The organism is Neiella holothuriorum, assembly GCF_019457915.1.
GTDB lineage: Bacteria > Pseudomonadota > Gammaproteobacteria > Enterobacterales > Neiellaceae > Neiella > Neiella holothuriorum.
The window spans coordinates 287,316-383,563 of record NZ_JAHZSS010000002.1 but is presented as its reverse complement, the minus strand read 5'-3'; the positions used below and the strand labels follow the sequence as shown (position 1 = coordinate 383,563).

Annotated in this window: 78 protein-coding genes and 1 riboswitch (1 of these 79 only partly in view); of the genes, 50 read left to right on the top strand and 28 right to left on the bottom strand. The window is 49.4% G+C overall.

All coding sequences use genetic code 11. From position 1 onward, the window contains the following. The first annotated feature begins 310 nt into the window (after window positions 1–310). Window positions 311–1,498, top strand: a complete 1,188-nt coding sequence (locus K0504_RS03520; RefSeq protein WP_220102760.1) for an ROK family protein — start codon at window positions 311–313, stop codon at window positions 1,496–1,498. Between the two features lie 286 nt (window positions 1,499–1,784). Here K0504_RS03520 and K0504_RS03515 read toward each other — a convergent pair whose 3' ends face one another. The 7 genes from K0504_RS03515 to K0504_RS03485 form a co-directional block, all read right to left on the bottom strand. Next, the gene (locus K0504_RS03515) at window positions 1,785–2,132 is read right to left on the bottom strand and encodes a 4a-hydroxytetrahydrobiopterin dehydratase (protein ID WP_220102759.1); all 348 of its coding nucleotides are present in this window, start codon (window positions 2,130–2,132) and stop codon (window positions 1,785–1,787) included. Further along, entirely contained in the window at window positions 2,129–2,950 is an 822-nt protein-coding gene (locus K0504_RS03510; protein ID WP_220102758.1) for a PhzF family phenazine biosynthesis protein, read from the bottom strand. The genes K0504_RS03515 and K0504_RS03510 overlap by 4 nt, the downstream gene beginning before the upstream one ends. Before the next feature lie 143 nt (window positions 2,951–3,093). Further along, the gene (gene tkt, locus K0504_RS03505; RefSeq protein WP_220102757.1) at window positions 3,094–5,085 is read right to left on the bottom strand and encodes a transketolase; all 1,992 of its coding nucleotides are present in this window, start codon (window positions 5,083–5,085) and stop codon (window positions 3,094–3,096) included. A gap of 14 nt (window positions 5,086–5,099) precedes the next feature. After that, window positions 5,100–6,071, bottom strand: coding sequence for a transaldolase (gene tal, locus K0504_RS03500; protein ID WP_220102756.1), 972 nt, complete (start codon window positions 6,069–6,071; stop codon window positions 5,100–5,102). 560 nt (window positions 6,072–6,631) lie between these two features. Next, a complete protein-coding gene (locus tag K0504_RS03495) occupies window positions 6,632–6,865 on the bottom strand; it encodes a TIGR02922 family protein (RefSeq protein ID WP_220102755.1) in 234 nt (77 codons plus the stop codon). Window positions 6,866–7,156: 291 nt separating this feature from the next. Beyond that, a complete protein-coding gene (locus tag K0504_RS03490; protein ID WP_220102754.1) occupies window positions 7,157–8,446 on the bottom strand; it encodes an ammonium transporter in 1,290 nt (429 codons plus the stop codon). Between the two features lie 25 nt (window positions 8,447–8,471). After that, window positions 8,472–8,810 (bottom strand): P-II family nitrogen regulator, encoded by a 339-nt coding sequence (locus K0504_RS03485; RefSeq protein ID WP_220102753.1) that lies wholly within the window; start codon window positions 8,808–8,810, stop codon window positions 8,472–8,474. A 473-nt stretch (window positions 8,811–9,283) separates the two neighbouring features. Between K0504_RS03485 and K0504_RS03480 the strand changes: the two genes are divergently transcribed. The 7 genes from K0504_RS03480 (at window position 9,284) to K0504_RS03450 (ending at window position 19,147) form a co-directional block, all read left to right on the top strand. Beyond that, entirely contained in the window at window positions 9,284–11,602 is a 2,319-nt protein-coding gene (locus K0504_RS03480) for a GGDEF domain-containing protein (RefSeq protein ID WP_220102752.1), read from the top strand. Window positions 11,603–11,665: 63 nt separating this feature from the next. Beyond that, window positions 11,666–12,535, top strand: coding sequence for a 50S ribosomal protein L11 methyltransferase (gene prmA / locus K0504_RS03475; RefSeq protein ID WP_220102751.1), 870 nt, complete (start codon window positions 11,666–11,668; stop codon window positions 12,533–12,535). A gap of 153 nt (window positions 12,536–12,688) precedes the next feature. Then, on the top strand, window positions 12,689–13,657 hold the full coding sequence (dusB, locus tag K0504_RS03470) for a tRNA dihydrouridine synthase DusB (RefSeq protein ID WP_220102750.1): 969 nt from the start codon (window positions 12,689–12,691) through the stop codon (window positions 13,655–13,657). Between the two features lie 29 nt (window positions 13,658–13,686). Further along, on the top strand, window positions 13,687–13,977 hold the full coding sequence (gene fis, locus K0504_RS03465; protein ID WP_220102749.1) for a DNA-binding transcriptional regulator Fis: 291 nt from the start codon (window positions 13,687–13,689) through the stop codon (window positions 13,975–13,977). A 104-nt stretch (window positions 13,978–14,081) separates the two neighbouring features. Further along, the gene (gene purH / locus K0504_RS03460; protein WP_220102748.1) at window positions 14,082–15,674 is read left to right on the top strand and encodes a bifunctional phosphoribosylaminoimidazolecarboxamide formyltransferase/IMP cyclohydrolase; all 1,593 of its coding nucleotides are present in this window, start codon (window positions 14,082–14,084) and stop codon (window positions 15,672–15,674) included. Window positions 15,675–15,793: 119 nt separating this feature from the next. Continuing rightward, the gene (purD, locus tag K0504_RS03455) at window positions 15,794–17,086 is read left to right on the top strand and encodes a phosphoribosylamine--glycine ligase (RefSeq protein ID WP_220102747.1); all 1,293 of its coding nucleotides are present in this window, start codon (window positions 15,794–15,796) and stop codon (window positions 17,084–17,086) included. Window positions 17,087–17,209: 123 nt separating this feature from the next. Then, the gene (locus K0504_RS03450; protein ID WP_220102746.1) at window positions 17,210–19,147 is read left to right on the top strand and encodes a sensor domain-containing diguanylate cyclase; all 1,938 of its coding nucleotides are present in this window, start codon (window positions 17,210–17,212) and stop codon (window positions 19,145–19,147) included. Here K0504_RS03450 and K0504_RS03445 read toward each other — a convergent pair. Further along, window positions 19,140–21,356 (bottom strand): cation:dicarboxylate symporter family transporter, encoded by a 2,217-nt coding sequence (locus K0504_RS03445; protein WP_220102745.1) that lies wholly within the window; start codon window positions 21,354–21,356, stop codon window positions 19,140–19,142. The genes K0504_RS03450 and K0504_RS03445 overlap by 8 nt on opposite strands. Window positions 21,357–21,670: 314 nt before the next feature. Here K0504_RS03445 and tpiA point away from each other — a divergent pair, with 314 nt between their 5' ends. After that, the gene (tpiA, locus tag K0504_RS03440) at window positions 21,671–22,426 is read left to right on the top strand and encodes a triose-phosphate isomerase (RefSeq protein ID WP_220102744.1); all 756 of its coding nucleotides are present in this window, start codon (window positions 21,671–21,673) and stop codon (window positions 22,424–22,426) included. Between the two features lie 128 nt (window positions 22,427–22,554). Here tpiA and K0504_RS03435 read toward each other — a convergent pair whose 3' ends face one another. Then, window positions 22,555–22,779 carry a hypothetical protein gene (locus K0504_RS03435; RefSeq protein WP_220102743.1) on the bottom strand — a complete coding sequence of 75 codons (225 nt, stop codon included), beginning with the start codon at window positions 22,777–22,779 and terminating at the stop codon, window positions 22,555–22,557. Between the two features lie 351 nt (window positions 22,780–23,130). On the opposite strand from K0504_RS03435, the gene purU reads away from it, so the two are divergent. Both purU and polA read left to right on the top strand, forming a co-directional pair. Continuing rightward, entirely contained in the window at window positions 23,131–24,009 is an 879-nt protein-coding gene (purU, locus tag K0504_RS03430; RefSeq protein WP_220102742.1) for a formyltetrahydrofolate deformylase, read from the top strand. Between the two features lie 542 nt (window positions 24,010–24,551). Beyond that, the gene (gene polA / locus K0504_RS03425) at window positions 24,552–27,311 is read left to right on the top strand and encodes a DNA polymerase I (protein WP_220102741.1); all 2,760 of its coding nucleotides are present in this window, start codon (window positions 24,552–24,554) and stop codon (window positions 27,309–27,311) included. Between the two features lie 728 nt (window positions 27,312–28,039). On the opposite strand, the gene gloA2 is transcribed toward polA, so the two are convergent. Together gloA2 and yihA are read right to left on the bottom strand one after the other, a co-directional pair. Then, window positions 28,040–28,438 (bottom strand): SMU1112c/YaeR family gloxylase I-like metalloprotein, encoded by a 399-nt coding sequence (gene gloA2 / locus K0504_RS03420; RefSeq protein WP_220102740.1) that lies wholly within the window; start codon window positions 28,436–28,438, stop codon window positions 28,040–28,042. 3 nt (window positions 28,439–28,441) lie between these two features. Beyond that, window positions 28,442–29,080, bottom strand: a complete 639-nt coding sequence (gene yihA / locus K0504_RS03415) for a ribosome biogenesis GTP-binding protein YihA/YsxC (RefSeq protein ID WP_404822986.1) — start codon at window positions 29,078–29,080, stop codon at window positions 28,442–28,444. Window positions 29,081–29,226: 146 nt separating this feature from the next. On the opposite strand from yihA, the gene K0504_RS03410 reads away from it, so the two are divergent. The 8 genes from K0504_RS03410 to K0504_RS03375 all read left to right on the top strand — a co-directional run bounded on the left by K0504_RS03410 (window position 29,227) and on the right by K0504_RS03375 (window position 37,218). Beyond that, the gene (locus K0504_RS03410; protein WP_220102738.1) at window positions 29,227–29,841 is read left to right on the top strand and encodes a c-type cytochrome; all 615 of its coding nucleotides are present in this window, start codon (window positions 29,227–29,229) and stop codon (window positions 29,839–29,841) included. Next, window positions 29,828–30,547: a DsbA family protein gene (locus K0504_RS03405; protein WP_220102737.1), complete on the top strand. Its 720-nt coding sequence runs from the start codon at window positions 29,828–29,830 to the stop codon at window positions 30,545–30,547. The genes K0504_RS03410 and K0504_RS03405 overlap by 14 nt, the downstream gene beginning before the upstream one ends. Further along, window positions 30,474–31,226: a class I SAM-dependent methyltransferase gene (locus K0504_RS03400; protein WP_318837922.1), complete on the top strand. Its 753-nt coding sequence runs from the start codon at window positions 30,474–30,476 to the stop codon at window positions 31,224–31,226. Before K0504_RS03405 ends, K0504_RS03400 begins: the two co-directional genes overlap by 74 nt. A gap of 11 nt (window positions 31,227–31,237) precedes the next feature. Then, the gene (locus K0504_RS03395) at window positions 31,238–31,741 is read left to right on the top strand and encodes a GTPase-activating protein (RefSeq protein WP_220102736.1); all 504 of its coding nucleotides are present in this window, start codon (window positions 31,238–31,240) and stop codon (window positions 31,739–31,741) included. A gap of 21 nt (window positions 31,742–31,762) precedes the next feature. Continuing rightward, window positions 31,763–32,257, top strand: coding sequence for a DUF2489 domain-containing protein (locus tag K0504_RS03390; protein ID WP_220102735.1), 495 nt, complete (start codon window positions 31,763–31,765; stop codon window positions 32,255–32,257). A 63-nt stretch (window positions 32,258–32,320) separates the two neighbouring features. Further along, window positions 32,321–33,712, top strand: a complete 1,392-nt coding sequence (gene hemN / locus K0504_RS03385) for an oxygen-independent coproporphyrinogen III oxidase (RefSeq protein ID WP_225917931.1) — start codon at window positions 32,321–32,323, stop codon at window positions 33,710–33,712. A 128-nt stretch (window positions 33,713–33,840) separates the two neighbouring features. Further along, on the top strand, window positions 33,841–35,700 hold the full coding sequence (locus K0504_RS03380) for a permease (RefSeq protein WP_220102734.1): 1,860 nt from the start codon (window positions 33,841–33,843) through the stop codon (window positions 35,698–35,700). A 27-nt stretch (window positions 35,701–35,727) separates the two neighbouring features. Further along, window positions 35,728–37,218 carry a coniferyl aldehyde dehydrogenase gene (locus K0504_RS03375; protein ID WP_220102733.1) on the top strand — a complete coding sequence of 497 codons (1,491 nt, stop codon included), beginning with the start codon at window positions 35,728–35,730 and terminating at the stop codon, window positions 37,216–37,218. On the opposite strand, the gene K0504_RS03370 is transcribed toward K0504_RS03375, so the two are convergent. The 6 genes from K0504_RS03370 to K0504_RS03345 form a co-directional block, all read right to left on the bottom strand. Next, complete coding sequence (locus K0504_RS03370) at window positions 37,215–38,480, bottom strand: mechanosensitive ion channel family protein (RefSeq protein ID WP_220102732.1); 1,266 nt, start codon at window positions 38,478–38,480, stop codon at window positions 37,215–37,217. The two genes, K0504_RS03375 and K0504_RS03370, sit on opposite strands and share 4 nt — an antisense overlap. Window positions 38,481–38,577: 97 nt before the next feature. Beyond that, a complete protein-coding gene (locus K0504_RS03365) occupies window positions 38,578–39,303 on the bottom strand; it encodes an START domain-containing protein (protein ID WP_220102731.1) in 726 nt (241 codons plus the stop codon). Next, window positions 39,263–42,898: a hydantoinase B/oxoprolinase family protein gene (locus K0504_RS03360; protein ID WP_220102730.1), complete on the bottom strand. Its 3,636-nt coding sequence runs from the start codon at window positions 42,896–42,898 to the stop codon at window positions 39,263–39,265. Before K0504_RS03360 ends, K0504_RS03365 begins: the two co-directional genes overlap by 41 nt. 145 nt (window positions 42,899–43,043) lie before the next feature. After that, window positions 43,044–45,230: a putative bifunctional diguanylate cyclase/phosphodiesterase gene (locus K0504_RS03355; protein WP_220102729.1), complete on the bottom strand. Its 2,187-nt coding sequence runs from the start codon at window positions 45,228–45,230 to the stop codon at window positions 43,044–43,046. A gap of 475 nt (window positions 45,231–45,705) precedes the next feature. Then, window positions 45,706–46,191 carry a ribonuclease E activity regulator RraA gene (rraA, locus tag K0504_RS03350; protein WP_220102728.1) on the bottom strand — a complete coding sequence of 162 codons (486 nt, stop codon included), beginning with the start codon at window positions 46,189–46,191 and terminating at the stop codon, window positions 45,706–45,708. A gap of 107 nt (window positions 46,192–46,298) precedes the next feature. After that, window positions 46,299–47,192: a carbohydrate kinase family protein gene (locus K0504_RS03345; protein WP_220102727.1), complete on the bottom strand. Its 894-nt coding sequence runs from the start codon at window positions 47,190–47,192 to the stop codon at window positions 46,299–46,301. A 504-nt stretch (window positions 47,193–47,696) separates the two neighbouring features. Here K0504_RS03345 and K0504_RS03340 point away from each other — a divergent pair. The 4 genes from K0504_RS03340 to K0504_RS03325 all read left to right on the top strand — a co-directional run bounded on the left by K0504_RS03340 (window position 47,697) and on the right by K0504_RS03325 (window position 52,387). Next, window positions 47,697–48,194 (top strand): glycine zipper 2TM domain-containing protein, encoded by a 498-nt coding sequence (locus K0504_RS03340; RefSeq protein ID WP_225917930.1) that lies wholly within the window; start codon window positions 47,697–47,699, stop codon window positions 48,192–48,194. Window positions 48,195–48,722: 528 nt separating this feature from the next. Further along, window positions 48,723–49,244, top strand: coding sequence for a phosphatase PAP2 family protein (locus K0504_RS03335; protein ID WP_220102726.1), 522 nt, complete (start codon window positions 48,723–48,725; stop codon window positions 49,242–49,244). A 37-nt stretch (window positions 49,245–49,281) separates the two neighbouring features. Further along, window positions 49,282–50,346, top strand: a complete 1,065-nt coding sequence (locus K0504_RS03330) for an MJ1255/VC2487 family glycosyltransferase (protein WP_220102725.1) — start codon at window positions 49,282–49,284, stop codon at window positions 50,344–50,346. 178 nt (window positions 50,347–50,524) lie between these two features. Beyond that, window positions 50,525–52,387, top strand: coding sequence for a methyl-accepting chemotaxis protein (locus K0504_RS03325; protein ID WP_220102724.1), 1,863 nt, complete (start codon window positions 50,525–50,527; stop codon window positions 52,385–52,387). Here the strand turns inward: K0504_RS03325 and K0504_RS03320 are convergent. The 5 genes from K0504_RS03320 to argS all read right to left on the bottom strand — a co-directional run bounded on the left by K0504_RS03320 (window position 52,384) and on the right by argS (window position 57,145). Continuing rightward, the gene (locus tag K0504_RS03320; RefSeq protein WP_220102723.1) at window positions 52,384–52,761 is read right to left on the bottom strand and encodes a gamma-butyrobetaine hydroxylase-like domain-containing protein; all 378 of its coding nucleotides are present in this window, start codon (window positions 52,759–52,761) and stop codon (window positions 52,384–52,386) included. The two genes, K0504_RS03325 and K0504_RS03320, sit on opposite strands and share 4 nt — an antisense overlap. Window positions 52,762–52,768: 7 nt before the next feature. After that, window positions 52,769–54,100, bottom strand: a complete 1,332-nt coding sequence (gene hslU / locus K0504_RS03315) for an HslU--HslV peptidase ATPase subunit (protein ID WP_220102722.1) — start codon at window positions 54,098–54,100, stop codon at window positions 52,769–52,771. A 32-nt stretch (window positions 54,101–54,132) separates the two neighbouring features. Continuing rightward, complete coding sequence (hslV, locus tag K0504_RS03310; RefSeq protein ID WP_220102721.1) at window positions 54,133–54,657, bottom strand: ATP-dependent protease subunit HslV; 525 nt, start codon at window positions 54,655–54,657, stop codon at window positions 54,133–54,135. Window positions 54,658–54,770: 113 nt separating this feature from the next. Beyond that, on the bottom strand, window positions 54,771–55,352 hold the full coding sequence (locus K0504_RS03305) for an SPOR domain-containing protein (protein ID WP_220102720.1): 582 nt from the start codon (window positions 55,350–55,352) through the stop codon (window positions 54,771–54,773). Between the two features lie 44 nt (window positions 55,353–55,396). Continuing rightward, window positions 55,397–57,145 carry an arginine--tRNA ligase gene (gene argS / locus K0504_RS03300; RefSeq protein WP_220102719.1) on the bottom strand — a complete coding sequence of 583 codons (1,749 nt, stop codon included), beginning with the start codon at window positions 57,143–57,145 and terminating at the stop codon, window positions 55,397–55,399. 211 nt (window positions 57,146–57,356) lie between these two features. Between argS and K0504_RS03295 the strand changes: the two genes are divergently transcribed. The 6 genes from K0504_RS03295 (at window position 57,357) to K0504_RS03270 (ending at window position 63,089) form a co-directional block, all read left to right on the top strand. Then, window positions 57,357–57,941 (top strand): LON peptidase substrate-binding domain-containing protein, encoded by a 585-nt coding sequence (locus tag K0504_RS03295; protein ID WP_220102718.1) that lies wholly within the window; start codon window positions 57,357–57,359, stop codon window positions 57,939–57,941. A 56-nt stretch (window positions 57,942–57,997) separates the two neighbouring features. Next, window positions 57,998–58,519, top strand: a complete 522-nt coding sequence (locus K0504_RS03290) for a glutathione peroxidase (protein ID WP_318837923.1) — start codon at window positions 57,998–58,000, stop codon at window positions 58,517–58,519. A 321-nt stretch (window positions 58,520–58,840) separates the two neighbouring features. Further along, the gene (locus K0504_RS03285; RefSeq protein WP_220102717.1) at window positions 58,841–60,259 is read left to right on the top strand and encodes a DUF4397 domain-containing protein; all 1,419 of its coding nucleotides are present in this window, start codon (window positions 58,841–58,843) and stop codon (window positions 60,257–60,259) included. Between the two features lie 111 nt (window positions 60,260–60,370). Next, the gene (locus K0504_RS03280) at window positions 60,371–61,048 is read left to right on the top strand and encodes a sigma-70 family RNA polymerase sigma factor (RefSeq protein ID WP_225917929.1); all 678 of its coding nucleotides are present in this window, start codon (window positions 60,371–60,373) and stop codon (window positions 61,046–61,048) included. Then, the gene (locus K0504_RS03275; RefSeq protein ID WP_220102716.1) at window positions 61,041–61,745 is read left to right on the top strand and encodes a ChrR family anti-sigma-E factor; all 705 of its coding nucleotides are present in this window, start codon (window positions 61,041–61,043) and stop codon (window positions 61,743–61,745) included. The genes K0504_RS03280 and K0504_RS03275 overlap by 8 nt, the downstream gene beginning before the upstream one ends. Window positions 61,746–61,882: 137 nt before the next feature. Beyond that, window positions 61,883–61,982, top strand: a riboswitch (purine riboswitch). 99 nt (window positions 61,983–62,081) lie between these two features. After that, entirely contained in the window at window positions 62,082–63,089 is a 1,008-nt protein-coding gene (locus K0504_RS03270; protein WP_220102715.1) for an adenosine deaminase, read from the top strand. Window positions 63,090–63,224: 135 nt separating this feature from the next. Here K0504_RS03270 and priA read toward each other — a convergent pair whose 3' ends face one another. Then, window positions 63,225–65,435, bottom strand: a complete 2,211-nt coding sequence (priA, locus tag K0504_RS03265) for a primosomal protein N' (protein ID WP_225917928.1) — start codon at window positions 65,433–65,435, stop codon at window positions 63,225–63,227. A gap of 205 nt (window positions 65,436–65,640) precedes the next feature. Between priA and rpmE the strand changes: the two genes are divergently transcribed. Both rpmE and K0504_RS03255 read left to right on the top strand, forming a co-directional pair. Next, window positions 65,641–65,853 (top strand): 50S ribosomal protein L31, encoded by a 213-nt coding sequence (gene rpmE / locus K0504_RS03260; protein ID WP_220102714.1) that lies wholly within the window; start codon window positions 65,641–65,643, stop codon window positions 65,851–65,853. 102 nt (window positions 65,854–65,955) lie between these two features. Next, entirely contained in the window at window positions 65,956–66,774 is an 819-nt protein-coding gene (locus tag K0504_RS03255) for a thermonuclease family protein (RefSeq protein WP_220102713.1), read from the top strand. A gap of 139 nt (window positions 66,775–66,913) precedes the next feature. Here K0504_RS03255 and metJ read toward each other — a convergent pair whose 3' ends face one another. Next, entirely contained in the window at window positions 66,914–67,255 is a 342-nt protein-coding gene (gene metJ, locus K0504_RS03250) for a met regulon transcriptional regulator MetJ (RefSeq protein ID WP_220102781.1), read from the bottom strand. Between the two features lie 220 nt (window positions 67,256–67,475). Here metJ and metB point away from each other — a divergent pair, with 220 nt between their 5' ends. The 4 genes from metB to K0504_RS03230 all read left to right on the top strand — a co-directional run bounded on the left by metB (window position 67,476) and on the right by K0504_RS03230 (window position 72,901). Beyond that, on the top strand, window positions 67,476–68,639 hold the full coding sequence (gene metB, locus K0504_RS03245) for a cystathionine gamma-synthase (protein ID WP_220102712.1): 1,164 nt from the start codon (window positions 67,476–67,478) through the stop codon (window positions 68,637–68,639). A 72-nt stretch (window positions 68,640–68,711) separates the two neighbouring features. Next, entirely contained in the window at window positions 68,712–71,120 is a 2,409-nt protein-coding gene (metL, locus tag K0504_RS03240; RefSeq protein ID WP_220102711.1) for a bifunctional aspartate kinase/homoserine dehydrogenase II, read from the top strand. 117 nt (window positions 71,121–71,237) lie between these two features. Beyond that, a complete protein-coding gene (gene metF / locus K0504_RS03235; RefSeq protein ID WP_220102710.1) occupies window positions 71,238–72,125 on the top strand; it encodes a methylenetetrahydrofolate reductase in 888 nt (295 codons plus the stop codon). Window positions 72,126–72,400: 275 nt separating this feature from the next. Next, the gene (locus K0504_RS03230) at window positions 72,401–72,901 is read left to right on the top strand and encodes a hypothetical protein (protein ID WP_220102709.1); all 501 of its coding nucleotides are present in this window, start codon (window positions 72,401–72,403) and stop codon (window positions 72,899–72,901) included. A gap of 132 nt (window positions 72,902–73,033) precedes the next feature. Here K0504_RS03230 and ppc read toward each other — a convergent pair whose 3' ends face one another. Then, window positions 73,034–75,685: a phosphoenolpyruvate carboxylase gene (gene ppc, locus K0504_RS03225; protein ID WP_220102708.1), complete on the bottom strand. Its 2,652-nt coding sequence runs from the start codon at window positions 75,683–75,685 to the stop codon at window positions 73,034–73,036. Between the two features lie 314 nt (window positions 75,686–75,999). Between ppc and argC the strand changes: the two genes are divergently transcribed. The 6 genes from argC (at window position 76,000) to K0504_RS03195 (ending at window position 83,157) form a co-directional block, all read left to right on the top strand. Further along, window positions 76,000–77,046: an N-acetyl-gamma-glutamyl-phosphate reductase gene (gene argC, locus K0504_RS03220; RefSeq protein ID WP_220102707.1), complete on the top strand. Its 1,047-nt coding sequence runs from the start codon at window positions 76,000–76,002 to the stop codon at window positions 77,044–77,046. Further along, a complete protein-coding gene (gene argB, locus K0504_RS03215; RefSeq protein WP_220102706.1) occupies window positions 77,043–77,813 on the top strand; it encodes an acetylglutamate kinase in 771 nt (256 codons plus the stop codon). Before argC ends, argB begins: the two co-directional genes overlap by 4 nt. Window positions 77,814–77,859: 46 nt before the next feature. Beyond that, the gene (locus K0504_RS03210) at window positions 77,860–78,771 is read left to right on the top strand and encodes an ornithine carbamoyltransferase (RefSeq protein ID WP_220102705.1); all 912 of its coding nucleotides are present in this window, start codon (window positions 77,860–77,862) and stop codon (window positions 78,769–78,771) included. Window positions 78,772–78,797: 26 nt separating this feature from the next. Next, the gene (locus K0504_RS03205; protein WP_220102704.1) at window positions 78,798–80,012 is read left to right on the top strand and encodes an argininosuccinate synthase; all 1,215 of its coding nucleotides are present in this window, start codon (window positions 78,798–78,800) and stop codon (window positions 80,010–80,012) included. A 2-nt stretch (window positions 80,013–80,014) separates the two neighbouring features. Next, window positions 80,015–81,934, top strand: coding sequence for an argininosuccinate lyase (gene argH, locus K0504_RS03200; RefSeq protein ID WP_220102703.1), 1,920 nt, complete (start codon window positions 80,015–80,017; stop codon window positions 81,932–81,934). A 137-nt stretch (window positions 81,935–82,071) separates the two neighbouring features. Then, entirely contained in the window at window positions 82,072–83,157 is a 1,086-nt protein-coding gene (locus K0504_RS03195; protein WP_220102702.1) for an AI-2E family transporter, read from the top strand. Between the two features lie 174 nt (window positions 83,158–83,331). On the opposite strand, the gene K0504_RS03190 is transcribed toward K0504_RS03195, so the two are convergent. Continuing rightward, window positions 83,332–84,528 (bottom strand): amino acid aminotransferase, encoded by a 1,197-nt coding sequence (locus tag K0504_RS03190; protein ID WP_404822988.1) that lies wholly within the window; start codon window positions 84,526–84,528, stop codon window positions 83,332–83,334. Between the two features lie 173 nt (window positions 84,529–84,701). Here K0504_RS03190 and oxyR point away from each other — a divergent pair, with 173 nt between their 5' ends. Both oxyR and K0504_RS03180 read left to right on the top strand, forming a co-directional pair. Continuing rightward, the gene (gene oxyR / locus K0504_RS03185) at window positions 84,702–85,622 is read left to right on the top strand and encodes a DNA-binding transcriptional regulator OxyR (protein WP_225917927.1); all 921 of its coding nucleotides are present in this window, start codon (window positions 84,702–84,704) and stop codon (window positions 85,620–85,622) included. 68 nt (window positions 85,623–85,690) lie between these two features. Continuing rightward, a complete protein-coding gene (locus K0504_RS03180) occupies window positions 85,691–85,984 on the top strand; it encodes a PilZ domain-containing protein (protein ID WP_220102700.1) in 294 nt (97 codons plus the stop codon). Window position 85,985: 1 nt separating this feature from the next. Here the strand turns inward: K0504_RS03180 and K0504_RS03175 are convergent, their stop codons facing one another. Both K0504_RS03175 and K0504_RS03170 read right to left on the bottom strand, forming a co-directional pair. Next, a complete protein-coding gene (locus K0504_RS03175) occupies window positions 85,986–87,158 on the bottom strand; it encodes an HD-GYP domain-containing protein (RefSeq protein WP_220102699.1) in 1,173 nt (390 codons plus the stop codon). A gap of 51 nt (window positions 87,159–87,209) precedes the next feature. Beyond that, window positions 87,210–89,798 carry a penicillin-binding protein 1A gene (locus K0504_RS03170; RefSeq protein ID WP_220102698.1) on the bottom strand — a complete coding sequence of 863 codons (2,589 nt, stop codon included), beginning with the start codon at window positions 89,796–89,798 and terminating at the stop codon, window positions 87,210–87,212. Between the two features lie 199 nt (window positions 89,799–89,997). Between K0504_RS03170 and K0504_RS03165 the strand changes: the two genes are divergently transcribed. The 7 genes from K0504_RS03165 to aroB form a co-directional block, all read left to right on the top strand. Further along, window positions 89,998–91,071 (top strand): pilus assembly protein PilM, encoded by a 1,074-nt coding sequence (locus K0504_RS03165; protein ID WP_220102697.1) that lies wholly within the window; start codon window positions 89,998–90,000, stop codon window positions 91,069–91,071. Continuing rightward, a complete protein-coding gene (locus K0504_RS03160; protein ID WP_220102696.1) occupies window positions 91,068–91,652 on the top strand; it encodes a PilN domain-containing protein in 585 nt (194 codons plus the stop codon). Before K0504_RS03165 ends, K0504_RS03160 begins: the two co-directional genes overlap by 4 nt. Continuing rightward, complete coding sequence (gene pilO, locus K0504_RS03155) at window positions 91,642–92,262, top strand: type IV pilus inner membrane component PilO (RefSeq protein ID WP_220102695.1); 621 nt, start codon at window positions 91,642–91,644, stop codon at window positions 92,260–92,262. The genes K0504_RS03160 and pilO overlap by 11 nt, the downstream gene beginning before the upstream one ends. Beyond that, window positions 92,259–92,774 (top strand): pilus assembly protein PilP, encoded by a 516-nt coding sequence (locus K0504_RS03150; protein WP_220102694.1) that lies wholly within the window; start codon window positions 92,259–92,261, stop codon window positions 92,772–92,774. The genes pilO and K0504_RS03150 overlap by 4 nt, the downstream gene beginning before the upstream one ends. After that, the gene (locus tag K0504_RS03145; protein ID WP_220102693.1) at window positions 92,774–94,831 is read left to right on the top strand and encodes a type IV pilus secretin PilQ; all 2,058 of its coding nucleotides are present in this window, start codon (window positions 92,774–92,776) and stop codon (window positions 94,829–94,831) included. The genes K0504_RS03150 and K0504_RS03145 overlap by 1 nt, the downstream gene beginning before the upstream one ends. 189 nt (window positions 94,832–95,020) lie before the next feature. Further along, on the top strand, window positions 95,021–95,539 hold the full coding sequence (gene aroK, locus K0504_RS03140) for a shikimate kinase AroK (RefSeq protein ID WP_220102692.1): 519 nt from the start codon (window positions 95,021–95,023) through the stop codon (window positions 95,537–95,539). 14 nt (window positions 95,540–95,553) lie between these two features. Continuing rightward, window positions 95,554–96,248 carry the 5' portion of a 3-dehydroquinate synthase gene (aroB, locus tag K0504_RS03135; protein ID WP_220102691.1) on the top strand. Its footprint extends 379 nt past the window's final position, so the window shows 695 of its 1,074 coding nt (coding positions 1–695); it begins with the start codon at window positions 95,554–95,556; its stop codon lies beyond the right edge, outside the window.

Here is a 96,248-nt window from a genome sequence, read left to right as displayed (position 1 = left end):
GAACAAGTGCACAAAAAAGCCAGCGTTGAAGGAACGCTGGCTTAATAAAAACCGTCAACTTATTTTAGGACGGCACACCAGACCATAGGTCTGGGTTTTTTTTGCCCGAGCGGTCACAAAACTCCCGTTGCAGTCTGTCAGCATTCAAGTTACAACAAAGTTAGGACTGCGAATTAAATAAAAAATAAATCCGTTAGCAAAGCGAAGGTCGCTATACATGCTCTTTGTACCCACACAAACCATGACGCTATTTGTTAATCGAGCGTAGCCCGAACAAAAATCGACTAAGGCCACTTTATAAAGAACCAGTATGAAAAAAATCACAGATACAGAGCAAATTAGGGCAGCAAACCGCAAGCAAATTATTGCCGCGCTGCGCACCCACGGGCCTCTCGCTCGTGTAGAACTATGTGAGATCACCGGTTTAAGTCCAGCGACGGTAACCGCGATCACGTCAGATTTATTCAGTATTGGCTTTTTAAAGGAAAGTAGTGCCCCGCAAGAAGGCCATCAGGGGCGTGGGCGACCCAAAGTCAATATCGACTTGAACGCAGAAGCGGCGTTCGTGATTGGTATTTTGCCCTCGGTGAATCAGCTTGCTTTTGTCCTTGGCGATCTCAAAGGCAACCTCAAAGAAACCCACAGTGTGGCAATTCAACTCGACCGCCTCGATGAAAAACAGTTCATCACCTTAGTCATAGACGGCATCAATGACTTCTTAGCATTTACTGGCATCGAGCGCAGTCGGTTAAGCGCTATTGGTATTGCAATGCAAGGGCCCGTTGATAGCGAGGCCGGTATCATCACCTGGAGCCCAGCGCTGTCCATCAAGAATGTTCAAATCTGTCAGCCTTTGGCTGAGCGCTTTGGTGTTCCAGTCGCTATCGCCAATGATTCAGATATAGTCGCGCTTGCCTTACGTCATTTGAACAATTACGCCCAAGACACCAACTTGGTCAGCATTGTGCTCGGTCAAGGCGTGGGCATGGGCGCATTAATCAATGGTCAACTTTACTCGGGCTCTCGCGGCGCGGCGGGAGAGTTTGGCCACGTCAAATTCAATTTGGAAGGGCCACAATGTCGTTGTGGCGCACGCGGATGTATTGAAGCGTACTCTGGCGATTACGCGTTATATCGCGATGCTGCCACCATCATGCACCTGCCAATGTCCGATAATCATCGGCCGACAGCAGCGCAAATGCAGGCCATTCTCGATGAAATGGAAAATGGCAACGAAGCGCTACAGCGTATATTTGATCAAGCAGGCCGGGTATTAGGCTTGGGCATTGCCAACCTCATTACGGTATTGGATCCAGAGCGAGTGATCGTGACGGGCGCAGGCGTTCGCGGCTATCAATACATGGAAGAAAGCCTGAAAAAAGCAATGAGCGAATCCTTGTTGCCCAATCACTCAACCGACATTGTTGAAAGTTATAGCTGGCAAGAAGATCTAAAAGCCACCGGTGTGATCCAGCTAAGTTTAGAGCAGGGTGATTGATTAAATAGACAAGCGCATCGGCAAGTGTTGTGATTTGTTTCCAGTTGCCTGTTCGTTTTTTAATCAAAAATAATGTGATCTATATCAACTTTTAATATAATTCAATTCGAGCAATGGGCTCTTTATGAATTGGAGGAAATAAAAGTGAACGGTCATTTCAGCAAAGCTCTGGAAGACACCCCGTTTAGCTTGTGGATAAAACCACAGCGAAACCCACTTCAGCAACGGGGCTAATCATGAGCAAGGATCAGAGATAAGGTCAGCATTCATCAGATGCTGACCTTTTTCATTGACACAAGCCTGTCGCAATCGCATCGGTTTTTGCCGCCATCACAAAATCATTCTTATGAAGCCCTTTAATTTTGTGAGTCCACCAAGTAACGGTCACTTTGCCCCATTCAACCAGTAATGCAGGGTGATGCCCATGGGCCTCAGCCAATTCAGCCACATGTCCCGCGAAGCTCATCGCATCCACAAAATTAGCAAATTTAAACTGGCGAGAAAGCTTCTTAATGCCGTCTTCGGCGTCTAACTGCCAAGCGGCTATGAGTGGTAACCATTCGCTAATTTCTGCGTCGGTCACGCGTGGCGCATCAGCGCGACATGCCTCACAAACCTGTTGAGCTAATGTCATCTGGCTTCTTCCTGTTCATGTACCGAGTCAATGTCGATTTGCCCTCTGAGATAGAGCACTGCTTCACCTGACACCATGACGCGCTCGCCATTAACCCTGCAATATAGCAAACCGCCACGAGGCGATGCCTGATAGGCCGTCAGCTGGCGCTTGTTAAGCTTGTCAGCCCAATACGGGGCTAGTCCGGCATGAATAGAGCCTGTGACTGGATCTTCATCGCCACCATTAGCGGGCCAAAAGTAGCGAGACACAAAGTCATGGTTATCTGAGCGAGCTGTCACTACCACGTCGAATGGTGCTAGTTTTTCAATTTCGCTACGTTCATAACTCACCGCTTTGACATCATCTTCAGAGGCCATTACGGCAAAATAGGCCTGGCGATTGCGTAGCACTTCCTTGGGTTTAATTGACAAGCCTTGCAGTAGCGCTTGAGGTGCGGTTGCGAGTAACCCTGGCTGCTGGTTAGGGAAGCTCATGTCGAACATCCTGCCATCCGATGAAGACACAATAAGATTACCCACGTCTTGAGTTTGGAAGCACAACTCGCCCGTCACACCGAATTCGGAAAACAGTACAAATGATGCCGCGAGCGTTGCATGGCCACAAAAATCTATTTCCGTGTTCGGCGAAAACCAGCGTATATCATAAGTATTGCCAGCAACCTGCTTAATAAACGCCGTTTCAGATAAATTGTTTTCTGCTGCAATGTTTTGCATACAAGCAGCAGCAAGCCAATCGGTGAGTAACACCACCGCAGCAGGATTGCCTTTAAACCGTTCATGAGTAAAGGCATCAACAACAAACATATCCAATTTCAAGCGACACACTCCTTTTACAATAGATGGGTACAAACACGGCATCACCACTCTGGCTCTTCCATGTGTCTGTGGCAAAGTATCCATTCTTGGATATAAAAAAGGCCACCCGCAGGCAGCCTTTTATGCGAAACAGCGTTAGTAGCTTAGAGGCTATTTGCTGCTTCAACCACTGCCTCAGCAGTAATATTAAAGTGCTTGAATAAGTCACCTGCAGGCGCAGATTCGCCGTAAGTGCTCATCCCAATGACTTTGCCGTTCAGACCAACATACTTCCACCAAAAATCAACATGAAGGGCTTCAACTGCAACACGCTTGGTGACAGCCGCCGGCAAGACTGACTCTTTGTAGGCTGCATCTTGTGCATCGAACACGGAGGTACACGGCATTGAAACGACGCGTACCGCTTTACCTTGCTCAGTGAGCGTCGCAGCCGCATTCACCGCTAATTCAACTTCAGAGCCAGTGGCGATCAGAATAATTTCTGGCGTAGCGTCTGAATCGACGAGGACATAACCACCTTGAGCAACGGCTGCTTGCTGTTCAGCAGAACGCGCCATCGGCGATAGACCTTGGCGTGACAGAACCAATGCAGTAGGACCGTCTTTACGCTCAACACCCGTCTTCCAGGCTACGCCCGTTTCAAACTCATCACATGGACGCCAAGTGTCTAGGTTCGGTGTGTGGCGCATGTTTGCCACTTGCTCTACCGGTTGGTGGGTTGGACCATCTTCACCCAAGCCAATGGAGTCATGGGTATATACGTGAACCAAGCGCTGCTTCATCAATGCCGCCATGCGCAGTGCATTACGTGCATATTCCATGAACACCAAGAAGGTGGCACCGTAAGGAATGAAGCCACCGTGCAGGGCTACGCCGTTCATGATGGCGCTCATACCAAATTCACGCACACCATAATGCAAGTAGTTACCAGCGGCATCATCAGCAGTAATAGACTTAGACGATTTGTGGAACGTCAGGTTTGATGGCGCCAGATCAGCAGAGCCACCCAACAGTTCAGGTAGTTCAGCACCAATCACATCCAATACATTTTGCGAAGCTTTACGAGATGCAACTTTGTTTGACTCAGCAGCAAATTTAGCCAGCATCTGAGTCGAAACATCTTCCCAGTTGGCAGGTAAGTCGCCAGCAGCGCGACGCTTTAATTCTGCGGCTTCTGCAGGGTATTGAGCAGCATAAGCTTCGAACAGAGAGTTCCAAGCCGCTTCTTTTTCTGTACCCGCGTCTTTGGCATTCCAGCTGTTGTAAATCTCAGCAGGAACTTCGAAATCACCATACTGCCAACCCAACGCGGCTTTCGACGCTTTGATTTCGTCAGCACCTAACGGCGCGCCGTGACAGTCATGACTACCGGCTTTATTTGGTGAGCCAAACCCAATTACTGTTTTACAGCAAATCATGGTGGGCTTGTCGGATTCACCTTGCGCTAGGGTAATCGCGGCGGCAACAGCTTCAGGATCGTGACCATCGACATTTTCAATCACTTGCCAGCCATAGGCGCGGAAACGTGCAGGCGTGTCGTCGGTAAACCAGCCTTCAACTTCACCATCAATGGAGATGCCGTTGTCATCGTAAAATGCGATCAACTTGCCAAGCTTCAAGGTGCCCGCCAACGAACAAACTTCGTGGGAGATACCTTCCATCATGCAGCCATCACCTAAGAAACAGTAGGTGTAGTGATCAACCACATCGAAGTCAGGCTTGTTGAAGTTTGCCGCCAGAATTTTTTCTGCCGTAGCAAAACCAACAGCATTAGCAATGCCTTGGCCAAGAGGGCCAGTGGTGGTTTCAATACCCGGAGCATAACCGTATTCTGGGTGCCCAGCGGTACGCGAATGAAGCTGACGGAATTGTTTTAAATCGTCAATGCCAAGATCATAACCGCTTAAATGAAGGAGGCTATAAATCAGCATTGAGCCATGACCATTTGATAACACAAAGCGGTCGCGGTTAAACCAATCTGGATTGGTTGGGTTGTGGTTTAAAAAGTCATTCCACAACACTTCTGCAATATCGGCCATGCCCATTGGAGCGCCGGGGTGACCAGAATTGGCTTTTTGCACACCATCCATACTTAACGCACGGATGGCATTTGCTAAATCTTTACGGGATTGCATGAGAACCTCTTATCTTACTGCTTTCTTGCTGCCTGAACGCCAGCGAGCAGCTTGTCTTCCATAATGCCTTGATCAACGGTGAAACCACGGATCCCTTCGGCTAACTTTTCAGTTGCCATGGCATCTTCATTGTGGCCCCAACGGAATTCGGCTTCAGTCATTTGGACAGGCTTCTCTTGGCTGGCCGCCACGGGTGTCAGCGCAGTTTCGAGAGTACCTTCCATGCTTTCCAGCTCTTCCAACAGCGCAGGGCTAATGGTTAAGCGATCACAACCAGCCAACGCAATGATTTCACCAGCATTTCGGAAGCTGGCACCCATTACGATGGTGTTGTATCCATGCTCTTTATAATATTTATAAATCGCGGAAACACCTACTACGCCAGGCTCTTCAGCCGCTTGGTAGTCTGTGCCCGGGTTTGCTTTTTTATACCAATCCAGAATTCGGCCTACGAAAGGTGAAATCAGGTAAGCATTGGCTTCGGCACAAGCTCGAGCTTGCGCAAAACTAAACAACAGCGTCAGGTTACACTTGATCCCTTCTTTTTCAAGTTGTTCTGCTGCCCGAATACCTTCCCAAGTCGATGCCAATTTAATTAACACTCGGTCACGGCTAGTGCCTGCGGCTTCGTACATGGCAATCAGCTTGCGAGCTTTGGCTACACTTGCTTCGGTATCAAATGACAAACGTGCATCAACTTCGGTCGATACTCGGCCCGGAACCTGCTTGAGAATTTCCTGGCCCATGGCAACAATCAGTTTATCGGCAGCCAGCGAAACCGCCTGCTCATCGTTATCCGTCTGCTCTGCGGCCCACGCTAAAATGTCGCTGAGCAATGGCTGATAAGTATCTAGCGCCATTGCTTTGAGGATCAAAGATGGGTTGGTAGTTGCATCTTCCGGCTTGAAGCGGGCAATCGCATCAACGTCTCCAGTGTCCGCTACCACGGTCGTCACTTGCTTGAGTTGCTCAAGTATATTTGCCATGTGGTCGTCCTACTTTTATCTGCTATTTAATTTTATGAGAGTTAATTGGCAGTAAAACTGCTCCAGCGACTCTCGCCAACCTTGAAACGAAGAATCATGTCCTTGGTACTGCACCATTGGAAACAGTGCTGACCGGTTCGGTGATTACCTTGTCAAAATTCATCATTGAACGAGAGCTAAACGATACGACTGAATGGCCGTATCAAAAGGTGTTCAGGTGACATTCGATGAAAACTATAGGCCCATCAATCAGCCCAGATAATGAACATGGGGGCCAGTGTCGAAATATCAATCAAAAATAGCCGCCCATTGTACAGTGTTGCCATGGCATTTCGACTATTTATGCATGAAATATCAATAAATATGTAGCTTGCCGTATCGAGACAGAAGTTCTCGATACGTTTAGGCAATAAGGTATGGGAATGCGGTGCGGAATTGAATAATTAATTTTGTTTTTTAGGCAACCAACATGGCAATGAAAATTTGATGTTGGCATCAGCGCAAGCTGGCACTTGCGCGGCTCCAGCTTGATTGACAAGAAATGGAAAGAGGCTTGCTGATTATTCGAAATCGACTTCAGCAGCAATCGAGGCCGATGACAATGGCAATACGCGATCACCGATACGATTAAGTAAGTGGCATTCACCAGCCAGAACAGCAATGATTTGTTTGCCTTCTTTATAGCTCAGCGGAATGATCGCTCGGCCGCCATCGCCAACGTGAAGCTCCAAGATTTCATCACGCAATCGCAAATCAGCATCACTGAAATACAACACGGTTACTTTGAGGTTCATGATAGCTCCCAATCGTACGTTACCTAAAGATGAACAAAGGCAAGCACATGTTTGTCGTTTGAAGCGGACAGATTAACACGCTTACCCCACGAATACAGGGTGCCAACCAGCAAGACTGGTCTAACGAGTATTGATAAACACCGCCAGCACCAGTTGTGATTCAACAGCAGCCTTTATTATAGCTGCGTCACTGATCATACAGGCCAATTTAGCCAAATAAGAAAAACCAATACCAGATCACAAAAGCCGGGCGTACCCGGCTTTTTATCAGCGAAAATTTAGGTGCTTCGATTACAGATCGTAACCGCGTTCATCATGAAGCACTAAATCCAACCCTTGTGTTTCTTCGTCAGCAGTCACGCGCAGATCAACAAACACGCTGACTAACTTCAGTAACACCCAAGTCACCACGGCGGTATAAACAAATGTTGCCACCACACCGGTCGCCTGAACCACAAACTGACTGCTAATCGTCATGCCTTCAGCCAAGCCTTGGCCACTGAAAATACCCAATTCAGACGATGCAAACACCGCGGCCAGCAAGGTTCCTAAAATACCGCCCACCCCGTGCACCGGAAAAACATCCAGCGAGTCGTCGATCTTTAACTTTCGCTTAATCATTTGGGTCGCGTAGTAGCACACCACACCGGCAGTTAAACCAATCACCAATGCGCCCATTGGGCCAACATAACCAGAAGCTGGGGTAATGGTACCTAAGCCCGCCACCATACCCGTGACGATACCCAATACTGAAGGCTTGCCGTATTTCACCCACTCCATGACCATCCAAGCCAAAGAGCCTGCCGCGGCAGAAATGTGCGTCACGGTCATCGCCATTGCTGCATCGCCATTGGCAGCCAATGCCGAGCCGCCATTGAAACCAAACCAACCGACCCACAACATACCGGCACCACACACGGTCATGGTGAGGTTATGTGGAGGCATTGGAGTGGTAGGGAAGCCTTTACGAGGGCCCAGTACCAACGCGGCAACGAGTGCGGCAACACCCGCAGTAATGTGAACGACAGTACCGCCGGCAAAATCGAGTAAGCCCATTTCACCGAGCCAGCCACCGCCCCATACCCAGTGAGTAATCGGCGCATAAACCGCCAATAGCCATAGTGCAGAGAAAATCACAACGGCAGAAAAACGCATACGTTCCGCAAAACCGCCAATGATCAGTGCCGGAGTAATAATGGCGAACGTCATTTGGAACAAGGCAAATAACGAAGCCGGAATATCACCATTAAGTGCGTCTTCTGTGAGACCAGCAAAGAATAAGTGATCGAAAGCACCAACAAAGCCATTGGTCGCTTCGCCAAAGGCCATGGTGTAACCCACCAGCAACCATAAAACTGACGCAATACAAGCAATGGCAAAACACTGCATCAGTACCGATAGAATATTTTTAGAGCGCACCAAGCCGCCATAAAACAGGGCCAAACCTGGCAACGTCATGAACAGCACCAGCGCCGTTGACGTTAGGATCCAAGCGGTATTACCGCCATTGAGCGCATCTTCAGCATGCGCAACACCCGACACGCCCATGAGTGCACAGGCAAATAAAACAACTTTTAACATTTTCTAGGTTCCTATAAAGCGCGACTTATAGAGCGTCGTGGTCGGTTTCACCGGTACGGATCCGCACGACATGTTCAATAGAGGTAACAAAAATCTTGCCGTCACCAATATTGTGAGTATTGGCAGCCAGAGAAATGGCTTCTACAACTTGATCAACACGATCAGCTGCCACGGCTACTTCTAAGCGCAACTTAGGAACAAAGTCGACTTGGTATTCAGCTCCACGATAGAGCTCGTTATGACCTTTTTGACGCCCAAATCCTTTCACTTGGGACACAGTTAAGCCAAGCACACCCACGTTGGCGAGCGCATCGCGCACATCATCCAATTTGAATGGTTTAATAATGGCGGTAATCAGTTTCATCTGATTGCTTTCCTTCTAACATTCGCATCAAAACAGGGGGCAACCCTGCAAAGTACCAACTCAAAAGATGCAGCCTGAGCTACAAATAAGTTACAGCAGCGCAGCGCTGTAATTCATTCGCTCATAATGGCAATGCGTTGATCCTGTTGTCGTTTTAACAACGCTCATCAATCAAGTCGAACCGGCTAACCTAATTCGTTAACACATTTTTTTCTTTAACCTAGGTCACATCGCACAACGACAATATCAATCAAAGCCACGGCCATAACTCTGCCGCAGGCAACGATTTGTTACCCGCCAATGATGTGGCAAGCACTGCTATGACAAGGGAAACAGGCAGATTTCAATAAATGTTCAAGCACTTGGTCATTGTCAATTGGAGAATTGGTCAGATCTCTTCTACGCTTATCGGATTGGTTAATTTTTAGTGATATCGCGCTGACAAGGTCGTTCAGCCGCAGGACTATGCAACAATGAGGTTTCGATACAAGCCGCCATTTGTCAGTCTTCGTTGGCAAGTAGCTGTGGTGCTGGTAGCGTCCAGCACTATCGCTGTGCTGGCATTGTTGCTGTGGGCGTCAGCGGAAAGTAAAGATGATCTCAAGCGTCGTATTCTAACCGAGCAACAACACCTGATTGCCGACTTGCGTAATGCCTCCAAGCAAGGCTTTAACCTGCTGGCCGATCGGGCCAACCAGCTTGAGGCCTTTCTGCCATTAGCGTCAGATCAAACCGCGTTAGAAAAATTAGCCTTAGGCTTTCAAGCTTCGTTGGTTGGCTCCCAAGGTCAACTGATTGCAGGCCGAGCGCTACCCGATGATCAACATGCCAAACAATGGGTCAATGCGTTACTAAAAAATGGCGGAGAATATCGCCGCTGGTACTGCCAAGACGAATGCGAGCTGCAGTATTTCTCAATGCACGAAAGCGGTTCGGTTCAGCTTATTATTCAGCACATCGTCATCGATGAATTGATGGCCAAATTAAATATTAGCCACGTGGCCAATTTATGGTTGGTGGGGCTTGGCTCACAACCCAATCAGCTGTTTTATCAAACCACTGAATTGCCGGAACAGCTTCAGCAAAATACCTCTCAATTACCGCTGCCGCCTCATTATGTGTTGGTTGGTCAACATCGTCCTCAAGCCACTTGGCGTTGGCCACTACAAAACGATGGCGTTCCAGCAGAGCTGTGGGTGGCAATGCCAACACAACACTCAATGACCAGCGTGCAGCAGGTATGGCAAAAAACCACTCTCTTTATTGTCGCAACACTGGTCATCTGCTGCATATTGGCCATAGGGTTGATTTGGCGGCCTTTACTTCGCCTTAGTAAACAGTCAAAGCAACTGCCGCTGTTAGCCACCGCAAACTTACCCTCTGTGAAACCGGCCAAGAATAAGTTTTTGCGCGATGAGTCGCACCTGTTTGCAACGGCTTGTCATGAGTTGTCTGAAAAACTACTCGAGCAACGCCAACGTCTTCTGCAACAAACTCACGAACTGCAGCGCCTTGCGCAACACGATCAGTTGACGGGATTGAATAACCGCTCCATGTTTGAGCAATCGTTACAACAAACCATCGGCCAGCTTGGTCGCCATATTCAGTCGCTAGCCGTGATGTTTATGGACTTGGATAAATTTAAACAGGTCAACGACACTCTCGGTCATGAGAAAGGCGACCAGTTATTACAACAAGTCGCCATGCGGCTCGCCTCTCTGATCCGAAAAAGCGATATGTTGGCACGATTTGGCGGTGACGAATTTGTCGTATTACTCACCGAGCCCGGCGACAATCACCAATTGAAATTATTGGCAGAAAAATTAATTAGCATCGTTAATGAACCCGTGCAGCTAAGCAAAGAAACAGCACAAGTGGGATTATCTGTTGGCATTACCGTTTGCACCGATCCTCAGTGCAGCATCGATCAGTTGTTGCGTGAAGCTGATGCGGCCATGTATTCAGCTAAACGTTCTGGCACCAGCAAAGCCTGCTTTTTCCACGCCACGTTAAATCAGCAGCAAGCGGGCGAACAACTGGTTGAAGATTCATTGCTGCGCGCCATTGCACATCAGACCTTGTCGCTACAATTCCAACCGTTTTGGTCCACCGCGGATCAACGACCAGCCTACTTTCAAGCGCATCTCAATTGGCCCGGCGCGCCCGTCAATGAGCAAGGCAATCAAGCTTCTGCACAAATCGCCTCGCCAGACATGCAGCAACAACTACATGAATGGCTGTTACAGCACGTGCTCGATCTAATCGATCAGCAACACGGATCCATGCCCCCCAATTTCCGTTTGTTTATTCAGGGGGCGAGCTGCTCCTTGCAACAACCCGAATTACTGCGCCAAGTCGTGCTCTGCTGCCGACGCGATCCTCAGATTGCCAATCATTTTGGCTTATTTATTGATGAGCAAATTTATATTGAGCATGCTCAAAACTTTCAAATGGAACTCAACGTGCTGCACCAACTCGGCGTTGGCATAGCGTTAGATCGATTCGGCAACGGGTTAGGCGCGCTTAATCAATTGTCACAGTGCCCACCCACATTAGTTCGACTAGACGACAAGTTTTGCCATGGCGACAGCCTTATTAATGGCGTAACTGAATCGCTGGTGAAAATGCTCCACAAAATGCATATCCAAGTATTAGCTTGTGGCGTAGACGATAAAGATTCCCTTGTTCGGCTTCATCATCTTGGCTGCGATTTGGTGCAAGGTCGTTACTTCGGCAACCTTCTGCTCGAACATCAATTCTCGGAACAATTAGCGCAACAGAATAATCTTTAACCTTGCGTTGAACATCGCCCTCGCTACAATGCACGCCGCAACTTCCACCATAAGGACTCCATCATGGCTTGGTTACAACTTCGCGTGAATGCAACATCGGCAACCGCTGAATCCGTTGGCGATGCAATGAGCGAATGTGGCGCACTCTCAGTCACCTTCCTCGACTCAAAAGACACGCCAATCTTCGAACCGCTGCCGGGAGAAACCAGATTATGGGGTGAAACGGATGTGATGGGTCTATGGCAAGCCAGTGCCGATATGGACGTTGCGCTGAACTACTTACAAAACCAGTTTGGCCAACTCACCTACAAACTCGAAGCGCTCGAAGATAAAGATTGGGAACGCGCTTGGATGGACAATTTCAAGCCGATGAAATTTGGCCACCGTTTGTGGGTTTGCCCAAGTTGGTGTCCAGTCCCCGATCCGGCCGCCGTCAATGTCATGCTGGATCCTGGGCTAGCCTTTGGAACCGGCACGCACCCAACCACCGCATTGTGTTTAACTTGGCTCGATGGGCTCGACCTTGTCGGCAAAACAGTCATCGACTACGGTTGCGGCTCAGGTATTTTAGCGGTCGCAGCGCTCAAGCTTGGCGCGGCGCGGGTGATTGGCATCGATATCGATCCGCAAGCGATCCAAGCATCGCAAGCAAATGCCGAGCGCAATCAGGTTGCCGACAGGCTGGCACTCCATTTGGCGGGCGAAGCCGAATTGCCAGTGGCCGATGTATTAGTGGCCAATATTTTAGCCGGCCCATTACAGGAGCTGGCACCTACGATTAGCGATCTTGTTAAAACAGGAGGGCAATTGGCCCTATCTGGCCTGTTAATGGAGCAACAAGATAGCGTCAAAGCTGCCTACCAAGATCAGTTTGAAAATCTACAAGTCAGCGAACAAGATCAGTGGATGCGTATCGACGGAATAAAAAAATAGCCAACGAATGGCTATTTTATCGACAAATTCACGACTGTTTGCGCCAGCGCAAAGCACAATCGACCAACTAGAAATTGGTATACTATTTGACCTTTTCAGCCGCACAAAAAGGGCGTAATATAGCCGCCCCTTGGTAGTGACTGGTGATTTTTCGTGCAGATCGGTGATTTCAAATTGAAGCATCCTGTGATCTGTGCACCGATGGCAGGTGTAACTGACCGGCCATTTCGGCAAATGGCCAGACAGTGGGGCGCGTCGTTGGCGGTTTCCGAAATGTTATCGGCCAACCCACAAGTTTGGGCAACCGATAAATCACGCCAACGAATGGATCACAGTGGTGAGAGCGGCATTAGAGCCGTTCAAATTGCGGGCTCAGAACCCGAGCTAATGGCCAATGCGGCACAGCACAATGTTGCCAATGGTGCTCAGTTGATTGATATCAACTTGGGTTGCCCGGCCAAGAAAGTGAACAAGAAGCTCGCGGGTTCAGCCTTAATGAAAGAGCCTGAGCTTGTCGAACAAATTGTTGCTGCTGTGGTTGACGCCGTTGATGTACCTGTGACGCTAAAAATGCGAACCGGCTGGGACCAGCAGCAAAAAAATGGTGTAGACATCGCTAAGCGCGTCGCTCGTTTAGGTATTCAGGCACTCACAGTGCATGGCCGTACCAGATCTTGCGCCTATCGAGGCGAAGCCGAGTACGACACCATAAAAGCCATAAAGCAGGCAATAGATATTCCGGTTATCGCCAATGGCGATATCGACTCACCGCAAAAAGCCAAGCAGGTGATGGCATACACCAACGCGGACGGTGTAATGATTGGCAGAGGCGCCCAAGGGCGTCCCTGGTTGTTTCAGCAGGTTGCGCACTATTTGGCAACCGGCGAAGAGCTTGCAGCGCCACCAGTTATGGAGCAGCTGCAGGTGTTACAAAACCATGTGCGAGCATTGCACGATTTTTATGGCCCGATTAAGGGTATGCGAATCGCTCGTAAGCACGTGGGATGGTTCACTGAACCTTTTGATCAACAACGCCAGTTTCGGGCCACTTTCAACGCGATTGAAAGTGAACCTGAGCAGCTGGAAGCGTTGAGATTTTTTTATCTATCGATTTGCAATTAAAGCCGCTGTAACAAAGAGCTTACTAACTTATGTTCGAAAATAACTTTAAAACTGAGACAGTCTCCACTGAAACGACTACCGCACCAGCAGCCCAGCCAACTCTTCGCGAGTCGGTGAAGCAATCTGTCAGTAACTACCTGGCAACGTTGAGCGGTCAAGACATCAATGATTTGTACGAATTAGTGCTGTCAGAGGTGGAAGCCCCATTGCTTGAAGAAATCATGACACACACTCGCGGTAACCAAACCCGAGCGTCAATCATGTTAGGTTTGAACCGCGGCACATTGCGTAAAAAACTGAAAAAATATGGCATGAACTAAGACTTGCTCACCGCAAGATGGTTCATGGTATTAGGCTGGCTGCAAAGCCAGCCTCCTTTCTCGCTAAACTAGCATTCAAGATTCACAGTAAATAGGTACAACTCATGGAAGCTCCACGACCGATACGGCGTGCTCTGCTCAGTGTTTCAGACAAAACTGGTATTGTTGAATTTGCCCGTGCCCTTGCGGCTCGCGGCGTAGATATTCTGTCCACCGGCGGCACCGCTCGCTTGTTGGCAGATGAAGGCCTGACCGTAACGGAAGTTTCCGATTACACCGGTCACCCAGAAATCATGGACGGCCGAGTCAAAACACTACACCCGAAAGTACACGGTGGCATCCTCGGACGTCGCGGTACCGACGAAGACGTGATGACAGCCAACAATATTGAAGCCATTGATATGGTGGTTGTGAACTTGTACCCGTTTGCACAAACAGTCGCTAAAGCTGACTGTACGTTGGAAGACGCGGTTGAGAACATCGATATTGGTGGTCCAACGATGGTGCGTGCTGCGGCCAAAAACCACAAAGACGTTGCCATTGTCGTAAATGCCAACGACTACGGCCGTATTGTGGAAGAAATGGACGCTAATGACGGCTCCTTAGTACACGCCACGCGCTTTAATTTAGCGATTGCCGCCTTTGAACACACGGCAGCTTACGATGGCATGATCGCAAATTACTTCGGCACTATGGTGCCAAGTTATGCTGACAACAAAGAAGGTGATGAGGGCTCTAAATTCCCACGTACCTTCAATAGTCAATTCATCAAAAAGCAAGACATGCGCTATGGCGAAAACAGCCATCAGGCGGCCGCATTCTATGTTGAAGCAGATGTTGCTGAAGCATCGGTTGCGACGGCTAAGCAAATGCAAGGTAAGGCTTTGTCTTATAACAACATTGCAGATACCGATGCTGCCCTTGAGTGTGTGAAAGAATTCAAACACCCAGCTTGCGTTATCGTCAAACACGCCAACCCATGTGGTGTTGCAACGGACGATACCATTCTGGCTGCTTACGATAGTGCCTTCAAAACCGACCCAACATCGGCGTTCGGTGGCATCATTGCCTTTAACCGCGAACTCGATGCAGAAACGGCCGAAGCTATCGTTTCGCGTCAATTCGTTGAAGTCATTATTGCCCCAGCCATTAGCGACGCAGCAGCGCAAATTGTTGCAGCTAAGCCAAATGTTCGTTTGCTCGAATGTGGCCAATGGGACAGCCAAACCACAGGTTACGACCTCAAGCGTGTTAACGGCGGTTTGCTGGTTCAAGATCGCGACCAAGGCATGATCACGCAAGAACAACTCACAGTGGTTAGTCAGCGCCAACCAACTGAGCAAGAGATGAAAGATCTCATGTTCTGCTGGAAAGTTGCTAAGTTTGTCAAATCAAACGCTATCGTTTATGCCAAGCAAGAAACCACCATTGGTGTTGGCGCAGGCCAAATGAGCCGCGTCTACAGTGCCAAAATTGCTGGTATTAAAGCCGCCGATGAAAACTTGGAAGTTGCCGGTTCGGTCATGGCATCTGATGCTTTCTTCCCGTTCCGAGATGGTATTGATGCGGCAGCGGCTGCGGGTATCACCGCAGTGATTCAGCCCGGTGGTTCGATCCGCGATGACGAAGTTATCGCCGCAGCTGACGAAGCTGGCATGGCCATGGTGTTTACTGGCATGCGTCACTTCCGTCACTAACATGACAAAAGGGCAGCCTGGCTGCCCTTTTGCTATTAACAGCTTTACCAATTGATTCAGCCTTGCCACTGGTTATGCCAACGTGCCGCAGGGCTTTTTAGCAAAATAAGGATTCAAACATGAATGTTCTGGTGATTGGCGGCGGTGGTCGCGAACATGCTCTGGCTTGGAAAGCAGCTCAGTCGTCACAAGTAGAAACCGTTTATGTTGCACCCGGCAACGCTGGCACCGAACTGGAAGCCAAATTGGAAAATGTCGCGATTGATGCCTGCGATATTCCAGCTTTAGTGGCGTTTGCCAAAGCCAATAATGTTGGCCTGACCATTGTTGGCCCTGAAGCGCCACTGGTTATTGGTGTGGTTGATGCATTCCAAGCCGAAGGTTTAGCCATTTTTGGCCCAACCGAAGCGGCGGCTCAACTGGAAGGTTCAAAAGCGTTCACCAAAGACTTTCTTGCTCGCCATAAAATCCCGACCGCTGATTACGGCAACTTCACCGACGTAGATGAAGCGCTTGCTTACGTTCGTAAAGTTGGTGCACCAATCGTCATCAAAGCCGATGGTTTAGCAGCCGGTAAAGGCGTTATCGTCGCAATGGAGCTGGCTGAAGCGGAAGACGCAATCAAGGATATGTTGTCCGGCAACGCGTTTGGCGATGCCGGTAGCCGCGTCGTGATTGAAGAATTCCTCGATGGTGAAGAAGCATCTTTCATCGTCATGGTCGATGGTAAAAACGTTTTGCCAATGGCCACCAGCCAAGATCACAAACGCGCAGGTGATGGCGACACCGGCCTGAATACTGGCGGTATGGGTGCCTACTCTCCTGCACCTGTAGTCACGCAAGAAATCCATGACCGCATCATGGCAGAAGTGATCATGCCAACAGTTGAAGGCATGGCCAAAGAAGGTCACCCATACACCGGCTTCCTTTACGCTGGGTTAATGGTGATGGCCGATGGCACGCCAAAGGTTATCGAATATAACTGCCGCTTTGGTGATCCAGAGACACAACCTATCATGATGCGCATGCAATCAGACATGGTTGAGCTTTGCCTAGCCGCGATTGATGGCAAACTCGATGGCAAAACAGCCGAGTACGATCCTCGTGCCGCGGTTGGCCTCGTGTTAGCCGCTGAAGGCTACCCTGGCAGCTACCCGAAAGGTGACGCAATTAGCGCCTTGCCAGAGCCTGCCCAAGCCGATGCTAAAGTGTTCCACGCTGGTACCGCGATGAAAGATGGTCAGGTCGTCACATCAGGTGGTCGCGTATTGTGTGCCACCGCGTTGGGCGCAAACGTGACCGAAGCACAAGCGAAAGCTTATGAGTTGCTGCATCAAGTGAAGTGGCCAACGGCATACTTCCGCAACGACATTGGCTACCGTGCCATTGCTCGCGAAAAAGCCAGCAGCTAATTGAGTGCCAACTAAACAAGAAAAGCCCGTCCTAGCAGACGGGCTTTTTTGTGTTATGTTGATTAAAGAACTCGCTTAACATCGCGAGTACCGATGCCGCATTTAACTAGGGAACAGTTGCTTTTGGCTTCTCTCAACGCTTTGATTAATCGCCACTTCAGAAAATTATTTCTGATTCCGGTACTCACTTTGGAGCTGGCCTTGTTGGCCATGTACTTCATCGTTAATGGTTTAATCACGGACGAATCACGACAAGATCTGTTGTTTGAACGTTCGCAAAATGTCTACGAACACCTCGCCATGCGAGCGCAAGACTTAAACAATCGATTTTATGAAGTACGCCGCTCGTTAGAGCTGATCCAAACCGATCAGCAACAGACCTTCAGCAACCCTGCACAACATCAATATTTACCTAACGGCCCCGCCCAATTTGACTACGCCAGCAACGGTGTGTGGTCCAAACAACATGACAACGGCGGCGCCAGTGTTTTTGTTTCCAAACAATTTGCCAGCAATCCGGAAACACAGCAAAAAGCAGCAATGACGGAGTCGTTCGACAAACTCTTTGCCGCTGTTGTTAATCAACTCGAACTGGTCGACGCGGCTTATTTCAATAGTTACGACAACATCAACCGCTACTACCCCTTTATTGACGATGTACATCTGCAATTTGCAGCAGACATGCATATCCCCAATTACAACTTTTATTACCTAGCGGATTACCAGCATAATCCTGAGCAACAGGTAGTCTGGACGCCAGCTTATCTCGATCCGGCGGGCCAAGGTTGGATGGTGTCGGCGATTGCACCAATCTACAACGGCGAGTTATTAGAAGGCGTGACGGGCCTGGATATCACCCTCAACAAAATGATTCAGCAAATAGAGCAACTGGCACTGCCCTTTTCTGGCGAGTCGTTTTTGGTGGATGAAAACGGCCGGATTATTGCCATGTCTGCAGGTATTCAGCAATTGCTAAACCTCCGCGAGCTCACCTCTCACGCGTATGACGATGTGGTCACCCAAACCCATGAAAAACCCGATGAATACCTGATCAGCCAATTACCATATTCAGCTTTTCGCAATAGCATTAGTGAGATGCTAAAACTGAATAACTACACCAGTTATGTTGATCACAACGATGAAATCTACCTAATAGCCAGCCAATCGATTGTTGAAACGGGTTGGCGCCTCTATAGCATTACCAACGCCGAACAAGTGGTCATGCGTATCAATGAGCTGGATGCCTTGGCCATTGAATTAGGTGTCATTGCCATCGGTTTGATGATTATCTTTTACGTGCTGTTCTATTTGCTGGTGCAGCATCGTTCAGGGTTATTGGCACAGCGTATTTCATCGCCAATCCAAGAGCTACAACAAAGTAGTTACCAAGCGAGCCCTGGGCAACCGTTTGTCGCACCGACACGCTCCGGTATCGTCGAGCTAGATGACTTAGGCAATAGTATTGGCGCCATGGTGAATATTTTGAATGAACAGGCGCGTAATATCAGCCGCAATGAACAAGAGCTATCTAGCGAACAAAGTCATCGATTGCGCCTGGAGCAACAGATCGGCACCGATGAATTGACCCACATGTTGAATCGCCGAGGTTTATTAACTCAGGGTGAGAAAATTCTGCAGCAGGCAAAGGATCATAAACAACCACTATCACTCATTCAGTTTGAAATCGGTCAATATCCTCAATTGATTGAGCGACATGGCATTCAAAAAGCCGAACAATTGATTTTGCAATGCGCCAATTGCTGCCAAGCCTTGTTGCCAGAGCAAGCCATTTTAGCCTATGCCGCAACGGCTCAATTCACCATTTTGCTGCCTAAAACCGAATTTGATATTGCGTTAAACCACGCTCGCCGACTCCGTAGCGAACTGTATTTAAGCATTGAGATAGATGGTAGTAGCGCATCAGTGGCCACTCACTTTGCAGCAACCACCGCTAGCTTAGAAAGCCATGAAAGCCTACTGTCGATATTGGCTAACGTGCAGCAACTATTAGAGCAAAGCCGGCACCGGCCTCAAACGGCGATTCAAACCGAACTTAATTAACGGGTGAGGCCAATTCAGGCGTGTTCGGTTCAGATTGTGGTGCCATCGAACTATCGTCATCCCACCCAAGCACATCACGCCAAATAGACCATCGCGGCGTTTTGGTTTTGGCACCCTCACCCAAAATCCAGAAGTCGTATTGGCGATCAAAATAACCATTAACGCGCTGGATTTGCACCCAGCTATTGAGGTACTGGTGTAAGTCTTCGTTCTGCCTAGCCACAGCAAAACCAACCGGATATTGAGTTTTATCTTTCGGGATCACCACGTTATAGCTTGGGAAAAACAGTGTCCAGGCATAGCCTTCTTCCGCACTAATCAACAAGGCATCGGCTTTGAATTTGCCGGTAAAGAAATCCCGCTCATGTTCGATCTCTACAAAATTGACTTTAGGGTGGTCGTCACGCATTCGACGTAACATGCGCTTGTGTTGAGCAACCGCAACTGTCGCATCGCCCATGCGCGCCTTTTCTGCCAATTTGCCATAGGCATGGCGATCGTGATCTTTCACCACCAAGGCAAGATTAAGGGTCAGAATAGGCGGGCTAAAGCGCATCTGATTAATGCTCTCGGAATCCATTTCAATGCCCGAAACGGCAATGTCAAAATAGCCCTGCGCAAGGGGCACTTTTAATCGATCACCTTGGTAGGGGATGAACTCAACATCAACGCCAAGATCGTACGCCAAATGGCGAGCAATATTAATATCGATACCAACTAACTCGCCGCTACGATTGAAGTACGAGAATGGCACTTTACCCGGCAGATACCCGACGCGCAGCACCCCGCGCTTTTTAATATTGGCCACATTAGTTAACGAATACTGACCACCCTCGTAGCTTTTGGGCACGCTGGCATAAACTTGCTCAGGCACCCGCCCCACTCGCTTCATTTCCACCAGTGGGTTTGTCGTTTGTTCGAGGTTTAGTAGCCAGTGCGACAGCCCGCGCAACGGCACAATAAACAATGCTGCGCCAACTGCCGCGATCCCAGCAAAGCGCAATAAACCTTGGCCAACAGGACGCCATTGCCCTTGGATCAGCGCTAGTGACAGCAACACAAACGCGAGTAAATGCATGACCGCAACAATCGACATCATCCGCGACGTCACCACAGTACCAACCAAAAATAGCGGGTACATGTCAGCAGGTAATTGCATCAAATCGAGCAGGAATGGCACCGCCACGTTAACCGCACCAAACAGACTCAACAGGCCGGTAACCCCAAGTTGCGGCATGTCAATCACATCAATGGGTTTGCCAACAAACCAGCCGGCAAACACCACGAACAAGATCACCATCAATTTACCAGCATTGGGGAAACTGAACGCAATAGGGATTAGCACATCCACCATTTGTTCCGTTTGCTGTTTCTCTAATTGATGCTTTCGAAAGAGCTCTTTACAGCCCTTCTCCAGAACGGGTAAAACAATCAACACGTTGGCGGTTACAAAAGCCGTCACCAGTGCATCTCGACTGACCTGCTCGACGTCTCGCCAGGGAAATGGCGTTAACCGTGAAATGAGCGCAGGCAACACGATATAAGCCAGCAGCAACCCCACCGCAATAAAGCCCAACAAGAATACCTGCAAGTTGTTGAGTTCACTCACCGTCATGGTACCGGCCGCAGAGGCAGTAATTGCAAACACCCCCACAGGCATGGTTTTTAGCGCATAGCTAGTCACAATATTGAGACCTTTGCCGGTCACCTTTAGAAGGTTCAGGACATCGGTTTTGTCTTCTGTGCGGATAAAAGCAACGCCCAAGGCAATCGCAAACAACACGACCGCGGGAATAGAACCATCGGCTAACGACTTAAATGGGTTAGCAGGAATGTAAATGTTGAGTAAGTCGGGCTCAACGGGAGCCGCGAATATCGATTTAGAAAAGAACGAAGCCTTTTCCATCGCAGGGAAAGCCAGTGACATGGCAAAAATGGTGAGTAGCGCAATGCCCCATAGCATCAGTAACACAAGGCCAGCTTTGCTCGCCAATAACTTGGCATGTTCGCGAGTTAGAGAGCCAAAACCGCCAATTAGCGATACCAAAATATAAGGAATAATGGTCATTTGCATCAGCATGATGACGGCCTCGCCGACCACTTCCATCCAGCCGACTTTCTCACCAAAGAACAAGCCGACAATCAAGCCGAAAAGTAATCCGAGGAGAATCCATTGTGATGATGACAGAGTGCGAATGCGTGCGACCATGCTGGTAATTACATTAACTACGGTTCAAGTTGTCTTCAATGATACAGCATAATCTCGCTGATAAGCTTATCTTTAATATCTACCGCGGCACTCAACTGACAAGATGCAGAAACAATAATAGAACTGCTGATGTCGATGTTAGGCCTGTCACTTGTTAGCGAATAGCGTCGGTGGCCATAGAAATCGATTGACGCACGTCAAACCAGAATGGTGTAACGCGCTTTTAGGTTGCCCCAAGCCAGCAGCCCGTCTATCCTTTGAGCCACTCTAATTCAAATAAAACCCACACAAAATCCAAATCAGGAGATTTGCTTATGCCACGCCCTTTAGTTATGGGTAACTGGAAACTCAACGGTACCAAAGAATCAGTAGAAGCCTTGCTGAGCGGTATTCTTCCAGCCGCCGAGTCTGTCAAAGAAAGTGCCGATGTAGCCGTATGTGCACCCGACATTTTCATCGATCAGGTGGCTCGCAAGTTAACCGGAACAGCGATCGCTTGGGGTGCAGAAAACAATGATGTGCACACCAGTGGCGCCTACACCGGCGAAACCTCACCAACCATGTTGAAAGAATTTGGTTGTCAGTATGTTCTTGTTGGCCACAGCGAACGTCGCCAGTACCACGGCGAATCAGATGCTAGCTGTGCGCATAAATACGCACTGCTGCAAGAGCACGGCTTGATTCCAGTGTTATGTATTGGTGAAACACTCGAAGAACGTGAAAGTGAGCGCACAAATGATGTGATCCGCACGCAATTGGCACCTGTGCTGAACGACCTTGGCGTTGAAACACTTAAAAAAGCTGTCATTGCCTATGAGCCAGTATGGGCCATTGGTACCGGCAAAGCCGCTACGAAAGAAATGGCGCAGGAAGTTCATGCCTTCATTCGTGAGCTGATTGCTGAGAAATCAGCAGAAGTTGCCGCTGGCGTGCAAATTTTGTACGGCGGTAGCGTGAAAGCAGCGAATGCTGATGAGCTATTTGCACAAGATGACATCGACGGCGCACTTGTTGGTGGTGCAGCGCTAATTGTTGAAGAATTCAGCGCTATTATCAAAGCGGCAGGCTAAGCGCCATTCGCTAACCCAACACATACAACGTCATAAAAAAAAGCAGGCCGAGGCCTGCTTTTTTTATCTGTTGAAACCGCTGACTGTCGCCGCCAGCTGGCTCTAATCGCATTGTTTTATTGAGCTAATTAATAGCTAACCGTATCCACGTCAAACGCCATATTACCGCCTGCCAATGCCCGCTCAATGGTACCGAGATTAATCAAAGTGAGCTGATCGGAACTAGATGACGATGCAAAGGACTCGATCGCTGAGCTCAAACTGGTGTCGCTCAATTCACTGAACTGAGGTCTGGCACGCAGGTAATACAAAGCTTCTGCCGCAGTAAAACGTGTTCTTAATTGCCGCGCCATAGGATCCTCCTTCTTACTTCCCTTGGAGTTTAAAGTTTAGTTGAGCCATCCAAAGCTTGCTGGAGGCAATCAGCAAATAGTCAGTAATTGCCTGATAATCGATACAATCTTTTGCAAAAAAATTTATCCGGCGGAGCCCTACAAAAACCTAACCCTTTGATTTTATTTGAATCTACTTTTTGTGACTTACATCCCGCCTGTAAAACATGTGTTTACCAAGGTTATTCCATCGCTCAAGCAACAATAACTATTTGAAAGCAAACAAGCTTGAATCCACAACGGCTAACGGTTGATCCCAACCTTTGTGTGGTTAATACTGAGCGACCCCATACCGCACCGAGATTTAGTTACATGTCAGCCCAAGGAGAAGCCCCAGTATCAGCAATTTTGCTGATATCCTGCCCAGACCAAAAAGGACTGGTCAATACAGTTACTCAATTCATTTATACCAATGGCGGCAACGTCGTTGATTTAGAGCAGCACGTGGATCGAATCGAAGGCCGTTTCTTTATGCGCGTAGCTTGGGATTTAACTGATTTTGTTATCCCGCGTGAATCGTTAGCAGATGCTTTTAACAAGGCGCTGGCGATACCACACCAGATGGATTGGCAATTGTACTTCTCCGATCGCAAACCGCGCATGGCGGTATTTGTATCCAAACATGAACATTGTTTGTTTGATATTTTGGCGCGCTATCAATCTCATGAATGGGATATCGAAATCCCGCTCGTCATCAGTAATCATCCTGATTTAGAGCAACCCGTCACAAGCTTGGGTATCGATTATGTCCATATTCCAATTAACAAAGACAACAAGGCTGAAGCGGAACAACAGCAACGCGATTTGTTAGAGCAATACCAAATCGACTTTTCGGTGCTCGCCCGCTACATGCAGATTTTGTCGGATGACTTCATCAAGGCATACCCAAACAGGATTATTAACATTCACCATAGCTTCTTGCCAGCATTCCCTGGCGCTCGGCCATACCACTCTGCCTATGAGCGCGGCGTGAAAATTATTGGCGCAACCAGCCATTATGTGACAGCCGAGTTAGATGCAGGGCCGATTATTGAGCAAGACGTAGAACATGTCCGACATACCGATGAAGTAGACGATCTTGTCCGCAAAGGGCGCGATGTTGAAAAAGTAGTGCTCTCGCGGGCTATTTGGCGTCATTTCAATCACCAGGTATTGGTCTACAACAATCGAACCGTGGTATTTGGAAGTTAATTAAATCAGCAACATAGCCAGTTGTTTTCCGATAGGAAGCCGAACGATTACGATTCTTATCGGCAATGCAGACGCGCTAATATTGGGCACAAAAATCGTGCCCAACATGACAGCAAAATGAACATTTGTTGACCAAATTGGAGCAAGCGCACGTTTTTCTATTTACACCAAATTTACCGATGTAAATTTGGTGTTGCTCTGATATATTTCCCAACCAGCGTTTCAGAGACTACCAGAGCAGCAAGGAAGCAGTCGTTCGTTCCCCGCGTCACTCTTGAAAGTTGTACACAGCCTCAACGTTTCTTCGGGTACATGATAGACCCCCGAACAAGCCATCAAAAACGCTCTTAATCAAACACTTACAATCCTTTGGGTTTTTGACCTTTAGGATCTGAAGGCGTGCTTAAAATTTCTCAACAGACTTATCCACAGCGAACCATAGATATCCACAGTCGGTTTAACGCCTTCCTGACAAGGTTCGTAGCATTAATTCATACCTTTATGGCATCCTACTCACCCCAGCTCATGCAAGTAACAAGATTATGACTACAGTCCCGCAACAACCCTTCGTATTGGTTGATGGCTCTTCTTATCTATATCGTGCCTATCATTCACCGCCACACTTAACCAATTCAAAGGGTGAAGCCACCGGCGCGGTGTATGGCGTGATCAACATGCTGCGCAGTTTGATCCGACAATATCAACCAACCCACATGGCTGTTGTGTTCGATGCTAAAGGACCAACGTTCCGAGACGAGCTGTACGCAGATTACAAAGCGCAACGCCCGCCAATGCCGGATGATCTGCGCAGCCAAATAGCGCCCTTGTATCAAGTTATTGAAGCCATGGGGTTGCCGTTAATCGCCGTGACCGGGGTAGAAGCCGATGATGTAATTGGCACATTGGCAGTGCAAGCTAAGTCAGCAGGTTTGCACACGTTAGTCAGCACTGGCGATAAAGACTTAGCACAGTTGGTCAATGAAGATGTCACCCTGATCAACACGATGACCGACACCATTACAGGCCCACCAGAGGTCGTTGAAAAATTTGGCGTTGGGCCAGAACTGATCATTGATTATCTGGCACTGATGGGCGATCAAGTTGACAATATTCCCGGGGTGCCCGGTTGTGGCCCTAAAACAGCCGTTAAGTGGCTTAATTTGCATGGCTCCATGCAAGGGGTGATCGACAACGCTGACAGTGTTAAAGGTAAAATTGGCGAGAAACTCCGTGCCGCCGTGCCTCATTTACCACTCTCCTATGAGCTGGCCACCATCAAGCTCGATGTCGCGCTAGATGCAGAACATACACCAGAGCAATTAACAGTCGCGGCTCCAAATAACAGTAAACTTGCAGAATTGTATGGCGAGCTGGAATTTCGTCGCTGGCTGAAAGAAGTGTTAACCGACGACACTGAAACGAGTAACGACGTCGCACCAGCCTCGGATACCGACACGGAGCAACAAAGCGAACCGGCTGCCACCATTGATACCAGCAACTATCGCTGTATCACTGACGCCGAGGAATGGCAGGCATACCTAAAAGAGCTTCAACAAAGCGATGCGTTTGCCATTGATACGGAAACCACCGCGCTCGACTATATGGTTGCCGAATTGGTAGGTATCTCGCTGGCAATTAAACCAGGTGAAGCAGTGTATGTACCGCTTATGCACGACTATATGGGCGCACCTGAGCAGCTCGATCGCTCTCAAGTACTTGCTGACTTGCAGCCACTCTTATTAAGTGAGGCCCATACTAAAATTGGCCAAAACTTAAAATATGACATGAACGTACTGGCTCGCTATGACGTCAAATTCGCAGGGCCATTGCAAGACACCATGTTGCAATCTTATGCCTACAGCTCGGTTGGTTCTCGGCACGACATGGACAGCTTGGCACTAAAATACCTCGGTCACAGCACCATTTCATTTGAAGATGTTGCTGGCAAGGGCGCCAAACAACTGACTTTCAATCAAATCGAATTGGCGCAAGCCGCTCCTTATGCCGCAGAAGATGCCGATGTGACATTGCAATTGCACCATCATCTAAGCGGTCAACTGGCGCAAGTACCTTCGCTACAGTCGGTATACCAAGACATTGAATTGCCATTAGTCCCTGTTCTTTCGAGCATAGAACGCAATGGCGTCGTCATCGATGACATGTTGCTAAGCCAGCAAAGCACCGAACTGGCTATGCGATTGGAGGAATTAAAATCCGAGGCCTATCAACTGGCCGGCAGCGAATTCAATTTATCATCCCCCAAACAACTGCAAGCCATTTTGTTTGAGCAGATGAATTTGCCAATCCTCAAAAAGACTCCCAAAGGCGCCCCTTCGACGGCGGAAGAGGTGCTGCAAGAACTGGCGCTGGACTATCCCTTACCTAAATTGATTTTAGAGCACCGCAGCCTGAGCAAGCTCAAAAGCACTTACACCGATAAGCTGCCACGGATGATTAACGCCACCACAGGTCGCGTCCATACTTCTTATCACCAAGCGGTTACCGCCACTGGCCGGTTATCTTCATCAGATCCGAACTTACAGAACATTCCAATTCGTACGGCCGAAGGCCAGCGAGTAAGGCAGGCATTTGTTGCCCCTGCAGGATTTAAAATTGTTGCCGCTGACTACTCTCAAATTGAACTGCGGATCATGGCACACTTGTCAGCCGACAAAGGGCTGCTGCATGCTTTTGCCAATGGCCTAGATGTTCATAAAGCAACAGCCGCAGAAGTTTTTGGTGTTGAGCTCGAAGCTGTCAGCGCCGATCAGCGACGCAGCGCGAAAGCGATTAACTTTGGCTTAATTTACGGCATGTCAGCGTTCGGCTTGTCAAAGCAACTCGGCATTGGTCGTCAGCAAGCCCAGCAATACATGGACACCTATTTCGAGCGCTACCCAGGCGTACTTGAATACATGGAAGGCACCCGCCAACAAGCAACTGAAGATGGTTACGTAGAAACCCTATTTGGCCGCCGGTTACATTTGCCAGACATTAAGGCCCGTAACGCCGCACGGAAAAAAGCAGCCGAGCGCGCTGCGATTAATGCGCCGATGCAAGGCACTGCCGCCGACATCATCAAACTCGCCATGCTAAAAGTTGCTGATTGGTTAGCTCAACCCGAACAGCACGACATCAAAATGATCATGCAAGTGCACGATGAATTGGTGTTTGAGGTGCCAGAAGGCAAAGTTGAGCAAGTTAAAGCCAAGCTTTGCGCGCTGATGGAAGCGGCTGCCGACTTGGATGTACCGCTGTTGGTAGAAGCAGGTGAAGGCGACAATTGGCAACAGGCTCACTAATCCAAAAAATGACGAAACCTAACCAATTGAAAAATAGATAATTATTAAATTAAATTAATGATTTTAATTTTTTTAGGAACTTTTACCGCAACACGTGTCTAATCTTGTGTGAACGCTGCAAACAACAGTTAGTGGTTGTGTTTCGCAAAGTGTGTTTTTTTCTAGCCGGTCAAGATGACCGGCTTTTTTTTGAGCAAAATTTGCTTAAGGTCAAATTAAGTTCTGTTTTGGTAACTTTATTACGGAATATTCTTTCGCGCCATCTTCGGGATGTGTATAGTCAATCGCGTAGGGTACAGAGGTAAGATGTTCTATCTTTCAGACCTTTTAGTTCACGTAATTGAATAGGCTTATTTATATGCCGCCTCAGCTTTTAGAAGCTGAGGCGTTTTTTTTGGCCTCTCGCAATAAATGTCTAACTTTCAGCCTATCCATATCAAATTCAGCAGAATCAAGTTCTTTATCCACTAAATCGTAATTTTACTACGTTTAATTTCGCGGTTTTGTCCAAGCGACTTTCAGTTTTGTCGACGCACCCAAAATAAATATTGAACTTATACGAGTGAACCGAGGTCTGATTCTTTGCAAACCAAAAGTGCTTTGTCCATCCCCTTATTGGAACCCCGCGTTTAGCCAACGTGGGGTTTTTTTATTGCTCGATTTTTATTTCGGGGAGTTAGTTCAGGGCGTTAACCCAAGACGTTAACCCAAGACGTTAACCCAAGACGTTAACGAGGGAGCGCAGGTAGCTCATAAAGCTCGAGTGGTAAGCCATCAGGATCAGCAAAGAAGGTAAATTTGGCGTTGGTGAACTCATCGACACGCACCGGCTCGACTTGAACATTGGCACTTTGCAATGTAGCAATCACATCACTTAAATTTTCAACCCGAAAAGCTAAGTGTCGCAGTCCACAAGCTTCAGGCTGTGAGGGGCGAGCCGGCGGCTCAGCAAAAGAAAATAATTCCAGCTGGCTGCCGTCGGGTAATTGTAGGTCGAGCTTCCAACTGTCTCGTTCAGTGCGATAGTTTTCGGCAATAATGGGTAGCCCCAACAAATCGCAATAAAAAGCCCGAGAACGCTGGTAGTCACTGCAAATAATGGCGACATGATGAATACCAGCTAACACGAGTTATTCTTCCTCTGGCTCTGCAGGAGCGTCGTCGTGGGTGGTACACCAGCGATTAACGGTTTCTTCAAGCTGCTCTAACCCAAACTTACGCAGTGATGAAAAAGTAATGACTTCCACTTGATCCCCATAAAAGAGACACGCTTCTCTCACTTTTTTGAGCATTTTGCTGCGCTCAGACTGACTTAATTTATCTGCTTTAGTCAGTGTCACTAAGACTTGCAAGCCACTGTCTACAGCCCAACCAACCATTTGTTGATCGAGATCCTTAAGCGGATGGCGGATATCCATCAGTACAACCAACCCCTTCAGGCATTGGCGTTTCTGTAGGTATTCCCCTAAAGCACGCTGCCATTTATTGCGCACTGCGATTGGCACTTTGGCAAAACCATAGCCCGGCAAATCGATAAGACGCACATCATCAATGACGTTAAACACGTTGATTAATTGCGTTCGGCCCGGCGTGGAACTAGTTTTAGCTAAACGCTTCTGACGAGTGAGAGCATTAAGAGCGCTGGACTTACCGGCATTTGATCGACCCGCAAACGCAATCTCGATGCCATCGTCAGCAGGCATGTGGCGAATATCCGGTGCGCTGGTGCTAAAGCGGGTATTTTGAAACAAAAGTCGTTGATCCGACACGATCATCCTCCGGCCATTGGGTTACTTTTTGTTAATTTGGTGTACAATATCGCGCGAGTTAGCGCTGTGTGGTAGCGATTGTACCACGTCCCTTTGTTGGGCGGCGTTTGCGTCAGACGAAACTAACTATAATAACTGGTCAATCAATGAAAAAAATCATCTTAGCTTGGGTTATTGGTTTACTGGCCTCCACCTCTGTACAGGCCGTGGATCAAGCTGCGCTGGAGCAAACAGCCCTTACTTGTAGTGCGTGTCATGGCCAAAACGGTCATGCCATCATGGATATTTACCCGAACATCGCAGGTCAGAACAGTAACTATCTGGCCAAGCAATTACGCGAATTTAGAGCCGCAATGACAGGCGGCACTGGCCGTGTCGACCCGGTGATGGGTGGTATGGCGATGGGCTTGAGCGACGAAATGATTGACGCTTTGGCTGAATACTACGAAGCCATGCCTGCCAAAACAGGCACAACCCCTGAAAGTGCGATTGAAATTGCCAAGCCGCTTTATCTTGGTGGTGACATGAGCCGTAAACTTGCGGCGTGCATCGCTTGCCATGGCCCTCGCGGTAATGGCCAAGAGCTATCTGGCTTCCCGAAAATCTCAGGGCAAAATGCCGGCTACCTTAAAAAGCAGCTGGAAATGTTCCGCGACGGCTCTCGCGATAACGACCCGAACGGCATGATGCATGATGTGTCAGCCAAACTAACTGATGCTGAAATCGATGCAATGGCGAAATACTTAGGTGGCTTGCATTAATCGTTTGATCCCACTTAAAGGCGGCGTCGCGTCGCCTTTGTTGCTGATTATCTGCTTGTTGAGTTGGCCTGTAAAAGCCATTGAATCTTTTCAGGCAGGTACTCACTATCGGGTTTTAGTATCCGAGCTACAAAACACCCCAGAGCAAGCCATTGAGCTTGAATATTGGTTTTGGTTTGGTTGCGCCAGCTGCCAGCTATTCAATCAAAACCTACCTCGGCTGCAAGCCGAGGACACCGCTTGGCAGCAAATACCCGCTCAACTTCGATCAAGCTGGTATTTTCACGCCAAAGGGTTTTATGTTGCACAGCAACAGCCACAAGCTGAGCAACTGTTGGCGCAACTTGAACAAACCTTAGCGGCAGATCCAACCAGCCTTAGCGACATCGACAGCCTTACGGCTTGGTTTGTTGAGCAGGGCGTTGAGTTGAACACTGCAGAGCAACAACTTTTATCACCGCTGCTCAATGAACAACTCGAGCAACAAGTAGCACGTCAACAAGCTCTTGAAATTCGCGGCGTACCAACACTGATCATCGGTGGGCAATACCTAATAGATGCCGGAATGGTTAGCTCGCTGGAAGAATATTTGGCCGTTGCGGAATATCTGTTAGGCCTTGTGCGACAACAGCGTGAAGAAGCAGGCTTTGCTTGGCCTGATGAAGAGCTACTACCAGCCGAGCCAGTGGCAGCATCCACTCACTAATCTGCCCATGACTCAGTTAGCCCTCCATTCAGGGTGCCCATTGTGTCAACACGAGCAATGCCACCATTACCACACCGATAAACTGCGTAGCTACTATCAGTGCCAACAATGTCAGCTGGTGTTTGTGGCACGTAATTCACTGCCAGATGCCAAAACAGAAAAAGCTGTTTACGACTGCCATGAGAACAACGTGGATGATCTAGGTTATCGGCAATTTTTAAAACGCGTTGCCGAACCGCTGATTGCCCGACTTGAGCCCAATGCTCGCGGTTTGGATTTTGGATGTGGCCCAGGGCCGGCTTTAGCAATGATGCTAACCGAGCAAGGTCACGCAACCGCCACCTACGACCCGTTCTTTGCGCCAGACCATACGCCATTGCAGCAGCAATATGATTTTGTGACCTGCACCGAAGCGATTGAGCATTTCCACAATCCGCAGTATGAATGGCAGCAATTATTACGGCTGATTCGCCCCGGTGGTTGGTTGGCCATTATGACCAAATTAGTTGGCACGCCCGAACAGTTTGCCAACTGGCACTACAAACAAGACCCAACACATGTGAGTTTTTTTAGTCAGGCGACCTTTAAATTTCTCGCCTCTCGTCATCAGCTCACACTAGAATTTATTGGTGCAGATGTCATGCTTATGCAATCGCGTGCATCATCACCAACGGTATAACAGGATCCAACATGACTCGTATAAAAAAGACTCGTTCCGGCGGTCCACTCGGCGCTTCGAAAATGCAGCGCGAAGGCGATAGCAATGTCTCCAAAGGCAAAAAGGTTGGTAAAGGCAATGCGTCGGGCTCGCGCCATTCCGGTAACGCAAGCAGCACCAGCACGCATACCTCAAGCAAACAAGACAAGCGCATTGGCAGCACCAAACCGATCTCATTGACCGCTGCGGTCAAACCAACGCCAACACAAGCAGTGAAAGAAACGGCAGCCAGCTGGCCACCAAGCGGTGACAAAGCCATGCAAAAAGCACTGCAAGCGTTTGAACAAGACAGTCAATTTATGGCGCAGCTCGACACACTTGAGCAAGGTGGCGTGTTACCGAGTGACGATCAAGCGGCATTCGGTGAAAAACTTGAGCGTTACGACTGGCTACTCGAGCAGCTAGCGCCCGAAGATGATGACGATTGGGATGATCTAGCTGATCAAGGTAAGTCGTTAAAGGATGAGTGGCTTTAACCTTTACGGAAACCTGTAACGATGACAGTTCAATGGATATTGCTGGCGCTCGCCAGCGCAATTATTGCCGGCCTTGCGATATACGCCGGCAAATTGCTATGGCAGCTTTATCAGCAACAGCAAACCCAGCGTCAGCGCCAAGCTCAAGCAATAGCGCAAAAGCATCAACAAATCGTGAAGAAGAATAAAAGCTTATGGCAAAGCATCGATACGATTTGCCGAGCAGCACAGCAAGGCCAATGCTGCACATCCGAAGCCGCCATTCGGCTTTGTGTGTTACTTGGCCATTTGCATTTTGACGGCGAGCAGCCCAACTTAGCAACTCGTTTCCCCGGTATTCATGGTCTGCACGCGGCCATTAAGCATCACCCGACCCACGATGCCCGCAAAAGCTACTCGAAAAAAGAGATCCGCAAGCTCGATCAGGAGCGTGAACAATTTGAGCAAGAGTTTGAGGCGCAAGTACAACACGATCTACATCAACTACTGCTGCAAGACTTACCGCTAATAGCTTGATTGCCAACCGTCATCGCACCATGATACCCCCTTATCAGCATAAGGCTGTTTTTCGGAGATCCCATGTCAACTCGTTCGACCGCGCCTAACGCGCAGCAAGATCCTATTTGGAATCCTGCGCTGCTGGAAAAATACAACACCAGCGGTCCGCGCTATACCTCATATCCTACCGCGCTGTCTTTTAACGAGCAGGTCAGTCGGCAAGATATTGAAGCGGCTTGGCATGATAGCGAACGCTCCGAATTGTCGTTGTACGTGCATCTGCCGTTTTGTCATACGCTTTGCTACTACTGTGGCTGCAATAAAGTCATTACGCGTCACCCCGAAAAAGTTGATCGATACCTCGACGCTTTAGAAGCCGAAATTGCTGGCCTTCCCGCGGCATTCAAAACCAAGCCTGTAAGCCAAATTCATTGGGGCGGCGGCACGCCAAGCTTTCTAACTGGGCCGCAAAGCGAACGGCTGATGGCCATGCTAAGACGAGACTTCGACGTCCAAAGCAATGCCCAAATCAGCATTGAAGTCGACCCACGTGAATTTCCACTGGAGCGCCTCGACACGCTACGGGCCATTGGTTTTAACCGGCTTAGTATCGGCGTACAGGATTTCTCGGAAACGGTGCAAATTGCCGTCAATCGAGTTCAGTCTGAAGCGCTGGTGGCAGGGTTAATCGACCATGCCCGCCAGCTCGGCTTCAACTCCATCAATTTGGATCTAATTTACGGCCTACCTCACCAGAGCGCCGCCAGTTTTGCCAACACCTTGGGCACTGTATTGACACTTGATCCAGAGCGGTTATCGATTTTCAATTATGCGCACTTGCCTGAGCGCTTCGCCGCACAGCGCAAAATTAAAGATGAACATTTACCGTCCGCCGACCAAAAGCTTGCGATATTGCAGCAAACCATCGCCACGCTGACCGGTGCAGGTTATCAATTCATTGGTATGGATCACTTTGCCAAACCCTCTGATGAGCTGGCGATTGCGCAACGTAATGGCGAGCTGCACCGTAACTTCCAAGGCTACACCACTCACCAGAATTGTGACTTGTTAGGGCTTGGCGTGTCATCCATTAGCCAGATTGGCCGTGCATTTGCGCAGAATCAGCGCGAGTTAAAATACTATTACCAAGGGATAGAGACGCACCAGCACGCTCACCATAAAGGTTATCTGCTGTCTGACGATGATCTGATCCGGCAGCGTGTGATTCGCGATTTGATTTGTAATATGCAGCTGTCAGTCACCGCGATTGAACAAGAATATGGGATTCATTTTGCGCAATACTTTGCCGAAGCCATTGCGCAGTTGCCCGAATTGGAAGCCGACGGTTTGATTAAATGGGATCAACAAATGCTACAAGTACAGCCACAAGGCAAGTTGTTGATCCGCAATATTTGCATGTTATTTGATGCGTATTTGAAAAGCAGTCAACAGCGATTTTCTAAGGTGATTTAAGCCAGTTGAGAATCGTTATCAAATAACTCTTGCTGGATGTAGCGGCCGCCGTTATAGTGCCGCAGCTATCCATTTCCGGTGCCAGTACAACACGCTGCACCACAGTGTTTTCTAACTAAAAGTTGCCCATGTACCTAACTCTCGCCATTGCTGCTTTGTTTCTCGGTCCGCTGCTTTATCGCGCGGTAGAAAGAAATCCAAAGCTAATGGGCGCGCTCGACGCGTTCATCTTCGTGGTGATTGGTGGCGTGGTACTTTTCCACATGTTGCCCGATATATTCACTAATGGCGGCTTGTGGGCATTGGCGTTTTTAGCGCTTGGGTTGGCCGTTCCCACGATTCTAGAGCATGCATTTCATCGAATAGCCCGCCATGCTCATGCTGGCGCGTTGTTATTTGCGGCAATTGGGCTTGGCTTCCATGGAATGACCGACGGGGCGGCATTAGCGGAAGCGGCAGCCAACGATCATCAATCGTTATTAGCCGCAGGCGTGATCTTGCATCGATTACCTGTCGGATTAACGATTTGGTGGTTACTACGGCCACATTTCGGCGGTTTAATCGCACTGATTGTGTTGGTTGGGATTTCCTTGTCGACCCTTGCTGGCCATTCGATAGCCGAGCACTGGCTATCTCATTTACACGGCCCTGCAATGGCGTGGTTTGAAGCGCTAGTGGTTGGCACCATTTTACATGTTGTGTTCCACCGCCCATATCACGAAGATCATGCGCATCAACAAAGTAACGATGATGGCGACAGCCCCACACCGAACTGGTTGCAAGGAATCGGTAGCCTCATTGGGGTGGCTGTGTTGCTCGCCATCATGATGCCGTATTGGCTTGGTACTATTACTCATCAACATGATCACGGCGGTCATGATCACAGTCGCCATGACCACAGTGTTCATGAGTTCAGTGCCATTGCCCCCCCGCTGGCGGATCACTCCAGCACCGAAGTGTTACATCGGCTGCTCGACCTTAGCTTAGCGGTGGCGCCATGGTTATTGCTGGCTTATGTGCTCGCGGCTGCCATTAACTTTTTCATGCCACTTTCGTTTGCTGTACCGCGTCACCAAGATGCTAGAGACCATCCGATCAAGCAGGCATTAAAAGGTGCCATTGCGGGGTTACCACTACCAATTTGCGTGCCCAATGCCAGCAATTTGTATAATCAGCTGTTGCGGCATGGCTCCGGACAAACCTATGCCTTGGCTTTTTTAATGGCGTCGCCATTGCTGGGCATTGATGCTTTATTGCTAACTTGGGGGCTGCTTGGCGGCGAGTGGGCCATTTGGCGCTTATTGGTTGCTTTTACCTTTAGCCTGATGATGGCATTGGTCATTGGCTATTGGCTGCGTCAGCAACAACCAACGCCTCAGCAAACAACCACCAGCAGCGAGCCAAATCATTGGCGTGGTCGCATGCAACAAGCCATTCGCCATGGTTATGCTCATTTGATTGATCACACGGCGCCTTGGGTCATTACTGGGCTCGTGGTTGCGGCGATTTTACCCTCGGTGACCGGCCTTGCGACGCTACCAGTGTTGTCTGGCTTGTTATTGTTGGCGCTATTGGCATTGCCGCTGCACTTGTGTGCCACTGGCATGACGCCACTACTGGCGGTGTTACTTATCGCCGGTTTGCCACCGTCGTTTGCCTTGGTGTTATTACTCCTTGGCCCAGTAACGAACCTCACCCTAATGCGATTGCTGGCGAAATTGCACGGTAAAGCAACGGCTCACATCATCACGGCCGCAATGGTATTGGTTGCTTTGTTATTAAGTCAGCTCATTCCTTACTGGCCAAGCAGCGAGCTAACTTTTGCCAGCGAGCGCCACGACAGCCATTGGTGGCACTATGCCTCTTTGGGCGCAGTGGTCTTGCTTTACACGATCTCGCTACTCCGCCGCGGAGCACGTTCTTTTGTGGCGGAATTATTGCCAACGAATCATGGTGGCCACCACCATTCTCACGGTCATCATCACTAAATTCGATCGTGAATTTGGCACAAGACTTTGCCGCCGAATATAGTGGGCTCTGACGAACTCATTGAAGGGGCAACGGTGACAACTCAAGCCGCAGCAAAAACGACACCAACAACTTCAGCCAATAACGCTTTAAGTGACGGGCTAGCCCATCTTCGAGCTGTCGCAGAACAACAGCCAAATCCTTCTTTGAATACTCGTCTTGGCTGGCTGCAGGCTCTTAAACAGCATATCCAAGCGCAGCAACACACTTTAGCGGCAGCACTGAATCAAGATTACGGCCAACGACCGACGCTGGAAACCCAGCTGGCTGATACGTTACCGGTGTTGCAACAGCTCAACTATTGCCACCGCAAACTTAAACGCTGGATGAAACCAAGTCGCCGCCATGTCGGCCTAGCCTTGTGGCCAGCCAACGCGCAAGTGACATATCAGCCTAAAGGCGTCGTGGGGATTATGGTGCCGTGGAACTTTCCGTTAATGCTTTCAGTTGGACCACTCATCAATGCTCTAGCCGCAGGTAATCGAGTGATGATTAAACTGTCGGAGTTAACCCCACAGTTCAATCAGGTGCTGACGGACTTGTTGCATACAGCTCTAGGCCCCGATGTCGTACATGTATTTAGCGGCGATGTTGAACAAGCCAAACGTTTTGCCGGCTTGCCATTTGATCATCTGTTATTTACTGGCTCAACTCAGGTCGGCCAGCAGGTCATGGCAGCTGCCGCGCCCAACCTGACGCCAGTCACCTTAGAGTTGGGTGGAAAATCGCCGGTCATAATCACTGATGATTGTCCGATGGCACTGGCAGTGAAGCGTATTGCGGCTGGAAAATGCCTGAATAGCGGTCAAATCTGCGTTGCACCAGATTATGTGCTGTGTCCCGATCACCGCCTCAGTGAGTTTGTTGAAGCCTTCTTACAACACATTCAACAACGTTACCCTGACGGTCTTGCCAGCGCCGATTTAGCCGCAATCATTAGCCCGCAACATTTGCAACGCTTACAACAGTTATTGGCAGATGCGGAAGCCAAAGGCGCCACAGTTCAAACCCCGAGTTCATCAGCAATTGATGTTTCAAAACGCTTGATGCTGCTTCACCTTGTCACCGGCGTAAATGACAATATGCGGCTAATGCAAGAGGAGTTATTTGGGCCGATTTTACCCGTGTTGGGATACCAGCATTTATCACAAGCGGTTCGTGACATTAATCAGCGGCCGCGCCCATTAGCGCTGTACGTCATGGGGCTCAATAGCACTCAGCAGCAATTGATCCTGCAGCAAACTTGCTCAGGAGGGGCTGCGTTGAACGAAACGCTGTTGCAAGTTGGTGTTGATGACGCGCCTTTTGGCGGTATCGGGCCATCGGGAATGGGTCATTATCACGGCCACGAAGGGTTCTTAACTTTTAGCCACGCCCGCACCGTATTGCGGCGGGGGCGATTTTCCACTGCGTCATTACTGCAACCGCCCTATAACCGATGGTGGCAAAAGCTACTATTGCGCTTTTTAATGCGCTAAGCCCCGCGCTCCGATTCGTTAGCACGTAACGCCAGTTTGGCGACATCGGCGCCACTTGGAGCCTGAAAGGGGCGCAAATCAAAATTGGGCAAGATCGCAAAAATGTGGTCGAAGATATCGGCCTGAATGGCTTCATATTCGGCCCATCGCTGATCGGCGCTGAAACAATAGATTTCAATCGGCAAACCTTTTTCCGTGGGAGACAGCTGGCGCACCAACAATGTCATGCCATCGTGCAAGTTCTGGTGAGCTTTCAGATATGCCTGCAAATAAGCTCTAAAGGTCCCAATATTGGTCATTCTGCGCCCATTGACCGGGCTTTGTTGGAGCAGCTGCTCAGGTTGTTGGCCAAGGGATTGAAGCTTGTCATTCAAATACGCTTGCAACAAATCGATTCGCTGGAGATCTTCTAGCAAGGGTTGATCAACAAAACGTACGCTACTCACATCTAAGTGTAAGGCCCGCTTTATACGGCGACCGCCCGACTCCTGCATGCCTCGCCAGTTTTTGAATGAGTCAGTGATCAACGCATAAGTTGGAATGGTGGTGATGGTTTTATCCCAATTACGCACTTTAACCGTGGTCAGCCCCACATCTATCACATCACCGTCGGCTCCGTATTTGGACATTTCAATCCAATCACCACGCCTAACCATGTCATTGGCAGCCAGTTGCACACCTGCCACCAATCCCAGTAGCGTATCGCGGAACACCAATAATAAAATGGCAGTAAAGGCACCTAAGCCACTGAGTAAGTAAGCTGGGTTCTGATCGATAACGATACTAAGAACAGTGACGGCAACAGCAATCACCACCAGCAATTTCATCAGTTGCTGCAAGCTTCGCAATGGCAGCTTGTTGGCACTGTCGCGCAAATCAGCCAGTGCCGTTGCCGCATTAACCAGTGCCGACAGGCTCAAGGCCCCCATGATCACCAAATACAAGACAGCCGCTTTGCTGAGAATCGCTTGCAGACCAGGGAAATCACTGAAAATGACATTGGCTCCCCAATAAAACAGCACCCCGGGTAGCAAGTGAGTCGCACGCTGAAAAACCCGATGTTGCCACAGCACATCGTCCCACTCGATACGGCTATCAGACACCTTTTGTTGTACCCAGTGCAGCACCACTCGGCGTGTGAGCCAATCAACGATAAAGCCAAGTAAGATGACGACTCCCAACAGAACCACCATGGCCATGGCGGTGCCTAAGCCTTGTTCTATCAGGTACTGCTGTAGTTGCTGAAATAGTTTTTCAATCATCTAATGAGTCTTGTTTTAACGGGGTGAGATTGGCCTAGTGTGGCTGTGCAGTCGACGACTTTCAAGCCACTTAGCAAGTACAGTAGTATTGAACGCGTTAATGATGGCCGTTCAGTTCACGATTACTAATAACCGTCTGTAACCGCTGGCAATAACCGGTCACCTTGGGTGTTGGAAACTGCCAACTGGCTGCTGGAGCTTTGCCGTATCCAATAATTGTTTCAGTTAGGTTTTCGAGGGTCTTTTCGAGGACTTGGGCCTGAGCGGGATTAATAATAAAACTCGGCAGCACGCCGGGATCTTGAATATGGCCAAGATAGGTTAACTCGCTACGTTGTTCGCCCAGCCGTTTGCCATACCAACAACTTTGCATCTGCTGTACTCGCAAGTACCCACTGTGCTTAGATCTCATGCGTGGCCTGGCTTGAGCTAACAACCAAATCCCCTTGTTCGTTTGCCAGTGTCGTGACTCTGTCACCAGATCGCGATTACGTATCGGCCAAGGAGGGCTGTACTGGCTATAAACGATGTAGTGATCGAGTCCGAGTTGATGCAACACCTTCGCGTGGCGCGCGTGATGCACCCAACTCTCTACCTGCTCCGTATCGAGCAACAGTGACAACATGGCTTCAGCGGGCACCGGCAATTGCAAGCGAGCAAAATATTCCCGCTGCTTCATGCCGTTCAATTTACGACTTGCAAACAGCGCTCCATCACGTTGCCAGTGCACACGCCATTGTCCCGCCGGCAGTTGGCTTAACGGCGCAGCAAGGCTTGGCTCGTCATCGTTTGCCGTCGCTGTCTGAATCGTTGCGAAGCTCATCAGAAGCCACCCCAAAACCACCGCCACCAGGCGTTTCAAGCTCAATGCTATCTCCTTTTGCCAACGTGACTTGCGCTGCGTATGGCAGGTTTGTGGTGTTGCCATTGGCCGCAATCAACCGATTGATGCCTGGCGCGCCTGGGTGTCCACCAGCAACACCCGGCGCACCGCTCTGACGATGATTGCTTAGTAATGACACATCCATTTCCTTTAGAAACTTTAGTCGTCGAACGACACCATCACCACCTTTGAATTTTCCGGCACCACCACTCCCCTTGCGCACCTTGAAGGATTCAAGTTGCACTGGGAATCGATGCTCCAACACTTCGACATCGGTCAGGCGGGAATTGGTCATGTGGCAGTGAATGGCATCGGTACCATCGCCATGCAAACCGGCCCCAGAGCCCCCGCAAATCGTCTCGTAATATTGGTAGTCCGCATCACCAAAAATTAGGTTGTTCATGGTCCCCTGACCGGCTGCCATCACGCCCATAGCCGCGAATAGAGCGTTACAGATACACTGCGAAGTTTCCACATTTCCGGCAACAACGGCAGCTGGCGTTTGAGGGGCCAGAATCGAACCTTCTGGAATAATGATATTGAGAGGTTTCAGGCAGCCTGCGTTTAGTGGAATGTCATCATCAACCAAGCACCGGAACACATAAAGGATCGCGGCCATAGTCACCGCTTTAGGTGCATTGTAGTTGTCGCCACCTTGAGGTGATGTGCCGGTAAAGTCGATTGTCGCAGTGCCAAGCTCCGCATCAACCGTAATGGCGACTTGAATCTGATTTCCGTTATCCATGGGATAACAATAACTGCCACCCGATAACTGGCTCACGGCGCGGCGAACGCAGTCTTCGGCATAGTTCTGCACATGTTGCATGTAAGCTTCAACCGTTGCCAAGCCAAAGTAATCCAGTACTTTAATCAGCTCACTAACACCCTTTTGGTTTGCCGCCAATTGCGCCTTAAGATCTGCAATATTCTGTTCAGGGTTACGCGCGGCTCGGTCTCCGCCACCTTGCAGCAAATGCTCAAGCAGGGCTTGTTGCTGGAATTCGCCGTGCTTAACCAATTCAAAGCACTCAAAGCAAATGCCTTCTTCTGCTAGATCACGAGAATGAGCTGGCATTGAGCCGGGTGTGATGCCGCCAATATCTGCATGATGACCGCGACTAGCCACCACAAAAATAAGCTCATTCTGATCATTAAATACCGGCGTAACCACGGTGAGGTCTGGCAGGTGCGTGCCCCCATGATACGGGCTGTTGACCAAGTAACTGGCACCCTGTTGCGGCGTGAAGCGATTTAGAACGGCCTCGACTGTTTCCCCCATTGAGCCTAAATGGACAGGCATGTGGGGAGCATTGGCCACCAACTTTCCGTGTTTATCAAATACCGCACAACTGAAGTCGAGGCGCTCTTTAATATTGACCGAGGCAGCGGTTTGCTGCAGCACATGCCCCATATGGGTCGCAATGTGCATGAACAGATTGTTGAAAACCTCCAGCATCACCGGATCAACTTGTTCACCAATTTGCATGTGCTGCGCTCGTGCTTCGACGCGCTTGACGATCATGTTGTTGAGCGCATCAATGCTGGCCTGCCAACCGGGCTCAATGACAATGGTGGTGGTCTCATCTAACACGATGGCTGGGCCATCAATGATATGACCGAATTGCAGTTGCTCTCGACGCCAAAAAGGCGTTTTCTGCCAGCGGCCTGCCGAATAAACCTCTCGATATGTTAGCGCCTCCGGCATTGATGTTTGCTTTGCACACTGCGGGTTGGCGAGTGGCGTTTCGGGAGCTTGTTCGGCAATGACTTCAACCAAAGCGCTGGCAATCATCAGCGAAACATCGGGCTGACAAAAACCAAATAAGTTTTGATGCGCTTGTTCAAAGGCTTTGGTCATGCCTGCCACGTCAGTCCAAGCCACATTAATCGAGGTGTCAGAACCCTGATAGCGCAGCGCGAGCTGGCGTTTGCAGATCAGTGACGGTGCCTTTGAGGCGTCGCTTAATTGTGCCAAAACCGTTTGCTGCGCCTGCTGCTGTAATCGACCTAAGCATTGCTCGGCTGCCGTAACGCCAGTGCTATCCAAATTGATTTCTAACGACTGATTAGCCAACTCACGAATACTTGCCAGCCCCATACCATACGCTGACAACACACCTGAAAGCGGGTGAATAATGATGGTATCAATGGCCAATTCATCGGCGACTAAGCATGCGTGCTGTGGCCCGGCACCACCAAAGCAAGACAACACAAAATCATTGGCTGGATGACCGCGTTGCACCGAAATCGTTTTAATGGCGTTGGCCATATGGTTAACAGCGATTTGTAAAAAACCGCTGGCTATCTCAGCACTGGACTTGTTGATGCCTTGTTTGGCAAGGTGACGCTGGAGCGCAAGAAACGCATCTGAGACCGCAACAGTATCGAGTGGCTGGTCACCTTGATCACCAAACACAGAGGGAAAAAAGTCTGCCTGTAACTTACCCAGCAGGACATTAATATCGGTCACGGCCAACGGCCCGCCCTTGCGATAACAACGAGGCCCAGGATCTGCTCCAGCAGAATCTGGCCCCACTTGCATGCGCTGCCCATCAAACTCAAGCACAGAGCCGCCGCCAGCGGCAACCGTGTGAATATTCATCATAGGAGCACGCAACCGTACGCCTGCCACTTCGGTTTCGAAGCAGCGTTCATACTCACCAGCAAACAGTGATACGTCGGTACTGGTACCGCCCATGTCAAAACCGATGATGCGCTCGAAACCAGCTTGTCGAGCAGTTTCAACCATGCTGACGACACCGCCGGCTGGGCCAGAAAGAATGGCATCTTTGCCGGCAAATTGCGCCGCGTCCGTTAAGCCACCATGGCTTTGCATCATTTGCAGATTCGCGCCCCGTAAGCCTTGTCGAACTTGCTCTACATAGCGCCGCAGTACAGGTGATAAATAGGCATCAACAACACAGGTATCGGCGCGACCAACAAGCTTAATTAACGCACTGGCTTGGTGACTCAAAGAGATTTGTTCAAAGCCAATGTCGGCCGCAATAGCTGCGGCTTGCAACTCGTGCTCGGGGTATTTGTAGCTATGGATAAAAGCGATAGCACAGGCGCGAAAACCCTGCTGGAAAGCCGATTGTAATTGTTGTCGCAGCACATCTTGGGCAAGAGGACGCAGCACTGCGCCGCTGTCAGCCATGCGTTCGTCTGCTTCAATGACGTGTTGATAGAGTGCGTCGGGCTTAGTCACACGGCGCTCGAACAAGTGCTTTCGGTGCTGATAGCCAATCAGCAACGCATCGGCAAACCCTTTGGTAATGACTAACGCAACAGCATCACCTTTGCGCTCGAGTAAAGCGTTGGTGGCGACGGTGGTGCCCATTTTAACCACATCAATGCCATCGTCAGGATGACCATGTTGATGGAGGAGCCGCCTTACCCCTTCGGTGACCGCGTCTTGGTATTGCTCGGGGTGCTCCGACAATAGTATGTGAACATGCAGTTGGCCATCTGGCGCTTGCCCAACTAAATCGGTAAACGTACCACCACGATCGATCCAAAGCTGCCAGTCGGCCATCCCTTTCCCTTTTTTAAGTCATTAAATCAGTGAGCAGAAGAGGCAATGGTGGCAGATCTAACACGTTTAAAAAAGCAACGATTGCCAGATCAGAGCAGCAAGAACTTGGGGTGTTCAGCAGAAAAAAGGCTCTCGGATAAGAGCCTTATGAATCGAGGGGACGAAATGCGTTAAGGAATTTTTTCAAATCGGCAAACGGCATTGGCTTGGCAAACAAATAACCCTGCCCACAGTGGCAACCCATTTCTGTAAGTAGTTTCTTCTGCTGATCCGTTTCAATACCTTCAGCAACCACGGTTAGATTTAATCGTTCCGCGAGACCAATGACCATATCGATAATCGAAGCCACTTCTTCTTTTTCAATATCCATGACAAACGCACGATCAATTTTGATGGTGTTCAGCGGTAATTGCTTCAGATAGCTCAAGCTGGAATAGCCGGTACCAAAGTCATCAATAGCCACTTGTACACCGAGCTGGCGAACTTGCTCTAACAAGCCAATGACCACCGTTGGATCATCCATCACCACGCTTTCAGTGATTTCTAATTCAAAATTCGCTGGCGCAATACGGTTTTCTGCCAATGCGGTGGTAACTTGCTGCAAGAAATCATCTTGGCGGAATTGCTGCATTGAGATATTGACCGCCACCCGGACAGGCATTTGCAGTGCCGTCAGTTCACTTAAATCAGCACACGCCTGGCGGAGCACCCAATGACCAATTTCGGTGATCATACCGGAATACTCAGCGAGCGGAATAAACACTGCTGGTGAAATAAAGTTGCCGTTATCTTGCCAGCGCAACAACGCCTCAACACCAATGGTTCGGCCTGAGGCTAAGTCCAGCTGAGGCTGATACCAAACTTGCAGTGCATTGTTGGTTACTGCTTGGCGTAAACGGCGAATAATATCTAAACGTTCTTGCGTACGGACTTCGTAATCGGCTTCAAAGTAGTTGAAGCGAGCCGCTTTACTGCGTTTTGCTTGGCTCAGCGCGATGCTGCATTGATGCAGTACCGTCAATCCGTCTTTATGCATGTCGGACAAGCGGCACAAGCCAATGCGAACACGCAATGGCAGTTGGTGGCTGCGAACGGCAAGCGGTTGTTCAAACACCGCCATGATCCGCTCGGGCGAGACTTGCTCGGCAGGGCCGACAATACCGAATACATCGGCATTTAAACGTGCACATTCAACATCAGGATGGCTCAGCTGAGCGCTTAGCGCATCAGCAATAGCAATCAACGTATCATCGCCAAAATCTTGCCCTAGGCTGTCGTTAATATCAGCGAAATGGCTAATGTCGAGTAACGCTGCGGTTTTATCTTCAGGCTGTTTGTTCGCGACTAAATCATCAAGCGTAGTAATGAAGCTTGCGCGATTCGGCAAGCGGGTTACGTCATCAACAAACGCAGTGTCATGCAATTTGCGTAACAACGCTAAATTGACGAAGGCAACACGTACGTGAGCCAAATAAGACTCAAGCACCTGTTGATCAATGCGGCGTAAGCGAAGGGGCGTGCGGATCACCAACACTGAAGGCAAATCGCTGCAGTTGACGTTCATCAGAATGACGTTGTCTTGCACCAAAGTTCGCTCACTCAGCATCACCTCGGCAATCTGCTCGCTGAGCTCTTCAGGCAATGCTTGATCAGCAAATCCACCAATGCCGTCAATTTGAGCGGGGCGGGTGTCTTGACAGACAAATGCGCCATCAATATCGGAGCCGATCAAATCATGTACTTGAGTCAGCACACTGTTGGCAAATTCAGATAACACGCCGGCGCCACGGTCGGTACGCGCTTTACGCACCGTTAACTCCAAGCCTACGAGGCTGGTGTTCAGCACTTTAATCTGGCGGTATGAACGAATGGCAGTGGTCACCAGCGTCAATAAACGACGCTGAGTCAACTCGGTTTTAGTGGCGTAATCGTTAATGTCGTAGTCTTGGATCACCTGATGCTCAGGCGCATAACCAGGCTGGCCGGTACGCAGGATGATGCGCGGTGCATTCATCGACAAGTGCTCACGAATATAAGCCACTAGCTCAAGGCCAGCATTGTCGGTTTCCATCACCACGTCGAGCAAGATGACTGCAAAATCATCATGCTCCATCAGTAATTTGCGAGCGTCTTTAGCACTATAGGCGTGTGAAAACTCTAGTGTTCGTTCCAACACTAATTCACTGCCCAAGGCGAGGCGAGTCACTTTATGGACTTCGTCATCATCATCAATGACCAATATACGCCAACAGGCTCGATCTACAGCTACAGATGAGCCTTGCTCAGGCTCTTCTGCAAAAACAAATGGGGCGTCGTCAGAGCTTACTGCCATTACTGGAAATTTCCTTACACGCAAACCGAAGCGAAATTAGCTTAACTATACGACAGATATTTGTATATGCATCTGCTCGGATGCAATTTTGCGAGTTGGCACAGCAAGAATTGGACATAAAAAAAGCCGCTTACTCCTGTCCCTGGCCCTGATGCGATGGAGTAAGCGGCAATAAATGGTAGAAACCCAGTCAGACTGGCGTTTCAGATTTAGCAAAGAGATAAGAGCAAATCCGATGCCAATATCGCCACAACACACTAGGCATTGAAAATTTTTTCAACAAAGTCGCCTATAGCGGCGCTAAATAAGGGAAATCTGGTTGATTGATAAGGAGCGGTGCGCTCCGAAGCCGTTCAGGGAGTCAAACAAGGGCGTTTGATGATGCGGCTGATAGCCAATAATTGAGCCACAGATTGGTGCGATTGGTGATTTTTGGTGCGCAATCTAATGATTGCACACCAAGTCTGCGAGCGATCTATTCAATATCGAGCGGTTCGGATGACAAAATCACACCCGTGTTATCTGCATAGATGTGGTCTTCAGGTAAGAAAGTCACGCCACCAAAGTTCACTGCCGAGTCTTGTTCACCCGCGCCTTCGCTGTCTGCTCCGACAGGAATGGAAGTTAACGCTTGGATGCCGAGCTCTAACTCTGACAACGCATCAACGTCGCGAACACAGCCGTAACAGATAATACCTTCCCAATCATTTTCCATGGCTTGCTCAGCAATGCCAATGTCAATCAACGCTCGGCGCAATGAACCGCCACCATCAACCAACAGCACTTTACCTAATCCAGACTGTTGCACTAACTCTTGAATAAGGCCGTTGTCCTCGAAGCACTTAACGGTGATGATTTGCCCACCGAATGACGATAAACCGCCAAAGTTGGTAAACATAGGTTCTACCACATCGACCAGATCGCCATAGGTATCGCATAGTTCTGAAGTATTGTATTCCATTGTGTGTCATCACTCGGCTGAGACAATTGCGGTTCAGTATAAACCAGCAATCGACGGAAACCCATTGATTCGATCAAAACTCCGTCGCTTTCGATAACCATCTGTTGCTAAGGCAGAAAACCCTGCAGTGCAAGTGCTGGTGTTAATTTTTCATCGACCAGCTCAGACGACATTACACAGCGCCCTGCAACCTTACTCGCCACCTGTAAACAAGCCTGCGGTGCAAGCCCTTGGTGATGCGCTAACAGGTAACCCGAGAAGAATGCATCGCCGGCCCCATTACAGTCGGTGACCTGCACTTCGGTATCAGCAGCAATTTGATACCACTCGCCCGTGTGAGTCACAGCCAACGCACCATGTTTGCCTTGGGTGCACACAACTAATTTTTTGCCCTCGGCAATCAATGATGTCATCAGCGGCTTGGGATCTGGCAGTTTTTCATCACTCATGAAGAGATAATCGGCGGCTTTGACAAAGTCGCGATGATAATCAGTACAGCCGTCATAATCGTGCAAATCGCACCAGATGGGCTTTCCTAGTTGCTGGGCGTAAGGGATCAAGCGGCGACAATAATTCATAATATTGAGAACCACATAATCCGCATGCTGCATGGCTTTCGATAAGTGGTCGGGATCGATACCCGGAAACTCGCTCGCCGCATGGGTATAAATGCTTAGTCGGCGACCATCCGGATCCATAATGTTAGTGTGGCGTTCGGTACCATTGGGATCGATGTCAGTTAACAACTGCACGGCCGTATGACGAAACCGTTGTTGAATTTTCTCACCCCAATCATCTTGCCCCAGCGTCACGTGCAGCAAAACGTTAAACCCCAAACGTTCTAAATTAAGCGCTTTACCCGCTCCCGTACCACCAACCGTTTCGTGATAATGGCGGGCAAAAATGGTACCCGGCTCGCCCGTTGGTAATGCTTCAAGATCAATAATGGCATCCCAAGAAGCTCCGCCTGCAACAAACACGCTCGACTTTTTTACTGTCATCTTTGTTTCTCAAATAACCTAGTCTCTTTTAGGTTAGGGCCTGATTGTTGTTGATGTATTAATTTGCCGACAAATTTTGATCTGCCGTCAATTTCATAGCGAATTCATTACGTTAATTCGTCAGATCTTGGTATAACAACCAGAGTTGAACGACCTAAGCGATGTTCGTGCAACAGGTAATCAAAGATGTGACAAATTAATTTGCGTCATTTTGTCGTTTCACTGTCCCTGCCATGTTTCCCCCTTCATCATTAATCTAACAATTGTCGCTTAGGCAGGACTTTCGATTGACCTAGCCAATCAGTTTTACGCTCACAAAATCACTTTATATCAACGACATAAAGATCAAACACTTAAGTGGTAGATAGATAATAACTGAGCCTAAGAGGGGCGATAGCGTCACCTTTTGGCATATGCGTATTGGGTAATTGGGTAATTGGGTAATTGGGTAATTGGGTAATTGGTGAAGCAATCACTGACGATTTGATGTTTGAGGAGCCTGGAATGGCAGTATTTACAAAGTTTCTAACCCTGATAGTGATAGCTGTAATGACGGTGGGGTGTGCTTCTTCGCCTACAGAGCCGGCAGAGCAGTCGGTTCGAGTGGGTAAAGTTCAACAGATCATTTATCAGCAAGTTGAGAAAAAACCGGCGTTGGTAACCGTGCTAACTGGAGCTGCTTTGGGCGGAGTGGTTGGCAATCAGTTTGGCGGAGGCTCAGGCAAGACTGTTGCTACCGGCCTCGGCGTACTTGGCGGCGCAGTGGCAACAGACAAATCGCTTAGCAAAAAATACAATCAGGTTGTCTACAAGGTTTACTTGCCCTCTGAACAAGCGGTAGTTGGTGTGGTAAGTGGCGATCTCGCGGCAACCATTTTCAAAAATGACATCGTGGTGATTTATAAGAGCGACAAGAAAGTTACCATTGATGCCTATGGCGAATACTCCGAAGCTAAATATGATCGGGTGTTACAAAAGCTGGCGGATGGCACACTGGAGTAGTTATTGATGCCGATGAACGGATCGCTGCGGACAAAACCAAAACGATATGTTCAACCTCAAACGCCTTAAATTGAATGTGCTACCTGCAGCACGCCCCACCATTTTTTGATGAATGGTGGGTGAATACAGTGCCTGGTTCCCCCGTCGGTAATGCCTCAAAATCAATAAAGGCATCCGAAGAAGCCGACTTCATACAAGCGCGCCCTTTATTATTGCCATCTTTGTTTCTCAACCAACCTTGTGTCGTTTAGGTTAAGGGCTGATTGTTGTCGCTGTATCAATTTGCCAATAAATTTTTATCTGCCATTAATTCCATTACAAATTCATTAGGTTAGTTCGTCAGAAGATGATGTTTCACGAACAGTTTAAGCTTCTCCGTAATGGGCAATACCGAACCACACTTTCACCAGCAACTCGCCTTAAATCTCATCTCGATAGAATTGATTAAAATGTCGTCAATGTGTCACTGGACTGTCACATTTGCTGTCTAGGCTTAAATCCGAAATAAGATGAATGGGTTTAATCGCCATGTTGCTAAATACTATTCAGCGTGCAGATCACGCACTCTATGCCACGCTTACTGATCGCAAGAGCGCACGCCACATTGCAGCTGTTGCTCGCTGGGTGTCAAAAAGCGGCGACGGTCATCTCTATGTCGTACTCGGCATTATGGCGATGATTTTCGACGGTGCCCACGGCATTAGCTTCTTTTCAGCGGCACTGACTGCGTTCGCCATTGAGCTACCGCTGTACTTTATGATTAAGAACGCTTTCAAGCGCAATCGCCCCTGCGATGTACTTCAAACATTACCTGCTTTCGTAAAACCATCTGACAAATTCAGCTTACCCTCAGGCCATACCGCGGCAGCTTTTGTAATGGCTGCAATGGGTAGCCACTACTATCCAGATTTTAGCCACTGGATGTTTGCATGGGCCGGCCTGATTGGTGCGTCTCGGGTGTTACTTCGCGTTCATTTTCCTACCGATATTATTTGTGGTTTGGCCTTAGGCACAGCAGCAGCCAGCTGCAGCTTGTTTATTTGGGCCTAATTGATTTCTTGAAGCAGTAGATAGGTAACTCACTTACATGCGAATTTTGTATGGCGTTCAGGCCACGGGCAATGGCCACATCACCCGTGCCCGCGCAATGGCACAAGCTCTCAGCAAAACCGATCTCAACGTCGATTATTTATTTACCGGACGACCTCGCGAACAGCTATTTAACATGGAGCTGTTTGGAGACTTTCAAACCCGCTCAGGGCTTAGCTTTGCCACAGACAAAGGCCGCGTTAACCTGCTAAAAACCTTTCAGCAAGCTCAATTAAAGCAGCTGTATAAAGACATTCAGCAACTTGATTTAAGCCAGTACGACTTAATTCTTAATGACTTTGAACCTGTCTCTGCATGGGCCGCAAAGCGCCAGCACAAACGCAGCATAGGCATCTCGCATCAAGCAGCATTTAGCTACCCAGTGCCGAAAACAGGTCAAGATCTCGGCTCTAAAATGGTCATGCGTTATTTTGCGCCAACGGCCGAACAGCTGGGCGTTCACTGGCATCATTTTGGTCAACCCATTTTGCCGCCAATCATCGATGTTGATCTGCAACAAACCACTCCGGTGGCAAATAAAATCGTGGTGTATTTACCGTTCGAAGATTTATCGGTCATCAAAAAGCTACTCGCACCATTTACTGAACATCACTTTTTTGTTTATCACCCAGACGCAGTTGATAGCGAGGAAGAGCATCTGTCGTTGCGTGCATTAAGCCGCACGACCTTTGAACACGATTTGCTACAGGCCGAAGGTGTGATTGCCAATGGCGGCTTTGAACTCCCCAGCGAAGCCTTATTTTTGGGTAAGAAGATTTTGGTTAAACCGCTAGTGCGCCAATTTGAGCAAGAAAGCAATGTGATGACTTTGCATCAATTGGGGCTCGCAGCAAGCATGTCGCGGCTCGATGACAAGAAAGTGGCCGACTGGCTGCAAGCGCCAGCGGCACAACCAATCAATTATCCAAATGTTGCCCAATGCCTCAGTCGCTGGTTAGCCAACGGTGCGCGGCAACCATTGCACGAACTCAGCAGCCAGCTTTGGGCGGCGGTACAATTTCCTAGCTATGCCCGTTTACCATCCAAAGCCAGCGCGAGTTAGTTCAAGAAACTCACATAATCCGTTGAAAATCTGCCACAAGTTCATCGAACTTGGCGCCAGATAAACTAGTGTTATTGAGAGCTGAAAAAATCTCCCTATACCGTTTAGGGAGATCATCAGTGGCAAGGAGCCCCAACTGAGGCCCCCAGCTAGACACTAAAGACGGAGCTTGAAAAACATGACGATTCGTAACCGCCTAATGCTGCAATTGGCCGTTGGCGCCGTACTCATGCTAATGCTTTTAATTGTGGCGATTGTTGTTGATAAAGCCACCACTCGTTACCACGACTTTTCCAGCAACGTGCTGGAAAACATGTCCAGCCTTGAGCAAATGGCCTACGACGTCAGTCAATTCGAACATTATCGCAAGCTCGAATACATTGACCAATTCAACCAACAACAGCAACAGCTCGAGACCGCTTTGACTTACCTTGAACAACAAGTCGACGCGCCGGAAGTACTGCCGCAAATAAAAACAGCTCATCAAGCAGTCAATCAATACGTAGCGACCGTAGCGCGTGTTGTTGAATTACGTCAGCAAATCGGCTTAACGCCAACAACCGGCCTCTATGGCGACTTACGAGCCGCGGTCCATGAAGTTGAAACCTTATTAAATGCTCAAAACAGCTATCGGCTTATCTCTGAAATGCTGCAATTACGGCGCGCAGAAAAAGATTTTATGCTGCGCTACGACAAAAAATATTTAGATAAATTTAATAAGGCCATTACCACTCTTGAAGAATCCGTTCGCAATGCCGGATTGGGTGTTGCCACAGAGCAACAGCTTAACGCGCTGATTGAAACCTATAGCCAGCGCTTTTCCGCTTTGGTCTCAGCCGAAGAAAAAATCGGTTTAAGTGCCGAACAAGGTCTGCGCGGCGAACTGGAAAATAGCCAAACCCAAGCACTGACACAAATGCTGTCACTGAAACAACTGATCGGCGACACCGCCGCTAATGTGCGCAGTCAATACCTGTCAATTGCCGCGATTTCGGTGGGGATTTTGGTCATCGGGCTGGGCGTTCTGGCGGTATGGACCTCTCGCTCCATCACATCCAAGGTTAATGCGTTACAACACTATATGGAGCAAGTCGTCAGCACCCGAGATTTGACCCTTCGAGCCGATGCCAACGGCAATGATGAATTAGCCATGGTCGGCCAAGGTATTAATCAATTACTGGCGCTATTTCAGGAGCTGGCTGAGCAGGTATCGAAGTCGAGCTTGATTTTAGATGATGCGGTCAGCCGTTTATCCGAACAAGCAAGCAGCACCCGAGATGGCGCCATTCGCCAACTTGAAGAAACCGAACACGTGGCAACGGCCACCACCGAAATGGGTCAGACTCAGGGGGAAATTGCACGCAATACAGAAACTGCGGCATCCCACGTGGATTCAACGTATGCCGATGCTGAACGTGGCACCCAGGAAGTGGATAACAGCATCAGTCATATTCGAGATCTGTCGGAAAGACTAAATGACACCACTGTCCAGGTACAACAATTGGCGGAACAAAGTCATACCATTGGCGCCATGTTGGATGTGATTCGCGGCATTGCTGAACAAACCAATTTACTCGCGCTGAATGCTGCCATTGAAGCCGCGCGGGCCGGCGAACTAGGCCGCGGTTTTTCGGTCGTTGCTGACGAAGTTCGCAGCCTCGCCAACCGGACTCAGCAATCCACCGAAGAGATCGCAGGCATCATTAATAACCTGCAAGACAGTACCGGTACCATCGCCAAAATGATGGGAGACTGTAAGCAATCAGGGGAGGTTAGTGCCGAGCTCGCCAATGGCGTTGGCACTGTGTTACACAATATTGTTGAAGCCATGTCTGGCATCGTCGACATGAACACTCAAATCGCCACGGCAACCGAAGAGCAAAGTGTGGTTTCGGCGGAAGTGACGCGCAATGTTCAGCGTATTCGGGACATTGCTGAAACCACCAGCACGGAGTCAGAAAACAGTGTGGCAGTTGCCGAAGAGGTCCATCAACAGTCGGTTAATCTCAGTCAGCAAGTTAACCAGTTTCGGGTAAGTTAATCGTCAGAAAAGCGAACATTAACAGGAATATGCAGCGCTTGCTTAGCCGCACAGCGCTGCTGGTAATCTTGCCATAGGGCATCGTGATCACGGACCAGTCGGTGTAACCAATCCCACGAATAGATGCCCGTATCATGGCCATCATCAAAAATCAGCCGCACGGCGTAGTGTCCAACCGCTTGAACATCAAGCAGTTTCACATCCTGTTTGCCTTCCAGCAAGATCGGATTGCCATGCTGTTGTACTTCTGCCGAGGGCGAATGCACCCGCAAAAATTCAGCCGATAGCGAACCGGTCATACCGTCACTAAAGGTCAACGCCAGTATTTGGCGTTGACGGTGCAACTTAATCGCGCTGACGCGCAGCTGGCTCATGGCAAGATTACAGAATGAAGCGACTTAGGTCTTCATCGTCTACCAGTTCATTGAGGTAGCGATTCACGTAGTCAGCATCAATGGTGATCGTCTCGCCATCGAGATCGGAAGCTTTATATGAAATCTCTTCCATTAGTCGCTCCATCACCGTATGCAGGCGACGGGCACCAATATTTTCAGTGCGCTCATTTACTTGCCAAGCCGCTTCGGCGATCCGCTTAATACCCGACTCTTCAAATTTAATGATCACGCCTTCGGTTGCCATAAGCGCTTCATATTGCTCGGTCAGCGATGCATTGGGCTCCGTTAAGATGCGCACGAAATCATCACTACTCAGTGCCGACAATTCAACGCGGATGGGCAGTCGCCCCTGCAATTCAGGGATTAAGTCCGACGGTTTGGCCATTTGGAAAGCGCCCGAGGCGACAAACAAAATGTGATCGGTTTTCACCATGCCATGTTTAGTGCTAATCGTACTGCCTTCAACTAACGGCAGTAAGTCACGCTGCACTCCTTCGCGACTAACATCTGGGCCAGAGGCGGAATCGCTGCGTTTACAGATCTTGTCAATTTCATCAATGAACACAATGCCGTGTTGTTCTACTGATTCCAACGCGCGTTGCTTCAAATCTTCCTGATTAACCAACTTAGCTGCTTCTTCTTCCACCAGCGCTTTGAAGGCATCTTTTACCTTCATTTTTTTCATCTGGCTGTGGCTGCCGGACATGTTCTGGAACAAGCCCTGAAGCTGGTTGGTCATCTCTTCCATGCCCGGTGGCGCCATGATTTCTACGCCGGCTTGAGGCTGGGCAACTTCAATATCAATTTCTTTGTCATCAAGATCGCCTTCGCGCAATTTCTTACGGAAGATCTGACGCGTGGACGAGGTGTCAGGTTTGTGCTCGTCGCCCCAACCTTCTTTCGGTGGTGGTAACAAAGCATCCAGCACTCGTTCCTCGGCGGCTTCTTCGGCGCGGAACTTATTCTTTTCTAGCTCTTGCTCTTTGATCATCTTCACGGCCATATCGGTCAGGTCGCGAATAATCGAATCCACTTCCTTGCCGACATAGCCAACTTCGGTAAATTTGGTCGCTTCTACTTTGATAAACGGCGCATTCGCCAGTTTCGCTAAGCGGCGAGCAATTTCAGTTTTACCCACCCCGGTAGGGCCGATCATCAAAATATTTTTTGGCGTCACTTCCTGGCGCAATGCATCAGGCAATTGCATCCGACGCCAGCGGTTTCTAAGTGCAATGGCAACGGAGCGCTTAGCATCCTGCTGACCAATAATATGGGCGTCCAACTCATGGACAATTTCACGAGGGGTCATTTCAGACATATCTAAATCCTGAGTTCACCAGCAAGCAGCGATTAATAATCAAGCTGCTCAATGGTTTGAAATTGGTTGGTAAAGACACAGATATCGCCCGCTATCGTTAGGCTTTTCTGGGCGATTTCATCTGCTGGCAATTCGGTATTTTTTAACAATGCTGTTGCCGCGGCTTGGGCAAACGAACCACCGGAGCCGATGGCGATAAGATCATCTTCTGGTTGCACAACATCACCGTTACCCGTGATGATCAGTGAGGCAGTGTGGTCGGCCACAGCCAGCAGCGCTTCTAATTTGCGCAGCATCCGATCGGTGCGCCAATCTTTGGCAAGCTCAACGGCCGCACGCGTCAGGTGGCCTTGGTGCATTTCCAGCTTACTTTCAAAACGTTCAAATAAGGTAAAAGCGTCGGCGGTGCCGCCAGCAAAACCGGCCAATACTTTATCGTTGTAGAGGCGGCGAACTTTTTTGGCGTTGCCTTTCATGACGGTATTGCCAAGCGAAACTTGGCCGTCACCGGCAATAACAACTTTGCCATTGCGACGGACAGAAACAATCGTAGTCACAGGCTTTCTCCTCGGGTCTGAAGACCTTTACTGTGGAACATGCAGTTAAATTTGTTTGTTAACTGCAAGATTGGGTCGCCGAAGACAATTTCAAGTAAGCGGGCGTTTTAGGATCACCAATACCAGATCTTACAGCCTCGAATCGAAGCCCGTTGCAAAGTATGGCGATCGGTCTCTGCCAAGCGCTTGGTTTTATATGGCCCTAACACCACTTTATACCAAACACCTTTTGAACCTTCTGCTCGGCGAACCTCTGAACTTAGTCCTTGGAACGCAATTTTAGCTTTAAGTTCATCAGCTTGAGATTCAATACGAAAAGAGCCGCACTGCATCAGGTAGGGCCGAGTTTGTTCCGGCGCATCCGGCACATCCACTTCCACTTGCTTGGTTTCCAGTTCCTCAATAAAACTCCAACGTTCCTGCGGCTTATCGGGCAAGTTATCGGCCGATTCAACAGGCGCAGGTGAAGCTGACGTTGGTTCCGTTTCAGCAACGTGATCAGCGCTACCACTAATCTGACTTAAACCATAGCCAAAGGCAGCCAGCAAGCCAACTACGATTACAATACGTAGCCATGGCAAACCAACGCTTTGCTGCTGAGTGCGCGCTTGATTAGTGCGCCCTTTCGGCTTGCTCGTTGCCCGCGCAGGCTTTTTCTTCGGCGCGGGTTTGCGCTTGGCATAATCTCTAGGCATAAAACAGCTACCAATAAATGCTAGTTAAACAGCGAGAAACGCAATTACATGCGCGCCAAAGTGGCAATACCTAGCAGGCCGAGGCCCAGTTTCAGCACTTTGGCCGTGGCCGCACACAACAATAAACGGCTAGCTCGAACATCGTCAGCAACACCATCTTTGTTCACTGGGCAAGCTTCATAAAAGCTCATGAACTGGCCAGCCAGTTCGTATAGGTAAGTACACAGCAAGTGCGGTGACGTTTTCGCCGCAACGTTATTAACCACATCGCTAAACTGAGTGAGTTTTTGCGCCAAAGCTTGCTCTGCCGCTTCATTGAGTTTGGGCGTGCCCGTCAAGTTTTCGGCAACAACATCGGCTTTGCGGAAGATCGACTGAATGCGGGTATAAGCATATTGTAAGTACGGCGCGGTATTCCCTTCAAAGGACAACATATTGTCCCAGTCAAAAATGTAATCCGTGGTGCGGTTTTTCGACAGATCTGCGTATTTAACCGCTGCCATGGCAACTGCACTGGCAATCTCTTGGCGCTCATCATCGGCCAAATCTTGATTCTTTTCGGCAATCAAGGCATTGGCGCGTTCTTCGGCTTCATCAAGCAGATCGACTAACTTAACGGTGCCGCCAGAACGAGTTTTAAAAGGCTTGCCATCTTTGCCCAACATCATGCCAAAGGCACAGTGCTCAAGGGATACTTGCTCTGGCACGTATTCAGCTTTACGGGCAATAGTCCACGCTTGTTGTAAGTGCATGGCCTGACGAGAATCGATGAAATACAGCACCCGATCGGCGCCCAATTGGTTGACGCGATATTTAGCACACGCAATGTCGGTGGTGGTGTAAAGGTAGCCGCCATCTTTCTTACGGATGATCACGCCCATGGCTTCGCCATCTTTACCTTTATATTCGTCGAGGAAGACCACCATGGCGCCGGCATCTTCAACCGCCAGCCCTTTAGCGGCCAGTTCATCAACAATGGTCGGCAGCATGTCGTTGTATAGGCTTTCGCCCATCACATCGTCAACGCTCAGAGAGACATTGAGGCGATCATAGTTACGCTGATTTTGCGCCATGGTGATGTCGACCAGCTTGCGCCACATGGTCTTACAGTATTCATCGCCACCTTGCAGTTTGACCACGTAATTACGTGACCGCTCGGCAAACGCCTCGTCGTCGTCATAGTGTTTCTTGGCTTCCCGATAGAATGCTTCTAGGTCAGACAATTCCATGTCAGAAGCCTGTTCATTTTGGACTTTTTCGAGGTAGGCAATCAGCATGCCAAATTGGGTACCCCAGTCACCAATATGATTGGCTCGAACAACCTTATGACCCAAGAATTCCAGCGTCCGCGTTACGGCATCACCAATAACCGTCGAGCGAATGTGGTGTACGGCCATCTCTTTAGCGACGTTTGGTGCCGAGTAATCGACCACCACGGTTTGTGCTTGTTCAGCGAGCTGAACGCCAGCGTGGTCATCGTCCAATAAGGCGACTATCTGTTGCGCTAAGTGATCGGGGTTAACGAAAAAATTGATAAAGCCAGGACCGGCAATTTCGACGTTGCTAATGGCGGCATGAGCGGGCAGCAACTCAATGATCTGTTGTGCGAGCTGACGCGGATTCGACTTAGCAGGTTTAGCCAACATCATGGCTAAGTTGGTAGCAAAGTCGCCATGGCTTTTATCTTTCGTGCGATCGACCTGCAATCGTGGCTGCAAATCAGCAGGCAAGGTGCCAGCTTGTTTCATTTGCGAGACAGTTTCGAGCAACAGGGTTTCAATAATCGCTTTCATAATAAAATTTGGTCCAGACTTAGTGATGGTGCATCAGGGTGCAGGCGGCAAATTGTAAACCGCCAGAGGGTACTTTGAGAAGCAGCAACTGCCTCTGATTGACGAATGAATGCGTCCAAACGGCAAGGATTTGCTTACGCCGGCGATCTGAATGCTCGCTAGCCCCGTACCTTAAGACATCATCAGCAACTAACCAGGCCGTCTACCCGTTATGTCTCAGCAGCAAGAATTCGCCCTTTTTCCGTTAACTGCCCACGTATTACCCGGCGGCAAACTGCCATTGCGAATTTTTGAACCCAAATATATCCGTATGGTTCGTGATGCAGCAGCTGGCGGACGGCAACTGTGTATGTGTATGCTCGATACACATGCCAAACCGGATACCTTAATGAATATGTATCCGTTGATCACAGAAGTGGCCATTGTCGATTTCGATCAGCTTGCCGATGGAATGCTAGGAATAACCGTGCAAGGTTTGCAAAAACGTCGCTTGCAGCGAGTTTGGGTTGAACACGACGGACTAAAAATTGGCGCAACTGAAACCATTGCAGATTGGCCACAACAAGCATTATCGCCAGAGCAGTGTAAAATAGTTGAACGGCTGCAGCAGCTTTATCATGACAACGATAGTTTGCAGCAATTGCGGCTTGAGTTTCATAACGACGATGCCAGTTGGTTGTGCCAACGCTGGCTTGAGTTATTGCCGATGGATCCGAACGACAAACAATTACTAATTGAACAACCGGACTGCAATGCTGCTTTGGCATTTTTACAGCAAGCCATCAGAACCCTTTAAAGGAATACTAGGAGAGCACGGTGACATCATCCCTGACCCACACACTCAAGCGCGCGATTTTGGCAACGCTTGTACTATTACCATTGGCTGCCAATGCCGCGTCTTGCCCCGACACGCTAAAGTTTGTGAAGCGCAAGCTGAATAGCTCTGAAACTGTAAATCTGTGTAGCGAATATCAAGGTAAAACGCTACTGATCGTCAACACAGCGAGCTACTGCGGTTTTACCCCTCAATTTGAAGGACTCGAAAAACTTTACGCCGACTACAAAGAAAAAGGCGTGGTGGTTCTGGGCTTTCCAAGCCATGACTTTAACCAAGAAGACGACGATGAAGGCAAAACCGCCGAGCTTTGCGAACTAACGTACGGCGTCAAATTTCCTATGTTCGAGCCGATGGCCGTACGTGGCGACGACGCGGATCCACTCTACCGTAAATTGGCCGCACAGGCTGGCGAAGCACCCAAGTGGAACTTCCATAAATATGTCGTGAACCGGGAAGGGAAGGTCGTCGCATCATTTAGCGCCATGACCAAGCCTACCAGCGATGATCTGATTGAAGCGCTCGAAGGCGCCATGTAATTAAAGCGCGATGTAAATTTCGCTCTGCCAGCAGCCATCAAGGGGCTAACGAAAGTTAGCCCCTTGTTGATTTTACTGCCGACCAAATCTCAGTTAGCCAGTACCAATTCGCCCCGAGCTAGCCGTTCCAATTTGGATCAGTTCAATTCACTCATTTTTTCACGTTTGCGACTTATCACTAGCTTTTCACTTCACGATCGTCGGTTTACCCCACTTTTCATGATCGTTTGTAAATTCCTCAGCGTAGTCCTGTGGGCAACGCAACGAAACCTTGCCAGACGAAACCAGGGTCAACGTTAGCCACAACAAGGAATTACTCACATGAAAACCCACAAACTTAAACTCGCCGCCGTCATTTCATCAGCCATTCTTGCTGCCAGCCTTACAGGTTGTGGAGGCAGCAGTAACAATGGAGTGAAAGCAGTTTCGACCGACTCCGAATATTCATACCTACGCGTTTACCATGCCGCCCCTGATGCCCCCGCGGTCAACGTTTGGCTCAATGGATCGCCAGCATTAGAAAGTGTCGATTACCAAGTCAGTTCCGGCGCCATCATTGTCGAAGCCGGCACTCACACGGTTCAAGTGGACGCCATATTGGCAGATGGCTCGACCCTAACGGTGATCCCAGAAACTGAACTGATGTTGGACAACGAAGTTGAATACAACATTGTGGCGACCGGTAAAGCGGCCCTGATTGGCACCGGCGATGAGATGGAATTTGGCGCTCAAATCGTGGCGCGAGATGCATTGGCGCCAGAGGGCGCTCGGGTACAAGTCATGCACGCATCGCCCGATGCACCAATGGTTGATGTATTTATCACCGCCCCCGGTGACGACTTAACCAGCGCAATGCCTTTTGCTGATAACGTCAGCTTTACTATGGCGACAGATGCAGTAGAAGTAGCCGCTGGCGAATACCAAGTTCGCATTACCTTGCCAGAAGATCCATCAACGGTGGTTTTTGACTCAGGCACCATTGACGTACCTGCCGGTGCGGACTGGTTTGTTGCTGCGGTCACCAATACCGATGCTGGCAGCTCTCCAGTTAATTTATTGGTTGATGCTGAATCGTCGTCGCTGGTTGTTCGTGATGCTGCAATGGAAGCTGATATTCGAGTGGCTCACACGATTTCCGACGCACCGGCGGTTGATGTCTGGATTAACGGCTCAGCACCAGCAATGGACAGTCCACTCTACAACCTCTCGTTTAAAGAATTTACTGACTACCTGATGGTGCCAGCAGGAGACTACAGCTTTGCAGTTGGCGTCAATGGCAGCGACCCTGTAGTTGTGGTTGATGCACTGAGCCTCGATGCAACCTTAATGGCGCCATACAGCTATACCGCCATTGCCATTGGCAATCTGGCCGACGGCATGGACAACGATGAGCTATTCGTGGTGATGGATGAAAATACTCGTCGCGTGGCAACCGAAGCCAAGCTGCGAGCCATTCACGCTTCAACCCTAGCGGGCGATGTGGATATTTATGTGAGTGCCGACGCTACCCCATCCGATGACGACGTGATCTTAACCAGCGTTCCCTATAAAGGTGATAGCACCGTATTATCGGTCAGCCCCGGCATGGCGTATGTCATGGTAACGCCCGCAGGAGATTCAAGCACCATCGCCATCGGGCCTGCTGAATTGGCGCTCGAAGCCGGCACCCTCACAACTTTAGTGGCCATTGATGATCCAATGTCGGCGACCGGCGTATCAGTTATAAGTTTGGATGATTAATTGACGTTGAGCTGGGCTCTAGACTGCATGAAATGGCAGTCCGGAGCCCACCGAAAACGCCACACTCGATGGCCAAAAAACAATTTGGCCATCAATGATTGGGGAGTAGACATGGCATCAGCATCGCGCCGAATTTCTGGTTATACTGCCAACACAGTTCCTATTGTGTCGGGCTTGATGACTTCAAAACCAGAAAATCAATCAACCACATCGGCAGATCCTGCAAACGACGGTCAACGCTGGAAAGATGCATTGGTCGAAATTGCGGAAACCCGCTGCCGCGTGCAATACGCCAAGTTATTTAATCATTTTGCTCCGCGCCTCAAAATGTTCGCGTTGCGGCTGTGTGACAGCAATGAAGCGCTAGCTTTAGAGCTCGTACAAGACACCATGTTGGCCGTTTGGCAAAAAGCACATTTGTATAACGCCAGTAAAGGCGCGGCATCGACTTGGATTTATACCATTGCGCGTAATTTGCGGTACGACCAACTTCGCAAAGCCAGTAGTAAAGCCGATGTCATCAGCGCTGAAGATTTGTGGCCGGTGTTAGAAGCCGAAACCGATGATGGTCGCTCAGCCCCCGATCACCTCGTGCTGCAATTGCAGTTAGAAAAGTATTACGACGCCTTGTCACCAGCCCAAATGGAAGTGATTCGAAAAGTATATTTGGAAGACAAGCCGCAACAGCAAGTCGCGGACGAATTAAACATTCCATTAGGAACCGTTAAATCCCGCATCCGCTTGGCTGTTCAGAAGTTACAAGACAAGATTGAGGCCCATCATGATTAAGAGCCATCCTAGCGAAGGACTGTTGCAAGCGTTTGTCGCAGGTGAATTACCACCGGCTCTGGCACTGTGTGTTTCCGCTCATGTTGATATGTGTCGATTGTGCCAGCGTGATGTACAACGCCTTGAAGCGCAGCAAGCTGAATACAGCTTAGAGCAAGCACCCGTTGCCGACCAAGCGCCGCTTCCAGACGAATTGGACCACATGCTGTCTGCTATATTGGCCATGCCCGAAGCACCCGCGGACTCGCCCAAAGCCAGTAAAATAACCAAAATCAGCAAGCATATTCATTGGAACCAGCAGAAGTTCTTGCTGCCGCGCGCGCTACAGCAACAAGTTAATCATCAACCGGCATTGCAAGCCGGTGAAAGCTGGCGACAACTGGGCAAGTTGTGGCGAGGACGGTTAGCTGAGCATGACGAATGGCGCACTAGTTTTTACTACATTGAACGTGGCGGCGAGATCCCAGAGCACACTCACAAAGGCCGAGAAATCACCTTGGTGCTATCGGGTAGTTTCGTTGATGGCGATGAGGTGTACCAAGAAGGCGACTTCATTTATCGCGACGGCTCCCACACCCACAAGCCCGGTGCCGATGCGACAGAAGATTGTTTGTGTTTTACCGCCGTGGAAGCGCCACTTCACTTTACGACAGGCGCGACCCGACTGCTAAACCCTCTGGGTAAATTGCTGTACTAAATGGTTTGGGCTCATACGCTGCAGTCGGCGTATGAGCCACATTCAACGTCATAGTCTACGCCTATGGTGAATGCCTACAATCAACGCCCAAGATAATGACAACTCCCTTCCTGCCGTTGCCATCGGCATATTTATTTCGTAAAGTGAGGGCGTTTCCTCGTATAACCCCAATGATATGGTTTGGGGGTCTCTACCAGCTCCCGTAAAGTGCTGATTACGAAGAGTAAGATCAATGTTTGTGGATCAACTCTTTGTAATAGAATGCAATTGTTAAACTCAGTCTCATGCAACACTATTCACAGAGTATCTTCGTCCACCCACTGCAATAGGTGCATTATGAACGAATTTATTCAAGGCCTACCGAAGGTAGAGCTTCATCTCCACATCGAAGGCTCACTGGAGCCCGAGTTAGCGTTTGAACTGGCAACACGAAATAACATCGCGCTGCCCTACGATTCACCCCAAGCGCTGCGCAAAGCCTATGCGTTTGACAATCTACAAGCCTTTCTTGATATCTACTATCAAGGTGCCAATGTCCTTCGCACCGAGCAAGACTTTTACGATCTCACCTGGGCGTACCTTGAGCGCAGCAAAATAGACAACGTTATCCATACCGAAATCTTTTTTGATCCTCAAACCCATACCGAGCGCGGCATTGAGTTTGATACGGTAATTAGTGGTATCTATCGGGCACTGTGTGATGGGCAAGCGCAACTCGGTATCACCTTTCAAATCATTGCTTGTTTTCTGCGTCACTTATCTGAACAAAGTGCCATGAACACGCTAACGGATATCTTGAAGCATCAAGATAAAATCATTGGCGTTGGGCTAGATTCTTCCGAGAATGGTCATCCACCCAGCAAATTCACACGGGTCTTTAACCAAGCCAAACAAGCGGGCTTACAAACCGTTGCACATGCGGGAGAAGAAGGGCCGGCGCAAAACATTACCGATTCGATTGAGTTACTTTCGATCAGCCGTGTCGATCACGGTGTTCGCTGCGTTGAAGACCCTGCGTTAGTTGAGCAATTGATTGAAACCAAGATGGCGCTGACGGTTTGTCCACTGTCCAATATCAAGCTGTGCGTGTTTGATGACATGAGCCAGCACAATGTTGTCGAGCTACTCCGTAAAGGTGTGGCAGTCACCATCAATTCCGATGATCCCGCATACTTTGGTGGTTATATGACTGACAATTTTATGGCCGTATATAAAGCTCATCCCATGACTCCTGACGAACTCGCGCAGCTGTCATTGAATGCAATTGATGCAAGTTTCATTGAACCTGCACTCAAGCTGCAATATCGCGCCTTGATATCGGATTACCTCGCAGCAGCACGCTAGCATGCAGGTATCGGCCGTTGCTATGGGCAGCCTGACGTTTTAAAAGTGAGTGTTGAGCGATAAGGCGGGCGCCGGCAACGCGCCATCTAAAATCGTGTTTTCTATCGCCTTGCTCGCTTTAAAAGCAATATCAGCTTAAACCGTCTCTTGTGGATCAACATCCACATGCCAGCGTACGACTTGCGCTGAGCGCAGCCCTTCAATGGCCGGTAGCGCTTGCGATAACAGTTGCTGAATAGCGTTCTTTTGCGCCGCGAGAACTGCCAATTGCCAACGGTAGCGACCCGCTTTTCTAACCATGGCGCATGGTGACGGCGCCATGATGGTGACCGTCTTATCAACCGGCACTTTACGCAGCTCTGCTTCAACTTCATTTAGAAATTGAACCACCTTGTTTTCATCATTAGCTTCAGCGCGGATCATCGCCAACGCGGCATATGGCGGTAGTTGTGCCTGTTTTCGTTCACTTAACAGACCATCGGCAACTTCGTCATAGGGCTGCGTTTGCAGCTGCTGAACCCACGGGTGCTCTGGATAATGCGTTTGAAGCAAGACTTGCGCATCTTGACCTGCTCGGCCAGCCCGACCGGAAACTTGCGTCAACAATTGGCACATGCGCTCGGCAGCTCGAAAGTCGCTACTAAACAAAGCGCCATCGACATCCGCAATCACCACCAGTGTGACGTCGGCAAAGTCATGGCCCTTCGCCAACATTTGGGTACCAACAAGTATTCGGTAATGGCCGCGCTGCACATCATTAACCAATTGGTCAAAGGCATCTTTGCGGCGTGTACTGTCGCGGTCAATGCGCACCACCGGGTAATCAACAAAATGCGCTTGCAAGGCTTCTTCTAGTTGCTCGGTTCCTTGACCCACTGGCACCAATTGAGTACTGCCGCAACTATCACATTGACTGGGCACCGGCCGTTCAGTTTGACAGTGATGGCAGTGTAAACGGCGAAATTGTTTGTGCCATGTATAAGGTCGGTTGCAACGCTGGCATTCGGCAAACCAACCACATTCATGGCACAACAACACTGGCGAGAAGCCGCGACGATTGAGAAAGACTAAGACTTGATTGTTAGCCTTTAAATGCTCGCTCATGGCATTGAGAATCGGTGCCGACAGCGGCCCGGCCATCACTTGCTGGCGCATATCGATGGCAGCAATTTTAGGCAACTTTCCACCGGCGGCTCGTTGTGTAAGGCGCAGGTGGTGATAGCGGCCAGCTTTGGCATTGGCCAAGCTTTCAAAACTTGGTGTCGCGGAGCCAAGCAATAGCGGAACCTGCTCGGCCCGTGCGCGCATCACCGCTAAATCGCGCGCATGGTAACGAAATCCATCTTGTTGTTTGTAACTACCGTCGTGTTCTTCGTCCACCACAATCAAACCGAGGTTTTTCATTGGGGTAAATAATGCAGAGCGAGTTCCCAGTAACACTGAGATTTCTCCCTGCCGAGCGGCTTGCCACGCTGCCAGTCGTTCACTGTCATTGAGACCCGAGTGAATCAGGCCAATACGAACGCCTAGGTGTTGACGAAAACGGCTTAACGTTTGCGGCGTGAGGCCAATTTCGGGTACCAGCACCAGCACCTGTTCGCCTTTCGCGACGACCTCCGCCATGACATCCAGATACACCCGAGTTTTACCTGAGCCGGTAATCCCTTCGAGTAAACTCACCGAAAAGCGACCGAGGTTGCTGTTCAATGCGGTAATGGCAACGCTTTGTTCTACCGTGGCTGGCGGCTGTTGTGACGCTGCAACGTTGGTATCTTGCAAAGCGCTTAACGGCGCAAGTTCGATCCAGTTTTTTTTATGAACGGCGGTAATAGTGGTGCCATTAGCGCCTTGTGAGGTAAGCGATGCCCGCTCTTGCGCGCCATCTTGCAATAAGCACAGCAACAACCATTGTTTCGGCGCTCGTTTGGTCGTTTCAACGGTTTGTTGGCGGCCGAGATCAGTCAGTTGCCACACTTCAATGTCGGCGCTAGTGGGCGCGTCGCCTTGACGAAGTTTTTTATTTAACGCGTGGTGTAATACTTCGCCGAGCGGATGTTGGTAATAGCGGCTGGCCCACTTTAATACGTCGAGCAACATGGATGGCCAAAGCGGCTCATCATCAATCACATCTGCGACGGCTTTCAGCTGCTCTGTTGGCCAACTTGAATCATCACTGGTAGCCACCACAATACCAACCATCATCCTGCGCCCAAACGGCACGCGCACTCGAGCGCCAATCACGCAAGGTTGGCTAGCATGGGGCAAGTAATCAAAGGTACGGCGCATTGGCACTGGCAGTGCAACATGCACAAAGTGATGATTCGACACAGTAAAATAATATGGCAATTTGAAAGCGCCAGCTTACCACGGTTCGTGGCAATTTCAGGTCGCATACCAACGACAAGCCCCGGTTGGTTAAAAAGTTAGCAATTGCACTTGATCCACCGTGGTAACTGCATTAACATTCGCGCCCCAAACTAAGTAAGTAAAACTACGTGTGGTGTCTAGCTTCGGGTTAGATAGCGACACGGCCTAATTAATGAGGTTTCCCATGCAAACAGGTATCCACCCTGAATACTCCGCAGTAACTGCGACTTGTTCTTGTGGCAACAAGATCGAAACTCGCTCTACTCTGGGTAAAGATTTCCACATCGACGTATGTAGCGCTTGTCACCCGTTCTACACTGGTAAACAGAAAGTTCTGGATGCCGGTGGCCGCGTTGACCGCTTCAAGAAGCGTTTCGGTGCTCTGGGCAAGAAATAAGATTGCTCCAGCAAGAAAAAGGCGCCTTTCGGCGCCTTTTTTGTATCTTCTGTTACGCTTGTTGTTACTCTATCAACCATCATTTCTAAGATAATCAACGCCATGTTTCAGTGCTCCTTGTTTAGCTGTCTGATCATTTTGCTGGCCCTTGCTCCTTGTGCATTGGTTCGCGCTGCCAGCATGATCGACTGCCTGCCTCAGGCGTCAGTCAGCCAAGTTACGGTGGCACAAATTCATGATGGTGACACCGTCACGTTGACAGATAACAAACGCGTACGTTTTGCCGGAATTGATACGCCAGAGATTGATCATAAAGTCCCAAGTCGCAATGAGCCATTTGCGCTACAAGCGCGCAGCCGCCTCGATCAATTGATTGCCAATCAACCGGTTGCTTTAGCCGTGGATCGACGACCATATGATCGCCATGGCCGAACGCTAGGCCACCTCGTCAATCATCAAGGTAAAAATATTAATCAGCAATTACTGTTAGAAGGCTACGCCCGGCTCATGGTGGTTGGTGATAATGACTTGTGGCGCTGTTATAGCGTGGCGGAGTGGCTCGCCCGACGCAGCAAAACAGGTATTTGGCAGCAACCAGAGCTCACACCAACGCCGGTGGCAGACATCACATCGGCTAGCAAACAGTGGCGCGAATACCGCGGCGTGGTAAGCAAGTTTGTCCGCAACCAAAACCACAGCTGGTGGTTGCTCGATAACAAGTTATGGGTCGGTGGTGAAAACCAAGTGATTGATCAACTTACTATTCCGGCCAATTCGGCGGTCGAAGGTGAAGACTGGATTGTGCGCGGCGTACTGTATCAATCCTACGGTAAATTACGCATTCGCGTGAACCACAGCTCGCAGATCATTCGCACCCATGAAATAGAAAAGTGGGTCGACAAAGTTAAGCCTGAAGCCTAAAGGGACCACTGCGTTTTGTTGTGCCTTGCAACTGATGACGGTGCGCCTCGGCAACGGGCAGGCGATTCAGCCTACCTTGCGCAGTCATGAGGTCGAAAAAGACAAAGCAGCGGCACTTAACCGTGAGTTAAGCGGATTGCTAGTCGGAATCTTCAGATTCTTCTGCGTATAAGTCAGGAATTGGCAAGCCACGCTCTTCTAACAAACGTCGGACTTCCGCCGGAATATTGTCCGGATCATCCTTACTCAAATCAGTATCGGTTGGCAGAGGCTGCCCGGTGTAAGCGTGCAAAAACGCTTCACACAGCAACTCTGAATTGGTCGCGTGACGCAAGTTATTGATTTGGCGGTGAGTTCTTTCGTCGGTCAGAACTTTCAACACCTTGAGCGGAATCGACACGGTGATCTTTTTAACCTGCTCATTCTTCTTACCATGTTCGGCGTATGGGCTAATGTACTCGCCATTCCACTTGCTCGTCATAAGTTGACCTGTCATTGAACTATTGTCATTGAACCAAATAATCAAGGCCGATTGTACCGCCCTGTTTGCTTCAGTCAAATATGGCTTTCTATACGCCCTTATTTCTAGACGTCCAGAAGTCTTGACGTCCACACAATGCACCGCTAAGGTTGCATGCTAGATGGCAGATATCGCCATAATTGAATCGCCGCCGTCATCAGGCGCAGAACTGGAGAGCATCATGACTGATAAAAAAGTCACCCATGTAGCGACAAGCGCAGTCCGCGCAGGCATCGACACTGACAGCCAATTTGGCGCAGTGGTACCGCCTATTTATTTGACCAGTACCTACAGCTTCGCCGGTTTTGATGAAAAACGTGAGTTCGACTATTCGCGTTCGGGCAACCCAACCCGCAATATGCTCGGCCAAGCATTGGCCGAATTAGAGCAAGGCGCTCATGGCGTGGTAACCGCTTGCGGTACTGCCGGCTGCCACTTAGCCACGATGTTGCTTGATGCCAATGATTTACTGGTGATCCCGCACGATTGCTATGGCGGTACCTATCGTTTATTCACTAACTTAGCGGCAAAAGGCCACTTCGAGTTAGCCATTGTTGATCAGCATGATGAACAAGCACTGACCGAAGTATTGGCTCGCCGTCCCAAAATGGTGTGGGTCGAAACTCCTAGTAATCCGCTGATGCGACTGGTCGATATTGCCGCGATTTCTGACAAGGCTCATACCGTTGATGCCCTAGTCGTGGTCGACAACACCTTTATGTCGCCAGCGCTGCAGCAACCGCTAACTTTGGGCGCCGATCTGGTACTGCACTCAACCACTAAGTTCATTAACGGCCATAGTGATGTGGTAGGCGGCTGCCTGATCGCCAAAGATCCAGAAATTGGCGAACAAATTGCGTGGTGGTCCAACTGTATCGGCGTAACCGGTGCTCCGTTCGATAGCTACCTGACCCTGCGTGGCATTCGCACCTTATTACCACGCGTGCGTCAACATGAAGAAAACGCTCAAAAAATTGTTGAGTTGTTAGTGGCTCATCCGAAAGTTTCCAAAGTTCACTACCCAGGCTTGACCGATCACCCAAGCCACGAACTCGCCAAACGCCAACAACATGGCTTTGGTGGCATGATTGCTTTTGAATTAGATGCCGATATCGAGCAGGTCAAAGCCTTCCTAGACGAGTTAATACTATTCTGTTTGGCAGAATCTCTCGGCGGTGTTGAGAGTTTGGTTGCTCACCCTGCCACCATGACCCATGCAGCCATGGATGAGGACGCGCGTTTAGCAGCGGGCATCACGGATAACTTGCTGCGACTGTCGGTTGGTATTGAGCATGTCGACGACTTAATTGCCGATCTTAATGCCGCTCTCTCGGTCCTTGAGTAACAATAACCGGCGCGGGTAAGTCATCCTATTTCGCGCCGCAGGTCAGCACGTATAAAAAGGTAATCGTTCACCATGGCAGCTCCACAGGTTCATAAATTCGGCGGCTCTAGCCTGGCCGATCCTCACTGCTTCGAAAAGGTCTGTGAGTTAGTACAAGCCAACACCCATGGTGGCGATATGGTGGTTGTTTCCGCTGCGGGGAAAACCACCAACACGCTGCTCGCTTGCATGGAATCGCAAGACGCTAACGAACAGCACTCGCTTTTACAGACGTTGCTGCAATTTCAACACAACCTGATTGAGCAATTATTACCGGCTCAAGCTGGCCAGCCATTGCAGCAAGCATTGGCCATGGACGTTGCCAACCTGCAGCTTTGGCTAACCCAACCACTAACCCATGAACGTCAGGCTGAGTTTGTGATCCACGGAGAAATATGGTCGGCACGCTTACTCGCCGCCTTGCTCTCTAACCGTGGCAGTAAGGCACAATGGCTCGATGCCCGAACCATCTTTGTCGCTGGCGACGGGCCACAACCCGCCATTAGTGTTGATCAATCAAGACTCAAGCTAGCGCCTATTCAACAACAACATGCCGATGTCAGGCTCATTGTTACCGGCTTTATTGCCCGCAATCAGCAGGGCCAAAGTGTGACGTTAGGGCGCAACGGCAGCGATTACTCAGCGTCCATGCTCGCGGTATTGGCCAATGCGAAGTCGGTCACCATCTGGACTGACGTAGCCGGTGTATACAGTGCCGATCCTCGCAAAGTTAGTGGCGCACACACGCTGCCGTTACTATCACTGCAAGAAGCAGATGAACTGGCTCGACTCGGCTCTCCGGTATTACATGCCCGCACCTTGCAACCCTTGTTAGGCACTCATATTCGAGCGGCGGTGCGCTCAACCTTTGCCGCACATGGCAATGCCACCCAAATGATTTCTGGTCAGGCTGGGGACAAGGGAGCAAAAACTGTCACTTACCTCGATCGGGTGAGTGTCATTTCAATTACCAGCGACAAGTCTCATTCGATGAGTGAGCTTCATCAAACCGTCTCGGCACTATTTAATAAACATCAGCTTATGCCGCTAGCAGCGCACGTTAGCGATGACCAGTTTTGCTTGCGCTATTGCTTCACTGAAGAAATTGCCTCGGCCGCATTCGAGCTGCTCGCCGATGTCTCCCAAGTGGGGCACCTGACACTCAACGATCAACATTGTTTGCTGGCGCTCGTTGGCGCGGGCGTTCGCGATAACGCACGCCATTATCACAGCTTCTACCGTCGCCTTGATCATGCGCCGGTTGAGTTTATTGAAACCGGGCCTGATGGGGTGTCGCTCGTTGCAGTGATGCGCCAAACCGAGCTTGATGACTTAGTGGCGCAATTACACCAAGCCATTGCTAGCCCCGACAAGCGCATGGGCATTGTGTTGTTTGGTGCCGGCAAGGTTGGCCAAGCTTGGCTCAATCTTTACGCCAACGAACAAACTCATTTGGCCAACCATCACAATTTAGATGTTGTGCTAGCGGGTGTTGTGGGCGAATCTCGCGCCTTGATCGATTTTGCCGGTCTACCCGAACAAGCCTTTGATAGCTACCAACAATCAGCGGCCGACTATGACATGACAGAGCTCAGTCAATTGCTGGCAAGCCATCCATATGATGAACTCGTGGTCATTGATGCCACTGACAGCGAAGCTTTTGGCTTGCAGTACCCGCGCTTGTTCGAATCCGGTTGTCATGTCGTCAGCGCCAATAAAAAGCCAGCCGCGGCATCGTTAAGTGTGTACAGAGAAATTACACAACACCAACAAGAACGCGCGCGTCATTGGCTATTTGGTGCCACAATATCAGCCTGCTTACCCATCACCGAGTCCATTGATGCACTCCACAATGCCGGCGATCAAGTTGACCATGTCGAAGGGATTTTTTCCGGCACTTGGAGTTGGTTGTTAGCTCACTACGATGGAAAGGGCTCGTTCACCGATCTGGTTCAACAAGCCATGGCGCTGGGGTTAACCGAGCCGGATCCCCGCCTTGATTTGTCGGGCGAAGATGTGGTTCACAAACTTCTTATTCTGGCTCGTCGGCTCGATTTAGATGTGGAGCCAGAACAAGTTCAGCGACAAAGCGTATTGCCAGCCGGTTGGGAAGCCATGTCATTAGATGCTTGTTGGGATGAAGCCGAGTTACTTGATCAGCACATGGCTGAACTCTATCAACAAGCAGCGGCCAAACAGCACGTATTGAGCTACCAAGCTTCACTTGATCGCAATGGCACCATTTGCGCCGGTTTAACGAGCATTCCGCGCGATCACGCATTTGCTAACTTGCCAGCGGCGGTGACGGCGGCGGCAATCAGTAGTAAGTGGTATGCCGAAGCGCCAATGGTCTTGCAAGCGCCGGGCGCCGGTTTGCAGCTAGCAGCAGGTGCCATACAAATGGATTTGTTCCGCTTATGTCGCCTGCTACGACAGGTTTGACCAAAGCGTGACCTGAAATTGCCGGTTGACAGCTTCTCGCTTCATCGGTAAAAAGACGTATAGACGTCTAAACATCCATTTATTGGTTTTACTCAATTTGCGAAGGACTTTACTGCCATGAGTTACCATCACGCTCAACACCTTGGCTCTCTCAATCAGAGCTTGGCCGATTTATCCGACGACATTAATGTCTCGTTTGAGTTCTTTCCGCCAAAAACTGAAAAAATGGAACAAACGCTGTGGAACAGTGTTGAGCGTCTGGCACCGTTAAAGCCTAAATTCATGTCGGTCACATACGGAGCTGGCGGCGGTGAACGAGATCGCACCCATGAAATCGTCAAACGTATTCAAGCAGAAACCGGCGTTGCGTCTGCGCCTCACCTGACATGTATTGATGCCAGCCGTGATGAACTTGCCAACATCGCTAACGAATACTGGCACAGCGGAATTCGCAGCATCGTTGCGTTGCGCGGCGATTTACCCGAAGGTAATCCTGAGCGACCCGACATGTACGCAGCCGATTTAGTAGAACTATTGAAATCACAACACGACTTCGATATTTCGGTGGCAGCCTACCCTGAAGTTCACCCTGAAGCGAAAAGTGCGCAGGCTGACCTCATCAACCTCAAGCGTAAAGTAGATGCCGGCGCAAACCGTGCCATTACCCAATTCTTTTTCGATGTAGAAAGTTATCTTCGATTTCGCGATCGCTGCCTAACTGCCGGAATTGACGTTGAAATTGTGCCGGGTATTTTACCAGTCACCAACTTCACGCAGCTCAAGCGCTTTGCTGATATGACCAATGTGGCGGTGCCCCAGTGGATGCACAAAATGTACGATGGCCTCGATGAAGATCAAGGCACCCGCAACTTGCTGGCCGCTTCTATTGCCATGGACATGGTTAAAGTACTAAGCAAAGAAGGGGTGAAAGATTTTCATTTCTATACCTTGAATCGAGCAGATTTGTCATACGCCATTTGTCATACGCTTGGCGTAAGACCTTAATCTCCACCGGCGACGAACTGCGATCGTTGCCAACGAATCATAAAATTAGCCATTAACCCTCTGGTAAATAACAAAAACAACGGTTAGTTTTAAGTGGGCGCACGAAGCGCCCAACACCAGCTTGCTCACGTCCTACATTGAGTTATAGCGTTTTGATTCGCAACAAGGAGAATATCTATGCTGAACTATCCAACTTTGGGTGGTGACGGCGGTGGTCAACAGCCACCCGATGAAGTCGATCCAAAATAAAACTAGCCGTATCGGATTAGTCACGGATGAGCCCCATTTGGCAACTCATAGAATCAATTAACCTTAGCGAATTTATGTTGGCTGTCGCGTGGTTACTGGTTTTTGCCAACTGGCGCTCACCGATTATTCGGAACATTGCTTTAGCCAACGTGCTGATCGGCCTTGTCGGCTCGCAGCTGATGAGCTACTTGGCAACCCTCCCCCTCGAACAATATCGCTACTATTGGTATCTCGGCGCATCGACAATCAACTTCGTTAAAGCGCTATTTATCCTCGCACTGATTAGCTTGAACATCGCCTATATGTGCAAAACCTCGGCCCAGCTGATGACAATTTTTACCCTACTGGGGCTCTTGAATATCGCGCGTTTTATCGATCGCTTTGTATTCGATTCCGGCGCCAGTGGCAGTTGGCTTGGTACCTCGTATAGCATTCTCGTACCGGCCCTCAATGCTTTGGCATTAATCGCCTTAGCAATACCGGTTGTTCAACGATTACGAAGCAACTCCAAGCAAACCTCTCGGTAACTTCTAGCTCGGCCTTTCAAGCTCCCTTGTGAGGAATAAACTTGCTGCACTCAGTAGCGCTTGATTTGCGGCCATAAAAAAACCGCAATCAAACGATTACGGTTTTTAGGAGTAAAGCGAAGCGTTTCGCTGTTAGCCTGAGTTGCGCATGCCCGCAGCAATACCTGTGATGGTCACCATCAAGGCGAGCTCAAGGTGCTTCTGGTTTGCTTCACAAGCCTCATCACCGTCACACGCGCGGTTGCGTTGCAGCAACTCAGCTTGCAACCGGTGTAACGGCTCCATGTAAGTTGCACGCAACTTAATGGACTCACGACTCCATTGCTCCCGCTCCATCAAGCCGTTGTCATGGGTAATCGACAACACCGTTTCGATATCAGCGGCCAATTGGCTACGCAACTTATCACCGAGCGGTTGCAGCTCTTTTGGCACTAACACCTTGTCATAGTAAGCCGACAAGCTTGCGTCTGACTTCATGAATACCATTTCCAGCATCAGCAAACGTGTGCGGAAGAACGGCCAGTTAGTGAACATTTCTTCAATGGTATCGCCGTGGTTGTTTTTCAACGCACTCGCCAGCGACTGACCAGCACCTAACCAAGCAGGCAAGACCAACCGGTTTTGCGACCAAGCGAAAATCCATGGAATGGCGCGCAAACTTTCTACGCCACCACCGGGTTTACGTTTAGCTGGACGAGAGCCTAATGGCAATTTACCAAGCTCTTGTTCCGGCGTGGCTGCACGGAAGTAAGGGACGAAATCTTTTTCACCACGAATGATGGCGCGGTAAGCGTCACAAGACTCGGTCGCCAATTCGCCCATGACCTCACGCCAGCTGTCTTCAGGCACTGGCGGCGGTGTTAACATGCCTTCCAGTACGGCGCTGGTATAAATCGCCAGACTGCGCACGGCTAAGTCGCTCAAACCGAACTTGAAGCGAATCATTTCGCCCTGTTCCGTTACTCGCAAGCCACCTTTAAGTGAACCAGGAGGTTGCGACAGAATAGCTTGGTGAGCTGGCCCGCCACCGCGACCGATCGTACCGCCTCGGCCATGGAATAAGGTGATTGAAATGCCTTTTTGTTCGGCCAATGCCACCAAGGCTTCTTGCGCGGTATATTGCGCCCAAGCCGCAGCAAGTACGCCTGCATCTTTGGCTGAATCGGAGTACCCGATCATCACCTCTTGCTTGCTATCGATGTAACCGCGATACCAATCAACGGAGAACAGGCGATCCATACAATCAACGGCGCCTTCCAAATCATCGAGCGTTTCAAACAGTGGCGCCACTGGCATGACGTATGAAATACCCGCTTCACGTAACAGCAGGTGAACCGCCAATACGTCAGACGGATTACTCGCCATAGAAATAATGTACGTGCCCAAGGTATCTGGGTCGGTATCGGCAATCACGGCACAGGTATCTAGCACTTCCTGTACATCATCACTTGGTTGCCAGTTACGCGGGATCAATGGGCGCTTGCTGTTGAGTTCTTGCAGCAAAAAGGCTTGCTTGTCGTCTTCACTCCACTGCATGTAATCGCCAAGGCCCAAGTAGCGAGTTAACTCGCTGAATACTTCCGCATGGCGCTCGCCATCTTGACGAATATCTAAGCGTGTTAAGTGAATACCAAAACAATGAACCCGGCGAATGGTGCGCAGCAGGCGATCGTTGGCAATAGTTTCCAGACCACATTCAATTAGTGAGTCATAACACAGCTGTAACGGCGCCAGAAGATCCATTTTGGAGTGGATTAGGCCGGGCTGCTTGAGCTTAGAGAAGCTGCCATTGAGGGCACTATAAAGTGCTGCACGTGTCGCTTTCATGCGGTCGCGCAAGCCTTTAACAATCTCGCGATAAGGCTCGTTGCCGTCAGTGACCAGGTCGCGTACTTTGTCGTTGCAAGCACGCATCGACAGCTCGCTGGCTAACACTTCCAAGTCACCAATATATAAATCAGCGGCTTTCCAACGCGCCAAGTACAACACTTCGCGGGTTACTTTGGCAGTCACAAACGGGTTGCCATCGCGGTCGCCGCCCATCCAAGAGGCGAATTTGACCGGCCGCGCATCGAGAGGCAGCGCCATATCAAGTTTGTTTTTCAGCAGCTCATCAAGCTGCTCAAGGTAATCAGGCACCGCATCCCATAAGGATGACTCAACCACCGCAAAGCCCGATTTGGCTTCATCAACCGGCGTTGGTCGCTGGCTACGGATCTCATTTGAGCTCCACGCCTGATGGATCAGAGACGCTAAGCGGTTCTCGGTTTTGCTGCGCTGACGTTTTGGTAAGTCAGCTTGCTCTAGCAATTCCAAGCAGTCAGCAATATCAACGTACTTATTGATTAATGTACGTCGGCTCACTTCGGTTGGGTGTGCGGTTAGCACCAACTCAACGGAGAGTTTGTTAATCGCTTCTGAGATTTGGTCTTTATTAATATCTTGCTGCTCGAAGCGGGCAAGCATGTCCTCAAACGGATCTGGCTTATCGATCGCTTCATTCGCGGCACGCGAGATGTTGTGGTATTGCTCGGCCGTGTTGGCCAGCGTTAAAAAATGATTAAAACTGCGGGCTACGCCGGTGAGTTCGTCATCGGTTAAATTACCCAAGGTGGCTTCTAATTGTTGATTGGCGTCGCTGTCGCCAGCGCGCGCAGCCTTGGCTAAGGTGCGAATGTGCTCCACTTGGTTAAACAACTCATCGCCCAAATCTCGACGAATGACGTCGCCTAACAGGTTTCCCAGTTTGCGCACATTGGCGCGCAAAGCTTCATAGTGCTCCATGAACATGTACCTTCGTTACGCTGCAAAGAAAGCGAAACCAGCAAACTGCCGGTTTCAAAAGTGCTTTTTCGATTACCGATTCTAACAGTAATCACGAAAGGCTCAATGCTGAAGCCTCTCGAACCAGTTTGGAGTTGTTCTAAACTCAGGTGGTAACGAAAGTTTACAACAGCTCTAATCGAATAATCCATATATTCATGCATATTTGTTGCATAACCATGCAATCAAAGATAATGTGTGACTCTTATTTTATTGGGTGCCGTGTAGCCTTATCTGGCCCCCGTTTGTTAGCCCTGATTAATCTGGAAATTTGTATGTCTCAGTCGATTCGTTGTGCCGTCATTGGAGCCAGCGGCTATACCGGCGTTGAACTGGCCGCGCTCATTGCCCGCCACCCTCAATTAGAGCTAGGTAAAGTGTATGTATCCGCCGCCAGTGTTGACGGTGGTAAGCAACTGAGTCACTTACATGGACGCTTTTTGGGCTTACTCGATTTACCGATCACACCATTGACTGACGACGAATTAGCCGTTGTGGGCGAGCAGCACAATCTGGTGTTTTTAGCGACTGAGCATCAGGTGTCCACTCAGCTTGCGCCAACCTTATTGGCACAAGGCGCGGTGGTCATGGATTTATCAGGCGGCTTTCGTTTTGTCGATGCTGATATCTACCCTAAGTATTATGGCTTTGAGCACGAGCAACCCGAGCTACTCAAGCAAGCGGTATATGGCTTAGCCGAGTGGAATGCCGAGGCAATTAAAACGGCTGACTTAGTGGCCGTCCCAGGTTGTTATCCAACGGCATCTTTGTCGGCACTTAAACCACTTCAGCAAGCAGGTTTACTCGATGCCGTTCAATACCCCGTGATTAATGCTGTTTCTGGCGTATCCGGCGCCGGCCGCAAAGCCAGTATGGTGAATAATTTCTGTGAAGTGAGCCTGCACCCGTATGGTGTTTTGGGTCACCGTCATCAACCAGAGATAAGTGACCAATTGGGTCGCGAAGTCATTTTCACCCCCCATTTAGGTAATTTCCCACGTGGTATTGTTGCCACAATTACCGTTAAATTAGCCCAAGGCGTAACCGCCGAACAAGTGAGTGCGGCCTATCATAGCGCCTACGATGGCAGTGCTTGCGTGCGTTTGTACGATGGCATGGGCGGGCAAACGCCAAGCATAAAAAATGTGGCCAATACTTGTCATGTTGATGTGGGCTGGAAGGTTGATGAAACCACTGGCCATGCGGTGCTTGTTGCCGCCGAAGATAACCTGTTGAAAGGTGCGGCAGGCCAAGCTATTCAGTGTGCCAACATTCGTTTTGGCTTAGCCGACTTCCCGTTTGCCACAGGAGCCGCACTGTGAGTTTGGTGGTTATCAAACTTGGCGGCGCGGTGATGGAGCAAGCCGAGCCAGCCCTCAAATTATTTGCTGCTGTTGCCGATCTACAAAGCAAAGGCCACCAAGTGGTGTTAGTCCACGGTGGCGGTATTTTTGTTGAGCAACAGATGCAAGCGCAACATTTAGTCAGCGAGAAACTTAACGGCTTGCGTGTTACCCCCGATGACCATATGCCTGTTGTGGTTGGTGCATTGGCTGGCTACGCCAATAAATTGTTGGTGTCTTATGCCAAACAAAGTGGCGTTGATGCTTGTGGCATTAGCTTGGCCGACGGCGGCATCACTCAAGCCAGCGAATTAGATCCAGCATTGGGTGCTGTAGGTACTTGCGAAGCCGCCGATCCGGCATTAATTGAAGCATTACTTAGCGCGAACAAGGTACCGGTGATATCGTCCATCGCAATGTCGAATGAAGGTCGCCTACTCAATGTAAATGGTGATGATGCAGCAACAGTCATTGCCCAGTTGCTGAGTGCCGATTTAGTGCTACTTTCAGATGTTGATGGTGTCTTGGATGAAAACAAGCAGCTCATTGCGAAATTAGATGAAGCCGCCATTGAACAGTTGATTGCTGACGGTGTTATCACCGATGGCATGATCCCAAAAACAAAAGCCGCGCTGGCTACAGCTCGTTCGCTTCAGCGCCCTATTGCAGTGGCAAACTGGCGCTACCCCGAGCGATTAGCCGGCTTATTACAGGGTGAGCCTGTTGGCACCCGCATTCTGCCGTAACGGCAACACGAATTAACAGTTACACCGTGATGAATCGAGAATCATTATGACGTTTGAACACTTACTCACAGTTAAAGATCTAGACAAAGCAACCATCGAACAGCTGCTTGCCCAAGCCATAGATCTCAAGAACAACCCTCAGGACTATCAGCAAGCTTTAGCTGGCAAAAGCATTGCCACCATTTTTGAGAAGCCATCGCTGCGAACTCGCGTGAGTTTTGATGTGGGTATTCAAAAGCTAGGTGGTCACGCGGTTTATCTCGATCAACAAAATGGCGCCTTAGGCAAACGCGAAAGCGTGAAAGATTTTGCCCTTAACTTGTCATGTTGGGTCGATGGTATTGTCGCTCGAGTGTTCAGCCAAAAAACGCTCGAAGAGCTGGCTCTGTATGGCTCAGTTCCAGTCATCAATTCACTGTCTGATTTATATCACCCGTGCCAAGCGCTAGCAGACTTCCAAGCCTTAGTTGAGCAATTCGGCAGTGTTGAAGGCAAAACCCTTGCGTATGTTGGCGATGGCAACAATGTCACTCACTCGCTCATGCTGACTGCCGCGATTTTGGGTTGTAACATGGTGGTTGTCACGCCTCCGGGCCATGGCGTTGACGGCCAAGTCGTGGTTGATACACAAGCCTTGTGTGCCAAATCGGGCGCCAGCTTAACCATTAGCAACGACATCAATGCACTGAAAGGCGTTGATGCCATTTATGCCGACACTTGGATTTCGATGGGTGACGAGACCCCGTTTGAAGTCATTGCCGAAAAATTCATGCCGTACCAGGTCAACAAGAAGTTGATGGTGATGAGCGGCGCTAAATACTTTATGCATTGTCAGCCAGCACATCGGGAACAAGAAGTGACCTCCGATGTACTCGATGGCAAGCAATCCATCATTATGCAACAAGCCGAAAACCGCATGCACGCGCAGAACGCCGTGATGTTGGCTCTGTTGAAATAAAAACAAAATACTTGGAGCGCGAGATAATGAGCGAAACAATTAAAAAAGTCGTATTAGCCTATTCCGGCGGTTTAGATACCTCAGCCATTATTCCATGGCTAAAAGAAACTTACCCTGGCTGTGAAGTCGTTGCTTTTTGTGCCGATGTGGGCCAAGGCGATGAAGAATTAGAAGGCTTAGAAGAAAAAGCCTTAGCCTCTGGCGCAACTGAATGTCACATCGTTGACCTAAAAGAAGAATTTGCTGCCGATTACATCTACCCAACATTGAAAACAGGCGCTATCTACGAAGGTACATACTTGCTAGGTACTTCCATGGCGCGCCCAGTGATTGCCAAAGCGCACGTCGAAGTTGCCCGTAAAGTCGGTGCGGATGCCGTTTGTCACGGTTGTACGGGTAAAGGTAATGACCAAATTCGTTTTGAAGGCTGTTTCGCAGCCCTTGCCCCAGATTTGAAAGTAATTGCCCCTTGGCGTGAGTGGAGCATGGAGTCTCGCGAAGATCTGCTGGCTTACTTAGCCGAGCGTGACATTCCTTGTTCAGCAAGCCTGACCAAAATTTACAGCCGTGATGCCAATGCTTGGCACATCTCTACCGAAGGTGGCGAGCTGGAAGAAACATGGAACCAACCTTCTGAACAAGCTTGGGTTTGGACTAAATCGCCAGAGCAAGCGCCAAATGAAGCCGAATACCTAACCCTAGCCGTTAAAAACGGTGAAGTGGTTGGCCTCAATGGTGACACCCTGACACCGTATCAAATGGTCGTGAAGCTGAATGAAATTGCTGCTGAGCATGGCGTTGGGCGAGTCGACATCGTTGAAAACCGTTTGGTTGGCATGAAGTCTCGTGGCTGCTACGAAACTCCGGGCGGCACCGTGATCATCGCTGCGCTTGAAGCGATTCGTGAATTGGTGATGGACAAGCGCTCACGTGAGTGGCTCCACACCGTTGGCGAGCAATTCGCCCATTTGGTTTACGATGGTCGTTGGTTCACCCCGCTGAAAGATTCACTACTGGGTGCAGCCGATGCATACAGTGCTGACATGAATGGCGAAGTGGTATTGAAGCTCTACAAGGGCATGGTTACTGCCGTACAAAAACGTTCGCCAAACAGCCTGTACTCTGAAGAATTTGCCACTTTTGGTGCCGATGACGTGTACGACCAAAAACACGCCGAAGGTTTCATCCGCTTGTATACCTTATCAAGCCGGATTAAAGCACTGAAAGATCAGGAGAAGTAATCATGGCGTTATGGGGTGGACGTTTTTCACAGGCAAGTGATACACGATTCAAAGCATTTAATGACTCGCTGCCATTTGACTACCGTTTGGCCGAACAAGACATTGTTGGCTCGGTGGCATGGTCAATGGCATTGCACAAAGCCGGCGTATTGACCGCTGACGAACAGCAAGCCTTGCAGCAAGCATTAGAGCAGTTGTTAGAAGAAGTGCAGCAGGATCCGAATCAAATCCTGCAATCCGATGCCGAAGACATCCACTCCTGGGTTGAAGGCAAGTTGATCGACAAAGTCGGTGACCTGGGTAAAAAATTGCACACAGGGCGCAGCCGAAACGATCAAGTTGCGACCGATCTGAAGCTGTGGTGTAAAGAGCAAGGCGAAGAAATTTATGCCGCGCTGGTGAACCTGCAAGAAGCATTGGTGAACTTGGCCGCACGCGAACAAGCCACGGTTTTACCCGGCTACACTCACTTACAGCGCGCTCAGCCCTTGACCTTTGGTCACTGGTGCTTGGCCTATGTAGAAATGTTTGACCGTGACTTAAGCCGAGTCAAAGACGCGCTGCACCGGATGGACCGCTGCCCGCTAGGCTCTGGCGCACTCGCTGGTACCGCCTACCCAATTGATCGTGATGAATTAGCACAATCACTAGGCTTCCGTTCAGCTACGCTCAACAGCTTGGATGCAGTATCTGACCGTGACCACGTGTTAGAGCTGCTGTTTTCAGCTAGCACCTCCATGCTACACCTGTCGCGCATGGCCGAAGATTTGATCTTCTATAACTCGGGCGAAGCCGGTTTCATTGAGTTGGACGATGCTGTGACCTCTGGTTCATCGCTGATGCCACAAAAGAAAAACCCAGATGCGCTTGAGTTAATTCGTGGCAAAACCGGTCGAGTTGTTGGCTCGCTCAATGCCCTGATGGTTACCATCAAAGCATTGCCAATGGCCTACAATAAGGACATGCAAGAAGACAAAGAAGGTTTGTTCGACGCCGTCGACACCTGGCTGGCTTGTTTAGATATGGCTGCGTTGTGTTTGAAAGACTTAAAAGTTAATCAAGACGCCACCTTAAAAGCCGCTCAACAAGGCCACTCCAACGCCACTGAACTTGCCGATTACTTGGTGGGTAAAGGCCTACCATTCCGTGAAGCACACCATGTGGTGGGTGAAGCAGTTGTTACCGCCATTGAGCAAAACAAAGCGTTAGAAGAATTCGAGCTGGATGATTTCAAGCAGTTCAGCGACTTGATTGATGAAGACGTATTTGAACACTTAACCATTGAAGCCTGCTTAGCGAAGCGCGAAGTCTTGGGTGGCACCAGCCGTGCTAGCGTTGAATCAGCACTCAGTGGCAAGAACCAATTTGAAACCCAGCAAGGCCAAGCCAAAGGCGGCACCTCAGTAGGCCAAGTGGGTTATGCATTGAGTCAGGTGCAGCAACGCCTGAATGCACAAAAAGCAGAAGTGCTTAGTGTTCGCAGCGCCCGCTTGTCTGATATGGATGAAATCGACCGCATCGTCACACATTGGGCGAAAGAAGGTGAAACCTTGCCACGCAGTCGTGATGACTTGCTTCGCTCGATTCTCGATTTTGCGGTAGCTGAAATCGATCAGCAGGTGGTCGGTTGTTCGTCACTCTATATCTATGGCACTGGGTTGGCGGAAATTCGCAGCCTAGGCGTCGATCTTGAGCAGCATGGTCAAGGGCAAGGCAAAGCTTTAGTGCAATACATGATGCATCGCGCCAAAGAATTAGAGCTGAAGCGCTTAATTGTACTGACTCGCGTGCCAACGTTCTTTGAAAAATTGGGCTTTGGCTACACCAGCAAAGATCAGCTACCAGAGAAAGTGATGAAGGACTGCGATATATGTCCGAAGAAACACGCCTGTGATGAAGTGGCCATGGAATACTTCCTCTAACCGCCACTCATCTACGCAAAAACGAATAGAAGCCCCGCGTGTCGGGGCTTTTTCGTGTTGGTATAAAAATTACCCCATCGAATCATCACGGAAGCCGTGTTAGGCTAGATTTTTTGCATCAAAACTAGGATGTTGCGATGACCCCAACGCCCCTCAAAAATCCGCGTAACTGGCTGCTTGTTGGACTGCTCATTGCTGCCGTATACGCCTGCTATCGGCTCATTTTGCCTTACATTGAGCCCATCGTTCTGGCGCTAATCTTCGGCATACTGATGGCTCCTATTCATCATTGGTTGCTCAAACGGCTTGGCAACAGAGCCAATATCACGGCCATCATTAGTTGTATCTTGCTCACCTTAGTTATTTTACTGCCTGCGTTCACCGTGATCGTGGCCATTGTCCGGCAAGGTATCAACTACACCATCGATTTACGCAGCTGGATTGAACAAGGCGGGCTCGAAACACTACTCGCTCACCCGTGGGTACAAACCATAAAGTTGCGATTGGAGTTAATTTTGCCAGATGGCTTTCTTGCTCTCGAAAACCTGCGGCAACAAGCGATTGGGCTCGCCAGCAATGCTGGCAAAGGGTTCGTAGGCGTATCAACGGGCGTACTTGGCAGTTTGAGCCACTTTTTAATGCAATTAACCCTGATGCTGTTCGCGCTGTTTTTCGTGTTGCGTGACTACGACCGTATGGTGGAGTTTTTCCGTCATGCCTTGCCCTTATCACGGTCGCAAGAAGATGCCTTAATTGATGAGATAGAGGCGGTATCAAAATCGGCCCTGCTAGGCACCTTGCTCACCGCTATGACTCAAGGTTTTGTAGGTGGATTTGCCATGTGGCTGGCCGGTTTCCCTGGCCTATTCTGGGGCACTATGATGGCCTTTGCATCATTGATTCCAGTGGTTGGCACCGCGCTCATTTGGCTGCCAGCAGCAATCTTCTTATTGATTACCGGTGACCAAGGTTGGGGCATCTTTTTGATTGTCTGGGGCGTGGTTGTGGTGGGCTCTATTGATAACTTTGTTCGACCACTGTTTATGCAAGGCGCAGGCTCGTTAAATACGGTGGTGATTTTCTTCTCGCTGCTCGGTGGCTTGCATATGTTTGGTTTAATGGGCCTGCTCTATGGCCCACTAATCGTTGCGCTTACCCTCGTGCTATTTCACCTGTACGAAACTGAGTTTCACGATTTTCTCGCGCAACAAGATAAAAGCTAGCGTCACGAAACATCATGGCATTGACGTGGCGGTCAAATGATTACTCTTGGTGATTTCACAATCATCAGCGCACAGAGCTACTCAACGTCAATCTCGCCTAGCGAATTGGACAATCAAAAAAGGCGCCAACTGGCGCCTTTTTGTTTTAAAGCTTTAGCAGCTTAATTTCAGCTTTTACTTCAACACGTCAGCAACGCCGGTGCACAAGGCATCCATGTTTGCTTTGGTCATGCCTGCAACACTGATACGGCCAGAGCCAACAATGTAGATGCCGTGATCATCTTTCAGCTTGCCAACTTGCGCCGGATTTAGGCCAGAGAATGAGAACATGCCATTCTGACGCTGAATAAAGCTAAAGTCGCCATCAACGCCTTTGTCAGCCAGAGTTTCCACAAACAGATCGCGCATCTGATGAATACGAACTCGCATTTCAGTAACTTCTGCAACCCATTGGGCATACAAGTCATCATTGCCAAGAATGGTACTGACAACCTTGGCACCATGAGCCGGCGGGTTGGAGTACATGGCGCGAATGTTTACTTTAACTTGGCTAAAAGCGGTATCGGCCACAGCTGCAGATGGCGCAACCAAGGTGAAGGCACCAGTGCGCTCGTTGTACAAACCAAAGTTTTTCGAGAACGAAGAAGCAATCAGCAATTCGCCATGGTTAGCTAAGAAGGTACGTAGGCCTTGTGCATCTTCTTCAATGCCAGTAGCAAAACCCTGATAAGCGAAATCGAATAACGGCAACCAACCAGCAGCAGCAGACATTTCCGCCAACACTTGCCATTGCTCGGCCGTTGGATCGATACCAGTTGGGTTGTGGCAGCAACCATGCAACAACACCAAGTCACCCGCTTTTGCAGCTTTCAGGCTTTCCACCATGGCGTCAAAATCAAGGTCACTGGTGGCAGGGTTGTAGTAAGCGTATTGCTCAACGGTCAAGCCCGCTGCGCCGAATACAGCCGCGTGGTTCGCCCAAGTTGGATTGCTCACCCAAATGGTTTTACGACCTAAGTTGCGAACCGCGAAGTCAGCCGCGATACGCAGGGCTCCAGTACCGCCCGGTGCTTGTGCCGTGCGAGCGCGGTTGTCAGCAATAATCGCGCTATCGGCACCAAACAACAATTTTTGCACATGCGCACCATACTCTGGCACGCCTTGAATCCCTAAATACGACTTAGTTTTTTCGGTATCCAACAGCAGTGCTTCAGCCTGTTTAACCGAAGCAAGAATGGGGGTCGTGCCCGCTTCATCTTTATAAACACCAACACCTAAGTTGATTTTATTTGCGCGCGGATCTGCGTTATATGCTTCAGTCAAACCTAGGATTGGGTCTGCTTTTGCCTGTGGTACCGATTCAAACATGATGGTTTGCTACTCCTGTAGTAGATAGGGCCTCGGGAAACAATAAAAACCACAGTCGTTATACCACTAGCGCAAGGCCGTCGAAAGACTGACCAGCATAAATAATTGGCAACTGTTTGATTCGCCGCAAACCCGCGACTTTTGATAGTTAATATGTTAAATATTCGGGCAAATAATTGGATTTGATAATTAATATGAACCTGCGCGATTTCGAGTATTTACTCGCCCTCTATGAAGTTCGCCATTTTCGCAAAGCAGCCGAGCGCTGCTTTGTTAGCCAACCCACCTTAAGCGGCCAGGTTCGTAAGCTAGAAGATGAGCTGGAGCTTACTTTAATCGAGCGCGATACCCGCAATGTCATGTTCACTCAATCAGGTGAAGCCGTTGTCGAACACGCGCGCCGAGTTCTCAGTGAAGTAAAGCAACTTAAAGACACAGCACAATCATTCCGCGATCCAATGTCTGGGGAGCTGCGCATAGGCTTAATCCCCACCGTCGCGCCATATTTGTTGCCACGAATTATGCCGCACCTGTTTCAAAAATTTCCTGAAATGGGCTGGCAGCTTGAAGAGCAACAAACCCACGTGTTACTCAATCAATTGCGAGACGGCCAACTCGACGCCTTATTACTTGCTTGGTTGCCTACGGAAATGCAAGGGCTAGCGCACGTAACCTTATACGATGAGCCGTTATGGCTCGCTTGTGCCAATGGGCATCCGATTTCGCAACAAGGCTCAGTCAGCCTGCCCCAGCTTGATGGCGAAACCGTGCTCATGCTTGAAGACGGCCATTGTCTGCGCGATCAGGCCTTAGGCTATTGCTTTAGCGCTGGCGCCAATGAAGATGGTACATTCCGCGCGACCAGCTTAGAAACCTTGCGCCATATGGTGGCGACCGGCCGAGGCGTAACCCTAATGCCTTATTTAGCCATTCAAGAGCACCACCAAGCGGATCCATTAATCAACTATCAGCCTTTCAAGTCACCACAGCCCACCCGCGAAATTGCCCTCGTTTATCGCCGAGGTAGCAGCAGGGTTAGAACGCTACAGGCGCTCGCCGATGCAATTAAAGAAAGTGTGACCATGCCAACAGCTTAGCTTTCATCCACTTGCATTGTGTCTAAACTCAAAGCATACAAGGGAAGACATTTTTTGAGGACGAAGTAATGATAACTCAGGGTGAACGTCGTAATTTTATTCGCATGTCAGTCGAAACCGCAATTCGTATCAAGCGTGCAGCTAATGGTGATGAATTATCAGGGACTTGCTTGAACTTAAGCGCTACCGGTGCCGCGGTGCTGTTAAGCGAACCATTGAACATGGACGAAGAGGTAGAAATTTTTATTGATTCTACCGGCCAAGATATTCGGCCACTTGAAGCGTCAGCGAAAGTACAGCGAGTCGACACATTAGCGGAAGACAAGTTTGATGTTGGGCTGGAAATTACCGGCTACAAATAAATCAAATGTAGTTTTTTAAATCGAGCCCGTGCGCTTCGGGCTTTTCAGCGCTAACGATTTTATCGCTATCAATATGCGCTAGATTGAGCATTTCGACCTGAATGTGGCGATTATGCTTGGCGTTATAGATCAGTTTGAGCATTGGCTTGGTTGGTGCTTTCTCATTGACTTCAGTAACAATGCCCAAGCGGCCGCTTTGCAGTTTGACCAATGTGCCAACCGGGTAAACATTAATGCATCGAATAAATGCATTGACGAGCTCTTGATCGAGTTTGTCAGGTGCCATGCTGCGAATAATGCTAAGCGCCGCGGTCGGTAGCATGGCTTTCTTGTAAACTCGCTCACCGGTCAGCGCATCAAAGATATCGACCACCGAAGTCATTCGGCCATGACGAGAAATCTGATCGCCCATTAACCGGTGCGGGTAACCCGTACCACTGAGTTGCTCATGGTGTTGCAACACCACTTCCATCGTCACCGCCGGCAACGTCACTTCATTTTCCTGAATAATATCGCGACCGTGAAGCACATGGCGCTTCATGATCTCAAATTCCTCAGAGGTCAGTTTTCCGGGCTTATGAAGTACTTCTTCGGGCACACGAATTTTACCAATGTCGTGCAGCAAGCCACCGGTCACCAGCTCAGAGATTAAGCCTTCATCGAGCTTTAAGTAGCGACCAAACACGCCCAGCAAAATTCCGACGTTAAGGCTGTGCTCTAACAAGTACTGATCTTTTTCACGAATGCGCGTCATCATGGTCAGCGCTTGTGGATTACGGAACACCGAATCGATTAAGCCTTCGCTCATGTCTTTGAAGGCGTCAACATCGATCTTATGGCCTTGCTCCATGTCTCTGAAGGCTTTCTTTTGCAACTGCTTGGCCTGAGAGTAAAGCGCTTTCGCCTGCTCCATTTCAAGTTCAACAGAAACAGGCGCTTGATCGTAGCGAGTTTTTGGGGTCTCAGCGGCAGGTTTAGCGGCGGCCGGCTCTCTGCCCGGCAGGACTTTAGATGGATCGATTGATAGTAACTCAACGCCCTTGCCCACAAGCGCGTCAATGCTGCCTTGCGAGGTGACAAAGCCAGGTTTTTTAAGCACGAAATTGCTACGACATTTAGCAATCTCGGTAATATACATGCCTAATTTAAGTTCACTGATTGGGATCGTTTTCATGTTACAGATACCACAAAACTCCGTTTAGTCACCATTGCGGCACAGGCTTCTTTAAAACAGTTCGTCGGCTGAGTCCGTCGCCTGAGATTCGCTTTCAATGAACGGATCGACTGGGTGACTGATGGACTCGGCATACTGTGTCGGCTCGGTACCGGCTTCAAAGTACTCAAATCGGGTAGAACTATCAGTACTATGAGTCAGCAGGCCAGACGCTCGGTCAATCCTTACACTGACAATATTATCAGGAGCAGTAAAGGGTTGAACCGGCATATTTTGTAAACCAACTTGCATAAATTTGATCCATGCAGGTAAAGCCGTTTTTGCGCCAAACTCTTTGCCGACAATTTGATTTGCGCCAAGGTTGCTATTGGCGACCGTTGATCCCAATTTGCGTTTGTGATCATCAAAGCCGATCCAAGACGTTGCCACTAATCCCGGGTGAAAACCACTGAACCAAGCATCTTTGGCATCATTGGTTGTACCGGTTTTACCGGCAATATCTCGTCGTTTAAGCGCTCGAGCTGCGCGCCAGCCGGTACCATTCCAGCCGGTGCCAGCAGACCAGTTGCCGCCGCCCCAAATCGCACTATTCATGGCTTGGGTCACGAGGAAAGTGTTGGTTGAAGACACCACATGAGGCGCTTGCTGGTTTTGATCGACAGGGTATGCCGGACACATCACAAATTGATCCGCTGCAATCGAGGCAAATTCAGTTAAGCCATCAAACTCAGTCATCGACTCATCCAATTGCTCACATTCAGGGCAAGCGACCAGAGGTTGATGTTTGAACAGGCGATTGCCATGTTGGTCATCAATATGATCAATCAGATACGACGTCACTTGATAACCACCATTGGCGATAACGGCAAAACCATTGGCGACTGCCAGCGGCGTGAAACTCGCAGAGCCAAGCGCTAACGACTCGTTAGGCGGAATATCTTCCAGCGGAAAGCCGAATTTACTCAGGTGTTGGCGAATATTCTGCACGCCAACGGCACGTAATAATCGCACTGACATGACATTTTTCGACTGCGCAAGGCCAAGCCGTAAGCGAGTGTCGCCATCGTAGACTTCCGGCGAGTTCTTGGGACGCCAAGCTACACCGGACGACGCATCCCAATGACTAATCGGCGCGTCGGCCACAAGTGACGCAAGGCTATAACCATGATTAAACGCGGCTGAATAAATAAATGGTTTAATGTTCGAGCCCATCTGGCGCTTCGCTTGATATGCTCGGTTGTATTGGCTCTGACCAAAACTGAAACCACCCACAAGCGCTTGAATGCTGGCGTCTTGCGGATTAAGTGCAATCAAGGCCGCCGAGGCTTCTGGCAACTGAGACAGGGCAAACATGCTGTCTGCCGCAGCTTCCACCATCACCACATCACCTTGTTGCAGGATGTCTGCAGCCACTTTTGGCGCCGCGCCTTGACGCTCATCGGTGATAAAGCGGCGAGCCCAATTCATGCCTTGCCAGTTAATGCTGCCTGTAATACCACGCCGAGTGAGCACCGTGGCCGATTGTTCACCAACTTCTGTGATCATCGCTGGCTGCAATCGCTGATAGCCTCTAAACGGCTTTAAGTAATCAAGCATTTGCTGCTGCGTCCAAGGCGTTTCTGGAAGCACCAATACCGGGTCTTCTTGATCATCTTGCTGCACCAGCCAAGGGTTAGCTATTGGGCCGCGAAAACCATGGCGATGATCGTAGTCCAGTAGGTTTTGCACCACGGCATCAATTGCGCCCTGCTGCAATTTGGAATCAATGGTGGTGTAAACCTTAAAGCCCGACGTGTAAGCCTGCTCTTCACCGTATTTTTCAACCATGTACTGACGCGCCATTTCAGCCACGTAAGGCGCGTTCATTTCAATGGATGGGCCGTGATACTTGCCTTCGAGCAAAGCATGCTTCGCCGATTGATATTCTTCTTCGCTAATGGCTTCAACCGCCAACATTCGCGACAGCACCACATTGCGACGCTCAACAGCATTATCGACAGAATAGATTGGGTTGAGCACGGACGGTGCTTTGGGCAGCCCTGCGATCATGGCGATTTCTGGTAGCGTCAACTCATCAACGGTTTTGCCGAAATACACCTCGGCGGCCGCGCCAACACCGTGAGCACGCTGGCCAAGCGGAATTTTGTTGAGATAAAGTTCGAGGATCTGGTCTTTAGTGAGCAGCTGTTCAATTCGCCACGCCAATAAAATTTCGCGAATTTTACGGCGATAGGTTTTGTCGCGGGTGAGATAAAAGTTTCGCGCCACCTGCATGGTGATCGTACTGGCGCCCTGACGTTTTTCACCAGTCAGCACCAGCGAAACAAAAGCACGAGTAACACCAATGAAGTCAATTCCCGGATGTTCGTAGAAGCGAGCATCTTCGACCGCGAGAAAGGCATCTTTCATTTGCTGCGGTATTTGCTCGATGGCTAGCGGAATACGGCGCTTTTCACCAAACTGTGAAATCAACACCCCATCTTTGGTGTAAACCAGCATTGGAGTTTGTAATTGCACATCTTTCAGCTCGGACACATCGGGCAAATCTCGGCTGAAGTAAACCGCCACGGCGATCGCAACCAATAAGCCCAGCACACCACAGCCAAACGAAAAAACAAATAATGTACGCAACAATTTCACAGTTAGTAATCACTTACATCACAAGGCCAAACGCACTGCGCAGGCTCAAAACCTTAGGAGCAAGAGTATAATGAAGTCACTGGATAATTGACACAAAATAGCGAACTGTGTTGAAACTCCAAGTAAAAGGCCTTGTTTTTTAGTGTAAGAGTCACAGTATAATCGCTCTTAACAAAAGCATTACAATGGACTTGCATACGTGAAATTTGAGCGCTTATGGAAACGCAGCCAGCCGCCGCTTATCGGGCTAGATATCGGCTCCCATGCTGCTAAAGCCGTGTTGCTCAGCCAAACCACCGAAGGCTGGATGGTTGAACATGCAACGCAAGTTCTCATCCCTGCTGAAGCCGTATCAGAGCACGAAATTAAAGACTTCGAAGCGGTTGGCAATGCTCTCAAGCCCCTGCTAACTCGGCTTGGTAAGAAAAATCACCTAGTGGCCGCAGCCGTTGCCGGCTCCTCGGTAATCACCAAAATCATCTATGTTGATGGCGGTGGCAGCGAAGCCGATTTAGAAGCTCAAGTTCAAATAGAAGCCGATCACTTAATCCCGTTCCCACTCGAAGAAGTTAGCCTGGATTTTGAAGTCAAAGGCGAAAATAGCGCCGATGCAAGCCGCATCGACATTTTACTGAGCGCCTGCCGCACCGAACATGTGGAATCTCGAGTGGCAGCGTTAGAAACCGCAGGCTACACGCCCAAAGTCATGGATATTGAGGCATTTGCGCTGGGCCGCACCCTGCCGCTCATGAACTCTCAGTTCCCCGAAGATATGCCGCAGAATACTGTGGCCATGGTCGATATTGGCGCCAATATGATGTTGTTTACCATTGTTAGCAATGGCGAAACCATCTATAACCGCGAGCAACCTTTCGGCGGAGAACAGTTTAATCAGGCGGTGGTCGGCTACTACGGTATGGAGCCAGCGGCAGTAGAAACCGCCAAACTTGAGGGTGCCTTACCGGCAAACTACGATTTTGAAGTGTTGGCACCGTTTCAAACTCAAATGGTGCAGCAAATCCGCCGCAATATTCAGATCTTCTCAACGTCTAGTGGCATTAACGAAATCGACATGTTGGTGCTCAGTGGTGGCAGCGCTATCTTACCCGGCACAGTTGAGCTTCTGCGCGAAGAACTCTCGGTTCATGCCGTCTTGGCAAATCCGTTTGTCGGCATGGAAATCTCACCAAACTTAGATCAATCCAAACTAAATGAGACCGCCCACCAATATGTCATCGCCTGTGGCTTGGCCATGAGGGGGCACAGCGAATGAGCCAAATTAACCTGCTGCCATGGCGTGAAGATGCACGTCAAAAACAACAGCAAGAATATTTAACTGCGCTACTTGCCAGTGCCATTGCCGCTGCATTACTGATGTTTGCCGTATCATCTTTCTTTGGCAGCAAAATCGACAACCAGCGCGCCCGCAATACCTACCTGCAACAAGAAACTGCGATTCTTGACCAGAAAATCCAAGAATTAAACGATCTCAAACAGCAGAAACAAGATTTAGAGCAGCGTCTCAAACTCGTTCAAGAACTGCAGCAAAGCCGCAACTTGCTGACCCAGTTGTTTAACGCGATGGCCGACATGATTCCTCAGGGTGTTTACCTGACCCGCGTCGAAAAGCAGGACAAGCTTTTAAAAATTGAAGGTATCAGCGAATCCAACAACCATTTGGCAACGTTAGTGCGCAACATTGAGCAACTCGAATGGCTCCATAGCCCAAGCATTCAGTCTATTCAGGTCGATGAGATCAGGCCAAAAATTCTCAGCCGATTTGTCATGACGGTGCAAATCGTTGATAAAGATTTAGCATCATCCGAGCAAGAGGTAGCAGTCAATGGCAATTAATTGGCAAGCCGAGCTCGAACAATTAAAGAATGTCGATCTCGACCTTGAGAACATGGGCAGTTGGCCGAACTTGGTAAAAATCATTTTCGCCGTGATTTGCGCCGTGTTCGCGGGCTTTCTGGTGTATTACTTTGTCATCAGTGACCAACTCACCACGCTAGAGCAAGAACGACACGCCGAACAAGAGCTGCGCCAGCAATACCAAGTTAAATATGGCGTCGCGGTTAACGTGGAGTTATATCGCGCTCAGCTGGTAGATATTGAGCAACAATTCCAATCCATGCTCAAGCAACTACCAACCAAGCATGAAACAGCGGCGTTGCTCGATGACATGACCTACGTAGGCACCGCCAATGGTTTACGTTTTGATAAGTTGGAATGGCAGCCAGAGCAACAGCAAGAGTTCTATATCGAATTACCCATGCAGATTAAGGCGGTTGGGCAATACCATCAGCTCGGTCAATTTGTAAGTGACGTGGCAGGGCTCTCTCGCATTATTAGCTTGCACGATTTTGAATTGCTGGCGGATAAAGAAGCTCGCCAAGATCAGCTCATTATGAATGTTCAGGCACGCACCTATCGCTATAAAGATGCGGAGGAGCAACAATGAGACAGATTCTTATCGTTGCATTGTTGCTTGGCCTAGCCGGCTGTGGCGATAACTTAAGTGACGTACGCCAATTCGTACAAACCACTCAAGATGCCTATCGCCCTAAGCCTGAGCCGTTGCCAGAGATTCCAGAGTTTAGTCACATTCCCTATACCGCCAATGTGGTGCGCAGCCCATTTGTTGAGCCGGTGCCTGAACTCATTGAAGTTCAAATTGCCCAGCGCAAAGATTGCCTAACACCCAATCCGACTCGTTTGCGCCACCCATTGGAGTCATTTGCACTCGATGACATAAAAATGCGCGGCACCTTAGGCGATAACAATCGGTTGTTTGGTTTAGTACAAGCCAACGACGGCAATATCTATCAAGTGCAATTAAATGATTATTTGGGCTTGTTTCATGGCAGAGTAGTTTCGGTAACGCCGCGCAAAATCCTATTAGAGGAAATGGTTCCGGAAGGGGACGGCTGCTGGGCCAAACGTACAAATAAAATTGAATTAATTTCCGGCTAATGAAAATTGACCAACGGATAGGAGCAGGACTCGTGTTAACTCAACGGATATGGCGAGCATTTATAATCACTTTACTGTGGTTTCCATGCGTAGTTTTGGCCAGCCAACCGCAACTGATCGACGTGCGTTATAACGGTCTTGTTGACGATCAATTTCAGCTGGAACTTATTTTTGACCAACCTTATTTGCCGCCCACCACATCGGTAGCAAACTTGCCAGAGCAGATTATTGTCACTTTCCCTGAAACGGTGTCAGCAATGACCCTGTCGACTATTCCTGTCGGTGACAAAGGTGTTCAGCGAATTAACTTTTTTCAAACAGCTGAAGGTTTAGCTGTTCACACCATTATGGATCGTTTGCGCCCTTATTCCGGTCGCATTCAAGGCAACAGCTACATTCTAAATCTTGGTAACGACGATACCAGCAGCAAAGATCAGCCGAGCTATCTCAACAAAATTACCGCCATTGATTTTCGTCGCGGTGAACATGGCGCAGGCAACGTATTAGTGTTCTTAGAGCGCAGTTCGGTTGCTGCTGATGTCAGCCAGCAGGGCGACAAAATCGTCATGAGCTTTTTTGACGTAGCCATTGCCAACGCACTCGTAGCATTACTTGATGTGACAGACTTTGCCACCGTCGTCGACTTCATTGACGTGCAGCAAGATCGCCAGAAAGTAACCATGACAGTAGCCAGTAATGGCGACTATCGATTTAGTCACCAGCAAGTCGACAACCTATTTACACTATCCGTTGAGCCGGTTCTGGAAGAAGAAATTGCGCTCGCTCAAAATCAATACACTGGCAAACCCATTTCACTGAATTTCCAAGATATTCCGGTGCGGACCGTGCTACAAATCATTGCCGACCACAATGGCTTTAACTTGGTTACCACCGATTCCATTGCTGGCAACATGACACTGCGTCTTGACGGTGTTCCTTGGGATCAAGCGCTCGACATGATCCTGAAAATTCGCGGCCTTGGAAAACGCATGGAAGGCAATATTTTGCTGGTTGCGCCATCAGAAGAGCTTGCCATCCGCGAAGCGCAAGAGCTAAGAGCACAACAGGAAGTTGAAAAGCTAGCACCATTATTTTCTGAATATGTCCAAATCAATTACGCCAAGGCAGAAGACATTGCCGAGCTGCTGAAAAATGACGATGCCAACATGCTGTCCGAGCGAGGCTCGGTAACCGTTGATGAGCGCACCAACACCTTGTTAATTCGCGACACCACAGAGCAGCTTGAAGAAGTCCGTGGCCTAATCGCTGTGTTAGACCGACCGGTTAAGCAAGTACAAATAGAATCACGCGTGGTAACCATTCTCGACACAGTTAGTGAAGACATAGGCGTGCGCTGGGGTATCACCAATACCTTTGATGCCGGCTCAGGCAATGGTTCAACATCCGGAAGCCTTGAAGGGGCTGATGACGCCAACAATGGCATTGTGCCTTCCATTGCCGATCGGCTTAATGTCGATTTACCGGTTGCCAACCCCGCAGGCTCGATAGCGTTTCAGGTGGCTAAACTCGCCGACGGCACCATCATCGACTTAGAGCTATCGGCACTCGAAGTTGAAAACAAGGGTGAAATCATCGCTAGCCCGCGGATCACCACGGCCAACCAGAAACCAGCCTACATTGAACAAGGTGTTGAGATCCCATATGAAGAATCAACATCCTCGGGCGCCACGAACATTGAATTCAAAAAAGCGGTATTGAGCTTACGGGTTACACCACATATCACACCCGACAACCGAATTATTTTAGATTTGGTGATCACGCAAGATACACAAGGTGAAGAAGTGCCAACATCGACCGGTGGTAGCGCGGTTGCCATCGATAAACAAGAAATCGGTACACAAGTATTAGTCGATAACGGTGAAACCGTTGTTTTAGGCGGTATTTATCAGCAAACCACCAGCAAATCGGTATCAAAAGTCCCTATTTTAGGGGACTTACCTGCAGTCGGTTGGTTATTCCGAAACACCAGTGAGTCTAACGAAAAACGAGAATTATTGATTTTTGTGACGCCACGAATCATTACAGAAACGCTGTGATTCTTTACAAAGGCGATAAAAAATCATATAAACATCGGTCTGAATCGCGCTGAGGTGTTTCTTAGCGCATTCTTTTAACACCATGACGCGCTCAAAAAGCGCGATTTTTTCGCACCATCGGGCGTAAGTTATTTCTGATAGACGTTCACGGTAGAAGCGAACACTTCTTGATTTACCCGTATAAACGCAATGGCTGAAAAACGTAATATTTTCCTTGTTGGCCCTATGGGCGCCGGCAAAAGTACAATTGGACGACAACTCGCACAAGAGCTGCATTTGCAGTTCTACGACTCAGATCATGAGATTGAAAAGCGCACCGGCGCCGATATCTCCTGGGTTTTTGACATTGAAGGCGAAGCTGGCTTTCGTGTTCGTGAAGAGACTGTCATCAACGATCTTACCGAAAAGCAGGGCATTGTCCTGGCGACTGGCGGTGGCTCGATTAAGAGCAAAGAAAACCGTAATCGCCTTTCTGCTCGCGGCATCGTTGTGTATTTAGAAACCTCCATCGATAAGCAGTTCGCTCGCACTCAGCGTGACAAGCGTCGCCCGCTTTTAGCAAATGCGGACGATCCACGTGAAGTATTGGAAGAGCTAGCCGATCAGCGCAACGAACTTTATACTGAAATTGCCGATGTTGTAGTGCAAACCGACGACCAAAGCGCCAAGGTTGTTGCAAGCCAAATTATCAAGCAACTCGATCTGTAAACAAGGAGTTGGTTATGGAGCAGGTCACCGTCCAACTGGATGACCGTAGTTACCCGATTTTTATTGGTTCGGGTTTAATCAAGGACAGCAACTACATTGCTCCATACATCCGTGGCAAAAAGGTGGTGATTGTTACCAACACCACCGTTGCCCCGTTGTATTTGCAAGCCGTTACCGAGTCGCTTAGCGACTTTAATGTCGGCACAGTGATTTTGCCTGACGGCGAGCAATACAAGACCCTTGAGCACCTCAATAGCGTTTTCGATACGCTGCTAACCGATAATCATGGTCGTGATACCACCTTGGTCGCCCTCGGCGGCGGTGTTATTGGTGATATGACCGGTTTTGCTGCCGCATGCTATCAACGTGGTGTTGATTTTATTCAAATCCCAACCACATTGCTGGCGCAGGTTGATTCGTCTGTAGGCGGAAAAACCGCAGTCAATCATCCCCTCGGCAAAAATATGATTGGCGCATTTTATCAACCTCGCGCCGTCATCATTGATATCGACTGTTTGCAAACCTTACCCGCTCGCGAGTTATCAGCGGGTATGGCTGAAGTGATCAAATACGGCATCATCGAAGATTTCGAATTCTTTGAATGGCTTGAGCAGCACATGAATGCGCTCATGGCATTGGACTCTGACCTGATGAGTCATGCCATTGCGCGCTGCTGTCAGATCAAAGCCGACGTTGTTGCTGCAGATGA

What these genes read in the sequence shown, in the direction of transcription:
- K0504_RS03520 (WP_220102760.1), top strand. Translation starts at nt 311, where the DNA reads ATGAAAAAAATCACAGATACAGAGCAAATTAGGGCAGCAAACCGCAAG.
- K0504_RS03515 (WP_220102759.1), bottom strand. Translation starts at nt 2,132, where the DNA reads ATGACATTAGCTCAACAGGTTTGTGAGGCATGTCGCGCTGATGCGCCA.
- tkt (WP_220102757.1), bottom strand. Translation starts at nt 5,085, where the DNA reads ATGCAATCCCGTAAAGATTTAGCAAATGCCATCCGTGCGTTAAGTATG.
- tal (WP_220102756.1), bottom strand. Translation starts at nt 6,071, where the DNA reads ATGGCAAATATACTTGAGCAACTCAAGCAAGTGACGACCGTGGTAGCG.
- K0504_RS03495 (WP_220102755.1), bottom strand. Translation starts at nt 6,865, where the DNA reads ATGAACCTCAAAGTAACCGTGTTGTATTTCAGTGATGCTGATTTGCGA.
- K0504_RS03490 (WP_220102754.1), bottom strand. Translation starts at nt 8,446, where the DNA reads ATGTTAAAAGTTGTTTTATTTGCCTGTGCACTCATGGGCGTGTCGGGT.
- K0504_RS03485 (WP_220102753.1), bottom strand. Translation starts at nt 8,810, where the DNA reads ATGAAACTGATTACCGCCATTATTAAACCATTCAAATTGGATGATGTG.
- K0504_RS03480 (WP_220102752.1), top strand. Translation starts at nt 9,284, where the DNA reads ATGAGGTTTCGATACAAGCCGCCATTTGTCAGTCTTCGTTGGCAAGTA.
- prmA (WP_220102751.1), top strand. Translation starts at nt 11,666, where the DNA reads ATGGCTTGGTTACAACTTCGCGTGAATGCAACATCGGCAACCGCTGAA.
- fis (WP_220102749.1), top strand. Translation starts at nt 13,687, where the DNA reads ATGTTCGAAAATAACTTTAAAACTGAGACAGTCTCCACTGAAACGACT.
- purH (WP_220102748.1), top strand. Translation starts at nt 14,082, where the DNA reads ATGGAAGCTCCACGACCGATACGGCGTGCTCTGCTCAGTGTTTCAGAC.
- purD (WP_220102747.1), top strand. Translation starts at nt 15,794, where the DNA reads ATGAATGTTCTGGTGATTGGCGGCGGTGGTCGCGAACATGCTCTGGCT.
- K0504_RS03445 (WP_220102745.1), bottom strand. Translation starts at nt 21,356, where the DNA reads ATGGTCGCACGCATTCGCACTCTGTCATCATCACAATGGATTCTCCTC.
- tpiA (WP_220102744.1), top strand. Translation starts at nt 21,671, where the DNA reads ATGCCACGCCCTTTAGTTATGGGTAACTGGAAACTCAACGGTACCAAA.
- K0504_RS03435 (WP_220102743.1), bottom strand. Translation starts at nt 22,779, where the DNA reads ATGGCGCGGCAATTAAGAACACGTTTTACTGCGGCAGAAGCTTTGTAT.
- purU (WP_220102742.1), top strand. Translation starts at nt 23,131, where the DNA reads ATGTCAGCCCAAGGAGAAGCCCCAGTATCAGCAATTTTGCTGATATCC.
- polA (WP_220102741.1), top strand. Translation starts at nt 24,552, where the DNA reads ATGACTACAGTCCCGCAACAACCCTTCGTATTGGTTGATGGCTCTTCT.
- K0504_RS03410 (WP_220102738.1), top strand. Translation starts at nt 29,227, where the DNA reads ATGAAAAAAATCATCTTAGCTTGGGTTATTGGTTTACTGGCCTCCACC.
- K0504_RS03395 (WP_220102736.1), top strand. Translation starts at nt 31,238, where the DNA reads ATGACTCGTATAAAAAAGACTCGTTCCGGCGGTCCACTCGGCGCTTCG.
- K0504_RS03390 (WP_220102735.1), top strand. Translation starts at nt 31,763, where the DNA reads ATGACAGTTCAATGGATATTGCTGGCGCTCGCCAGCGCAATTATTGCC.
- hemN (WP_225917931.1), top strand. Translation starts at nt 32,321, where the DNA reads ATGTCAACTCGTTCGACCGCGCCTAACGCGCAGCAAGATCCTATTTGG.
- K0504_RS03380 (WP_220102734.1), top strand. Translation starts at nt 33,841, where the DNA reads ATGTACCTAACTCTCGCCATTGCTGCTTTGTTTCTCGGTCCGCTGCTT.
- K0504_RS03370 (WP_220102732.1), bottom strand. Translation starts at nt 38,480, where the DNA reads ATGATTGAAAAACTATTTCAGCAACTACAGCAGTACCTGATAGAACAA.
- K0504_RS03365 (WP_220102731.1), bottom strand. Translation starts at nt 39,303, where the DNA reads ATGAGCTTCGCAACGATTCAGACAGCGACGGCAAACGATGACGAGCCA.
- K0504_RS03360 (WP_220102730.1), bottom strand. Translation starts at nt 42,898, where the DNA reads ATGGCCGACTGGCAGCTTTGGATCGATCGTGGTGGTACGTTTACCGAT.
- K0504_RS03355 (WP_220102729.1), bottom strand. Translation starts at nt 45,230, where the DNA reads ATGGCAGTAAGCTCTGACGACGCCCCATTTGTTTTTGCAGAAGAGCCT.
- rraA (WP_220102728.1), bottom strand. Translation starts at nt 46,191, where the DNA reads ATGGAATACAATACTTCAGAACTATGCGATACCTATGGCGATCTGGTC.
- K0504_RS03345 (WP_220102727.1), bottom strand. Translation starts at nt 47,192, where the DNA reads ATGACAGTAAAAAAGTCGAGCGTGTTTGTTGCAGGCGGAGCTTCTTGG.
- K0504_RS03340 (WP_225917930.1), top strand. Translation starts at nt 47,697, where the DNA reads ATGGCAGTATTTACAAAGTTTCTAACCCTGATAGTGATAGCTGTAATG.
- K0504_RS03335 (WP_220102726.1), top strand. Translation starts at nt 48,723, where the DNA reads ATGTTGCTAAATACTATTCAGCGTGCAGATCACGCACTCTATGCCACG.
- K0504_RS03330 (WP_220102725.1), top strand. Translation starts at nt 49,282, where the DNA reads ATGCGAATTTTGTATGGCGTTCAGGCCACGGGCAATGGCCACATCACC.
- K0504_RS03325 (WP_220102724.1), top strand. Translation starts at nt 50,525, where the DNA reads ATGACGATTCGTAACCGCCTAATGCTGCAATTGGCCGTTGGCGCCGTA.
- K0504_RS03320 (WP_220102723.1), bottom strand. Translation starts at nt 52,761, where the DNA reads ATGAGCCAGCTGCGCGTCAGCGCGATTAAGTTGCACCGTCAACGCCAA.
- hslU (WP_220102722.1), bottom strand. Translation starts at nt 54,100, where the DNA reads ATGTCTGAAATGACCCCTCGTGAAATTGTCCATGAGTTGGACGCCCAT.
- K0504_RS03305 (WP_220102720.1), bottom strand. Translation starts at nt 55,352, where the DNA reads ATGCCTAGAGATTATGCCAAGCGCAAACCCGCGCCGAAGAAAAAGCCT.
- argS (WP_220102719.1), bottom strand. Translation starts at nt 57,145, where the DNA reads ATGAAAGCGATTATTGAAACCCTGTTGCTCGAAACTGTCTCGCAAATG.
- K0504_RS03295 (WP_220102718.1), top strand. Translation starts at nt 57,357, where the DNA reads ATGTCTCAGCAGCAAGAATTCGCCCTTTTTCCGTTAACTGCCCACGTA.
- K0504_RS03285 (WP_220102717.1), top strand. Translation starts at nt 58,841, where the DNA reads ATGAAAACCCACAAACTTAAACTCGCCGCCGTCATTTCATCAGCCATT.
- K0504_RS03280 (WP_225917929.1), top strand. Translation starts at nt 60,371, where the DNA reads ATGGCATCAGCATCGCGCCGAATTTCTGGTTATACTGCCAACACAGTT.
- K0504_RS03275 (WP_220102716.1), top strand. Translation starts at nt 61,041, where the DNA reads ATGATTAAGAGCCATCCTAGCGAAGGACTGTTGCAAGCGTTTGTCGCA.
- K0504_RS03270 (WP_220102715.1), top strand. Translation starts at nt 62,082, where the DNA reads ATGAACGAATTTATTCAAGGCCTACCGAAGGTAGAGCTTCATCTCCAC.
- rpmE (WP_220102714.1), top strand. Translation starts at nt 65,641, where the DNA reads ATGCAAACAGGTATCCACCCTGAATACTCCGCAGTAACTGCGACTTGT.
- K0504_RS03255 (WP_220102713.1), top strand. Translation starts at nt 65,956, where the DNA reads ATGTTTCAGTGCTCCTTGTTTAGCTGTCTGATCATTTTGCTGGCCCTT.
- metJ (WP_220102781.1), bottom strand. Translation starts at nt 67,255, where the DNA reads ATGACGAGCAAGTGGAATGGCGAGTACATTAGCCCATACGCCGAACAT.
- metB (WP_220102712.1), top strand. Translation starts at nt 67,476, where the DNA reads ATGACTGATAAAAAAGTCACCCATGTAGCGACAAGCGCAGTCCGCGCA.
- metL (WP_220102711.1), top strand. Translation starts at nt 68,712, where the DNA reads ATGGCAGCTCCACAGGTTCATAAATTCGGCGGCTCTAGCCTGGCCGAT.
- metF (WP_220102710.1), top strand. Translation starts at nt 71,238, where the DNA reads ATGAGTTACCATCACGCTCAACACCTTGGCTCTCTCAATCAGAGCTTG.
- K0504_RS03230 (WP_220102709.1), top strand. Translation starts at nt 72,401, where the DNA reads ATGAGCCCCATTTGGCAACTCATAGAATCAATTAACCTTAGCGAATTT.
- ppc (WP_220102708.1), bottom strand. Translation starts at nt 75,685, where the DNA reads ATGGAGCACTATGAAGCTTTGCGCGCCAATGTGCGCAAACTGGGAAAC.
- argC (WP_220102707.1), top strand. Translation starts at nt 76,000, where the DNA reads ATGTCTCAGTCGATTCGTTGTGCCGTCATTGGAGCCAGCGGCTATACC.
- K0504_RS03210 (WP_220102705.1), top strand. Translation starts at nt 77,860, where the DNA reads ATGACGTTTGAACACTTACTCACAGTTAAAGATCTAGACAAAGCAACC.
- K0504_RS03205 (WP_220102704.1), top strand. Translation starts at nt 78,798, where the DNA reads ATGAGCGAAACAATTAAAAAAGTCGTATTAGCCTATTCCGGCGGTTTA.
- argH (WP_220102703.1), top strand. Translation starts at nt 80,015, where the DNA reads ATGGCGTTATGGGGTGGACGTTTTTCACAGGCAAGTGATACACGATTC.
- K0504_RS03195 (WP_220102702.1), top strand. Translation starts at nt 82,072, where the DNA reads ATGACCCCAACGCCCCTCAAAAATCCGCGTAACTGGCTGCTTGTTGGA.
- K0504_RS03180 (WP_220102700.1), top strand. Translation starts at nt 85,691, where the DNA reads ATGATAACTCAGGGTGAACGTCGTAATTTTATTCGCATGTCAGTCGAA.
- K0504_RS03175 (WP_220102699.1), bottom strand. Translation starts at nt 87,158, where the DNA reads ATGAAAACGATCCCAATCAGTGAACTTAAATTAGGCATGTATATTACC.
- K0504_RS03160 (WP_220102696.1), top strand. Translation starts at nt 91,068, where the DNA reads ATGAGCCAAATTAACCTGCTGCCATGGCGTGAAGATGCACGTCAAAAA.
- pilO (WP_220102695.1), top strand. Translation starts at nt 91,642, where the DNA reads ATGGCAATTAATTGGCAAGCCGAGCTCGAACAATTAAAGAATGTCGAT.
- K0504_RS03150 (WP_220102694.1), top strand. Translation starts at nt 92,259, where the DNA reads ATGAGACAGATTCTTATCGTTGCATTGTTGCTTGGCCTAGCCGGCTGT.
- K0504_RS03145 (WP_220102693.1), top strand. Translation starts at nt 92,774, where the DNA reads ATGAAAATTGACCAACGGATAGGAGCAGGACTCGTGTTAACTCAACGG.
- aroK (WP_220102692.1), top strand. Translation starts at nt 95,021, where the DNA reads ATGGCTGAAAAACGTAATATTTTCCTTGTTGGCCCTATGGGCGCCGGC.